Origin of the sequence: Flagellimonas marinaquae (assembly GCF_003992675.1) — a bacterium.
In the GTDB taxonomy this organism is placed as follows: domain Bacteria; phylum Bacteroidota; class Bacteroidia; order Flavobacteriales; family Flavobacteriaceae; genus Flagellimonas; species Flagellimonas marinaquae.
On the sequence record NZ_RZMZ01000016.1, the window covers coordinates 1 to 115,343 of the forward strand.

At 42.6% G+C, this 115,343-nt stretch carries 113 protein-coding genes and 2 tRNA genes (1 of these 115 running past the window's edge); 66 read left to right on the top strand and 49 right to left on the bottom strand.

Features of this window, described 5'->3' with window-relative positions; genetic code table 11:
- Positions 1–3: 3 nt before the first annotated feature.
- Both EO130_RS13680 and EO130_RS13685 read right to left on the bottom strand, forming a co-directional pair.
- A complete protein-coding gene (locus tag EO130_RS13680) occupies positions 4–1,311 on the bottom strand; it encodes a hypothetical protein (RefSeq protein ID WP_127142101.1) in 1,308 nt (435 codons plus the stop codon).
- 15 nt (positions 1,312–1,326) lie between these two features.
- Positions 1,327–2,184, bottom strand: coding sequence for an EamA family transporter (locus EO130_RS13685; protein ID WP_127142102.1), 858 nt, complete (start codon positions 2,182–2,184; stop codon positions 1,327–1,329).
- 112 nt (positions 2,185–2,296) lie between these two features.
- On the opposite strand from EO130_RS13685, the gene EO130_RS13690 reads away from it, so the two are divergent.
- From EO130_RS13690 to EO130_RS13770, 17 genes are all read left to right on the top strand, one after another.
- Positions 2,297–3,058 carry an LEM-3-like GIY-YIG domain-containing protein gene (locus tag EO130_RS13690; RefSeq protein WP_127142103.1) on the top strand — a complete coding sequence of 254 codons (762 nt, stop codon included), beginning with the start codon at positions 2,297–2,299 and terminating at the stop codon, positions 3,056–3,058.
- 170 nt (positions 3,059–3,228) lie between these two features.
- Entirely contained in the window at positions 3,229–3,591 is a 363-nt protein-coding gene (locus EO130_RS13695) for a hypothetical protein (protein WP_127142104.1), read from the top strand.
- Positions 3,592–3,613: 22 nt separating this feature from the next.
- Positions 3,614–3,886, top strand: a complete 273-nt coding sequence (locus EO130_RS13700) for a hypothetical protein (RefSeq protein ID WP_127142105.1) — start codon at positions 3,614–3,616, stop codon at positions 3,884–3,886.
- Positions 3,887–4,100: 214 nt separating this feature from the next.
- Positions 4,101–4,376, top strand: a complete 276-nt coding sequence (locus EO130_RS13705; RefSeq protein ID WP_241244366.1) for a hypothetical protein — start codon at positions 4,101–4,103, stop codon at positions 4,374–4,376.
- 53 nt (positions 4,377–4,429) lie between these two features.
- Positions 4,430–4,756, top strand: coding sequence for a hypothetical protein (locus tag EO130_RS13710; RefSeq protein ID WP_127142107.1), 327 nt, complete (start codon positions 4,430–4,432; stop codon positions 4,754–4,756).
- 29 nt (positions 4,757–4,785) lie between these two features.
- On the top strand, positions 4,786–5,142 hold the full coding sequence (locus tag EO130_RS13715; protein ID WP_127142108.1) for a hypothetical protein: 357 nt from the start codon (positions 4,786–4,788) through the stop codon (positions 5,140–5,142).
- A 10-nt stretch (positions 5,143–5,152) separates the two neighbouring features.
- The gene (locus tag EO130_RS13720) at positions 5,153–5,773 is read left to right on the top strand and encodes a hypothetical protein (RefSeq protein ID WP_127142109.1); all 621 of its coding nucleotides are present in this window, start codon (positions 5,153–5,155) and stop codon (positions 5,771–5,773) included.
- Between the two features lie 26 nt (positions 5,774–5,799).
- Positions 5,800–6,180: a hypothetical protein gene (locus EO130_RS13725; RefSeq protein WP_127142110.1), complete on the top strand. Its 381-nt coding sequence runs from the start codon at positions 5,800–5,802 to the stop codon at positions 6,178–6,180.
- A 2-nt stretch (positions 6,181–6,182) separates the two neighbouring features.
- The gene (locus tag EO130_RS13730) at positions 6,183–6,422 is read left to right on the top strand and encodes a hypothetical protein (protein WP_127142111.1); all 240 of its coding nucleotides are present in this window, start codon (positions 6,183–6,185) and stop codon (positions 6,420–6,422) included.
- Between the two features lie 183 nt (positions 6,423–6,605).
- The gene (locus tag EO130_RS13735) at positions 6,606–7,373 is read left to right on the top strand and encodes a DUF481 domain-containing protein (RefSeq protein ID WP_127142112.1); all 768 of its coding nucleotides are present in this window, start codon (positions 6,606–6,608) and stop codon (positions 7,371–7,373) included.
- Between the two features lie 50 nt (positions 7,374–7,423).
- Complete coding sequence (locus EO130_RS13740) at positions 7,424–9,229, top strand: KAP family P-loop NTPase fold protein (protein WP_127142113.1); 1,806 nt, start codon at positions 7,424–7,426, stop codon at positions 9,227–9,229.
- A gap of 419 nt (positions 9,230–9,648) precedes the next feature.
- Positions 9,649–10,107 carry a hypothetical protein gene (locus EO130_RS13745; RefSeq protein ID WP_127142114.1) on the top strand — a complete coding sequence of 153 codons (459 nt, stop codon included), beginning with the start codon at positions 9,649–9,651 and terminating at the stop codon, positions 10,105–10,107.
- Positions 10,108–10,370: 263 nt separating this feature from the next.
- A complete protein-coding gene (locus EO130_RS15725; protein WP_127142115.1) occupies positions 10,371–10,832 on the top strand; it encodes an ion transporter in 462 nt (153 codons plus the stop codon).
- Positions 10,829–11,107: a potassium channel family protein gene (locus tag EO130_RS15655; protein ID WP_262707329.1), complete on the top strand. Its 279-nt coding sequence runs from the start codon at positions 10,829–10,831 to the stop codon at positions 11,105–11,107. The genes EO130_RS15725 and EO130_RS15655 overlap by 4 nt, the downstream gene beginning before the upstream one ends.
- Before the next feature lie 382 nt (positions 11,108–11,489).
- The gene (locus tag EO130_RS13760; protein ID WP_127142117.1) at positions 11,490–13,475 is read left to right on the top strand and encodes a DUF2779 domain-containing protein; all 1,986 of its coding nucleotides are present in this window, start codon (positions 11,490–11,492) and stop codon (positions 13,473–13,475) included.
- A gap of 5 nt (positions 13,476–13,480) precedes the next feature.
- Positions 13,481–13,660, top strand: a complete 180-nt coding sequence (locus EO130_RS13765; RefSeq protein WP_127142118.1) for a hypothetical protein — start codon at positions 13,481–13,483, stop codon at positions 13,658–13,660.
- 52 nt (positions 13,661–13,712) lie between these two features.
- Positions 13,713–14,195 (top strand): HAD family hydrolase, encoded by a 483-nt coding sequence (locus EO130_RS13770; protein ID WP_127142119.1) that lies wholly within the window; start codon positions 13,713–13,715, stop codon positions 14,193–14,195.
- 30 nt (positions 14,196–14,225) lie between these two features.
- Here the strand turns inward: EO130_RS13770 and EO130_RS13775 are convergent, their stop codons facing one another.
- The gene (locus EO130_RS13775) at positions 14,226–15,509 is read right to left on the bottom strand and encodes an LPXTG cell wall anchor domain-containing protein (RefSeq protein WP_127142120.1); all 1,284 of its coding nucleotides are present in this window, start codon (positions 15,507–15,509) and stop codon (positions 14,226–14,228) included.
- 342 nt (positions 15,510–15,851) lie between these two features.
- Here EO130_RS13775 and EO130_RS13780 point away from each other — a divergent pair, with 342 nt between their 5' ends.
- The 9 genes from EO130_RS13780 (at position 15,852) to EO130_RS13820 (ending at position 25,078) form a co-directional block, all read left to right on the top strand.
- Positions 15,852–17,219, top strand: a complete 1,368-nt coding sequence (locus tag EO130_RS13780) for a hypothetical protein (protein WP_127142121.1) — start codon at positions 15,852–15,854, stop codon at positions 17,217–17,219.
- A 197-nt stretch (positions 17,220–17,416) separates the two neighbouring features.
- Complete coding sequence (locus EO130_RS13785) at positions 17,417–17,920, top strand: hypothetical protein (RefSeq protein ID WP_127142122.1); 504 nt, start codon at positions 17,417–17,419, stop codon at positions 17,918–17,920.
- 8 nt (positions 17,921–17,928) lie between these two features.
- Complete coding sequence (locus EO130_RS13790; RefSeq protein ID WP_164732943.1) at positions 17,929–18,873, top strand: DUF6175 family protein; 945 nt, start codon at positions 17,929–17,931, stop codon at positions 18,871–18,873.
- Positions 18,874–18,879: 6 nt separating this feature from the next.
- Complete coding sequence (locus EO130_RS13795) at positions 18,880–19,932, top strand: hypothetical protein (protein WP_127142123.1); 1,053 nt, start codon at positions 18,880–18,882, stop codon at positions 19,930–19,932.
- A gap of 11 nt (positions 19,933–19,943) precedes the next feature.
- A complete protein-coding gene (locus tag EO130_RS13800) occupies positions 19,944–20,480 on the top strand; it encodes a hypothetical protein (RefSeq protein WP_127142124.1) in 537 nt (178 codons plus the stop codon).
- Positions 20,477–21,970 (top strand): hypothetical protein, encoded by a 1,494-nt coding sequence (locus EO130_RS13805; protein WP_127142125.1) that lies wholly within the window; start codon positions 20,477–20,479, stop codon positions 21,968–21,970. The genes EO130_RS13800 and EO130_RS13805 overlap by 4 nt, the downstream gene beginning before the upstream one ends.
- On the top strand, positions 21,967–22,440 hold the full coding sequence (locus tag EO130_RS13810; protein WP_127142126.1) for a hypothetical protein: 474 nt from the start codon (positions 21,967–21,969) through the stop codon (positions 22,438–22,440). The genes EO130_RS13805 and EO130_RS13810 overlap by 4 nt, the downstream gene beginning before the upstream one ends.
- Positions 22,422–22,919 (top strand): FHA domain-containing protein, encoded by a 498-nt coding sequence (locus tag EO130_RS13815; RefSeq protein ID WP_127142127.1) that lies wholly within the window; start codon positions 22,422–22,424, stop codon positions 22,917–22,919. Before EO130_RS13810 ends, EO130_RS13815 begins: the two co-directional genes overlap by 19 nt.
- 239 nt (positions 22,920–23,158) lie before the next feature.
- Entirely contained in the window at positions 23,159–25,078 is a 1,920-nt protein-coding gene (locus EO130_RS13820) for a hypothetical protein (RefSeq protein WP_127142128.1), read from the top strand.
- Positions 25,079–25,669: 591 nt separating this feature from the next.
- Here EO130_RS13820 and EO130_RS13825 read toward each other — a convergent pair.
- The 3 genes from EO130_RS13825 to EO130_RS13835 are packed head-to-tail and all read right to left on the bottom strand — an operon-like array spanning position 25,670 to position 26,921.
- A complete protein-coding gene (locus tag EO130_RS13825) occupies positions 25,670–25,936 on the bottom strand; it encodes a transposase (RefSeq protein WP_036379302.1) in 267 nt (88 codons plus the stop codon).
- A 52-nt stretch (positions 25,937–25,988) separates the two neighbouring features.
- Complete coding sequence (locus tag EO130_RS13830; protein WP_127142129.1) at positions 25,989–26,291, bottom strand: hypothetical protein; 303 nt, start codon at positions 26,289–26,291, stop codon at positions 25,989–25,991.
- A gap of 18 nt (positions 26,292–26,309) precedes the next feature.
- Positions 26,310–26,921, bottom strand: coding sequence for a plasmid pRiA4b ORF-3 family protein (locus EO130_RS13835; RefSeq protein ID WP_164732944.1), 612 nt, complete (start codon positions 26,919–26,921; stop codon positions 26,310–26,312).
- Positions 26,922–27,633: 712 nt separating this feature from the next.
- Here EO130_RS13835 and EO130_RS13840 point away from each other — a divergent pair.
- The 6 genes from EO130_RS13840 to EO130_RS13865 all read left to right on the top strand — a co-directional run bounded on the left by EO130_RS13840 (position 27,634) and on the right by EO130_RS13865 (position 32,304).
- The gene (locus EO130_RS13840) at positions 27,634–27,981 is read left to right on the top strand and encodes a single-stranded DNA-binding protein (protein ID WP_127142131.1); all 348 of its coding nucleotides are present in this window, start codon (positions 27,634–27,636) and stop codon (positions 27,979–27,981) included.
- A gap of 66 nt (positions 27,982–28,047) precedes the next feature.
- Positions 28,048–28,497 carry a JAB domain-containing protein gene (locus EO130_RS13845; protein ID WP_127142132.1) on the top strand — a complete coding sequence of 150 codons (450 nt, stop codon included), beginning with the start codon at positions 28,048–28,050 and terminating at the stop codon, positions 28,495–28,497.
- Between the two features lie 371 nt (positions 28,498–28,868).
- Entirely contained in the window at positions 28,869–29,072 is a 204-nt protein-coding gene (locus EO130_RS13850) for a hypothetical protein (RefSeq protein WP_127142133.1), read from the top strand.
- A gap of 24 nt (positions 29,073–29,096) precedes the next feature.
- Complete coding sequence (locus tag EO130_RS13855) at positions 29,097–29,684, top strand: BfmA/BtgA family mobilization protein (RefSeq protein ID WP_127142134.1); 588 nt, start codon at positions 29,097–29,099, stop codon at positions 29,682–29,684.
- Between the two features lie 2 nt (positions 29,685–29,686).
- A complete protein-coding gene (mobB, locus tag EO130_RS13860; RefSeq protein ID WP_127142135.1) occupies positions 29,687–30,706 on the top strand; it encodes a MobB family relaxase in 1,020 nt (339 codons plus the stop codon).
- A gap of 11 nt (positions 30,707–30,717) precedes the next feature.
- Entirely contained in the window at positions 30,718–32,304 is a 1,587-nt protein-coding gene (locus EO130_RS13865; RefSeq protein ID WP_127142136.1) for a type IV secretory system conjugative DNA transfer family protein, read from the top strand.
- A 150-nt stretch (positions 32,305–32,454) separates the two neighbouring features.
- Here the strand turns inward: EO130_RS13865 and EO130_RS13870 are convergent, their stop codons facing one another.
- The 16 genes from EO130_RS13870 to EO130_RS13945 all read right to left on the bottom strand — a co-directional run bounded on the left by EO130_RS13870 (position 32,455) and on the right by EO130_RS13945 (position 47,271).
- Entirely contained in the window at positions 32,455–33,156 is a 702-nt protein-coding gene (locus tag EO130_RS13870) for a HEPN domain-containing protein (RefSeq protein WP_127142137.1), read from the bottom strand.
- Between the two features lie 193 nt (positions 33,157–33,349).
- A complete protein-coding gene (locus EO130_RS13875; RefSeq protein ID WP_127142138.1) occupies positions 33,350–34,162 on the bottom strand; it encodes a DUF4138 domain-containing protein in 813 nt (270 codons plus the stop codon).
- A 17-nt stretch (positions 34,163–34,179) separates the two neighbouring features.
- Positions 34,180–35,097, bottom strand: coding sequence for a conjugative transposon protein TraM (gene traM / locus EO130_RS13880; protein ID WP_127142139.1), 918 nt, complete (start codon positions 35,095–35,097; stop codon positions 34,180–34,182).
- Complete coding sequence (locus EO130_RS13885; RefSeq protein ID WP_127142140.1) at positions 35,078–35,704, bottom strand: conjugal transfer protein TraK; 627 nt, start codon at positions 35,702–35,704, stop codon at positions 35,078–35,080. Before EO130_RS13885 ends, traM begins: the two co-directional genes overlap by 20 nt.
- Before the next feature lie 16 nt (positions 35,705–35,720).
- Positions 35,721–36,563, bottom strand: coding sequence for a hypothetical protein (locus EO130_RS13890; RefSeq protein WP_127142141.1), 843 nt, complete (start codon positions 36,561–36,563; stop codon positions 35,721–35,723).
- Positions 36,563–37,168, bottom strand: coding sequence for a conjugal transfer protein (locus tag EO130_RS13895; RefSeq protein WP_206513157.1), 606 nt, complete (start codon positions 37,166–37,168; stop codon positions 36,563–36,565). The genes EO130_RS13890 and EO130_RS13895 overlap by 1 nt, the downstream gene beginning before the upstream one ends.
- Positions 37,165–39,576, bottom strand: a complete 2,412-nt coding sequence (locus tag EO130_RS13900; RefSeq protein WP_127142142.1) for a TraG family conjugative transposon ATPase — start codon at positions 39,574–39,576, stop codon at positions 37,165–37,167. Before EO130_RS13900 ends, EO130_RS13895 begins: the two co-directional genes overlap by 4 nt.
- A complete protein-coding gene (locus EO130_RS13905; RefSeq protein ID WP_127142143.1) occupies positions 39,569–39,847 on the bottom strand; it encodes a hypothetical protein in 279 nt (92 codons plus the stop codon). The genes EO130_RS13900 and EO130_RS13905 overlap by 8 nt, the downstream gene beginning before the upstream one ends.
- Before the next feature lies 1 nt (position 39,848).
- Complete coding sequence (locus tag EO130_RS13910) at positions 39,849–40,136, bottom strand: hypothetical protein (protein ID WP_127142144.1); 288 nt, start codon at positions 40,134–40,136, stop codon at positions 39,849–39,851.
- 240 nt (positions 40,137–40,376) lie between these two features.
- The gene (locus tag EO130_RS13915) at positions 40,377–41,426 is read right to left on the bottom strand and encodes a nucleotidyl transferase AbiEii/AbiGii toxin family protein (RefSeq protein ID WP_127142145.1); all 1,050 of its coding nucleotides are present in this window, start codon (positions 41,424–41,426) and stop codon (positions 40,377–40,379) included.
- A gap of 22 nt (positions 41,427–41,448) precedes the next feature.
- Positions 41,449–42,177: a DUF6577 family protein gene (locus EO130_RS13920; RefSeq protein ID WP_127142146.1), complete on the bottom strand. Its 729-nt coding sequence runs from the start codon at positions 42,175–42,177 to the stop codon at positions 41,449–41,451.
- 71 nt (positions 42,178–42,248) lie between these two features.
- Positions 42,249–42,911 carry a P-loop NTPase family protein gene (locus tag EO130_RS13925; protein WP_127142147.1) on the bottom strand — a complete coding sequence of 221 codons (663 nt, stop codon included), beginning with the start codon at positions 42,909–42,911 and terminating at the stop codon, positions 42,249–42,251.
- Complete coding sequence (locus tag EO130_RS13930; protein WP_127142148.1) at positions 42,908–43,447, bottom strand: hypothetical protein; 540 nt, start codon at positions 43,445–43,447, stop codon at positions 42,908–42,910. Before EO130_RS13930 ends, EO130_RS13925 begins: the two co-directional genes overlap by 4 nt.
- 2 nt (positions 43,448–43,449) lie before the next feature.
- Complete coding sequence (locus tag EO130_RS13935) at positions 43,450–43,728, bottom strand: helix-turn-helix domain-containing protein (RefSeq protein ID WP_127142149.1); 279 nt, start codon at positions 43,726–43,728, stop codon at positions 43,450–43,452.
- A 285-nt stretch (positions 43,729–44,013) separates the two neighbouring features.
- On the bottom strand, positions 44,014–44,853 hold the full coding sequence (locus EO130_RS13940; RefSeq protein ID WP_127142150.1) for an RteC domain-containing protein: 840 nt from the start codon (positions 44,851–44,853) through the stop codon (positions 44,014–44,016).
- Positions 44,854–44,865: 12 nt separating this feature from the next.
- Positions 44,866–47,271: an aminotransferase class I/II-fold pyridoxal phosphate-dependent enzyme gene (locus EO130_RS13945; RefSeq protein WP_127142151.1), complete on the bottom strand. Its 2,406-nt coding sequence runs from the start codon at positions 47,269–47,271 to the stop codon at positions 44,866–44,868.
- Between the two features lie 198 nt (positions 47,272–47,469).
- Here EO130_RS13945 and EO130_RS13950 point away from each other — a divergent pair, with 198 nt between their 5' ends.
- From EO130_RS13950 to EO130_RS13965, 4 genes are all read left to right on the top strand, one after another.
- A complete protein-coding gene (locus EO130_RS13950; RefSeq protein ID WP_127142152.1) occupies positions 47,470–47,853 on the top strand; it encodes a DUF7793 family protein in 384 nt (127 codons plus the stop codon).
- A 12-nt stretch (positions 47,854–47,865) separates the two neighbouring features.
- On the top strand, positions 47,866–48,792 hold the full coding sequence (locus EO130_RS13955; RefSeq protein ID WP_127142153.1) for a helix-turn-helix domain-containing protein: 927 nt from the start codon (positions 47,866–47,868) through the stop codon (positions 48,790–48,792).
- 96 nt (positions 48,793–48,888) lie between these two features.
- Positions 48,889–49,338 (top strand): MauE/DoxX family redox-associated membrane protein, encoded by a 450-nt coding sequence (locus EO130_RS13960; protein WP_127142154.1) that lies wholly within the window; start codon positions 48,889–48,891, stop codon positions 49,336–49,338.
- Positions 49,339–49,397: 59 nt separating this feature from the next.
- Complete coding sequence (locus tag EO130_RS13965; protein ID WP_127142155.1) at positions 49,398–49,643, top strand: DUF6520 family protein; 246 nt, start codon at positions 49,398–49,400, stop codon at positions 49,641–49,643.
- Between the two features lie 117 nt (positions 49,644–49,760).
- Here EO130_RS13965 and EO130_RS13970 read toward each other — a convergent pair whose 3' ends face one another.
- The 3 genes from EO130_RS13970 to EO130_RS13980 all read right to left on the bottom strand — a co-directional run bounded on the left by EO130_RS13970 (position 49,761) and on the right by EO130_RS13980 (position 56,645).
- On the bottom strand, positions 49,761–52,079 hold the full coding sequence (locus EO130_RS13970) for a zinc-dependent metalloprotease (RefSeq protein WP_127142156.1): 2,319 nt from the start codon (positions 52,077–52,079) through the stop codon (positions 49,761–49,763).
- Between the two features lie 81 nt (positions 52,080–52,160).
- Entirely contained in the window at positions 52,161–53,600 is a 1,440-nt protein-coding gene (locus tag EO130_RS13975) for a RagB/SusD family nutrient uptake outer membrane protein (protein WP_127142157.1), read from the bottom strand.
- 15 nt (positions 53,601–53,615) lie between these two features.
- Positions 53,616–56,645, bottom strand: a complete 3,030-nt coding sequence (locus tag EO130_RS13980; RefSeq protein WP_241244367.1) for a SusC/RagA family TonB-linked outer membrane protein — start codon at positions 56,643–56,645, stop codon at positions 53,616–53,618.
- A 1,220-nt stretch (positions 56,646–57,865) separates the two neighbouring features.
- Between EO130_RS13980 and EO130_RS13985 the strand changes: the two genes are divergently transcribed.
- Positions 57,866–58,750 (top strand): DUF5677 domain-containing protein, encoded by an 885-nt coding sequence (locus EO130_RS13985; protein WP_127142158.1) that lies wholly within the window; start codon positions 57,866–57,868, stop codon positions 58,748–58,750.
- Between the two features lie 42 nt (positions 58,751–58,792).
- Here EO130_RS13985 and EO130_RS13990 read toward each other — a convergent pair whose 3' ends face one another.
- The 6 genes from EO130_RS13990 to EO130_RS14015 all read right to left on the bottom strand — a co-directional run bounded on the left by EO130_RS13990 (position 58,793) and on the right by EO130_RS14015 (position 67,061).
- Positions 58,793–60,028, bottom strand: a complete 1,236-nt coding sequence (locus tag EO130_RS13990; RefSeq protein ID WP_127142159.1) for a site-specific integrase — start codon at positions 60,026–60,028, stop codon at positions 58,793–58,795.
- A gap of 253 nt (positions 60,029–60,281) precedes the next feature.
- A tRNA-Asp gene (locus EO130_RS13995) sits at positions 60,282–60,355 on the bottom strand.
- Positions 60,356–60,480: 125 nt separating this feature from the next.
- On the bottom strand, positions 60,481–61,410 hold the full coding sequence (locus EO130_RS14000; protein ID WP_127142160.1) for a DUF58 domain-containing protein: 930 nt from the start codon (positions 61,408–61,410) through the stop codon (positions 60,481–60,483).
- A gap of 242 nt (positions 61,411–61,652) precedes the next feature.
- Positions 61,653–61,970, bottom strand: a complete 318-nt coding sequence (gene trxA / locus EO130_RS14005) for a thioredoxin (protein ID WP_127142161.1) — start codon at positions 61,968–61,970, stop codon at positions 61,653–61,655.
- Positions 61,971–62,072: 102 nt separating this feature from the next.
- A complete protein-coding gene (gene dnaE / locus EO130_RS14010) occupies positions 62,073–66,458 on the bottom strand; it encodes a DNA polymerase III subunit alpha (protein WP_127142162.1) in 4,386 nt (1,461 codons plus the stop codon).
- Between the two features lie 147 nt (positions 66,459–66,605).
- Complete coding sequence (locus EO130_RS14015) at positions 66,606–67,061, bottom strand: ferritin-like domain-containing protein (protein WP_127142163.1); 456 nt, start codon at positions 67,059–67,061, stop codon at positions 66,606–66,608.
- Between the two features lie 264 nt (positions 67,062–67,325).
- On the opposite strand from EO130_RS14015, the gene EO130_RS14020 reads away from it, so the two are divergent.
- Positions 67,326–67,895 (top strand): 30S ribosomal protein S16, encoded by a 570-nt coding sequence (locus tag EO130_RS14020; protein ID WP_127142164.1) that lies wholly within the window; start codon positions 67,326–67,328, stop codon positions 67,893–67,895.
- A gap of 12 nt (positions 67,896–67,907) precedes the next feature.
- A complete protein-coding gene (gene rimM / locus EO130_RS14025; RefSeq protein WP_127142165.1) occupies positions 67,908–68,435 on the top strand; it encodes a ribosome maturation factor RimM in 528 nt (175 codons plus the stop codon).
- Positions 68,436–68,571: 136 nt separating this feature from the next.
- On the opposite strand, the gene EO130_RS14030 is transcribed toward rimM, so the two are convergent.
- Positions 68,572–69,081 carry a hypothetical protein gene (locus EO130_RS14030; RefSeq protein ID WP_127142166.1) on the bottom strand — a complete coding sequence of 170 codons (510 nt, stop codon included), beginning with the start codon at positions 69,079–69,081 and terminating at the stop codon, positions 68,572–68,574.
- 78 nt (positions 69,082–69,159) lie between these two features.
- On the opposite strand from EO130_RS14030, the gene EO130_RS15730 reads away from it, so the two are divergent.
- Positions 69,160–69,339: a hypothetical protein gene (locus EO130_RS15730; protein ID WP_417935518.1), complete on the top strand. Its 180-nt coding sequence runs from the start codon at positions 69,160–69,162 to the stop codon at positions 69,337–69,339.
- A gap of 56 nt (positions 69,340–69,395) precedes the next feature.
- Here EO130_RS15730 and EO130_RS14040 read toward each other — a convergent pair whose 3' ends face one another.
- Positions 69,396–70,142 carry a porin family protein gene (locus tag EO130_RS14040; RefSeq protein WP_241244368.1) on the bottom strand — a complete coding sequence of 249 codons (747 nt, stop codon included), beginning with the start codon at positions 70,140–70,142 and terminating at the stop codon, positions 69,396–69,398.
- Positions 70,143–70,212: 70 nt separating this feature from the next.
- Here EO130_RS14040 and EO130_RS14045 point away from each other — a divergent pair, with 70 nt between their 5' ends.
- Positions 70,213–70,872: a tRNA1(Val) (adenine(37)-N6)-methyltransferase gene (locus EO130_RS14045; protein WP_241244369.1), complete on the top strand. Its 660-nt coding sequence runs from the start codon at positions 70,213–70,215 to the stop codon at positions 70,870–70,872.
- A 44-nt stretch (positions 70,873–70,916) separates the two neighbouring features.
- Positions 70,917–72,095, top strand: coding sequence for an acyl-CoA dehydrogenase family protein (locus EO130_RS14050; protein WP_127142168.1), 1,179 nt, complete (start codon positions 70,917–70,919; stop codon positions 72,093–72,095).
- Positions 72,096–72,103: 8 nt separating this feature from the next.
- Here the strand turns inward: EO130_RS14050 and EO130_RS14055 are convergent, their stop codons facing one another.
- The 8 genes from EO130_RS14055 to hutH form a co-directional block, all read right to left on the bottom strand.
- Positions 72,104–74,404 carry an FdhF/YdeP family oxidoreductase gene (locus EO130_RS14055; protein WP_127142169.1) on the bottom strand — a complete coding sequence of 767 codons (2,301 nt, stop codon included), beginning with the start codon at positions 74,402–74,404 and terminating at the stop codon, positions 72,104–72,106.
- A 5-nt stretch (positions 74,405–74,409) separates the two neighbouring features.
- On the bottom strand, positions 74,410–74,835 hold the full coding sequence (locus tag EO130_RS14060; RefSeq protein ID WP_241244370.1) for a DUF7009 family protein: 426 nt from the start codon (positions 74,833–74,835) through the stop codon (positions 74,410–74,412).
- Complete coding sequence (locus EO130_RS14065; RefSeq protein WP_127142170.1) at positions 74,819–77,818, bottom strand: DNA polymerase III subunit alpha; 3,000 nt, start codon at positions 77,816–77,818, stop codon at positions 74,819–74,821. Before EO130_RS14065 ends, EO130_RS14060 begins: the two co-directional genes overlap by 17 nt.
- 151 nt (positions 77,819–77,969) lie before the next feature.
- Positions 77,970–79,184, bottom strand: a complete 1,215-nt coding sequence (gene dinB, locus EO130_RS14070; RefSeq protein ID WP_127142171.1) for a DNA polymerase IV — start codon at positions 79,182–79,184, stop codon at positions 77,970–77,972.
- Between the two features lie 437 nt (positions 79,185–79,621).
- Positions 79,622–80,593 carry a formimidoylglutamase gene (hutG, locus tag EO130_RS14075; RefSeq protein ID WP_127142172.1) on the bottom strand — a complete coding sequence of 324 codons (972 nt, stop codon included), beginning with the start codon at positions 80,591–80,593 and terminating at the stop codon, positions 79,622–79,624.
- A 4-nt stretch (positions 80,594–80,597) separates the two neighbouring features.
- A complete protein-coding gene (locus EO130_RS14080; RefSeq protein ID WP_127142173.1) occupies positions 80,598–82,607 on the bottom strand; it encodes a urocanate hydratase in 2,010 nt (669 codons plus the stop codon).
- A gap of 130 nt (positions 82,608–82,737) precedes the next feature.
- Entirely contained in the window at positions 82,738–83,967 is a 1,230-nt protein-coding gene (hutI, locus tag EO130_RS14085) for an imidazolonepropionase (RefSeq protein ID WP_127142174.1), read from the bottom strand.
- A 1-nt stretch (position 83,968) separates the two neighbouring features.
- Complete coding sequence (hutH, locus tag EO130_RS14090; RefSeq protein WP_127142175.1) at positions 83,969–85,546, bottom strand: histidine ammonia-lyase; 1,578 nt, start codon at positions 85,544–85,546, stop codon at positions 83,969–83,971.
- Between the two features lie 216 nt (positions 85,547–85,762).
- Here hutH and EO130_RS14095 point away from each other — a divergent pair, with 216 nt between their 5' ends.
- Both EO130_RS14095 and EO130_RS14100 read left to right on the top strand, forming a co-directional pair.
- Complete coding sequence (locus EO130_RS14095) at positions 85,763–86,650, top strand: LysR substrate-binding domain-containing protein (RefSeq protein WP_127142176.1); 888 nt, start codon at positions 85,763–85,765, stop codon at positions 86,648–86,650.
- A 48-nt stretch (positions 86,651–86,698) separates the two neighbouring features.
- Positions 86,699–87,253 (top strand): nitroreductase family protein, encoded by a 555-nt coding sequence (locus EO130_RS14100; protein ID WP_127142177.1) that lies wholly within the window; start codon positions 86,699–86,701, stop codon positions 87,251–87,253.
- On the opposite strand, the gene EO130_RS14105 is transcribed toward EO130_RS14100, so the two are convergent.
- Complete coding sequence (locus EO130_RS14105; RefSeq protein ID WP_127142178.1) at positions 87,250–87,762, bottom strand: DUF456 domain-containing protein; 513 nt, start codon at positions 87,760–87,762, stop codon at positions 87,250–87,252. The genes EO130_RS14100 and EO130_RS14105 overlap by 4 nt on opposite strands.
- 244 nt (positions 87,763–88,006) lie before the next feature.
- Between EO130_RS14105 and EO130_RS14110 the strand changes: the two genes are divergently transcribed.
- The 12 genes from EO130_RS14110 (at position 88,007) to EO130_RS14165 (ending at position 97,564) form a co-directional block, all read left to right on the top strand.
- Entirely contained in the window at positions 88,007–88,369 is a 363-nt protein-coding gene (locus EO130_RS14110; protein WP_127142179.1) for a BlaI/MecI/CopY family transcriptional regulator, read from the top strand.
- Entirely contained in the window at positions 88,366–89,802 is a 1,437-nt protein-coding gene (locus EO130_RS14115) for a M56 family metallopeptidase (RefSeq protein WP_127142180.1), read from the top strand. The genes EO130_RS14110 and EO130_RS14115 overlap by 4 nt, the downstream gene beginning before the upstream one ends.
- A gap of 9 nt (positions 89,803–89,811) precedes the next feature.
- Positions 89,812–90,948 (top strand): tetratricopeptide repeat protein, encoded by a 1,137-nt coding sequence (locus EO130_RS14120; protein WP_127142181.1) that lies wholly within the window; start codon positions 89,812–89,814, stop codon positions 90,946–90,948.
- A gap of 44 nt (positions 90,949–90,992) precedes the next feature.
- The gene (locus EO130_RS14125) at positions 90,993–91,472 is read left to right on the top strand and encodes a hypothetical protein (RefSeq protein ID WP_127142182.1); all 480 of its coding nucleotides are present in this window, start codon (positions 90,993–90,995) and stop codon (positions 91,470–91,472) included.
- 1 nt (position 91,473) lies between these two features.
- Positions 91,474–92,028, top strand: coding sequence for a crossover junction endodeoxyribonuclease RuvC (ruvC, locus tag EO130_RS14130; RefSeq protein WP_127142183.1), 555 nt, complete (start codon positions 91,474–91,476; stop codon positions 92,026–92,028).
- 38 nt (positions 92,029–92,066) lie between these two features.
- A complete protein-coding gene (gene hemW, locus EO130_RS14135; protein WP_127142184.1) occupies positions 92,067–93,215 on the top strand; it encodes a radical SAM family heme chaperone HemW in 1,149 nt (382 codons plus the stop codon).
- Positions 93,216–93,299: 84 nt separating this feature from the next.
- Positions 93,300–94,052, top strand: coding sequence for a cyclase family protein (locus tag EO130_RS14140; protein WP_127142185.1), 753 nt, complete (start codon positions 93,300–93,302; stop codon positions 94,050–94,052).
- Positions 94,053–94,412 carry a DUF4260 domain-containing protein gene (locus EO130_RS14145; RefSeq protein WP_127142186.1) on the top strand — a complete coding sequence of 120 codons (360 nt, stop codon included), beginning with the start codon at positions 94,053–94,055 and terminating at the stop codon, positions 94,410–94,412.
- A complete protein-coding gene (locus EO130_RS14150) occupies positions 94,405–95,028 on the top strand; it encodes a DUF4230 domain-containing protein (protein ID WP_127142187.1) in 624 nt (207 codons plus the stop codon). Before EO130_RS14145 ends, EO130_RS14150 begins: the two co-directional genes overlap by 8 nt.
- Positions 95,029–95,030: 2 nt before the next feature.
- The gene (locus EO130_RS14155) at positions 95,031–95,432 is read left to right on the top strand and encodes a Dabb family protein (protein WP_127142188.1); all 402 of its coding nucleotides are present in this window, start codon (positions 95,031–95,033) and stop codon (positions 95,430–95,432) included.
- Positions 95,429–95,788 carry an MmcQ/YjbR family DNA-binding protein gene (locus EO130_RS14160; RefSeq protein WP_127142189.1) on the top strand — a complete coding sequence of 120 codons (360 nt, stop codon included), beginning with the start codon at positions 95,429–95,431 and terminating at the stop codon, positions 95,786–95,788. The genes EO130_RS14155 and EO130_RS14160 overlap by 4 nt, the downstream gene beginning before the upstream one ends.
- 6 nt (positions 95,789–95,794) lie before the next feature.
- The gene (locus EO130_RS14165) at positions 95,795–97,564 is read left to right on the top strand and encodes a MutS-related protein (protein WP_127142190.1); all 1,770 of its coding nucleotides are present in this window, start codon (positions 95,795–95,797) and stop codon (positions 97,562–97,564) included.
- Positions 97,565–97,942: 378 nt separating this feature from the next.
- Here EO130_RS14165 and EO130_RS14170 read toward each other — a convergent pair whose 3' ends face one another.
- From EO130_RS14170 to EO130_RS14180, 3 genes are all read right to left on the bottom strand, one after another.
- Positions 97,943–99,043, bottom strand: coding sequence for a DUF4407 domain-containing protein (locus EO130_RS14170; protein ID WP_127142191.1), 1,101 nt, complete (start codon positions 99,041–99,043; stop codon positions 97,943–97,945).
- A 104-nt stretch (positions 99,044–99,147) separates the two neighbouring features.
- A complete protein-coding gene (locus tag EO130_RS14175; protein WP_127142192.1) occupies positions 99,148–100,869 on the bottom strand; it encodes a M56 family metallopeptidase in 1,722 nt (573 codons plus the stop codon).
- Positions 100,869–101,234 carry a BlaI/MecI/CopY family transcriptional regulator gene (locus tag EO130_RS14180; RefSeq protein ID WP_127142193.1) on the bottom strand — a complete coding sequence of 122 codons (366 nt, stop codon included), beginning with the start codon at positions 101,232–101,234 and terminating at the stop codon, positions 100,869–100,871. Before EO130_RS14180 ends, EO130_RS14175 begins: the two co-directional genes overlap by 1 nt.
- 159 nt (positions 101,235–101,393) lie before the next feature.
- Between EO130_RS14180 and EO130_RS14185 the strand changes: the two genes are divergently transcribed.
- Together EO130_RS14185 and EO130_RS14190 are read left to right on the top strand one after the other, a co-directional pair.
- Positions 101,394–102,596: an NAD(P)/FAD-dependent oxidoreductase gene (locus EO130_RS14185; protein WP_127142194.1), complete on the top strand. Its 1,203-nt coding sequence runs from the start codon at positions 101,394–101,396 to the stop codon at positions 102,594–102,596.
- Positions 102,597–102,719: 123 nt separating this feature from the next.
- A complete protein-coding gene (locus tag EO130_RS14190) occupies positions 102,720–103,298 on the top strand; it encodes a PhnA domain-containing protein (RefSeq protein ID WP_127142195.1) in 579 nt (192 codons plus the stop codon).
- Here EO130_RS14190 and EO130_RS14195 read toward each other — a convergent pair.
- Positions 103,295–104,683 carry a dipeptidase gene (locus EO130_RS14195; protein WP_127142196.1) on the bottom strand — a complete coding sequence of 463 codons (1,389 nt, stop codon included), beginning with the start codon at positions 104,681–104,683 and terminating at the stop codon, positions 103,295–103,297. The two genes, EO130_RS14190 and EO130_RS14195, sit on opposite strands and share 4 nt — an antisense overlap.
- Positions 104,684–104,780: 97 nt before the next feature.
- On the opposite strand from EO130_RS14195, the gene EO130_RS14200 reads away from it, so the two are divergent.
- The 3 genes from EO130_RS14200 to EO130_RS14210 all read left to right on the top strand — a co-directional run bounded on the left by EO130_RS14200 (position 104,781) and on the right by EO130_RS14210 (position 107,337).
- A tRNA-Leu gene (locus tag EO130_RS14200) sits at positions 104,781–104,862 on the top strand.
- Between the two features lie 574 nt (positions 104,863–105,436).
- Positions 105,437–105,826 (top strand): response regulator, encoded by a 390-nt coding sequence (locus EO130_RS14205; protein WP_127142197.1) that lies wholly within the window; start codon positions 105,437–105,439, stop codon positions 105,824–105,826.
- A 53-nt stretch (positions 105,827–105,879) separates the two neighbouring features.
- Positions 105,880–107,337 carry a sensor histidine kinase gene (locus EO130_RS14210; protein WP_127142198.1) on the top strand — a complete coding sequence of 486 codons (1,458 nt, stop codon included), beginning with the start codon at positions 105,880–105,882 and terminating at the stop codon, positions 107,335–107,337.
- Between the two features lie 5 nt (positions 107,338–107,342).
- Here the strand turns inward: EO130_RS14210 and EO130_RS14215 are convergent, their stop codons facing one another.
- The 3 genes from EO130_RS14215 to EO130_RS14225 all read right to left on the bottom strand — a co-directional run bounded on the left by EO130_RS14215 (position 107,343) and on the right by EO130_RS14225 (position 109,967).
- Positions 107,343–108,278 carry a threonine ammonia-lyase gene (locus EO130_RS14215; protein ID WP_127142199.1) on the bottom strand — a complete coding sequence of 312 codons (936 nt, stop codon included), beginning with the start codon at positions 108,276–108,278 and terminating at the stop codon, positions 107,343–107,345.
- Positions 108,279–108,341: 63 nt separating this feature from the next.
- A complete protein-coding gene (locus EO130_RS14220) occupies positions 108,342–109,250 on the bottom strand; it encodes a universal stress protein (protein WP_127142200.1) in 909 nt (302 codons plus the stop codon).
- Positions 109,251–109,331: 81 nt separating this feature from the next.
- The gene (locus tag EO130_RS14225) at positions 109,332–109,967 is read right to left on the bottom strand and encodes a Crp/Fnr family transcriptional regulator (protein WP_241244371.1); all 636 of its coding nucleotides are present in this window, start codon (positions 109,965–109,967) and stop codon (positions 109,332–109,334) included.
- A 173-nt stretch (positions 109,968–110,140) separates the two neighbouring features.
- Between EO130_RS14225 and EO130_RS14230 the strand changes: the two genes are divergently transcribed.
- The 5 genes in view from EO130_RS14230 to EO130_RS14250 are tightly spaced (at most 59 nt apart) and all read left to right on the top strand, a layout consistent with a single transcriptional unit that may run on beyond the window.
- Positions 110,141–112,525 carry a heavy metal translocating P-type ATPase gene (locus EO130_RS14230; protein ID WP_127142202.1) on the top strand — a complete coding sequence of 795 codons (2,385 nt, stop codon included), beginning with the start codon at positions 110,141–110,143 and terminating at the stop codon, positions 112,523–112,525.
- Positions 112,526–112,584: 59 nt separating this feature from the next.
- On the top strand, positions 112,585–112,794 hold the full coding sequence (ccoS, locus tag EO130_RS14235) for a cbb3-type cytochrome oxidase assembly protein CcoS (RefSeq protein WP_127142203.1): 210 nt from the start codon (positions 112,585–112,587) through the stop codon (positions 112,792–112,794).
- Positions 112,795–112,796: 2 nt separating this feature from the next.
- The gene (gene ccoN, locus EO130_RS14240; protein ID WP_127142204.1) at positions 112,797–114,998 is read left to right on the top strand and encodes a cytochrome-c oxidase, cbb3-type subunit I; all 2,202 of its coding nucleotides are present in this window, start codon (positions 112,797–112,799) and stop codon (positions 114,996–114,998) included.
- Positions 114,999–115,000: 2 nt separating this feature from the next.
- Entirely contained in the window at positions 115,001–115,189 is a 189-nt protein-coding gene (locus tag EO130_RS14245) for a CcoQ/FixQ family Cbb3-type cytochrome c oxidase assembly chaperone (protein WP_127142205.1), read from the top strand.
- 4 nt (positions 115,190–115,193) lie between these two features.
- Positions 115,194–115,343: the beginning of a cbb3-type cytochrome c oxidase N-terminal domain-containing protein gene (locus EO130_RS14250; RefSeq protein ID WP_127142206.1), read on the top strand. The gene runs 825 nt beyond the window's last position; only the first 150 of its 975 coding nucleotides appear in the window; the start codon lies at positions 115,194–115,196; its stop codon lies beyond the right edge, outside the window.

The following is a 115,343-nucleotide window of genomic DNA, read 5'->3' on the forward strand; positions in this document are numbered from 1 at the left end:
GGGTTATTCCGTTATCAAAAAACGTTTTAAGTATGCATCGTCCAACAGGCTAAATTTTGAAAGCTCAGTGAGATTTCGGTAGTTGTTCAAGTGTCTGGTCTTTTCTTTTTGCGTTTCCGCCAAATGGTATCCTATGATGGCATAAAAAATAAGATAGTAGTCACAGTAGGACCCGTATTTGATCCTTTCCAGATTCAAATCCTTGAAAATGATTTGTGCCCTTTTGATTTCCCCGGAACAATAACTGACCATAATATCCATGAGGTTGAACAGAAAAATATCCAGATAACTGTGCAAATGGTGCTTGTCAAAAATGGGTTCGTAAAAGGTTTGCAGTATAAATGCCAAGCGTTCCAAGTCCCTGGCCAACATCAAGTGGTGTATGAATTCGTGTAGATATTGTCGAAGATCGGTCTTGTTATCCATTCGGTCCAGAAAACATTGCCAATGGAAGTTTTCATCGTTAGGGTTTCCTTCGATTTTAGCGTAAAGCAATCGATAACCGTAATACCTGCCGACCAGAACATCCGGCAGATGGTCCAGTTCCTTTTCCTCTCGGTGTACGGGAGGTGCCGTCCCTGTGTTCAGATATTGTTTCAGTCCATGGATCAGATCAAGGAAAAGCTGTTCCTCAAAATCGATATCTAATGATTGGGCGGTCTTTATTATTTTTCCATACCGGTGGTTGAGGTTGATGATATCGACATAGATATAAATGCAATAGTACCTAAACTCTTTACAGGAAACCAAGTTTTTGCGAATCCCTTCAAAAAAGGTCTCGGGGACTTGGTTAATGAACTGGAAGACCAAATAGGCCATTTTGGCCGTATATTCGGTCACGTCCACATTCGCTTTTAAGAAGGGGATATTAAGAGGCTCAAAAAGGTCCTTTGCATTGTCCCAGTTTTCGAGGTACACCGCATGTTCAAAAAGACTTGAAACATAATAGACCGAATTATATTGTTTGTATTGTTGGACCAAAAACGCAAAATCTCCCGGTTCCAACCGGGACTTATGTTTGAGGCGCTGCATCTCGGCATCGTTGAACCATTGGTGGTTTTTGTTTTTTGATCTGACATAATCGGAAAACGAGAGATATCCCAAAAAACGGGCTAGTTCGTCCAATGTATGGGCATTGGGCCGACGGGAAGAAATCAAGCCCCAAAATCTACGTAAAGTGCTTAGACTAAGGGATAGGTTCCCTTGGGCCAACAACAGGTCCGACAATGCCCTTGCATCGGTGGTGGTCAGGATTTTGAAGCCTACTTTTTTTTCAATATCGTTGCGAAGTCTGGAATGGTATCTTTCCATGTCAAAAAATTGTTCTTAGGTGGGCCATACATAAAAAAATAACAATCCTATGCTCATGATGACCAGTCCATGAAGGGCTTTGGCATTTGCCCTTTCCAATCCCCAGATATGGCCGAGGAGCACGGTGGTAATCGGTGTCAACAGGCCTATCATTGCGGAGTGGAAGGGATGTGTGGAGCGCAGTCCTTCCAATCCCAACAGAACGGCAATACTGATGGGCAATGCCAATATCCCATAATAATACCATGAAAGGGGCGGGGACTTGGGAGCGTTTTTAGGATGGAACGATACCAGTGCAAAAGCCATGGCCATAACCACGATTTCTTGGGAAAGCCCCAATACAATACCTGAAACATACGTCAAATAATGCCATTGTAGGAACAGGGTAATCCCTAAAAAAAGATGTGCGGCCAAAAAATAGAGATGCGGTCGTATCACCATAGATATCTTTGAGGTGTTCCTAAACTGAAACAAGGTGAAGTGCAGATAGCCAAGGACAACTAAAATGAAGGGGACCGCCCGCCCCAAGATATCCACTCGGCCCGATTGCTCGCCAATTGCCCCTACAACACAGGTGAAGAGCAAACTGTATATAGAGAATTGGAGGATGTTTCCATTTTTGAACCCTTGTACCAAAAAATAGAGCCCCATAAAGCCAGGGAGGCCGATCAAGAACAAAAGTGGGATATCGGATAAGCTCAAGGTGAATTTTATACTGATGGTTGCTGCTAGAAATAGAATCAACCCCATAAAAAGGGAAGTAAAGATGGCCCTTTTTCCAATGAGCGAGAGTGGGGACTGACCGGGCGCAAACTTGGCCCATAATACATTGTTGATGGCAAAGGACAGTACACTTAAGAAGAGATATGCCATAATTGTAAGAAAAGTGAACAGCAAATGAACACAATTTGAAATTAAAATGCAATAGTTTTAAAATCCCCAAACGAATTTAACCTATGATGAAGTACAACCTGGTTAATATGCTATGTTCGACGAAAAAACCAAATCGCAGCTCAAGTATTACGTTTACTTGCTGATACATCCCGAAACGGATGAACCCTTCTATGTCGGCAAAGGCAAGGATGACCGTATATTCGCGCATATCCATCAGGAAATCGACGAGGAGAACGAAAGCCTCAAATATGATGAGATACAACGTATCGGCCCCAAGAATGTAAAGCATGTCATCGTTAGGCATGGATTGAATGAAACCACTGCCTTTGCGATAGAGGCAAGCTTAATAGACACCTTTAGATTTATTCCCTCCTTTAACAAGTTTACCCGAGGCAATATACAGGGCGGCATTAATTCCATAGAAAAGGGGCTGATGACCTCGGACGAGATTATTGCTCTGTACAATGCAGCTCCTGTGACCCGGATCGGAGAGGACTGCATCATTATCAATATCAATAAAAACTACAATCGGGGTGATGGAGTGGATTCCATTTATTTGGCGACCAAGGAAATTTGGAAAATGGCAGACTGGCGGCCCAAAAATTACCGGTATGTTCTGAGCGAGCACCGTGGATTGATACGAGAGGTTTTCGAAGTCGAGGAATGGTATGAGAAAGAAAGAACGGACCGAAACGGAAAACCTTATATCGGTTTTGGTTTCAATGGGAGGGTTGCTTTTAAAGATATACGGGATAGGTACATCCATAAAAGCATTAAGCAGGCCAAACCGAGAGGCTACAGCTCACCGATAATCTATCCTGAAACCTATATGCGATGGGTAAGGAAAAATTAAAAAATACTGGAATACACTGTATTCCACTAAAAATTCAATGGTTGATATATTTTTTGTTTTAGATTGGACAACCTTAAAACTGCATAGATTCAGTAATCTCGAAGCTCCAATTTATTTATTCGGTCGGGATGCTTACTTGTAACAGAAAATTAATTATTTAAATCTAAAAAATGGGAATACTTAACACTTTTAAAGATCATTTCAACAAGGCGGAATTTACGATTGCCCCCAATAAAAAGCTGAAAACTATTTCAAATGACTTCAAAAAGGCTTTTGGACTGTCATTGGTGTTTTATAAAGGCAACCTGATAGCCGAAGACAATTTGACACTCGCAGGATTGAACAAAAAGACCTCTTCGGCAATCCAAGTTAAAAGTGATGCAGAGATTAAAATACGGGCCAGCATGAAAGTCAAGGATGTGGAGAAGGCGTTTCAAACCACATATGGTGTAAAGGTCCAGATTAAGGATAAAGAGGCGAAGAAGCTGGTTGACGATAATATTTCACTTGGAGATGCATCTAGGGGGGATTAGCACAAAAAACGACTGTGATATTATGGTTAAAAGAGCTGCTTTATATATCATCAATGAGCTTTTCAATTCATTGTTAGGTTTCATTGTGGGTGCAATTACCTCCAATCTGATGCTATCTTTTTTTGAGGTCAGGGGTTGGAGCAATTTATGGGGTCTATATGCATCAAAAGTGGTGCTGGATGATACTGTGTTCACCATACTGGAGTGGACTATATCCCTTTCCATAGGATATATGTTTATGAAATTGGTGAACATTATAACCATACGGACAAAAAAGCATTTTAGGTATCCCTGAACTAATCTACCAAAGTTGATTTCGTAAAGAGGCGGTATTAATCCATTATCCTCAACCTCATTTCGAATTTCTTTCTTGTGGCATTAGGTCAAGGTACTATCGAAAATAATAAGACGTAAGATTTGCAACATATCATGCAATCATTACAGTTGATATAGCAACTAAATTTTTAATTAAAAGTAAAATTATGGCAGATTTTAAAATTTCTGGGAGAATGAAAGTAAAGTCTTTAAAGGAAGACTTTAAAAATGCTTACGGATCTACACTTCGGGTCTATAACGGAAAAGCCTTTGCGGATGATGACGCCACTTTGGCATCTATTAGAAAAGGAGATTCCAAAGGAGGGGATTTCGAGGTAAGTGGTAATATGCACGTGAGTACCTTCGAAGAAAGGGTTTTTGAAAAATTTGGAATCAAAGTTCAAGTGGCTACCCCAGATGACTCCTCATTGGCAAAGAACGACATTAGTTTGTCCGCATCCGGTAAATAAATGCAGGTATATTGGGGATTTATGACCATAAGTCTCCAATATACTTTCTAAATATGGGCAAAGAAACTTACAAACGTGCCATTGAGCTAAAAAAGCGCGGAATTGAAAAGGAAAAAATAAAGATATCCCTGATAAGGGAACGTATTTCCAAATTGAGATTGAGCAAGAGTAGGGACGCTGACCGTTACCGCCTCCTCATAAAAAATGCGGCTTCGGCTTCGAATAGGCAAGCTATCCGTGCTCGAAAATCGAAGGAATGGGAGTCCTATGCTCGGAAAATCGAATCGTTGAAAACAAAAATGGAACACCATAGAGGACGTATTTCGAAATATCGAGAGGAAATGAAAAGAGCAAGGGAGTCCATGAGAAGGCTAAGGTAGTTTTCGAAAAATCTTAACAACACAAAAAAATGACACAAATTTCAAATTTATCAGCTAGGTCATTCTGGTTAAGCAGCTTGTTTTTTGGAGAATCATTTATGGATATTATCACCCCTTGGCGCATAAGAATTGATACAGAATCCCAAATCATCGAAGTATCTAAACGCAATAAATATTTAATCGGAGTGGATAGAGAAATCATTCCGTTTAAAAATATTAGAAACATCCATCTAGATGCCCATTTGATAGGTGCGGACCTTTACTTTAAGGTATATGGTGGCAATGTAATTGCCAAATGTTTGTTCAAAAGCCAGGCCAAGCGATTGTACAACTTTGGTATTGCTGAAATAGCTAATAAAGATGCTAGAAAAATAAAATTTATGTAAAACTTTTAAAATGACAGAAAAAATTAAGTCCATGATAGATATGGCGGCTTCCGACGGGGTTATTACCACTGAGGAGCTTCGATTGATCAAAAGAATGTGTACCAAGGAAGACAATGTGGATGAAATTGATTTTTACCTTTTGCAATTGGGATGCCTTGTGGAGGACAAATGTGATTTTGAAATTTCGAACGATGAGTTGGTACTCAGGATTCGTAATTGGATCTCAAGATTGGAGATAGGAACCTATGAGGGCATAGTCGAAGAATTTCCATTAAAGAAAAGCGATGCAAATCATAAAAAAATGTTGAGAAAGTCAACAGATTTATTCGGTAAGGCAGCGGAAATTGTAAAGGAAGAGGAGAAGAAACTGGGATGGGTTACCAGGATGGGAGCTAAGGCGGGTAAAAAGGCCTTGAAAACGTCAACTAAATTTATACCTGGAGGCGATGTGATCAATTCGGTCGGGAATCACTTGGTTGATGGAATTTCCCAAAAACCAAAATCCCTTGACAGATTACAAATCAAATTTGAACTGGACAGGTATATGGCCATAGCAAAGGTCAGGGTTGATTTGGGCACCCTAGAAAGCGAATTATATAGTGATCTTTTACGCTTATCTGAGAAAGTTTGATTATGCAAAAGGAAAACTATAGAATCATGAATTACATCATGAAACCAGTACGACTCTTTACAATGTTATATGTAGGACTGGTTATGTTGGTCGGGTGTGGAACCAAGGACGGTTCGAAGAACGAGGATGCTGAACTGGATGTAAGGTTACGGAGCATTATTTCTGAAATAGAGGTCCATATCCACATGGGCCAGATGGATTCGGCGGCCATCAAGATTCCCAAAATAGTACATCCCTCATCAGCACCGAGCCCTTTTCAAGTGAATAATGATTACACAACCGCCAAAGGATGGTCCGATGGTCTTAACCGAAGTTCAAATTATTATTCCTATGCTGAGTACTATCAAATAGAGAAGCGTAGGTTGATGGAATTGTTCAAGGATAAAATGGATAGTAGCAAAAAATAAATATGGAAGAAATCCTCACTCGTTTTTTGGATAATTACCAATATGCAGCCGTTGGTATTAGTGTTGTATGGGTAAGTAGTGTGATGGTTGTCAAGGATAAAAGATTCAAGGAGGGAACAAGACCTTCCAACGTAGGGATTATTAAGATTGTTTCTGTCATATTTAAATCATTGTTGATTTCAATTCCCATTGCTATTATCCTAACCATTTTTGGTGGACCGGGTTCCCTTGGACTTTCATAAAGTATGATGAACCGGGAGAATCATATTCCGATAACATGTAACCTGAAACATATGCCTTTTTTAAATAGAAGACTTTCAATAAAAACAGTATCAAAATGAGAAACCAAGAATTGAGCTATCAATGGTTTGTCCCGATGCCTGTCCATTATTTTCAAATTTCAAGATTTGCAAAATCGTAATTAAATGATAAGCATCACTTTCAGGAGACTTTGCGTTATTATTTTAATGGAATTTGGGTATATGGGATATACCCAGACCATTATCAATACTGAAAATATGATGTCAGCCCTGGATGACAAATTTTCATATCACATGAATATAAGGGGAGATATGAATTTTGGCAACATTGATCTGATTCAATTCAGTACGGCACAACAAATTTCCAAGTCACTTGACAAAAATCTATTAAGACTTATTTTCAATTACGATTATATTGAGCAGAATGGAATACAAATTTCTTCGGATTTCACAGGACAGTTAAGATACAATTATAGATTGGGTCAACATTCCATCTTTGCATTTGTTCAAGGACAAAATATCAAATCCCTTAGAATGAATCACCGTTATATAACAGGCGGAGGATATCGGCATAGGGTATTCCAAAAAGAAGATAATTATTGGGATTTGTCATTGGGTCTGTTTTTTGAGGACGAATTGTACGATGCGAATTTGAACACAGTGCAACAAGTGAACAACTGGAGGTATAGTGTAAGTACTTTTATAAAATATGGTTTTTCGGAAAAATTCTCAGGCAACCTTTCACTTTATTGGCAAATCAATACATCATATACCAGGGATTATCGGGTATTTCTGGAGCCAAGACTATATTATTCGATACAGAAATTCGACGTTTTTATTGACTGGACATTTAGGTTTCATTCCACTCCTTACATCGATGTGTTGAGACAGGACAGTACAGTCAACCTCGGAATTGAATTTGAGTTATTCTGAGTTATGAAAAAATCATGTCAGCAAATCTTGAAATTTAAAATAAATACTATATGAGTTCCATTACAGATAAACCTATCATTGGTCTTTCAGAAGATTTATTAAAGGTCCAAAAATACAGTGAAGCATTATCGAGTTTCATAGCGCAAAGTGACACACCCATCACTATTGGCTTGCAAGGTGAATGGGGTACGGGTAAAACGTCGCTCATGTCATTATTACTTGAAGATTTCAACAAAAAGGACATAGCAAGTTCCTGGGTCAATACTTGGGAGTACAGTATGTTCAAAGGTTCCCATGAGACAACGCCTGGTGTACTTCGGGGCATGCTTGAAAAACTCAAGGATTCCTGTACGGAAAGAGGTGTTTCGACTTTAAAGGATGATACCAAGGAAAAATTTGGTAAAGCTGCTAAATTCCTCGGGAACCTTGCCAATCAGGTGGTGGTAAATAAAACAGGTTTGGATTTTAAGGATGCTGCTGCCTCTGTTTCAGCAAAAGAGGAGAACATGGTGGAAATTGCAAAAATCAAGGCCTTGATAACGGAATTGATAGGTGAGCTCATCGAGGGAGACAACCCGATAAAGAAGGTTGTGTTTTTTGTGGATGATTTGGATAGAATTCCCCCAAGTGATGCCGTTGAAATTTTGGAAGCACTTAAAAATATTTTTGATATTCCCAATTGCGTTTTTGTTCTCGCTATTGACTATGATGTTGTTGTTAAGGGGCTGGAGAGCAAGTTTGGCAAGAAGACAGAAGAGAATGAAAGAGAGTTCCGTTCCTTTTTTGATAAGATCATTCAGGTGCCCTTTTCTATGCCAACGGGTACTTATGACATCGAAAATTTCTTGGTCGAAAAATTGAAATCCTTGGGCATCAATGTAAAGGATGAGGATAAGGAACTATATACAAAGGCTGTACGCTATAGCATAGGTTTCAACCCTAGAAGTTTAAAGAGGTATCTCAACTCCTTTAGTTTGATCAATCATCTCCGTGATTTGGATTCGGAAGAGTTGGATGGTCAATATGATGAATTCATGCTGTTTGCAATATTGGGCATACAGATTTCGTATCCTAAGATTTTCAGGCTTGTGACTCAGAAACCTAATTTCCTTGCCTGGGATAAGGGTTTTGCAAATAAATACGGCATTGAATGGGATGAACTTCAGAAAAATTTAGAAAAGTTTGGAGAATCCGAACTTATTGACGAGGAGTGGGAGCAAGTGGTTTGGGGTGCCTGTCAAAAAGACCCATATTTAAAAGCAAAAGCCTTTTCGTTATTGGAATTTCTAAACTTGTTAAGGGATAAATATCAAGGGTCTTTGGAGGATGAATTGGAACAAGCATTGACTTTTGCAGCTATCACAAATGTAGATGATGACCTCAATACAAAACAAACAGTGTTAAAAATAGGCAATAAGACTATCTTTAATGGAATAGAGAATAAGATACAACAACTCAGTGAAGAAGGATTTGATGATATAGCAATTGATAATTGGAATTCATTATGGAATGTACTTACCAATAAAGCACAAAACAATCCTAATCAAAGAGTGTCATTGGCAAAAAGCGGATGTGGCTTTTATGATGACTCAAAAGGGGGCAAAGGAAAAAATCAAATGTTTTACACATGGAACCCCTCTAAAAAGTATTCAGGAGTTAAGGTCTTCTTAAAGAAAAATTCTGGACTGGTAAAAAGCGTATACGAGGAGTTAAAGCGTAATTATCAAATCAATAATGAGGAATCCTTTTACATAAATAAGAACAAGGATTTGATTTTGGAACCAATCTTATATCAGGAGCTGGGTCAGGAGAAGTATAGGAAACTATTGTCAGACTTAGCAAACTATATTCATTGAACTTTTGATAATCAATTAAATCCATCTATAAAAATGCCCTAATTATTTCTAAAGTCTTCTCTTATAAAAAGATGCGATTTGTTTAACCTCTGAATGAGTGAAGCAATATATTTAATAGATAAACTTGTGATTTGAATCATGTTATTATAGGATATTCGGCAGTGTCGAAGCGGAAAAATTCCAAAGGTAAACTTGACATACGGCATGCGGTTAAATCAAAAAATGATAAAATCCGGCTATCCGATTGCGATATCGCTGTTTCAACCCAATGGGGTAAAGATAACATTGGAAACATCATTTCAATCGCAAAAAAAGAAGGGATGAAAATAGCCCAATAGAAAAAATCGTTTAACCGGATCTTTTGTTGCTAAACAAAAGTAATTTCTGTGACATGCGATAGGACCAAATTTACAATAAGAATGGAGACCAATGGAATAGCAACTTTATGGAAAAAATATAATTTTTTGCACGAACAACTTAAAGTTGAGCTCGGCAGGACCTCCAATTTAACGGGAGAGTATGCCGAGTATCTTATCAATGCTCACTTAAGAGGGGATTTGTTGAAACCCTCAACTCATAGTGCTGATATTATAGTGAATGATTTGTTTTACCAGGTTAAAAGCCGCAGAACTTCAAAAACATTGAATACTCAGTTGGGAATTATCAGATCCTGGGACTTTGATTTTTTGGCAGTGGTTTTATTTGATAATGTAGGTAAGGTATTAAAGGCGATGCTATATCCAAAAGAAACGGTGCTGGAGTATGCCAAAAAAAATAGACTACAAAATGGTTGGGTGTTGTCGATGACTAGACAAGTGTTGGACCATAAAAGCGGTACTGATATTACACAAAGTTTAAGAAAAATAAACCAAGATTAAATTCTCCTTTTTAAGAATAAAAACTCAATAGCACTTCGAAATTATTTTATCTAAACCACAATTATAAAATTTTAGTTTTCAATGTTTAAAGTGAAAAAACATAGTTTTTGTTTGTCCCTGCTCAGTTTAAAGAAATAAATTGAAATGAAATATGATATATTGGGATTGATGCAATCAACATAATTAAGTGATGGAGGCAATCGTTTCCGGAGAAGTTTTATAGATGAAAATCAATTATAAATTAAATATCACCATCCTACGATATGATAAAACAAATTAGAGAAATTGTGAAGGTTGATGGAAATCATAAGATTTCCCTCTTTTTGGATCGATTAATCACTGTTAGCATAGTTATTGCCATAGTTCATTTGACATTGGAAACCGAAAAGGATTTCTATAAGGCTCACCGGAGTTTTTTCCGTGTTGTTGAAATTCTTTTGACAATAATTTTTACCGTTGAGTATATAATGCGTTTAATTGCTTACAATCGTCAGACCGATAGGAGTTTTTTATCTCATATTCTCTCATCTTCAATGTTGATTGATTTAATGGCTCTAATCCCATTCTATCTTACTTTATTGCCGGTTGATTTACGTTATTTAAGGATATTTAGGCTATTTCGAATAGCCCGTATTTTTAAGCTCGCGCGATATAACAGGGCCATCAACATTGTACGAATAGTTATGAAAGATAGAAAAGAATTGCTTACTGTAAGTTTTTTTTGATTTTCTTTATACTTTATATAGTCAGTGCGTTAATGTATTATGTTGAAAACCAGGCGCAACCGGAATCATTTTCGAGCATTATTAAAACAATGTGGTGGGGTGTGGCAACACTTACGACAGTAGGATATGGAGATATTTATCCCATTACAGGATTAGGAAAAATATTGGGTGGAATTATTGCTGTTTTAGGTATTGGTCTCTTTGCAATCCCTACGGGTATCATTGCTTCCGGATTCTTGGAATACTTCGAAAAAAATAACGTTGGCAAGAGGTAATCCTTCGGAGATATGGGAGCGACGGACGAGAGTGAACCACTTTTAATTTAATACGACTGTACGGTGCCACAGACCTTTTTTGTAAAAAAAGAACTATTACGAACAAGTAGATAAACAAGCGAAAAATAAAATAGATATTCATGCCCTATACCTAGGGTGTGATGAAACAACGGATTGGAATCTTTAGTTTAGACTGGTCATAAAGGTGATAGACATCGACTTTTAACTTTGATTATTATTAAATATATCAGATAGATTTTGTTTCAAATGGATATAGGAGTAAATAAATAAAACTCAATAACTACTGATTCTGATTTTTGTTAAGATCATTTCGATTAATAAATGAACTGCTCATTATTGTTTTCCCGATACATTAATTTTTATGCGCTACCTCACCAAATCCCGTTACAAATTAGGGCTGGAATGCCCCAACAAACTCTATTACACCAAAAAGGAGGCATATGCCAACCAAAAGGACGACAATCCCTTTTTGGAGGCCCTTGCATCTGGTGGGTTTCAAGTGGAGGAGCTGGCCCGATTGCACTACCCTGATGGGGTTTTAATTAACGATACGCCTGGTGATAGGTATGATTATGATGCCAAGGTAGCGGAAACCAATACATATCTGGAACAGGACAACGTGGTCATTTTTGAAGCGGCCTTCAAGTACAACAACTTATTTATCCGTGTTGATATCCTGGAGAAAAAAGGCGACCAAATCAATTTGATAGAGGTCAAGGCCAAATCTTTCAAAAAAGGACATGACAAGAAGGATGTAAAATTCAATTCCAACTGGAATTTTTACCTCTTTGACGTTGCCTTCCAGAAATACGTGATCGAAAAAGCAAGGCCATCTTATAAAGTGAGCCCGTATTTAATGTTGGCAGACCAAGATAAAACGGCACAGGTGGATCGGCTCAACCAAATGTTCCGTATCAAAAAAAACAAAGAAAACCGTACGGGCATTGAAACCATAACCGAACAGGTTGCAACCCTGAAATTGCCAGAGCAATCCGTGCTGTCACTGGTGCCCGTTTCTGATCTTGTAGCTGGAATAGAGTCTGGAAAGCATAGGATTTTAAAGGACTTTGCCTTTGAGGATTCAATAGCGGTGTTAGCCAAAGCTTACAGTGAGGACCGCTACATTGGTCATGACCTCAACTTTGGTGAATGTAAAAAATGTGAGTTCAGAACGGATGAGAGCACAAAGGACAAAAAATCGGGTTTTAAGGAATGTTTCGGTAAACAAATGAACTGGAATGAAGCCGATTTTGAAGATGCCACGGTTTTTGAGATTACCAAATTGCACCATACCAAACTCAAGATGTTCAATGAACTGGGTATTTTAAAATTGCAGGATATCGATGACTCGCGATTGATGCCCAAAAGTGACTCCAAGCAAGTACTTAACGGATGGACCCTTTACGAACGTCAAGTCCTTCAAAAGGAAATGGCCTTACAGGACACGGCTTTGCCCTATAAACTATTGAGAAATGAACTAAAAGCGGAAATGGAATCTTGGAAGTTCCCGCTCAATTTCATTGATTTTGAGGCGTCAACTGTTGCCCTGCCATTCCATAAGGGACAGTCGCCCTATGAAAAAGTGGTGTTTCAGTTTTCGCACCATATCTATCATGAGAATGGCTTTGTTGAACACGCAAACCAATATATCAATGTGGAACCCGGTGTCTTTCCCAATTTTGAATTTGTAAGGGCCCTGAAAAGCGCATTGAGCCATAATGATGGTACTGTGTTCCAATACTCCCCTTACGAGAATTCCACATTGAACCAGGTCAAGGCACAATTGGAAGGATCCAGTGAACCGGATAGGGAACAGCTCATCAACTTCATCAAATCTTTGACAAGTCCTCCCAAGGATAGGAATTATATGGGTGAGCTTTGGAAACCAACCCGCGGTATGGTGGATTTATGTGAAGTCATCAAGGCCTATTATTATAATGCATACACCAAGGGCAGTAACTCCATAAAAGATGTGCTGCCCGCTATTTTTAGGACATCGCCACGCATCAGGGAGAAATACGCCCGTAAAATTGCAGATATCAATATGACGACCAGTAACTTTCCCATAGATCATATCTGGTTAGATATTGAAGAGGGAGCGGTAGTGGATCCTTATAAGAAACTGGACAAGCCTTTTGAGGATTGGGATGAGAATTTTGAGCGTAAGAGCGATATAGAGGAGGTCAACAACGGTGGAGCGGCCCTCACTGCTTATGGCTTGACCCAATACACCGATATGGGTGAGATGGAACGCGGAAAACTAAAGTCAGCTTTGTTGAAATATTGCGAATTGGATACGTTGGCCATGGTGATGATCTTTGAACACCTAAAAGAACTGACAGAATAGCGAATATGATATCATTCATTGCAATATATCTTTCGATAGGATTTTTTATAACCTTTTTGGCCAACGTTCTTTTTTATGTATCCAACAGGGAGCTTTCCAAACCTTTTGAGGTTTTGGTTATTTTATTGATATGGCCTACGGTGATCGTCGGTTTTCTCAATGCCTATTTTGATGTAGGGGAGTAGTGCCACAACTTGTATCCAAATTATCCAATTTATTAATGATTTGATGTAGCGTATGAACAATTTATGTTTGCTGGATCTGGACCATACTTTGATCTATGGTTCTTATGCACCTTCAGAACAAGTGGAACTGCTGTTTGCGTATAGTGAGTACCTAAAAGTCTATAAACGTCCCTACGTCGACAAGTTTATCGACTTCTTGAATGAAACTTACGAGGCCATTATTGTTTATACCACTGCCAAGGAGGATTATGCGGACCGAATCTGTTCTGAACTGCATATTGATGTTAAGGCACTACTGTCACGAAACGATTGCTTGAGTGAAAATGATAGGTTTTATAAGCGTTTTAGACCAAACTGGGCCAAAGAATATAGAACAATCCATATCATCGATGACAGCCCAAATGTTTGGTTGGATACGGAAAACTATGATGACCAAATAGCGTTCATCGTCCCAAAGGAGTTTAGGGGGGAGCTAGGGGATGAAGAGTTGTTGGCCATAGAGGATGTAATCAGAAATAAAAGGGTCCAGATATAATGATAATTTCTGGAGCCTTCGGTTACAATATCAGAGGTCTATCCCTATTTGTTTGATGCGTTTGTCATTTTGGCTTTTGCCTTCCCTGAGCAGTTTGTTCCCGCCATTGAATTCCATGGCCTTTTGATTAATGTTTTTCAGGGACTCCCTGAGCTTTTTGACCCTGGACTCATAGGAAAGGGAGCCATCGTAATCCTCCAATAGTTCTGGATAGGTGATGGGCTGGGGGTGTTTTTCCACAATGCTTTGGAGCACTTTAAGATCTTCACTGGGCAATGTGTCCTCCAAGTGGCCGAGTATGTCTTTAAAGACAATCGTTCTGTTCCTCTTTCTTCTGGCGTAAAAATAGATGCCCAGGCCTATGGACAACAACCCGATAAGTGAATAGGCCCATGGGAAGGTGTCGTTCATCTGCAAGGGGATTTCCGTATATGCGCCGCCAACAAGGTCGGTTTCCGCGATGACCTTTGGCCTTACGTTGAAACCATATGAGGCAAGCACCAGAAAGCTGCCCTTCGCTTGGTTGTATAGGATGCTTTGTGCATTCTCAAGGATGGGCAATATCGGTCCATGATCGTACTGTAGGATCCGTTGCTCATCGAAACGGAATTCCAGTAGTGTGTTATTAGTGTGCACCAAGGGCTTATCATATTCCATGACCTTTCGGTAAAGTGGGATGAAGACTTCCTCGGGGAGCTTCCCGATGTTTTTCCAGGTGCGGTCTTTAAAGTCAAAGACATAGATGTTGCTGTTCTGCTGATAAAAGACCTCACCTTTGTAGCGTTGTGCCCGTCCCAAAGTGAAGGTATAGTTGTCATCGTCATCATCGTATGTGCCAACAGGGTCAGCAACATGCGGAATCTCTTCTGGGTTCATGGCATAGTATTCGAACCATTCCCTCTTTCGTTCGTCATAATAGATAAAGTTGTTCTTTTCGGCGAACAGCCCCGTACCTGCAAAGGACATGATCTGGTCCTTTCGCACAAACAAATGGGAATAGTATCTGCTCCGCCATGGAAAGGAGCGGTCGATGCGCTCCACGGTATCGTTGACGAACCTATGGACGGTACCACCGCCACGGCCTACGAGATAGGTGGTGTCACCCTTGTTCAGTGCAACCAGTTCATGGGGATTGATTCGAAAACGATGTTTCCTGGAATTCCAGTAGGTGCCATCTGAGCTGGTGTACAGGGAATCTTTCCCGAGAATATGATAGTCGCCATTGGAGACAAAGGCCACATAGGAATCTTTCGGCAGTTCGGGCTCTGCGATAAGTAGGTTGATGGCGGACAGCAATCCAAGAATAAGGCTCATGGAAATTCAAAAAATAATCGTTCAAATGTAAGAATACTCGATAAAAAAATACTGGATTACACTGTATTCCACTAATTTTTCTAGAGGAAAGGGAACATTCCTTTAATTTTAAATGTGAATCTATATCCTAAATTCATCCGAGTGCATAAAACTTTTCGATTGGCCCTGTTTTCCTTATTTCCCTTTTCACTCTTTATATTTTTTATAATGGAAAGTGAGTTGAGATCTGAAGTTTGTCCAGAAGGAGATTGTGGGGACGGCTACATTCGGGTTATGGATTCGATAGCAGTGAACTTTAAATGTTAAAAAAACAAACTTTAATCAACTTAGAAATGAATTTTCATGAAAAACTTGGATTGTAAACCTACTTATGACGGCCAGTGCAAAAGGAGAATCAATCTTAAATTTAGGCTTATCAAATTTTTGCTGCCCACTTTGCTTGCAGCGTCTTTTTTAGGAGCTTGTTCTTCCAAAAATGATGATGCCCCGGTCACTTTACTGAAAGAAGCTTTTTTTGATACGGTCGAGAATGAAATAGAATTAATGAATTGTGGTGAATGTTCGGGACAATACATTTTCAAAAAGGGTCAGATTATGAAGTCGAACGACTCTATTTACTATTTTATCATAGATAAAGTGACTCACCTTCCATATACTAGGGATTTATTTTCTTTTAACATAAAATCGTCTTTGGTAGCCCCTTCGGATGACAGTATTCCTAAAACCATAAAGAGCAATGAATTAGTAGCGGAAATTTCCAATGTTGATTTTTACGAGAACTTAATACAAAAGAATTTTTCCAATGAAAAGGACCGAAGTTTTATTGATGAAATCAATACTAGTTCAATAAAAGAAGAACGCAAAGAAAGTAATGATTGGACCAATGATGTGTTGAAACCCCATGATTTTAGAAAGGAAATTTTCGAGTTTCGTTCTATTGAACTTTATTTTGGAGATTGGGAGTTGAAGGTCACCGATTTGCGCACAGGTAAAGAAAAACTTCTTAGTTTAAAAATAAATGACCCATTACTGGCTAGTGAAATTGAGATGGGTGTATCCTCCAGTACCACGAATTTCGAGATGTTAAATATTTTCGAAAAAGTGACATTTGATGAGTTTTCGAATGGTGAATACAGTGATCTGATCAAAAATGAATCCCCACCTGATAAGGCACTGGAATTTGATTTTGTCCCTATTCGAGTCAAAGTACTTTACAAAGACAATCAGGTCTATTTTATCCAAAGAGTAAAGCACAATCCAATAATAAAACCCAAGAGTTTATCATTTCAGGAGTTGAAAGAAATGGTAAAATCAGAATATAATGTTTTAAGTGAATCCCAAACTACTTTAAATGGGAAGGTGTTATATAGTTTTTTCATTCGGGATAATTCTCGATATGCGGATAACGGTTCTATACTGTGGTATTCCGATCAAAACAACGTAAACCCCTTTTTTAGTTTCCATCATAATTTTATCGAAGTAGAGAACTTATGGACTGATCTCTATGGGCAAACTACCTCTCAAGAAATTGATTGCACCGTAAGAGATGAAAATTTTATAATAAATAAAATGAAACAACTCAATAACGACGTAACCTCTATCCAAAAAGTGGGCAATAGAAAGTATTTTGTGCAATATGTTAATTGGGATACGGGTGAAGGCGTAAGTGGAAGCAAGGTATTGGACTATTCAAACTCTCCTTGTGATTAAATGAAATATCATTTTTTTAAAACAGAGTTTGATTTGAAGACCGATTTAACTTTTCAATGCCCTTAAAATTCCATTCTGAGTTAAAGAATTGCTAGAAAAACAGTTTAAATATTTTACAAAGAACTATTCAAATCATATGGATTTAAATCATTTTACCCTTTCCTATTCAAAATTATCAATCTTAAAAAACATTTGATATGCACTCGCTTTTTCATGATTATATAAACCCGAAAATAACCATTTTACTATTTTTTGGGGTAACAATATTAGCAGTTCCAGTTTTTGCTCAAAAGAAATTCGCCTATCAAGTTGAATGTGTTTCGGTTGAAACTAACGGTTCCGTAACCATTAAAATATGGAACTCAAAACTTGGAAAAAGATATGATCAAGAAAAAGCACGAAAAGATGCAGTAGATGCCATTCTAAAATCAGGTGTGCCAGGCAATAATGGTTGTGTATTACAAAAACCATTGCTGGTAACTACTGAATCGATTCAGAAATTTAAGAAGATAGAAAAAGCATTCTTTGCTAAACATGGATTATGGAGTAATTATACCCGTCAGGCAACTTCTTTGAACACACTTCCTGAAAAAATCGGCAAAAAAAAATGGAAGGTTTACCAAGTTACAATTGCAATGGATTTACTTCGAAAATATCTCAAAGAAAAGAGAATTATTAAATCATTAAATAGCGGATTTTAGATTCCATTATGAAAAAAATATTTCTTTTATCCCTCAGTCTATCATTTTCAGTAGGGATTTTGGGACAGGCAAAAAAGCCAACATTGATGGTATTGCCAAGTGACAACTGGTGCATGCAAAGGTACTTTATGACTGAATTTGATAATCAAGGCACCCAACAACTTGTACCTAATTACAAACAGGCTTTTCAAGAAGATATTGAACTTGGTCAAGTGATTAGCAAGATAGGCTCCTTGATGATTGAAAAAGGATTTCCATTAAAGGATGTTGAGCAAGAATTAAAGGCACTAGAAACAAGGCGGGCAGAGGATAACATGACGTCCAGTAAAACCAGTGGCTCATCCATTTCTGAAAGCCCTTTGGATATCTTGAAGAAAAGAGCTAAAGCCGATATCATTATTCAAATTTGGTGGAAAGTCAACAAATTAGGCGATAAAAAATCAGTTTCTTTTATTTTGGAAGCTTTTGATGCCTACACGAGTAAAAGAATTGCATCATCAACAGGGAATGGAACACCTTCCATTGAAATAATTCCGGTACAACTTGAAAAAGCTATTGTTGCTAACATAAATCCATTTGTCGAGCAATTGCAAGCACATTTTGAAGATATGTTTACGAATGGTAGAGAGATATTATTGACGATTAAAAAATGGGATAGCTGGGCAGAGGATATGGAAACTGAATATAACGGGGAGGAATTAACGGATATTATCAAATCCTGGATGGACAAGAATACTGTTCAAGGAAGGTACAATATGACTGATGCTACTGAAAATTTTATTCGGTTGGAGCAAGTAAGGATTCCAATTTATGATGAAGATAACAGAGCGTTGGATTCACGTGAGTTTGCCAAAGGATTAAGGAAATTTTTAAGAGGTGAACCTTATCATATAGAATCCAAGCTAATGACAAGAGGGCTGGGAGAGGCAATAATTGTTTTAGGTGAAAAATAAATGGTTATGAAAAGATATTTAATAATTGCGGCTACAGTATTTCTCATTGGGATATCTGCAAAATCTCAAAATAACCTAAAACTGGATGATTTTGGAAGAATAGTATTGAATACATATCTGCCCGAAAAAATGGATTTACCTGTAGAAGCCAGAAAACTACTTGTTACAAAATTGGATCAGGTATCCTCAAATTATGGTATCGGAGCCAGTTCAGCTAACCCAAGATTTATTATAACAGCATCTATTAATGTAGGAACCAAAGATATAATTGCCGGACCTCCTCAAATGATTGCGCAAAATTTAGATGTTACCGTGTTTATTGGCGATGCCCTTGATAACAAAATCTTTTCTTACACCACCTTATCATTGAAAGGAGTCGGAACCAATGAAAATAAAGCTTTTATCAATGCATTAAAGAAAATAAATCCCAAAAATGAAAATCTCGAAGCCTTTATTGAAGAGGGTAAATCAAGTATTGTAAAATATTTTAACACGCAATGTGATTTTACAATAAATGAAGCAATTACGCTTAAAGAACAAGGGAGATATGAAGAAGCAATTTACAAACTTTCCCTAGTGCCCGAAGTATGTCAGGATTGTTATTTCAAATGCCTTGATACGTCGCTCAATGTTTATCAGGAAAAAATTGACAAAGATGGTCAAGTTAAGTTTCAGAAGGCAAAAATGATATGGGCAACACGAGCATCAATTCAAGCTGCGGAAGAGGCAGTTGAGGTTATTTCCCAAATAGACCCCTTGGCTTCGTGTCAACCAGAAGTGGAGCAATTCATAAAATCCGTCGATGCTAAACTTAGGGCTGACGAGAAAGCAAGATGGGAATTTAAAATCAAGCAATATGATGATCAGATTGCAAAAGAAAAAGAACTAATCCGAATTGCAGAAGAGAAATCTATAAGAGACGATACGTTTAGGGAAAAACAAGCAGTGCGCAATCTTGAGCTAGATAAAATCCGCGTTAATGCATACCGTGAAGTTGCGGCAGAATATGCAAGAAATCAACCGAAAACAGTATCGTATAATAATATTTATTGGAGATGATAAACAAAAGCATGAAAAATCAATTTACCATTTCATCCGCCTATCAATGGAGTAAAGATGAAAATGGAAAAAATAATTCTGAGCTGGCAATAAAATCCATTACGGAACACATTAAAAATAGATTTTCCAATAACAAAAATGGCAAATTTAATTACAACATAAGTTATAGAAGATTACGTGCATCGGCAGGACGTACAATGCTAAAAAGTATAATTAAAAGGATAGAAGATTCCCAAGTTGTAATCATAGACCTAACCACGGAAAATAAAAATGTTTTTATCGAGCTGGGCATCGCACTGGCACTGGAAAAAAGCAACGATTTTCTTTCAATCTATTTAATTCGAGAAAAGAATACCAATAAGAAACTGCCAGAAGGTATACCAAGTGATTTACAAGGCTATTTTATTTCAGAGTATATACTGGACAAAAATAAAAAAGTAATATTTAAAGACAATAATTCACTTCGGATGAGCATAGAAAGTGATGTCAAAGAGTATTTTAATTCAATAATTCAATCTTTTAATTCTATAGATGAAACCACAATATGATAACAGGATCACATTATTCAGTAGATAGCTTAATTGAGCAAGTAAAGAGCAAAGCAGAAAAAACTTCAATCGAAATCCTTGCGAAACAACTAATTCTGATAGCGGCACTTTTTTTGAGTATGAGTGCCTATTCTCAAGACGACAAAACCGTAACCCTTGTTGTAACCGGTCAAGGAAAAACTAAAGATGTTGCAAAACAAAATGCTTTAAGAAATGCCATAGAACTAGCTTTTGGAACATTTATTTCTTCAAATACAGAAATACTGGACGATGAATTGGTAAAGGATGAGATTGTATCTGTTTCCAATGGTAACATTCAAGATTATGAGCTACTATCTGAAGTGCAATTATCCAATGGGGATTATGCAACTTCCTTAAGAGCAACTGTTTCTGTTGTAAAGCTGACAACATTTGTTGAGAGCAAAGGGATAGTGGTGGAATTTAAAGGAGGTTTATTTGCCTCCAATATTTTAATCCAAGAGCTGTATAAAAAAAACGAGGTGGAGGCAATAAACAATATTGTTACCATTCTAAAAGAGATTTCCAAGGAGTCATTTGATTATTCAATTAATGCTGAAAACCCGTTTTTACAAAATGAATCTTGGAGTATTCCTATAACTGTAGATGTGAGTGTTAACTCAAACTTCATGAATATACCCACTTTATTGGAACAGACAGTCAGAAGCCTCAGTTTGTCATCATCGGAAGTTGAAAATTATTCAAAATTAAATATCCCTGTATTTCCCCTAACTCTTTTAACTTTAAATTCAAAAGGGATATACTACTTGCGAAATGCTAAAAGTATATTTTACATCATTGACTTTATTTATAGTTTGAACAGTGCAATTGTTGACTTTAATGTTTTTAATGGTATTAAAAGGAAGCGTCTTTCCGACTATGGAATTCCTGGTGGTTATACCGACACTGGAAAAAGGATTTTTAAATCTACTGTACAAGTTATTGATGATGACTTCCGTATTATTCTAGCAACAGGATGCGATGGTGGTTTTGGCACAAATGCAGCGCCAGCCAGTTTATTTCATAATGGAGGACGTGGTAGCAGTGGTTGTTCCGAGCTGATGAATTTTGATTACACAAGTGTTTATAGAGGAGCAAGATTCCCGCATTCTTTTTTGCGTCATATGAAGCCTGATGATTTAGTCAAATATGTCGTTAGCAATTATTCCATGGAAAAATCTTATGGAATTGCTATTAGGAGAGAAAAACAAAGACCGGGTTTAAGTAGTAGTACCCATTTGTTTGCAGTGAGTAAGAAGTCCAATTGGTATATGGGAGATTTATTAAAACAAATTAAGGGTAGCTATTATCCACTTGGAGAAAATACTCGTTCCCGTTTGCTGGGTACGGTTATTTCATTTATTTCCGTTAAACCCAATTCTCTGGTTGTTCAATTCAAATTTCATGACAGTGCTACCACTGACGAAATTAAAAATATTTCCAAATACGAAATAAAAAAGGACAGGATATGAGAGTTGAAGATTTCGAATTCCTTGAAGAGTTGTCAACTAACGGTCATGTGCTGTTAACCAATGAAAATGAATATGCTCAATCCATTTATGACTCAAATATCCCCTTTAGACCGGGAGTTTATTTAGTTTATTCTTTGAATGATAGAAAAGAAGACCAAGAGTTGCTTTATTATGGAAAAGCAGGTGTTACAGAAAATAAGGGTAATCCAATGCTTAACTTTCACCAATTACCTAAAAGATTGGTTGCAACAACTAATATACCGCAAGGACACCCTGATTATAAACCCAAAAAAAGAAAGGATATTACTAGAGCTAGGCTTTGGCCATGGTATGTCCGTAATATTTATAAATATGGGATAAAAATTTATTGGTTCATTACCGAGTGGCCCGAACAAAACCCTAATGATTATGAGGAAAAAATAAAGACACAACTGAAAAAGAACTACCCAGAATGGAAAAAAGCAATTTAAAAATACTTCTCCTGTCCGCCTTTTTCGGTATTTTTTTTATCCAAAATACTTTGGCTCAATCTTACAATGATGAAAAAACGAGCCTTGGTAATTTTATAAAGCGCATGTACAAAGCATCACCTTTTGAGGGTGTTAAAATAGTTGAGGATTATGATAATAAATATATCATATCCGTTCTTTCTTTGGAAAAGTCAGGAAAAAGTACGAGCATTTTAACCAGGATCGCACAAACAAAGGCACAACGACAGGTAAGCACATTCTTTAATGGAGCAGTAATAACCTCGGAATTCATTATCAAAACAACTGAAGAGAAAGTAGATAGTGCACACGTAAAGACCACAGTTGAAACCATTGAAAAAATAAAGGAAAACTCTGTTGGATTTGTTAATGGGTTGGAACTTTTGACAAATTTTGATCTAGAAAATGGGAATAGACAATTGTTAATTTATATAAAAAAAATTGAACAGGAGGTCAACTGATAGTTTTTCCAATGTTAAAAAGCACAATACTATGTTTAATCTTATAACCCGTTGCAACGAGTGCATCGAAATAGCTGGCATAAAGCGAACCAAAGCATCCATCTGATTCTTTAGTTATGATAGGTGCGGAAGTTCATTCTCAGGGAATCCTATAGGAGGTAGTTGTATGCAATAATCAATCGATTAATATCATACTTACAATATTTAACAGCATATTAATTTTTAAATTTTATTCTAATATGAAAGCATTTTCAACAATAGTACTATTTTTTTTATTCTTTTTTCATTTTTCACATTCTCAGGAATTTTTAAAAGAGATAACTAAAACTTTTGATAATGGACAACCAATGTTTGTCAACTACCTGGATGTGGAAGATTTGAAAAAAGTAAAGACCGAAATTTATGATGAAACAGGAAATCGAATTTTTTCGCTGTCTTTTAACAAAGAGAGTGGATTGCCTGACGGAGAATTTTTCGACCTAATCAATAAAGGCCATTATGAAGATGGCGTTCTTTTTTGTGAAAACTGCTTGTTAGTTGGAGCAAATACACCCGCTGTTTTTTCCTTTAATTACAATAAACAAAACACCTTTGTAACAAAGGGGAGTGTTATTAATGGAAGGTTTTTTGGAGAAGTTGAACGATTCGGATACTTTGATTCTCAAAGTGGTTACTGGTCATCCAAGCAATACTCAACGCCAGTGCCCGCTACCGCTGGCATTGAATTTAGAGATGTTAAAACTTATGCTACAGATGCATTTGAAAGAATTCCTTCTACATTTATTAATTACAACAAGAATGGTCAAATTGAAGGGAGTTACACCAAAAATCTTGGAGAGCTAAAAATAGAACTAGATGTTATTAATGGTATAATCCAAACATATGTTGTTAAGGACAATAAGGGAATCGTTGTAGATAGCTTAAGTAATCAAAATAAAATATGGAAGATAAATTATAAGTTTAAAAAAAACGATGGTCTTATTGTGTTTAATGGTTTTGATAACATTAGGGGTCCTCGGGAGTATGGGCAAGATTATCTTGAAAGTTCTCGAGATATTTACAATAATGATTATATGATTGCTTACAATATTGAGGATGAGAAAGTACTAAGTGATTCAAAGACTTATATTAATCGTACTGAGGCTTTAACCAGTGCAAGACTTAAAACAATTAAACAAACAACAATCAACCCGATCATTCCAATGGGCGGTAATATTTCTGTGGATTACGAAAAAGGTAGTTCTCCTGGAAGTATTTTCCAAAGAGAAGTAAATACTGGAGGTAGACCTTGTATTTTGGATAATAATGGAATCTATTCAATAAACAATGAAAATCAAACAAAATCCTATCTAAGTAACCTATATATTGAATTAAATGATCGTGACGGTGGCAATAAAGGTTATTTAAAAGGGTCAGATAGGGAAAATAACTTATTCGCATTAATTTATAATTATTTAATTAACGATTCTAAAAAGTATTTAAATAAATCATTTGACGATTCAACCAGTGAAGGAGTCGACGGGAGCCTTTTGATTTTTTTGTCCAATCTAGATTTAAAAAGCGAACTAAATACTTTCAAAAAATATCTGAAAATACCAATTAATATTTCGCAAGCTGAAGCTTATGAATCAGCATTGGAATATAAGAAATACGTTCGTTTACCAGTGTTTTTCTCAAAAGTAATTTCTCTACCCGATTATCTAAGGGCAATATCTGAAATAATTTCTTCTGAAAAGACTGAAGTTCAACAACTATACGTTTGGAATTACAGTTTGAAAAAATATGATTTAGTTGATTTTGAATCATTGATTGATATCGCAGAAAATAAGGAGATTAAAAATGTTGACATTGAGGGTAAAGAACTTTTTGATGATAGTGATTACCGTGTCGTATATACCTCTGATAAGGATGGGGAAGGGGATTATATCGAGGTATTGGAAAATAATATTTTACAATTTAGAAATCAAAATATGTTTTTGTGGAAAATTGAACAGTTAATCTTTAAAAATGATTATCAACATGTAAACCTTTATTATAAAATATATTTCTCTGATATAGAATCATTTATGTCTTATAAACCTAATGGTAACTTTAAGATAATTGGAAAGGATGAGGTAGGGCTTTTCGTAATAGTTTCTACCCCTAATTCTAACAAATAGGCGTAAATCTTTCAATCCATGAAAGTTTAAAATCACAATTTATGAAAAACCTTATTTTATTTTTTTCAATATTTTCACTTATTTCTTGCGGTAATTCTGCAAAAGAAAATGCAAAATATAAACATTGTAGATGCCCCGATCTTTAGGACAGTTTTTTTAAAACGCTTTGTGCACTGCTGACATCACAGAAAGAACCGACTAATGTGGGTCTATCATTAAATTGTTTCTACAATTATTTGTATCTTATTGGAATTAAAAGAGAGCAAATTATCTCTCCGAAGTTCTTTTCATGGTTTTGTTGTGCAATCAGGTGTGTAAAATTCTAGAATAACATATAAAATATTGAATAACAGTGGTTTGTATGTGGTCAGCTAAGTCTGCCACGACGCAGACGCTTGTAATATACCTCGAATCCCCTTGTCGGCAGCTCTTCGGCCAGCCTGGAAAGGGCGTCGATCACCTCGGTGTCGTCCCTTTTGCTATGGTAGTACCACATCGACCGTGCAAGGTCCAGTACCCCGCAGGAACGCGATACACATACCGAATAGGCCTCCTGGAGGTATTTGGCGCGCTGCTTCTTGTCGGAAGGCCCTAGAACTTTTTTGACAGTACGTCCTTGAGCATACGGATGTCGAGGCTGGCATCAGCGTACATCTGCTTTAGCTTGCGGTTCTCCTCCTCGAGTTCCTTCAAGCGCTTCATATGGGCAACTTCCATGCCCCCGTACTTCTTCCTCCAATAATAAAAAGTGCTGGTGTCAATGCCCATCTCACGGGATATGTCACCCACCTTGCGGCCCTGTTCGTTCTCTTTCAGTGCCTTGATGATCTGGCTCTCGGTAAACTTGCTTTTTTTCATGTGACAGTTAAAATTTAAAGTTAGAAAATCTGAATTTTAAACTGTCCTATTTTTAGGGAAGGCTACAAGGGGAGGAGGCCAATCTAAAACAATCCAAGGTCAATGAAATTGTAGAGCAAACTAAGTACGCCCTTGGTAATTGGGAGGTTTTGGCACGGGAATACGGTGTTACAAAGACAAATATCCGGCTCATTAAATCCAGGATTACCGCTATTTGAACAGCACTGATGGGCATGTAAACATCAAGGACAAGTAAATGATATCCAATATTCCTTTTTTGGATGGTTACATGTATCGGTTTGTAGTTGCCATTGAGCGCCTCATGGTATCGGTTGTCCAATACAATTCCATTCATGGCAACAAAAAACATATATTATTGGTCGGCCTCATTCTCCCACTCCTTGATGTAGGTGTCCAGGTTGAGCAAGACATAATTTACCCTTTCCAGTGGGAATATGTTTGGGTCATATCTTCCATCGATGGCCACAAGTTTGCTGTTTACCCATGCATTTGTTTCCTTGTGTTCCGGATGCCCGGGCTTTTCCATGATCCTTAGGAAATCATAAAAACCCGGTATGCTGCCCACATCCTCGGGAGGGCAGTTCAATGCTCCATCACAACAAAGGGGAAAAGGGATTGCCAAATCATCTATGATCATTTCCAAGGTCAGGGTATGTTGCCAATAATCCCCGAAATCATAGAGATATTCCAATTTTTGGCCCTTGGCCTTTAGCACATCACCAATGGTTATCGTTTTCGAGTCGATGATCTCATTGGGGCCATTAAAGCCATCGTCCTCAAATTGTTTGCCAATCCGATAGCTACCCATGGTGAATCCGTACAGGTGGTAGTTCTCCCATCCCATTACAATCTGTACGATATGGTGGAGCCCGTAAAATGTGGTGTCGGATAGGACCAAAAATTCACGCCATATTTTGGGGGAGGTCTTTTCCAATTCGATTCGAAACTTGAATGTTTTTTTCAATGTATAGGACTTGTGTATTGGTCAGACTTATCCTTGCAATCTTAATAAATTAGTTTGACTTCTTAAAGCAAATCCCGCAGAATGATAAGAATTAAAATATCATTATCGTTTTGAACTCTGTTTCTCTGCGAACCTGCTTTGGGTTTGGGAATTGGATGATTTTTTCTAGCCAGAACGGAAGCCGTCCATCTGGATTTTTATGGCGTCCTTTTGTGGTAAAGCCTTCTTTTAGCTTTGCCGGGAAAGGCCGCGAAATCCATCTGTCCGCCCATCAAATTTTAAGGGTCCCTTAATAAAAGAAGCCCTGGTTATTTTTCGGGTCATCGAAAAACAGGGCAGTGCCCGGTGCCTTCCAATCAGGACACCAAGGCCTGCACTCGCTCAACTTCCCGTATGCTCCCTTGCCCTTGGGTCGGAAGGAATGCCCAAGGGCCCTTATCGAACCTGTCAAGGCCCGGCCCTGTTCTGTCCGCAAATAGGGTATCCGCTTCCTTGAAAACCTCAAGGTTTTGCTAGGTCGCGGAGCCTCCCGATTTCCGTTCCAAAAGCCTTGACAGAACCCCCTTCTTTTATAATGCTGCGCATGTAAGAAGCAAACAAACGCCCCTTAAAATTTGGGAGACAATGACCAAAGAACAAAGGGGAAATCTTTAACCCTGTTTGCTGATCCATCCAAAGTAGGAGGACGGCAGACCTTTAAAACCTTTTTATCATGAGTACATTGAGAAACAAAGTACAGCTTATCGGAAACGTGGGACAAGACCCAGTGATCACCAACTTAGAGAGTGGCAAGCGTGTGGCACGCCTGACCCTGGCCACCAACGAGCACTACAAGAACAACGAAGGGGAGCGCATCACCAATACCGAATGGCATACCGTCATCGGATGGGGGAAGCTGGCCGACATCATCGAGGGCTTCGTGACCAAGGGCAAGGAAATCGCCATCGAAGGGAAACTTACCTCCCGTTCCTACGAAGACAAGGAAGGGAACAAGCGCTATGTCACCGAAGTGGTGGCCAGCGAGATCCTATTGTTGGGCGGAAACACCCACGAGGAGTAAGGGCAAGGGGTGCCCAAGTCAAAAGCTTGGGTGCCCCTTCCTTTTTTGACCCATAACACGATACGTATGGAACCTAAAGTCAACGAAATACAGATCAGCTATCGGGAGAAGCTCAGTACCCTGAAAGCCCTGTCCCTGACCAACTCCAAGGAGGTGGCGGAACTGCTCTTCAAGAACTGGGACGCCAATACCATTGGCCTTCATGAGACCTTCAAGATTTTATTGCTCAATCGCTCCAACAAGGTCAAGGGCATCTATCCGCTCTCCCATGGGGGCATCACGGGCACCTTGGTGGATGTCCGTATCCTTTTTGCCATTGTGCTCAAGACCTTATCGGTCGGGATCATCCTTGCCCATAACCACCCCTCCGGACAGCTCAAGGCCAGCGAACCCGATAAACAATTGACCCAAAAAATCAAGGCGGCGGCCCAATTGTTCGATGTCCATGTGATCGACCATATCATCTTGGCACCCGATGGACGCTACTACAGTTTTGCGGACAACGGCATCCTATAAATTTTGGAACGATGACTGAAAAAAATAGGATGTACGAAGCCGAAAATGGCGAAACGAACGAACACGACCCAAGGGATTATCCCGATGGGTTTGACCCTGAGCTGTATGAACTGTAGCAAAACAGGACAAATCGTATGGCTGGGTAGCTTATTTCATAAGGTGCCAACAACAAATCGACCCAATCATTATGATTGGGTTTTGCTATATTCAAGGGCTTTATTTTGCTATTTTTAAAATGCTGAAATTCAGCTACTAATATGTACGGAAATCCGATTTGACTTTCCCAAAGTCCGTACCATTTGATTTGACTTTTTAGGAACCACGGCAATGGGTCCATAGACCTTGTACCGCAACTTTTTTTGCCACTGCAAATGAAAGTTTCAAAAGGGCACGGAACCCTGTTGTGCGGAAACTTTTGGTCCCTGCGGGACGAAAAGGAGAAGCAAGAGGATAGCGTGCTGGCGCAGCGCTACCGATCACAGTTGCCCCGCAGGCCCCATATACAGGGGTTTTGGGAAAATGATAACAATCAGGTCCGTTCCGTTTTTGTTGAAAAAATCGGCTGGGCCCAGTAAAACCAAGGAATTTTTGTTGAAAAAATGGACAAAGGATACGAAAAGGAAGCATTTGCAGGCCTACGGATTAAGGTCTCGGTGACCCAAAAGTTCAGGGCGTTCGCCAAACGACAAGGGAAGTCCCAATCCATGACCCTGTTGGCCATGGTGGAGTTCTTTGACCATAACGGTATCTCCCCTGATGAACGGATGCACGAAACCGTGGCCAGCCTCAAATACCTGATCAAAAGACGCTTTAATGCCATGGTCGCCATCATGCGCAGTATCGAGAAAGAACAGACCCTGCCCACGGTCAGTATGATCCAGGCCCTCTTTGAACAGGAACTTAACCCCGAAACCGAGGACGAATGGGAAGGGGACTTTACGTTTTTTGAACAGCAGCTCGCCGAGAAATTACAGCCTACCGAACCGGAACTGCACGATACCGAAATCACCGTGCCCAAGATTGTGCACGAACGGCTGCAGGAACAGCTGGACGAACTGAAAGCGGATTTTGGCCATGTGCTGGACCAGGTGACCGTGGCCAAAAATCCTTTCGGCAAGGAGTACCTCAAACTGGACCTCAAGCCAGGGGCCATAGAAAAATATAGAACAAAACTTCAAAATCTATAAGCATGTACATCGCCATCACACGCCAACATTTGGGAAACCAATATCAGGGCAGTGCCCGGGATTTTGTCAACTACCTCGAAAAGGAAAACGAAGGGAAGTCCCTGGAGGAGCAAGAGCACTTTTTTAACCAGACGGAACACGATATCGATGCGGAGCGGGTCATTGCAGAGATTGATGCCAATACCGCCAAACTGTCCAAACGGGACCCCAAGTTCTATTCCATGATGGTCAGTCCTTCCCAAGCGGAACTCCGACATATCGGCAACGACCCCGAAAAGCTCAGACAGTATACGCGTGAACTCATGAAAACCTATGCCGCCGCCTTTTATCGGGACCGGGAAGTGACCGTTAGGGATATCCTTTATTTTGCCAAACTGGAACGGGAACGCACTTATTCCGAAAAGGACAGACAAGTCAAGGAGAACCAGCCCTATGCCAGTAAAATCTTGGAACTGCAACATCAGGTCAGGGCCATACAACAAGGACGGGTGCAAGGGGATATAGCTAAACTTCAGCAGCGCATACAGGTCCTGGAACAGGAAGCCCCCCACCAACAGAACGGCAAGCGTATCGTTCCGGGCATGGCCAAGGAGGGGCACCAGAGCCATATCCATATCATCGTCAGCCGTACCGATATCACCAATACCCATAGCTTGTCGCCAGGTTCCAAATTCCGTACCTCGGAAACCATCCTCAATGGTGAAAAGGTCAAACAGGGCTTTGATAGGGACCAATTCTACCGTGGGGCAGAGAAGACCTTTGACAGGCAGTTTGGGTACAAACGGAACTTTGTGGAGACCTACCACGCCCGCAACCTCTTGGACAAGGACCCCAAACGGTTTTTTTCGGCCCTGTTGGGCCTACCGGCAAACGAAAGGCAGGCCGCCCGCCAATTGTTGTTCAAGGCAGGTATCAAAGTGCCCAACATTCCCACCAACAAGGCCCAATTGGCCTATAAGGCCATGATGCAGCTCAAAAAGGGCATCGGCAAGGCTTTGGAATCGGGTTCCATCGGTATTTAAAATAGCGCAGTATGGAAATCAGTTGGATCATAGTTATGGTGGTTTGGGTAATGGGCGTGGGACTTTCCGTGGTGGTCCACCGGTATCTTAAGCAAGGTTATATATGGGGTTTGGGAGTGTTGCTACTGGTTATGGTAGTGGCGGGATGGGGCAGGGCCTGGACGCTCTTTTTGGAGCAGGCCTTGGTGTTTTGGCTTCCCTTGTTTTTTGCGCATACCGTACTCTATGCTTGGGTGGATTACCATAAAGACAAACTCAAAACATCCAAGGTGTTTGAAATCACACTGAAGGTGAAGGGAAGGGCCTTGGTCCTGGGGAATATCCGTCGCGGGATATCGGTGATGGCCTCTGCAGGGAGCGGAAAGACCGAGAGTGTAATCTATGGTCTATTGCAGCATTTTCAAAAGGAGAATTTCTCGGGGATCATCCATGATTACAAGGATTTTGAAATCACGGAAATGGCCTATCCGCTCTGGCAGGATGAACAGATTCCCATTCGGATCGTGTCCTTTGGGCCCATCTATCACCGGGTCAATCCCATAGCGCCGCACTACCTGCCCGATGAGGAAAGTGTGCATGAAGTATCCCGGGTACTTCTGGAAAACCTGATGGAACACAGGGACTCCGACGAGAACAGTACCTCCCGTTTTTTTAAGGATGCTGCAGAAGGTTTGATCAGTGGGCTGATCTGGCGGTTGAAAACGGACTATCCGGCCTATTGTACCCTGCCCCATCTCATGGCCCTCTATCAACAGCTGGGGACCAAAAGCCTGATCAAGTTCCTGCGGGGGAACATCATATCCCGGGCGATGGCGGATGCCTTTATCAGCGGGGTGGGGTCGGAGCGACAGACGGCAGGGGTGCTCAGTACCTTGGCCAATGCCATCAAAAAGATCAGTACCCGAAAGATATTTATGGTACTTTCCGCCGATGAGGTCCCCTTGGATATTAATCATGAAAAGCACTCTTGTGTTATCGCATTAGTCAATAATCCCCAAAAGGATGCTTCTCTTTCGCCCGTGATCGCTACCATTATCCATACCATCTCCAAACAGATGAGCCAACGTAACCGAAAGCCCTCCTTTATGCTCTTGGAGGAGGCTTCCACCTTACGCCTATTGAACATGCACCGCATTCCAGCTACCCTGAGGAGCTATGATATTGTGAGTGTCTATGTGCTGCAGGACAAGGTCCAGAACGATATGATGTATGGGGAAAAGGCAAGCAAGGCCATCCTTTCCAATTTATCGTACCAGTTTTTTGGGAAGGTAAACGACCCCGATACCGCTCGCTATTACGAGCGTTTCTTTGAGTTGGTCAAGATACCTACCCGAAGTGTAAGCAAGAGCTCGGGCCTGAATCTGGAGCGACGGATTACGGAAGGGGAGAAGGAAGTGTCCAAACGCAGGGCGGAGGTGTTCTTTCGGTTAAAACAGGGGGAGTTCGTAGTATTTGCGGACGGAAAGGATAGAAAAGTACGGTTTCCAAGGCCCGATATCCCAAAAGGGTTACCAAAGGCTAGGGAATACTCCGAGAAGGATTTAGAGCAGCATTACTTAAAGGTGCATCGGGAGGTGGCTTCCATCTTCCAGAAATAAAGCTTAAACCGTACCCAAAGGCCATCATTTTCTTTATTTTGAGATATTTAAAGCTGTATTGCTGTAAGTGGGGAAGAATCCGTTCAATGTGATTACCTCTAGGGGCTACTTCTAGATTTTACTCATTTAAAAACATAATTTAACTATGGGTTATTGACCACTTTTATAGAATCCAAACAAATGTTCGCTAAAATCTGTGAACCTTGCTATTTGGCCTTCATATTTATTTTTAGTGCGCCCTCCCTTTACGATGTTCTCTTCTTGAGAGACGGATCCCATTCGGAGGTGAATTGAAAATCCCACATCAGTTTTTTCCATGTGCTCCTTTTTGTCTCCCTTGTTGAGAATGTAGTTGTTTTCATAAAGGTGTGGCTCATTGTTTTTGATTGCTCTGCTATATGCGGATATAGATTCGCCCCCATTTTGTGTGTTGACAATGAACCGTTCAATAAAGTCAATGGTATAATCCAATTCACCAATAAACTGATTGATGTAAAGGCCAATAAAGATGTGGCTCTTAATCCTGTCATAATAGCGGATTTTGAATGCATTTTCCAATATCTCCAAGAATACTGGGTCTAATTCTTGGGTGATGTCCTTATTGATATTTTCAAGGAGGTTTTTGAGCTTATCAAATTTATCGAAATGATAATGATATTTTTCTCGAACCTCGAGATTAAATACGATTAGGGCTTTTAGGTATTTTTCTACGGAAGTACTTGCCAGCGTTAACCCTTGCACTATGAGATGGTTGTTAAGCAGGAAACGGGCAGCGATGTAATCGCGATACCCAAGGTCCATTAACCAATAACCTTTATCCAACTTTTCTGTCCATGTAATTGAATTGTTCATACTAGACATTAACTCTTTCCTATTGGTTTGGGCGTTTTTTTGCTTGCTTTTTCTGTTCATTGTAATAGTACTGGATTTATAAAAAAATGCCTGACAGCCATGTTTCCGATTTAAGCCATATTACTTGTGCTTGATGTACAAGTTAGGAAAAAGCTAGGTATGATTGTTGTTGGCCGAAGGATTGATTTCACGCCTACTTAACTATCTTAAAGATAAGATTACGGCTTCCATGGGCTTCCAACACCTTTAATTGTAAATGTTCCTCTGAGTTTAAGGTGAATTTGGGATAGACTACTGCAAAGCGCACCGTTTCGCCAGCGCCGATCTGTTTGGGTATTTGAAATTCAAATAGGGGAGTGATGGGCAATTCCTGATAAGAGGCCTTACGTTTAGGGGTACCCAATACCTTCGACAATTGAAACAGGCCTAAATCATAAGGAATTGTAGATCGGTTTCTCAGTTCATAGACCATATAGACCTGATCATTGTGGTAGGCCTGATCTATCAGTTTAGCCCTGATGCCTTTTTGTCGCTTACTCCATTTATGTGCGGATGATTCCCGGTCAAGCAATTGGGTACATAGTAGGGTAAAGTCTTTTTCTTGAGGAGCAGGTTTTTTTAGAATGGAACCAGTAACTTCCTTGGTCTGGGAATCAGGTTGAAAAGGGTTTATTAAGCGTTGTTCCGGGCCTATGAAATAATGCAAACAGAGCAGGTCTTCCTGATAGGCAAGAATAAAGCTGTAGAGGTTACCAGCGGTGGTGCGGACCAACAAATTGCTTGTCTGGTCTTTATCTGCCTGTAACAATCCCAAGTGATCTGCTTTCTCTCGATCAAAACTGAAGGCAAAGTTTTGGGCACCGGTCATACCCGTCTGGATAGGGTTGGGAAATGTAAGGGAAACAACTTGATGCGCATTGGCATAAATGGTATCCAAGGATTGGGATGTGCCACATAGGGTAAAAAAGAAGAGTATGATGAGTGGGAAAATGGTTTGATATTTCATGGAGTTACTGTTTATGATTACGGTTTTGGTTGTAGTAGTAAGCGATGACCATCCAAGACAGTCACCTTATGTTGGCGTTGCCTTCGTTGGAATAAACTTTTAAGGCCTCTTACTTGAGGCAGTCCCGCAATATTGATATCCTGTACCATATCATCTGTGATCTCACGGGTAGCTTCTTCACGTAGAGAGTTTTCCAAGTAGAGGCCCATTAAGCCATCTTGTAGGTCATAGGCCTCCCCCTCGAAGGGAATATGATTTATGTGGGTAATGTGCAATAGGGTACGGTTCGGTTGGAAACGTACCGTGCCAAACAGTGTGGTGTACTTTGGAAAGTGATGGCCATTAAAGGTCATGGGCTCCACCAATCGTAACCGGATACGGCTGTTGGTTCGCAATACCTGTTTGCCATGCACTTCAACTAGTATCGTCGGATTTGTGTTACCATTAATGGTCTTGGGATGTGAAGCAAAGAACAGTTGCTGTTCCAGGGCCATTTCGGCAGCTGTGATAGCGCTCTCAGATGTCGGTATTTCATTTTGGTCGTGCACGGTTTTAGGTTCTGTTATTGTGGTTGTGTCCAAATTCGAAATAGGTTCCTGATGATAGTTCAACTTAACTGAGCTGTAGATACTATCGATGATGCGTTGTTTTTCGTATTCCATATAATCGGGATTGAAATAGCCCTTATCATCGACCATATGGTCTGGGTAGATTTGTGGTGCGGTAACTTCGCGTTCCGCTTCAATGGCATCCAAGGCCTCCATCTTGGATTCGTACACCTTTTGGTTCTCCTCCAGGTCGGGCATTGGAATGCGATCGGGTTTCAATTCGGTTTTTTTATCCTTGCCAAAGGTGAGGATGGAGTAGACCGCGATAAAAAGGACCGCGCCTACCAAGACCATGGCAAAAACGATTTTATTCTTCTGTGGTTTCATAGGATTCTATTTTGCGGAGGGAGTTTTCAAAAAAATCAGTGATGAGCAGCCCGTGGGGGTTGTGGGGGAAATGGCGGGCCACTGTGATGAGCTTGCCCGTGGTGATCAATTCATAGGTATCGGTCACCGTACCCCGATTAATATGGATCAGGGTCCGGGTCTGAAAGGCATAAGGCTGTTGGTCCATATCGATTTGGGAATCGATGCGTTCCACTTGTTGTACGAGGGAATATTGCAGCAAACGGTTGTAGAAGCCGTCTGCCTTTTTTTGACGGTAGATGGCATCCACGGAGGCATTGCCCAACCATAAGGCTTTTTCCATTTTCTTTTCATAGCTGTTGGCCTCCACACCATAGAACCAATTGTGGAACTGTTCCAGATGGGCCAAAGCCTCGACTTCCAAGTTCTCACGTTCATTCGCCAATTGGAGGGGGATGACCGCTCCGTCGGAACTGACCACAAAGGCCTGATTCAGGCTGTCTTTGTGTGTCTTGATTACCAAAAACGTCGAGGTAATACAAACCAAGCCCGCCATAAAGATCAAGGCCAAGACCACAATCCGGTTCAATCTCAAAACCTGTTGTATGTTTTTAAAGGGTGTTTTCATTTTTAGTAAAATTTAGTTATCCGGTGAACAAGCGCAACGTAAAACTGGTAGCTTTTCGGTACAGTTTGAATTTGAGCAGCACGATAAATCCGATGGAACCCAGTTGGATGAGTGGAGCAAAGAATTCACTGCCCCAATCCGTACCGAACAGGCTGCCCCAAAAGTTCGTGTTGATCTCCGTATAGAGATTATTGACAAAGACATTGACCAAAAAGAAGGCGGGTACCAACATATAGACCCCTGCATAGAGCTTGAAATACATATAGGCCAGGCCTCGGAACTTCTCGAATACGGCCAAGCTGATGACCAAGGGGAAAAAGGCCTGCATGATTCCCAATAGGAAATACCGTTCGGCCAAAAAGAGCGGATAGATGAATATATCCAACAACCACAGCATAACCCCGATGACAAAGGCCACCATTTTCAATCCGTACAAGGGAGTGACCAAGGCCTCATAGAGCATGGCCATCGCTTTTTTGGCGGCTTCCAGGGCACCCACATCCCGTTCCAGGTCCACATCCTGTAGCTGCAAGGGGAGGAGTGCCGGAGCCGTGTCCCGGTATTGGGATTCAATGGCGACCAAAATACCGTCAAAGACCTCCAATACCTGTGTGGAAAAAATGACCAGTAGCACAATCAAAAAGTTTTTGGCCAGTTCCGTTGGTGTGAGACCCCAAGTATGACCATCAGTTGTAGCAATGCCCTCGTTGTATTTTTTTAGGATGTTGATCAGAAAGAACAGCACCGCCAAGGCCTTCATCCCCACAATGGTGTATTGGGAAAAATCACTGTCCTTGATGGTCTGAAAGACCGCATCCACATATTCCAATCCTATGCCCAAGAAATATCCCATCCCCATCAATACTTTTCTTCTCTATTGTTGATAATATCCTGCATCCGCCGAAAGGAAATGATTTCCCGGTAGCGTCTGGTCTTGACCTCCAGTTCGGCCACCATTTCTTGGGACTGCACCTTCTTCTCCATCAAAATGGCGGTGCGCTCGGCATCGGTCATTTTTAAAAAGTCATTGGACAGGATCTGGTTGACAAAATCCAGGTCGTCAATGGCGGTATCCATAATCTGCTCAAAAGAGTGGGATACCTGCTCGACTTCCCCTTCTTTGATATAAGGAGAGTTTAGGATATCCCGTAAATCTTGCTGAACGGTACGGAATAAACGCTCATTGTTCTTGGTCAGCTCTTGTAATGCTTTTAGTTGTTTGATGGCGTTGTTGACCTTGACGATATTCTCCTTTTGCTCTTTTAGAAACTGTACCGTCTTCAATAGCTCTGAGGTCTGTTTGGCTGACTCCACCAGCGACTTGGCCAAGCTGATAAAGTTGGTGTTGTCATACACCGGCATCCCTTGGCAGGCAGCGCCTGCTGGCAGTAATAGGGTGGTGGTTAGGGCTATTAACAAGGTCAGGGCTTTTTTCCTAAGGGCTTGTAGCTTTGTTGTCTTCATAGGGTTTCTTTTTTAAAGTGAATGAATGCCTTGATGGCTTTTTCCATATCAAGGGTCTCCTCATAGCGGTCCATAATCTCGGTGCTTTCCGTGCCGTCGGTGAGATAGGCAGCGTACACTTCGGGTGGGACTTCCAAACGGAAAACGTTGCTTTCCTTCCCGATTTTGATAAAGATCTCGGTGTACTTCCGTTCCCCGCTCAGATTGTTCCGGATGGATTTGAGTTGGTTCAGGTCATGGCTGGAGAGATTGAGCCGCTTTTGAAGCGCATCATAGCCCTTTTCATTCCGTAGGCTATAGATGACCTGGGAGTTCTCCAGTATACTGGCCGAAGTAGAGTTCTCTGGCAATTGGTTGATGGATTGCAGGATGATCCCGATCGCACCGTTCTGTTTGCGGATGGCCTGATAATAGAATTCCACACTTTCCAGGACATTGGGGAACTTTAACTGCTTGGCAAACTCATCGAACAGGATGATGCCCCTTTCCGAACGGTTTCGCCAAATCGTACGTTGGATGGCCGACTTGATGAGCTTGAGCATTACGGAGAGGATTTCCTTGTTGTCCCTGACCTCGTCCAGTTCAAAAATGATCAAGCTTTTGTCCTCGATGGTGTAGGTTTGGTCGGCACCTGTATTGAACAGAAAGCTGTAGGGGCCGTCTTGTACATATTCCGAGAGGATGTGCAGGAAATCGTAGGTGCTAAAGTGGGCTTCCTTGATCTGTAAATCTTGGATAAGCGTATCTTTTCGGTCATCCACGAACTGGTACAGGGAAGCCAGGGAGTGGTCTTGCCGAATGGTTTTATAATACCATAGCAGCACTTTTTTGATGGCCACTTCTTGGGATTTGGTAGCATGGTGTTGAGCGAGCAGTTCCAAGAGAAAAACAGCGAGGTCTTCCAAACGTTCTGGGGTCAAATCGGAATCCGCTGCCATATAAAAGGGGTTAATGCCCAGATTTTTGCCTTGCTCGTAGCGCAGGATGACGTGTTGGCCTGGGTAAAGCTTGGCAAACTTGGCATAGGAACCACCCAGATCAATTAGGACCAGCCGAACCCCTTGTTCAAAATACTGTCGTAGAATGTTGTTGGCCAAAAAGGATTTGCCTTCCCCTGTTGGGGCGAATATGGCAAAGTTTCTCGCCTTGATACGATGCTTATCTTCGTCCCAGACGTCCTTTAATACCGGGATGTTGTATTGACGGTCATTAAAGATGATTCCCGTAGCATCTGATGCATAATTGGTGTTGTTGATATAGAGACAAAGGGCATGTTTGAGATCGGTCACATATAGATCTTCATTGGAGAAGTTGGTGGCATGACAGGGATGGGAGTTCAGGAAATAATGCTTGCGCTCCTCCCCATTGGGGTGATAGGGCATAATGTCCAATTCCTTGAATCCTGCCTTGATCTGGGATCCGATCCGTTTCAAATGTTCAGCCTCCGAATGCCAAAAGATGATATTGAGATGACCCCGAATGATGCGCGACGAATCATCAGTGTTGATTTGGTCCAGAATATGTTGGACCTTTTTGAGGACGACTTTGTTCTGCGAACCGAAATTGGAACTCTTGCTCAGCTCCTCCACTTTCTTATCCAGAAGTTTGCGCCATTTATGTTTGTTGTCCAAGTAGAGGACTTGGTTCACGATATGGTTCTCGTTCAGCTCCAATCCCAATCCATCGATAAAGCCTTGATGGAAGGTGAAATCATCCGAGGTAAATTTTTCATTGGTCTTGCTGCTCTGGACCCATCCGCCAAAACAATTTTCATTGGTCACCGCGATGACATCGAAGAAATGATTGCCGATTTCAATGTATTTGTTCTCCAGCAACATATCCGTATCGAAATCTTGGTTGAAGCCATTGTAGTAGTTGTTTGTATGGGTGAGGATGTCATCAGACGGCATTGGGCTCAAGGAAACGCGTTGGCCATTGTTGATAAAGGAAACGGCATCATCGACCGCTGTGATGAACTCCGCAACTTGCACATCCAGTTTTCGATGGAACCCCTTTTCTGCTTTCCGGAAGGGGTTGACATATTTGGCCGCGTTCAAAGTCTTGTCCAATGGCAGCACAAAGAACAGATAGCTCTGATGGCTTAGGTATTCCCTTCCCTTAAAGTACTCATAGGTGGCCTTTTCCAAGAAGGTATTGTTGGGTAATTGGTGGGCATCGTATCCCACTTTTTGGTAGCTATCCTGTTTTTGAATGACAGTACCTGTAGGTAGGGTTTTGAAGGCCTGAAACCACATACTGTGGAGTTCCTCAAAATCTTGCTCGGAGAGGGAGTGGATTTCAGGAAGTGCTACCTTATAGCATAGGACCACATTGCCATTGTTGGCAAAGACCACATGGTTTTGGATGTCCAAAATGGGATGATGGGAATTGAGGTTGATTCTATTCATAGGAAAGCGGGCTTAGTTTTTTGTTGCTGATAATGTTGGGGAAGACCTTTTGAATGGAAAGTAACTGAGGGTTTTTGACCCACTGTGCCAATGCCCCATAGAGCAGGGCATTGAACAGCAGCAGGGCAACGATGACACCTAAACTGAATGAAAAGATGATAACTAGAAGAGAGCCAATAACGGACACCATTAGGAGAGCAAATAAAGAAATGGGCAGCCCCATGATCATGGCCCGCTGGCGGATGTTTCGGTAGATTTCGTACTTTTTCATCTTAGACCACGATTCCAATGAGGTAGGTAAAGATGCCCACAACGGCCCCTGCAATCAGGACAAAGACCAAAACCCGGGTAATGCCTTTTTTAAGATCGGCGTTCTCTCCAAAGAAATGTCCGGCATTAAAAAGAAAGCCGACCAAAAAGATGACCCCAAGGATGATGGGGAAGATGGCACGTATGGTATTCGAGATATCATTGACGGAATCCTCGATGCCCCCGATTTGGGCTAAAATGGAACTGGAAACAAATAAGAAAAGAATGGTGATGAAATGTGATTTTCGCATATCTTGAACGCTTTGGGATTGGACGATTTTTGATATGTAAAAAGTACAATAGAAACACCTTTAAATAAATGATTATCAGTTATTTGTGAATAAAATATGAATAGATTTAAGATGAGGCTTTTTGCTAGGATTTAAGCACGGATTTTATGGAAATTCAGCAGGTGGGTGTTAATTAAAGAAAAATCCAGATATGCACAGGTTAGCGAAAAATGTATTTTATGACTAGAACCCAAGGGTAGATTATGATTTATTTTTTAGTTCCAAGGTTTTCCACCAATAAAAAAAAGCTTCTGGATTGCTCTTTTTTAACTTGTTCAATTTGTTATAGAGTGTACCTTCAATGAGCCAATCCTTTATCTGCAAAGGCTCACTATATCGCTCTATGGATTGTTCTTCCGTTTTGATCATTTCAGATAGATAGGCAACTTTTGCTGCAGCAGTGATAGCTTCTTCAATATTAAATCTGACTAGCGTAAAATTGGAAAAGTTGCTGATGCCAGTTTGTAAATGTTGGAATGCCTCTGATTTATCTCGTGAAGAAAGCACAAAACAGGCCTGTTGGGTGTCTTCCAAGACTTGCATAGGTTCAATCTCCAGTTTTCTAAATCCAATTTCCTCAGCCGCGACTTGCATATAGCTCTTTCTTACCAATGGCAGGTCTTTTAGGTTGTCCACCAAAAAGGCTACATCGAAAAGTTGTTTGATTATCTCTACCGGTCTATTCTTTGTATATAGGATGCCTGTTGTTTCCGGTGCAAAGGCTGTTAGCTTATCACCCAAAATGGAATCGAATGTTGGCATATCTACAAGTATTGGCTCTCCTTCAGTCTCAATCCAGTTATGGCTGATAGGTACCTGCATCAATTCTGGATATGGATTCTGTGCATATAATATGTCAAGAAGTATAGGCTCATTTTTTCCGTCAACAGCACTTTCATAGTACATTTTATAATGACCTATGGGTGCATCTGGAGTATGCTTTCGGTCATTATCATCTTCCCAATGGGTAAATATTTCTTCTTCGGCTATTTTTTCCAAAATAGCTTCAATACTATCCTGGTTTTCTTCTGTGATGATATCAATGTCAATGGAAAAACGTTTGGGCTCTTTTGTGGCAAGTAACAAAGCGGTACCGCCTTTAAAGATAAAATCCAGCTTATGGAGTTTAAGCTGTTCCAAAAACGCCAGCGCATAGACGACCTTTTCTATGAGTTTTGGGTCGTACTTTTTTCCAAGTCTCTTTCTGACTTCAAAAATCCAACCGGGATGATATGTTGATGGTTTAATCATATAATTAAAGATTGGCAAAAATTCATTTTTTTGCCAAAGTTAAATTCAATAATCTATTAACTTCATTTTCTCGATTACGCCTTAAAGCATATCGATTCATTTTATTTATGTTAAGTTGATATTTTTGGAATGCATTCTGATAAATCAATTCTATTTCAGCCCGCTGTGGGCCAAATAATTCAATATCGATGGTCATGTCCACCAATAATTTCTCTAAAGTCGGCACGGTTACATTTTCCAGGATAGAAAGCGGTGCCTCTGAAATCAATGGGCGAACTATAACTATATCATAATTGTTGGTTATATACAGATTATATATTTCAGCATTCGGCTCCAAGAACACTTGTCTTCCCTCTTCCTTAAGAACATAGAAAATGGCTTCGGTCGCTTCCTTGTCTACCTCCAACACGGTGTAAAATCGAAAAATCTGATGGCGCATAAATTCATTTAGCCATTTGGTATTCCAAACACATACTTCTGTATAAGGGTATTCCTTCTTAATTTTATTGTAAAGGCGTTTTAAATTAGTGTCCACATCCGGCTTGTATAAATTCTTATTCGATAATGAATACAATCCACGTGATGGATTTTTTATGATTTTGGCCTTTTTTAGCTTTGATAAATAAACATTGATAGTACTCAATTTCAACTCTGGAAAATCGGACAAAATCTTGCTTACCAGCTCTTCCTTTGTAAGTGTATTGGTCTTTGTAAAATAGTCCTCTATTCTATGCTGTATTTCGCTATACAAAATTGTTTAAAATTATAGTTAAACTTTGGCAAAATACACAATTTTTGCCAAAGTTTAACTTTTGACGGCAACTATTTTCTCTTATCCCTACTTCTCTGGTCAAAGGCTACCAAATTAAACAACTCCCTCATCCGAGAACGTACCCGGTTCCCATAGCGCTCTTCCAACTCCTCTGCATTGAGGTTGGTGGTAGCATGGGTCTTTCGTTTATGATTGATGAAAAGCTCGTGTCGGGATAGCATAATTTCCCCAATTACATTGCAGTCCTTTCCAAAGTATCGCCCCATAGGCTCTACTCCCAGATCATCAAAACAGAAGAACTGGGAATTACCATAATCCTCAATGATTTTATAGCCGATATGGTTAAACCCGAACACGATGTTCCGGCAGGGTATGACCTCATAAGGCCGTTGGTGGGGGACTAGGTGTTTCAATAATTTCATAAGACTGGTCTTGCCACAACCTACGGGTCCCGAGAGTAAGAGTCCTTTATGGATGTCAATACCCATTTGTGCACAGCGGGCCTTGTCTTGGATAAAATAAAGGCAGAGTTTGTAAAGGATTTCCTTGTCTTCACGGTAAATCTTGAACTTTTTGCCAAATAGAAGTTTGCCCTTGGCGTCGAGATAGAGGAGGATTTTTTCAAAATCGTACTGGATTTCCCTGCCATTAAGAGTGCCCAATGGATATTGGATGGCTCCTTCAGTGATGATATGTGGAGCATGGTACTTCACAAAGGTTCGTTGTAATTTTTGTGTTTCTTGGTCTTTAGGTTGTCTCGATATGGGACACTGGTCTGCTGTTTGTTTCTGTTTTCCAAACCATCAACATCCAATTTTTTGAAATTTCGTGGTTTGTTATTGTTTTTTTGGTTTTCTAAGGTTTGTATATGTTTGTTTATAGGTAACACTGCTTGTCCACTGCTTGTCCCGATATCGGTACAGCTTGGGTCCACTACTTGTCCAGCACTTGTCCCAAAATCGAACATCTTGATTCTACTCCCCTTGAAAGGATTATGAGACGGGGCATAAACGATATAGCCCCAATGATCGAGTTCCTTGATGCATCGATGATAGGTGGATTTGGAACCGATCTTGGCATACTGCATGACTTCATCCCGGTTGATAAAGAATTCCGGTTTAAAGTAGTTGGTGTTCCAGAATTGGAACAAGGCCACATAGAGACTGATATGGGTGGGGTTTAGCCGGCTGTCCCTGGAGAATCGGTCAAATACCCCATTGAGATGCTTGATGTAATTGATATCTTCCAAAACTAGATACGGTTATGGATCTTGTTCTGCTCCAAGACTCCCATGATCTCATGGTACTCGTAATACAGTACACCACCGATCTTGGTGTAGGGGAGGGTGCCGTTAATCCGAAGGTTTTGCAAAGTGCCGGGTGAAATGCCCAATAGTTCCCTCACCTCATTGGATTTGAGCCATTTTTTGTTCGTTTGCCTGTTTTGGTTTTCCAATAGGTCCTTGATGTCCTCCAGTAGTTCTACTTTGAACTCCATAAGGTCTTCTGTGGTAATAATGGTCGCTCCCATAGTTTTTGAGTTTTAAAAAGAAGGACCACCGCATTACTTTCATTTCATTTGATGGCCCTTCCGCTGATTTGACTTTCGTCACAAAACTCAAAAATGATTTTGGAAAAACTTCCCAAGGTGGGACCCACCTTGGGAAAGATTTTTACAACATAAAATTTGGTCAGGTATAGCGGGATTTGATAGGTGGCAACCAATTCTATTGTCTGATATGGTACAAAAAAGGGATTGAAATTGGCTCAAAACCAAAAATCCCAAGTTGGGTACCAACTTGGGAAAAATACATGGTCATTCATCCAGTGATTCCATACGCTGATGGAGCAGTTCTATGAGCTTGTCCAAGAATCGAGTTCTACTGGTCTTTCTTGACCTGATTTCGATAAAGGTATGGTAGTAATTGCCCAAGTCGATATTGTAAAAGTGTTCAAAATGGGAAGCCATTTCCTTGATGTCGACCGTACCACCATTAATGGATTCACTGGCATGAAGGGCATAGAGCAGTTCGATCAGGTCGGTCTTGCTGCCGGTCCAGAATAATTTTGAGGGTTTTTCCATGGGTGTGTTCTTTTGGGGTTCAAGAGTGTTGTTCAAATCATCCACTTCCTTTCTTAGGTATACGATCAACATGTCATAGGCCATGATGGTGGCCACCGTCCCGTCCTGACAGGTGGAAAATTGGTTGTCAATCAAGAAATGGAAGGATTCCAAGGGAAGTCGTAGGTCTCGGTTTCCACGGACAAAGTATTGTTCATCCAAGGACATGGCACCGCGACGGTAATAATTATAGAATTCCAAATTGTCATTGAAGAAGGCCTGTAACTTGTCAATTTGGTGCTGGAGGTATTTGATTTGGGCGGCATTGTTGCCACGGGGACGTTTGCTCTCGATACTGAACAGTCTGGCGTAGTAGATGAGCTTGCTAAAGATTTGTGGCTTGACATGTTTGAAAAAGTAAATCTCATCGGCTTGCGTGGCAAAGGTTTTTCCAGTAATCTGTTTTTGCAGTTTTCGGATACACTTCTCCACAATCGCAATCCCCTTTTCGGCCTTGAACAGCACATCCCCATTCCCGCTTTCCAAGGTATCCAATTGGCCTTCAAATTCCGATAGCAGCTTTTGGTATTTCATGATAACCAACCATTAGTGCTGCCCTTCCATGATCCCAATCGTTTCAAGGATGAAATTGTCGTTGGTCTGGAGGTAGGCATATTTTTCATGGACTGTCGACCCCAGTTTTCTTTTTTCAAAGGAAGCCGTCATCCCAAAATCGATTTTGGGAAGTTTAAGTACAATGGCCCGTTCGATGGTCCGATACAGTAATTGCCGATACGTGGCATACGTTTCCAAATGGTCATAGTCCATGCCGACAAATGCAGGGGCATAGACGCCCGTTTTATTGGTATAACAGAACATTGCCCCGAGTATCTGATTGGGTTTTCCTTTAGGGGTAAGCACGATAAATTCCCAAAGGTGATTTTCGTTCATCTTGTCGAACAGCTTGTCGGGGAATGAAAAGGTGTTGAGCCCTAGGTTCCGTTTTTGGACTTCTTCAAACAAACGTTTGAATTCCTTTACTTCATGTGGATTGGCCTTGGATAGTATTTTTGATTCTGTCAGTTCAAGGAAGGGTTGGATGTCCTTACGGAAATGCCTTCGGTTTCGGGCGGATAGTTGTTCAACGTACTCGTGGATGGAAAAAACTGCTTTCAAATCGACGGTGCAGGAGTTGGGCATTTGTACCCGCAAAAAACCATGCCCGTACATGGTTTCGTTCCAAGATGTTTTTGGGCCAAAGTCCCGCAACACGGTCATTTTTGCTTTCAGCTGACGCTCCATTTTTTCTAGGAGTTCCAGTAGGGTTTCCCTTGCTGTATCCCGCTGTTTATGTGAGGTGTCCCAGTAGAGATGCTCACCTTCGGTAAACAAACAACCCAACGACAACACCATGGAGGTCAGATGATAAGGCTTTGCTGTTCGCTCTTGCTCAATGCTTGCTGAAACTTCGACTTGGGCAAGCATATCATCTTTCCAAAGGGAGAGGGTCACAAAGGTCATCAGTATGGGAACGCCCTTGGAATCTTTGATGGTAATATATCGGAACAACCAGTTGTGTTCCTTTTTGTTGTTGCCTTGAAACGTTTCTTCCAAAAACTGCAGTCCTTCCCAATCATAAACACCTTGCCCTCCCATATATCGGTTCCACTGGTTTCTATCGACTTGGCGGATGGTATCCCAAATTTCGATGTTTAGATTATTGGACTGCATCGGTTCATTTTTGACCTTGGGCTCCAGCCTAAAGGCATGGAAGACCCTTTCGGGATTCGTTTGCGTGTCCTGTAGGGCCAAGGGAAAATGATATTCCATGGCTTCTACCAATCCTTTGATTTCTGCCTTTTCATTATGTCTGGATATGGTGATGCGAACCCCAGTATTCTTGACCGGCACCGCAGGAAATATACCCAGATTGACAAAAAAACCTTCTCTCATCAATCGGTTGACAAAATTGTAACCGGTTTTGGGCATCCCTGTCCCTATGTAGAAAACTGGGGACTCGTTCTTGTCGATCAAAGGCAGTTCGGTCGCAGACAGGCGTGCATTGAAATAAGCAATGCGTTCCCGCAACTCACGTTGCAATTCATAGATTTCAGGAGAAAGATGGATTTGAGCGGAAGTGATGGCAGCAGCAACGGAGGCGGGTTCCAGCTGGGCCGAAAAGGTCAAAGGACCGCCAAAGGTCTTGATCTTGTCGTATAGTTTGGGGTTGGAACAAGCCAAGACCGCGCCACTGGCCCCGAAGGTTTTGCTTAAGGTGCCGAAGAGTAGTGCGTTTTCTGGTAGGTCCTTGAGCTGATCGAGTACATAGCCCGTTCCATTCTTGCCGGTCCAGCTCATACCATGCACATCGTCAAAATAAAAGTGCAGCTGTGGATACTTCTTGGACAACTCCATCAACTCCTTTACTGGAGCGTAGTCTCCATACATGGAATAGATGCCATCGGCCATATACCAGATGTGCCGTTTGGAATGCTGGTACTTTTTGATTTTGTCCTCCAGCATTTGCAAATTATTGTGACGTATCATTTCGATGGGAACGCTTCGGGTCTTGAGCATCTTGGCGGCATTCTGCACACTCCAATGTACTTGATGGTCCAAAATGATCACATCATCATCCTCCACGGCGCTGGGAATGACTCCTAAGTGGCCCAAGGTACTGTTCTTGGTAATGACAATGGGATGCCGATACATTTCATGGATGTGCGCTTCCAAATCTTTATAAAGGGGATTGGAGATATAGGACTTGGACAGGGGAAATTGGGTGCCGTATTTTTCTATGGCATCCATTGCAGCGGTTTTTAACCTTGTATCTTGTTCCAGTCCCAAATACCCTGTGGTCCCAAAATGGAACAGCTCCCTGCCTTCAACTTCAATGGTTCTACCGGAGAAGGATTGTCCTCCGGCATATAGATGTAGGACCCCGGCCTGTTTGGCATCGGTGAATACTTCGTGTACGGTATTCAAAAAATTGTGGTGTTTGATCTTGGCCATATCGTTTGGTTTAAAATGTCCTAAAAAGTAATGGCAATTGTCAGATTAACGATAATTGAACAATGATATAATCCTTTTGAGATAACAGATACTCCTTTTTAGATAACTCTATAGCCTGCTTGGAATGAGGTATGACCGTTTCAATTCATCCAATTCCAATATTTTTGTAAATTCCAGTTACTAACCAGTTTTCTAGAAATGAAAAGGACACATGAAAACAACTATGCGATTTATCTCCTGACCGATGAGCTAATGCACGTCATTTATAAAAAGGTGCCCCTCATTGACCTGAAGGCGGCACAGTTGATTGTTCAGGATCGGATGTACTTACAGGAAGGTAGGGAAATGCCGGTGCTCTGTGATATTAGGGATGTGAGGACCATCAATAAGGCGGCGCGGGATTATTTGGCACTGGAGGGTTCGCTTTGGATCAAGGCCCTGGCCTTTTTGATCGACCCGCCCGTAACGGATGATCTCAGTATCTTTTATATGAACACCCATCCTACTAAGATTCCGACGGCATCTTTTGTCAGCAAATCGGGAGCCTTGGCTTTTTTGGCAAAACACACCTCCAAAAACTAGAAACGAGAGCATATGGAAAATAACGATGACTTTAGGGTGAAACGAATCAAGAAAATGCTTTTGGAAATGGCGAAGGGCAATTTCTTTTACACCCTTGAACCTTCCGATAAGAATGACAATATTGCCTCTTTGGTGGTGATGCTCAATATGGTCAGTGAAGAAATTAGGGCGGCATTTATCCACCAAGGTTTTGCCAATGCCCATACTACTCCTCAGTGTATCATTCAACTGTCCCTTATCTTGGATGACCGAGGTCAAATTGAATTGGTCACCAACGGCACCTGTTCCCTATTGTCCTATCTGCCCAAGGACCTTATCGGAAAGCCTATCACTGAATTTATGACCGAAAAGTCGCGGAAAAGATGGACCAGAAAGTTGTCCAAACACTTGAAAAGAGAACGGTCTGAAACGGTCTTGTTTTTGGAATTCATGACCAATGATGGTCTTATATTGGCCAAGGATTGTCAACTGTCGGTCTACCAAGCATTGGATGGGAGCGGTCAAAAAATCCTGTTGAATACGGTTTTCTTTTCCAAAGGGGAACCTTTTGAAACGGGACTTCCCAAAAAGACACTTAAAGTGACCAAGGGAACCAAGGAACACAAGGTCACCTTGACCCCAAAAGACATCCAGATCATCCGTGGTGTCCATGACGCCATCATCAACAATCTGGACAAGGATCTTCCCTCCTTAAAGGAGTTGGCACATCAAGAGGGGACCAATGAGTATAAGTTGAAATATGGCTTCAAGCAAGTGTACGGTACGACCATTTTTCGGTTTTTGATTCAGGAGCGTCTTAGAATGGCAAGGACCCTTATCCTGCACAGTACCCATACCATTAAGCAGATAGTTCAAATGACAGGATTTAAGAGCAAGACCCATTTTTCAAGGGCATTCAAGGATAAATATGGACGTTCCCCAAGCGAATTACGGTCGTAACAGCTTCAAAAAAATTGATTTAATCCGTTTCGGATAACGATTGCTCCCTTAGGGATAAACCAGTCTCCCGAACTTTGTCATATCAAATCAAACGATATGGCGAATCAAGGAATCCACTCCAAGCTTGTTACCCTCTTCAGCCTTTTGCTGACCCTTCTGTTCGTTTATACAGCGGTAAGCAAACTGATTGAGCTGGACACCTTTCAATGGCGTTTGGAACGGATGCCCTACATTGCCCCCTATGCCTCTTTGCTCTCATGGAAAATACCCTTTCTGGAATTGATCATTGCTGGCCTGTTGTGGTTGCCCAGATACAAAATCATGGCACTCTATGCCAGCTTTATGCTATTGGGGATTTTTACCCTATACATCGTTTTGGTCTTAAAATTTAGTGATTCCATCCCCTGTTCTTGCGGCGAGGTTATTTCAGCATTGGGATGGACGGACCATATCCTATTGAATGTCTCATTTATGGTCCTTGCTCTATTGGGCATCCTTTGGTCCAAGAAAAAATACAACACCCAAACACATCAAAATACTACGTAGGGAAAGGGGAAGCCGAAAACCTAGAATAGAGTAGGCATTCACTTATAATACTTAACATTATGAAAGCTAAATTTTTCAAATTGTTGTTGCCGGCCTTTGCCATCTTGATGGCGGTCGGTCTGGCCTTTGCCACGGAGAATGAACGTGTGACCCAAGAGGCTCATTATTTTCTTCTTGGACAGGGTTGGCAGACTGTCATGATTGAAGATGACTGTGATGCTACAGGGCAATCACCCTGTGAATTCAACGGTATTCAATTGTATTCAGAACCTGATTTCGCAAGTATTGCCTTGCGCAAACCTTGATGGGTTTTAAATGCCATTAACTTAAAGGTGCCCCTGTACAGGGCACCTTTTTTGACTAACTCAAACATCTCCCATGCATCAGTATTGGTATACTTTGCTAAGGGAAAACTCTTCTACTTAAGGGAGGATGGTATTGATTTTTTGAAGGCATAAAAGCCAATGCCCATTCACTTCTTTTCGCCGTCCCTTGTTCACTTTGTTTTCCAATTTGGTTTTCAATTCCAACAACCGCTCAGCCAATAGTCCTTTTGCATAATCGGTATAGTCGGTCAGCTTTGCATCGGAATTATAGACTGAAATTTCAATGTCCAGGATGGCACCCAATCTTTCAATATAGGCCATTTGGAGTTCCTGAATCCGTGTGGAGAGGTCCTTTTCGTTGTCCAGATTTGTGAATAGGCCTTCCTGTACTTTTACCAGAAACTGCTCTAGTAGATTGTTGCCCATCAGCCCCTCCATATATTCCAATCGTTTGAGCCTTGGGGCCAGCAATAATTCGGTCATTAGCTTGATCTGGTATTCCGAGACCTTATCTGGAAAGGTGGTATACTTCACCTTTACCATAAAATCGGGATCGGTCAGCCACTTTGGTGGGTGGAATGCATTTTGAACCAAAAAGTCAATGGCTTCTTCCTGCTTGCCCCATGCAATGGGGTCGAACATATTTCCAGGCTGGTCCAAGGCTTGATATTGCAAGTCATAGCCACCGATGACCGAGGCAACATGCTTCATGTGATCGTACCATAGATTGACGGATTTGTTGTACAGACGGAACAATCTTGCGTTGCCTTTTTCATTCAAGGTGGCACTGGGTATCATTGCGATGGCGCGCTCCACATTCCTTAGGGCCATGGAGGTACTACGCACGGGATCGTTGGTCTCGACCACTTCATCGGTCTTAGCTGGGCCGATTTCCTCAAATCTTGTTTCATTGAACCGATACCACGGAAAGGAATCCTGTAAACGGATCATGTTCTCCAAAAGTTGGGATTTTTCTTCCTTAGTGGTACCAGATGGGAACTCCTGATAACCCCATCTTATGGAATAGAGATCCGTGGGACCGACCTTGGGAATCAATAAGTTTGGAGGGATGTTATCCTTGGGTTGTGGGATATTGTTGTGCCTGGTATAGTTCATGACACTTGGGGTATGTCCCATAGTGGTCAACCAGTTTGGATCGCTTACTTGATCGACACTATAGCTGTACTCTCCAAAATTTCCATCTTTAAGACCTAGGGCGTGTCCGGTCTCATGGGCCGTCAATCCTTGGAATAATCGTCCGATCAACTCATTAGGGAAGGGAAAGCGTTGAGCCCTTTCATCCAGGGGAGCTGCCCGGATAAAATACCTTTCCTCCAGGGTCTCTCGGGAAGCGTTCAAAAAAATGTCTGCCTTTAAGATTTCACCTGTTCGGTCATCGATGACACATCCAATGGTTCCCCCATATTCATTTTGCTCATAATCCCTAAAATAGCGTTTCTGCCCCCAATAAACTATATTGGTGTTTATACTGAATTTATCCCATTCGCTTAAACTATCGGTTTCTATCACCCGTATGGCGTCTTTGAAGCCTGCAGCTTCTAGGGCAGGCAACCATTCCTCGATGCCCGCTTTTACATAGGGGTGCCATTTTTTAGGAATTTCAGGGGACAACAGAAAGATAATGGGTTTGATGGGAACACTGCTGCTGTTGTCTTTATATTTTTTTTCCAGCCGCCACCTTCTAATATTGGCCCTGCTGTTATGGGTCCCATCGGGATGGATGCCATGTCGGATTCCGAAATGGTCCTCACTATAATAACCCATTCGATAATCATGCGTTCTTGATTTCATGGGTTCAGGCAAAGTTGAAAAGCTAAAATACATGGGAAACGATACCCTTTCTTTTTTAGAGACCATTCCTCGTCGAACTTTGATGATGACCTCGTTGTCACGGTCTTTGCTATCCTCTACAAATGAGATATCAGGAATGGAGGGGCCAAAGGATACGCCAAGATATTGGGGCCATTCGATAATTTTGTTCAAGATCAAATCGGTGACATCGATGCGGTATCCCCTGGATTCACCTTGTTGCTGTTCCAAGGGAAAAATGGCCAGTACATTGTCCATCAATTCCCTGTCCTTTACCACGGGCAAAATAACCCCTGAAGTAGAGGGAACACTAAGGGCCTCTAATATGATGTTATCCTTATGACGTGCCCAAGCTATTTGCATATAGCTATTGGTCATTCCTTTAAAGCAGTTGAACAACATGGGTTGGTCCAATAGATTATCGGGAATATTGAGGAATAATTGGCCACCTACAATTTCCGTGGTCAAAAAAGCAGGGCTGTAATCACTATCTAGCTCGGTTTTGATTTCCCCATTCAACGGTGAGGCTTCCAGCTGCCCAAAGAACAGGAATAAAAGAATTAGGGGTAACTTGATATGTTTCATCTTACGTTATGTTTTACTATTGAATTGACCCTATTACAGGACCTTGTTAAATAACCAGGTCCTGTAATTGATCTTTTTGTTTTAATAGCCTACATTTTGAGGCAATAGATTCGGATTGAGTTCCAATTGGGATTCTGGTATGGGTAGCAATAGATTCGTTTCATTCCAATTGGGCTTGATGTCATCCAATATAGTCCCCGCATTTCCGGTGCGTTTAAGGTCAAACCAACGATGTCCCTGTTCCGTAAAAAGTTCCAGTTGCCGTTCTTTCAGGATAGCTTCCAATAGTTCAGTCTGGGTGTTTGCTTGTGTCGCAGTAAGGCCTGCCCGCTCCCTAATCTGATTGAGGTCGTTCGCGGCCCCAATGAGATTTCCCAGACGGGCCCTTGCTTCAGCCCGGATCAAATACTGTTCGGCCAAACGGAACAAAATGGAATATTCCAAGGATTCTGTTTCATTGTAATCGGCCTTGTATTTATGGGGGTAGTAGAACGTGATGGTGTTGTCCCTATCCGAAATAGGTTCGGTCCATTCCTCATACCTAAGGTCATTTTCTTCAAATGACGACAACAGCTCTTCGGTAAGGGCATAGGTCTGACCCGGGACCAATTCAATGGTCAATGTGCCTCCTTCACTTGTATTGATGGGAAATTGATCATCGGCCTGTAGCTGCCAAATGGTTTCTGGTGACGCTTTTAAGAAGACACGGTCCAGATCCATTTCCAACTGAAAGTTCGCTATCAAATCCGTTGCATAGGATACCGCCTGTTCCCAATCCCCGACGTACAAATGTATTCGGGCCAAAAGGGCCTTGGCCGTGTAGGCATCCGGAATGACCCTGTTAGATGTTACAGGTTCTTGCCCTTCCAAAAGCCCAACGGCTTCTTCCAAGTCCACAATGATATTGTCGTACACCGCAGATTCAGGCAATCGCGAAACCCTATTGTTCTCTTCATAATCCGTGGTCTTGATATAGGGCACATCCCCAAATAGCCCAACCAATTGACTGTGCATGTAAGAGCGAATGAAAAGGGCCTCTCCCTTGAACCTGTTTCTTTCGGAACTGCTCAAGGCCTTGGATGACTCCACGCCTTCAATGATGGCATTGGCCCCGTAGATTAGGCTGTAGGCCTGGTTCCACCATAGCTCTACTCGATTGTTGATAGCGATAATGTTATGATTGTAGAATTGGGCCAGATCCACATTGAATCCATAATAGTCCAGTTCATCGGCATAAATGCCAAGGGTAGGGGTCAGGCCAAAGTTTCCCGATACCATGCCCTGCTCCCTCATATTGTAGTAGAGATTGGCCATTGTGGATTCGACCGTGGCAGGGTCCTCAAATACGGTCTCAGCTATGAGAATGTTCTGTGGCGGATCGACTTCAACGAATTCCGTACATCCCAAAAGCAACATGCATTGCAGGATGATGATCTGATAGGGTCTCGATAAAATGGGGTTCCTTACAAAGGACTTTATCGCTGTCCTTTTATGATATGTTGTTTTATCTATTTTTTTCATCTTGAAAGGATTTGGTTAAAAACTGATTTGTAGGCCTAAAGTGAGCTGTCTTAGCGGGGGCAAGCGCGTGCTAGAGGGTTGTTCTGGGTCTGGCCCGTAGTAATTGGTCAAGGTCCACAGGTTTTGTCCCTGTAGGTAGACGTTGATATCCAACCTATTCTCCATAGTGGGCAGTTTGTAGTTCAGTGCAATGTTCCTGAGACGGAGGAAGGAGGCGTCGGAGACCGCGGCATTGCTACTCTGTTGGCGGCCCCCCAAATCCTCCACCGTTGTGAAACCACTGGAAGAGCGCTGATAGGTCGCGATATCCCCGGGCTGTTGCCATCTGTCCAATAGGGCTACAGGCACATTGCCCCTGAAGCCTGGCGTGGCATCAAAGCGGACCGCATTATAGGCTCGCTGTTTTTTGAACTGAAAGAACACATCCAAGCTCAGGTTTCCCAAAGTGAAGGTGTTGCCCATGCCCCCATACCACTTGGGGGCCAAATCTTCGATCCATTCCAAGTCCCCTGGATTGCTGACCTCTCCATCACCATCATAGTCCTCAAACTCATAGATGCCTGTCTCAGGATTGACACCGAGTGCATTGTAGAGTTTCACGATGGTTAAAGGTTCCCCGATGACATATCGATTGGCAAAAGTGGAGGATTCAAGGTCATCGAATTCGACCAGCTTATTTTTGGGAACGGTCAGGTTCAGGGTGGTGGACCATTCAAACTGTTTGGAACGGACATTGACCGTTCTCAGGTCCACTTCAAATCCCGTGTTCTCGACCACAGCATCAAAATTGCCCGTTAATTGGGAAAAACCCGTGGTGGCTGCCAAGGGAATCCCTACCAACTGATTGGAGGAACGGTTTCGGTACCAAGAGGTGTTGAGGAAAACCCGATCATTGAAAAACCCGAGTTCCAAGGCGGCTTCCAATTTTCGATTGGCTTCCCAGCCAAACTGTGGATTAAATATGCCTGAGGGTTCCAATAGGGTAGTGCCCGCATAGGATTCCCCGGAGACATTGTAAGTGTCCAAATAACGATAGTCCCCAATGTTGTCACTTCCCGTGATGCCATAACTGCCCCGAAGCTTTCCATGGCTTAAAAATGAGCTTTCCTTAAATAGGGTTTCCCTTGAAAAGATCCAGGCAAGGCCAACGGCACCAAAGTTTCCGAACTGCCTTCCCGGACCAAAGCGGGAAGACCCGTCACGACGGCCGGTAAGGTTCAAGATATATCGGTCATACAGCTTTAGGTTGATGCGACCGAAGAGGGCACTATAACGATAATCGGCATCGGAGGTGGAGAAGATTTCCAAGGATTGGGCCGCGGCCAAATTTTTGATCAATCCATTATTGGGAAAGCCCCTTCCCCGAAGTACGATTTGATTCGAACTTTCTTGTTGGAAGGTAGTGCCTACCAATACATCCAGCGAAAGCCTGTCCCAATGCTTCTTCCAGTTCAACTGCGGCTCCACGATCCAGGATTCCCGCTCTGAGGCGTTGGTGGTCAGGTTGGAAAAGTTTTGTGGTGTGAGTCCCAGACCTGGGTTTCTGGCCGTGTTGGGATTGGTGACATAGGAGTCCAATCGATAGCGGGTGAAGCCCAAACTGGACTTCAGTTCCAAATTGGGCGCTACGGCGTAGGATAAAGTTGCATTGGAGATAATGGTATTGGTAGCAGCTACAAATTCCTCCTCCAAGGCGGCCAAAGGGTTATCCCAGGTGTTGTTCTCCCAGTTCAGGTTGCCCTCCTCATCAAATAGGGCTGGGGCATTGGGTTCCAAGGAATAGGCTTGCTGGGTAAAGTCTGCTCCGGGCAATCGGTTATCCTCTCGGGTGTAACTACTGGAAAAGTTGATTTTGAACTTCCCATTGTTGGATCGGTGGGTCAGATTACTGTTCAAGCTTGCCTTTCTGTAATTGGCATCCCCGGGAAATACCGTGGTCTCCTTTAAATAACCGCCACTGACCAAGAATTGGGTCAGCTCATTGCCCCCGGAAATGGAAAGCTGTGCGTTCTGGCGATAGGCGGTACCCCCGATCAATTCCTTTTGCCAATCCGTATAGCGATTGTTGTCCCATACTGTAATATCCGGCCAAAAACCGTCAAGGGCCGGATTTTCCAATAGCGGGGTAAGCCCATCGTTGTCTATGCCTTCCCTACGGATTTCCAAATATTGTTGGCTGTTCATTAAGTCCAAGAAATTGGAAACACCGCTCAGGGTAGTACTCAAATGGGCATCGAAGCGGGTTTTGCCTGCCTTTCCTTTTTTAGTGGTGATCAATACCACCCCATTCGCCCCACGGGAGCCGTAGATGGCCGTGGCATCGGCATCCTTCAATACTTCGATGCTTTCGATGTCATTGGGATTGATGGCGTTCAGTGGACTGATGTCCCCGATGATTTCAGTGGAGACACGAGGGGCCGCTAATGACTGGGAACCGTAAGGCACGCCGTCCACGATGTAGAGGGGGTCGGTAACTCCGTTGAGGAAGTTGCGGCCACGGACCTCTACAGAGAAACTACCTCCGGGGACTCCTGTGTTCTGGACAATGTTGACGCCCGATAGATGTCCCTGCATGGCTGCCAATGGATTGGCGACAGGTTGTTTTTCCATGATTTCTGATTTGATAGTGGCGATACTTCCAGTCCGTTCCTTTTCGGAAACGGTATAATAGCCCGCATTGAGGATCACTTCCCCTAACTGGGTGACATCTTCTTCCATTTGGACATTGATGGTATTTCTTCCATCGTTGGGGACTTCCAAGGTCCTAAAGCCTACTATGGAAAAGACCAATAGGTCATTGGGACCAGCTTGAATGCTATAGGTGCCGTCCATATCGGAAATGGTTCCTCGATTGGTGGATTGTACCCTTATGGTAACACCACCTAATGGTAGACCATTTATATCAGTAATGGTACCAGAAATGGTACTCTGCGGTGGGTCAAAGGTTATCCCTGCTGCCAGTTTTTGGTGGAGTAAGGGAGCTAATAGGAGATATAAGAACAGGAACATTTTGGTCCTGCTTATTTGATTTAATGAGTTCTTCATTGTTTTGAGTTCTTTTGATTAAAGCGTGAGTTAGATATTGCTTTTCCCTATGGACAAATACTTATGACCATAGGTTTTTAGGCACACTGCCCAAAAAGTCAGGATAAAGCCGTAACTTCCTAGAGGGCATTGAGGTTCGGACATAGGCCACCCTGTCCAAGAAGCAAAGGCTCTTGGAAATAGGATTCCTACATGGAAAATGACTATGAAATTGTATTAGGGCCGGATACCCTTAAAATGGATGTGGTAAGCTATGGGACAAAAGGATATCGTGAACCGGAAAAGTGTTTCGTGTATCCCATAACTCTAGTCATGAATGAATCAAATGGGATTTTTGGGCTTTTTCTTAAAGAGAATATCAAATAGGGTCAGGCCCGCTCTAGAACTGGAACCGACCGATGATAAATACTCTATTAAAAAAATAAGCCTTTTGTTTCCCATAATCCATTGGTTGGGCGACACCCCGAAAGGACCAAAGAAACCAAACGCTAAGAAAAAGTTGGGCGTGAAAACTCAACTTACCGTATTAGAGGTACTGGTATACCCAGCAATCGATAAGAGAGCTCACGCCCGGGTCGTGAGCCATTCTGCTTATCATCTCGATTGCATAAAATTACCAGTTTTCTAATACGAGATTCAAAGCGATAGCTTCAAATATGTTCTAAACGAAGAATCGCAAATGTATGTATTCAATTTCAAATATAACAAAATATCCCAAATGCGGAATACATACCGCATTTTTTTCTCCTTCATTTTATTCTTTTGAATGGTTTGGATTATAACAAGGCCATATATGGATACATTTACACCCTTTGGAAAACCTCTGGTCTTTCCATAAGAGGTTTCGCTGCAATCCATACTTTTGAAGAGCGCAGTATGCGAGATATTATCAAAGCTGTTAAGGAAGACAAAGACTATCAAATTTCTTTACCAACCTTATATAAAATATGTGAGTCGCTGAATATTTCACTCTCCCAATTTTTTATAGAGGTTGAAAAGTGGCAAAATTCAAATTAATTGCTTTGAATTAATGTCTGATTCACCTTTATTGGAAATTTCTTACATTTATCTTCGTCTCCCCCCAAGTATTATTGAACGATAGAAAGCTATGCTTTTTAATTCAACAGAAAAGCTTGTGCATAGCCTACCGAATTGGCGGTATTTGCTGAATTAAGCAGGGTATATAGACTTGTTAGCACCAATTTGTACAAAATGAGAATATGAATAATGAAGAAAAAATAAAAACTCTTATAAAAGAAGCGAATAGTTTAAATCTTTCTTCATTAATTCCAAGTCTCGAAAAAGTTTTGCAAGAGAATGCTTTTGTAGTGCAGTCTTTTTATGATACCAAACCAAAATTGGACATCGGTGAAGCATATCAGGAAACTCTTTTAATTAAAATAATTTTTACCTCTCGAAGCATATTAGAGTTATCGAAAGGCATTGAATTTGGAATATTAAATAGAAAAGAGAGACCCTTAATTATTGACAGGTCATCACTTTACATATTGACAAGGTCAGTAATTGAATCCTTTTTGACTTTAGAATATTTATACTTCAATAACTTATCAAGAGAAGAACAAATATTCAGATATAATCTTTGGAGAATTTCAGGTTTTATGGCAAGACAAGATTTTGGAAAAACAAAAAATAAAAAGTTTTTGTCCAAAATGGAAAAAGAAAAAGCGGCAATAAATGAACTGAAAAAGACCATCAAAACAAGTCCTTATTATTCGAAATTAAAACAACAGCAATTGTGGAAATTGGACAAGTATGGTTTACCTAGAATTATGAGTTGGTCTGAACTTTTAAAACAGAGCATACTGAAAACGGATTTATTTGAAAAAGTTTACAAACTTTATTCAAATTATGCCCACTCTGAATTTATTGCGATGATTCAACTTAACGAAGGAAAGATGAGCAAAGCAGATTCATTTAATGCTGAAACCACTGTTACTACTTTAAATAATATACGTGTAATAAATTGTGTTTCTATAATTTCCTTCATAAACAAATATGAATTCGCAAAAGATAAATATATGGAGATTGACGAATCATCAAGATATGTGATTGAATTCTGGAATAAATTTGGAATTGAGGAATGAAAAAACTGGTGTAGCCTTTCTCCTTTTAGAACATCGCTAAATTCATATTGACTTTGCAAATTCTAATAGGGCGGGGTCATTTTTCAACTTTTCCATATCATCCGAAATTTTACTGTCCAAGACCTTGGCATAGATCTGTGTTGTCTTCAAAGAGGTATGCCCCAGCATTTTGCTTACTGACTCAATGGGTACCCCATTTGAAAGGGTAACGGTCGTTGCAAAGGTATGTCTGGCCAAATGTGTGGTCAATGTCTTTTTGATCTTGCAAGCTGTGGCAATTTCTTTCAAATAGGAATTGGTTCTCTGATTGGTGTACACTGGTAGCAGTGTCTTTTTTTGAATTACCCTTGGATGTTCTTTGTACTTGTCAATAATGGCCTCGGGAATGCTCAATAGGGGAATACTGCTCAAAACCTTGGTTTTTTTCCTTTTTGTCTTGATCCATTTGTTTCCATTGATGTCCTTGACCAAATCGTCCTTGGTCAACTTTTCGATATCGGCAAAGGCCAGTCCGGTATAACAGCAGAACAAAAACATGTCCCGTACCGTATCCAGTCTCTCAAATTCAAATTCTTGCTTGAGCATCACTTCCAGTTCCTTATGGGTCAGGAACTCTCGCTCTTTTTGTTTCCAACTGGCCGACCAATTGAAGAAGGGGTCCCGGTCAATCCATTGATTGGCATAGGCGATGCGAACAATTTTTTTGAAATTGACGATATATTTGGTCGACGTATTGTGAGAGCAATTTTTTTTGCTCTTTAAAAAGTAATCAAAGCCCGTTATAAACTCATAATCGATTTTTTTAAGCGGATAATCCTTTTTTTGGTACTTGTGCACTATATAATCGGAGATGTGAGATTTGGCGGCTTTATAACGTTGAAGTGTTCCGGCTGAATATTCCTTGCCCACTAAACTTTCCATTTCATCATTGTGATCTTGGAATATTTCCAAGATCAGATACTGTTTTTGGCCCTTGCCCAAAAAGGTGTTCTTTACCGTATCTGCATCCACGTATTCTTCATTGCGTACGAGCTCATCATAGATGGAAACACACTTAGCTTTCAATGTGTCGAAGAACCGGTTCAATACCAGTGTTTCTGGGGTTTTTCCCCGCAATCGACCAGTCTTGTTATCCCATTTCAAAGGGTCAACTTTTTTGCCCGTACTGAACTCTGCACGCTTGCCATCCAGTGTAATACGGGCATAGATGGGCACTAATTTATTGGTACTGGATTTTCTTTTTTTAGGATAAAAAATGACGTTGATGGTAGTGAACATGGCAAAAGGTTTTGATTTAACACTTTGAAGATACAAAAAGGGGTCTTAAATAAATGTTAACAAATCCTTGCAATAAGTTGCAAAACAGTCTATTACAGCGATGGCGGTGAGCACTTTTTTGAAAGTAAAATGCGCACCGAATTGCTCACCTTTTATATGGTGTTTTTTGCTATTTTTTGGTGCCAATGGAAATGAAAAAAGCCTGTAAACATCTCGTTTACAGGCTTTTGCATAAATTTGGAAATATTCCAAGCGGTCTGGACGGGACTCGAACCCGCGACCCCCTGCGTGACAGGCAGGTATTCTAACCAACTGAACTACCAGACCAATGATTTTATCTTTAGAAGACTCCCACAACAGTGGGATTCAAATCTTGTTCAATGCTTTTGAAAAGCGAGTGCAAATATACATTCTCATTTCGGATATGGCAAAACATTTTTTCAAAAAAAGCATTAGCCAAATTTTTGCCGCTCTATCATAAAGGAATTCAACACTTGCGAGAAGTCAGAACGAATATCAACTCCCACATATTTTATTCGGTATTGTGCACACCTCATTTGGAGGTCCTTTTGATATTGTGACACTTTTTCGGAGTAGGCTTTTTTAATGGAGTCGGCATAGATGTCGATGTGTGCGCCTGTTTCCACATCTACAAAACGTTTAGGGGCATTGTCAAAATTAAAATGTAGTTCGTGTTCTTGGTCCAAGAGATGAAATAAAACCACCGAATGCTTGTTGTATTTCAAATGGCGCAATGCCTCAAACAGTTTTTCCTCTTCCGTTTCTGTTTGGAACATATCCGTAAACAGAAAGATTAAACTTCTCCTATGGATTTTCTCTGCAATCTGTTGAAGAAAGGTATAGGTTTTAGTCTCTTGGGATTGATTTTTATGGGCAACAACTTCATTCAATTTGGAATAGAGCATTTGGAAATGCCTTTCACTATTTTTTTCCGAAGTATGGAACTCATAACTATCGGAATAGATGCTGAGTCCCACCGCATCGCGCTGCTTCTTCAATACTTGCATGAGGGCGGCTATGGACAGCACACCAAAACCAATTTTGTTAAGGTTGCCCAAAGCATAATCCTTCACTTCTGGGTAGTACATTGATGCAGAATTGTCCAAAATCATATGGCACCGTAGATTGGTCTCATCCTCAAAACGCTTGGTGTACAACCGGTCGGTTCGTGCAAAGAGTTTCCAATCGATGTGCTTGGTACTTTGTCCGGGGTTGTAGATTTTGTGCTCGGCAAACTCCGCAGAAAAGCCATGGGACGGACTTTTATGGATACCACTGATAAAGCCCTCCACAATCTGATGGGCCAATAGCTCCAAATTCTGGAAAAGATAAGCGTTGCTAAGTTCCGATCGTACGTCCATAATTATTTTGAGCTGATTTCAATTTAGTTTCAAAGATGTCAGGTCGAGCGCAGTCGAGACCTCATTAATGACCAAAAATACCCTAGGCCTCTCGACTGCACTCGAGATGATAATTGCTGAAATTCACAAAACAACAAACAATGGTTTAAAGAGTGCTTTTTTGTTATTTCTACGGACAAGATAAAATAAAAAAGGCTTGGCGCATGCCAAACCTTTTTTAAAATCCATTATCTTAACAAGTCTTACAAGGCTGCATCAATCGCATCCGTGTACACTTTCTTGGGAGATACGCCTACTTGACGGTTCACTACCTCACCATCTTTAAAAACCAAAACGGTAGGGATGTTACGTACGCCGTATTTGGCGGCAAACTGTTGATTTGCGTCAACATCTACCTTGCCTACTACAGCCTTACCTTCGTATTCCTGTCCAACTTCTTCAATAATCGGACCTACCATTCTACAAGGCCCGCACCATGCTGCCCAAAAGTCAACTAGGACAGGCTTGTCACTTTTTAAAACTACTTCGTCAAAAGTTGCATCTGTTATTTCTAGTGCCATCTTATTTGTTTTAATATTATGCAAAGTTAGTCAAATAATGCCCATCTAACTTACATTGGGCACATTCGTTTTAATTATTGCGCCATTGGCATTCATTATAGGTCAATTGAGTTTATAATGAATTTCATGGGCCTCCAGCTCCGAAAGTAATTCACTGTTTATCTTCACCTTTTGTTTTCGGCTCGACAGTTTTAGTTTGATTTCTTCCTGCATCTCATAAATTATAAAACTTATGGGATGATCTCCCTTGTGCATCCGTAAGGTTTCCTTTAGCGTATGGATTCGCTGTTCCTGCAAGCGATCTATGTTCAATTTGATGGTCAGTTTTTTGGCAAAGGCGTCCATCACATCCTGAAGCTGCTTAAAATCGTTGAATTGAAGCCGAGGCTCCCCCTTCTTGCCCGTTTCCCGATTGACCCAGCCCTCACGAACAAAAGCCCTCACATGCACAAAAGAGTTAATCATTAGAAAATGGCGGAACTTTAAGTATTCCTCCCCAAAAATGCGCAATTCGTAGGAATCGTTATAATCTTCCAAAGTGAAGAGTCCCCAACCTTTACCGTTTTTGGAAACCCGGTGCTGCACATCGGTGATGACCCCGGCAACCGTAAGCTCACGGTTCACATGCTCCTCCAAACGCGAAAAATCAGATACCGTATTGTTGCAAAAGGCCTTGATCTCTTTTTTGAAATCATCCAAGGGGTGGCCCGAAATATAAATACCGACCACTTCCTTTTCTCGGCGCAATTTCTCCATGGTGCCCCATTCCTCGCAAGGCGGCACAATGGGTTCTGGAATCTGCACCTCGCTGGCCTCTCCAAAAAGACTTACTTGGGATGAATTTTGGTTCTCCTGAAACTTGGAGCCGTATTTCACCGCCTTTTCCAAGAAAGAAATGCCGTCGCCATCATCATGAAAATACTGCGCCCGGTGTGTATCTCCGAAGGAATCGAACCCTCCGGCAAGGGCCAAGTTTTCAAAAGCTTTTTTATTGGCGGCACGCAGATCGACCCGTTTGGCCAAATCAAATATGGACCGATAGGGACCGTCCTTTTTTCGGTTTTCCACAATGGTCTCTACGGCCGAACGCCCCACACCCTTAATGGCGCCCATGCCAAATCGTACCGCATTGTCCTTGTTTGCGGCGAATTTATAGTAGGATTCATTAACGTCAGGCCCCAAAACCTCAAGTCCCATCCGTTTACATTCCTCCATAAAAAAGGTGACCTGCTTAATGTCGTTCATGTTGTTGCTCAGCACGGCTGCCATATACTCGGCAGGGTAGTGGGCCTTTAAATAGGCCGTTTGATAAGCGATATAGGCATAACAGGTGGAGTGGCTCTTGTTGAAGGCGTAGGAGGCAAAGGCTTCCCAATCCTTCCAGATTTTTTCCAGCACATCACGTGGGTGCCCATTTTTTTCGCCACCATCCAAAAACTGGGGCTTTAATTTTTCCAACAGGGCAAAAATCTTTTTACCCATGGCCTTTCGCAGAACATCGGCATCACCTTTGGAGAATCCGGCCAATTTTTGGGAAAGCAACATCACCTGCTCTTGGTAAACGGTAATCCCGTAGGTTTCCTGCAGGTATTCTTCCATTTCGGGCAGGTCGTAGGTAATCTCCTCCTCACCATGTTTACGGGCAATAAAGCTTGGGATATATTCCATAGGCCCAGGTCGGTACAGGGCATTCATGGCGATGAGGTCATCAAAAACCGTGGGTTTAAGGTTTTTCATGTGCTTCTGCATACCTGGGGATTCGTATTGGAATATCCCCACTGTATCACCGCGTTGGAAAAGTTCATAGGTCTTTTCATCATCCAGCGGAAAATCATCTGGCACCAAATCGATGCCCGTGCGTGCCTTCACGATTTTAACGGTATCCTTGATCAAGGTCAAGGTTTTCAGTCCCAAGAAATCCATTTTCAGCAGTCCGGCACTCTCCACTACGGAGTTGTCGAACTGGGTGACGTATAGATCGGAATCCTTGGCAACGGAGACGGGTACAAAATTGGTAATGTCGTCCGGGGTAATGATGACCCCGCAGGCATGGATACCCGTATTTCGCAATGAACCTTCAAGTACACGGGCCATTTTTAAGGTCTGACCTTCCAAATCGTCGGTTTCTGCAATATTGAGCAGCTCATTGACTTTTTCCAGTTCTTCGGAACGGAATTTTTTCTTCAGTTCTGCTTCGTCTACCCCAAATATCTTGTTGAGCTTGGACATGTTGGGAATCAACTTGGCAATGCGATCGGCATCACCTAAAGGCAAGTCCAAAACACGGGCAGTATCGCGAATGGATGATTTGGCCGCCATGGTTCCATACGTGATGATTTGGGCTACTTGGTTGGCCCCGTATTTGTTGATCACATAATCCATCACTCGACTACGGCCTTCATCATCAAAGTCAATATCGATATCGGGCATGGAAACCCTGTCCGGATTCAAGAACCGCTCAAAAAGTAGGTCATACTTCAAGGGGTCGATGTTGGTAATGGTCAAACAGTACGCCACTACCGAACCTGCTGCGGACCCCCTTCCCGGACCAACGGATACGTCCATATTCCTAGCTTCGCGGATAAAGTCCTCAACAATCAAAAAGTATCCCGGATATCCCGAATTTTTGATGATTTCCAATTCGAAGTCTATCCGTTCCCTGATTTCGTCCGTGATTTCACCGTACCGCTTTTCGGCCCCTTTATAGGTAATATGCCTTAGATATGCGTTTTCTCCACGGTTGCCGCCATCAATGTCATCTTGAGGGTCTTTGAATTCCTCTGGAATACTGAATTTGGGCAGCAAAATATCGCTAGCAAGGTCATAGGGTTCCACCTTGTCCACAATTTCCTTTATGTTGAGAATGGCTTCGGGAAGGTCCTTGAAGAGTTCCTTCATCTCATCCGAAGACTTGAAATAGTACTCTTGGTTGGGCAGCCCATAGCGATAACCCCGCCCTCGGCCAATGGGAGTGGATTGCTTTTCCCCGTCCTTTACACAGAGCAAGATATCGTGTGCCTCGGCATCTTTTTTGTCACAATAATAGGTGTTGTTGGTGGCCACTAGCTTTACGTTGTGGTCTTTGGCCATGTGCACCAACACTTGGTTCACCCGGTCCTCATCTTCTTGGCCATGGCGCATGATCTCAATGTAGAAATCATCCCCAAATTGCTCTTTCCACCATAACAGGGCCTCTTCCGCCTGTTTTTCGCCAACATTAAGAATTTTGTTGGGTACTTCACCATAGAGGTTTCCAGTGAGGGCAATTATATTTTCCTTGTATTGCTCTATGACCTTTTTATCGATTCGGGGCACATAATAGAAGCCGTTGGTATAGGCGATGGAGGACATTTTGGCCAAATTGTGATATCCTTTTTTGTTTTTGGCCAATAACACGATCTGATGCCCGTAATCCTTTACGTTTTTATTGGTGTGGTCTTCGCAGACATAAAATTCGCAACCCACGATGGGCGTAATCTCCTTTTCGGTGGGTCGCTCGCCATTGGCAATAAGTTCTTCGTTTTTGGCCTTTACCACCTTGTTGTGCGCCATCACTTCTTTCACAAAGTGAAAAGCCCCCATCATATTGGCATGGTCGGTAAGGGCAACTGCGGGCATACCGTGGTTGGCTGTGGCCCTGACCAAATCTTTAATGTTGATGGTAGATTGGAGTACCGAAAACTGGGAATGGTTGTGCAGATGAACAAAGGGTTCATCTTCCAAGGTTTCCACATTTTCTTGGATTTCCTCGTCTGAGACCCCACCGGTATCTTCGGCCCAAAGAGCATCGGCAATTTTTTTGGAGGCTGCCTTTAGATTGATGTGCTTTAAACCGATGAGTTCAATTTCTTTCGGATTGGCTTCCGAGAATCGCTCAAAATAATCGGGCTGGACATCAAGCTCTTGGTGGGAGTACTGTTTTTTTCGTACCAGTTCCAAAAAGCAACGGGTCGTCGCTTCCACGTCGGCCGTTGCATTATGCGCTTCGGCAAAAGGTTCCCCGAACAAAAATTCATGGAGTTCGGTAAGGGTCGGCAATTTGAATTTACCGCCGCGTCCTCCAGGAATCTTGCAAAGTTCTGCGGTATGTTCGGTACAGGTGTCCAGAACAGGTAGGGTGGTAAGCGGACTTTCCAATCCTTCGCGATGGAATTCACAGCCCATTATATTAATGTCGAACCCCACATTTTGACCCACCACAAACTTGGTCTGTTGGAGCGCTTGATTGAAAGCTTCCAAAACCTCGCTTAAAGGCGTTCCCTTTTCTTCGGCCAGAGCAGTGGAAATACCATGTATCTGTTCCGATTCGTAAGGAATGTTGAACCCTTCGGGCTTTACCAAAAAGTCTTGGTGTTCTATTAAATTACCGAGCTCATCGTGCAACTGCCATGCTATTTGTACGCATCTTGGCCAGTTGTCGGTATCGGTAATGGGGGCATCCCAGCGTTTGGGCAAACCTGTGGTCTCCGTATCAAAAATCAAATACATAGGCTATCGCTCTCGGTCAAAAAAAGAGTAGCTAAAATTACGGAAGAAGATAGATTTGATAAAAAAGAGTTGTGAGGAGTTATCAACTAAAAGAAGCCGGGAACGCTTCCCGACTTTTCTTCTAATGGTATCTATTGACTTTTGGAGTTACGATACTGCTGTTTCAAATATGTTTGCTGTCTCCAATGTTTCCCTGATAGCGTTTCTGTGACGCATCAGTAAACTCTCAGTGGATGGTGGCAACACAAAGTCTTTGTCATGGAGAATATCATTGTAAGTGGCAATAGCCTCTTTCTCCCCACGGTGCACTTCTTCCAGCATGGCTTCTTCATTGTTTTGCGTAAACAATGATTTAAAATCTATCCAAGATCGGTGCAAAGTTCCTTTTGCGCTTCCACCTTTTTCAGGTGCTTGTCCAAAGGAACGTATTTCCGCTTTTAGTTCTTGGCCAAAATTGTATCGCTGCTTGGCGCTGTCGATAAAGAATTGTTTAATGGTTGTATTATCTACCTTTTCGGCTGCTTGTTTAAATCCTTTTTCAGCATCATAGGTTCTTTCCAAAAGTTCGTTCAATTTGTTCGACATTTCTACTGTGTACTTCATAATCTAACTTCATTTTATCGGTTATCGGTCACCGACTTTCGATGACTTCTACATACAACTTACAGATAATCAGTGGAATCACAAATATTTAAAGGGGTTTATCAAAGGTTTAACGTGTTGATGCCCAGTTATTAAAACCATTTAACTTTTTTTGGTTGAGATGCTGGGCTATAAACAAATAAGTGTATATTTGCACCCGCTTAAGCGATAAGTAATAAAAAAGAATTAATAACCAGGGTCGGGCACCCTACAAATTAATGTGATATGCCAGTTAAAATTAGACTTCAGAGACACGGTAAAAAAGGTAAACCATTCTATTGGGTGGTTGCTGCAGATGTAAGAGCCAAAAGGGACGGTAAATACTTGGAGAAATTGGGAACTTATAATCCAAACACCAATCCAGCTACCATCAACCTAGATATCGACGGAACCGTAAAATGGTTGCAAAATGGTGCACAGCCAACTGATACTGCTAGGGCTATTCTTTCTTACAAAGGTGTTTTGTTGAAGCACCACTTATTGGGTGGTGTTCGTAAAGGAGCATTGACAGAGGAGCAGGCTGAAGAAAAATTCAACGCTTGGGTAACCGAGAAGGAAAATGCTATCCAAGCCAAGAAAGATGGTTTGAGCCAAGCCGAAGCCGAAGCCAAGGCCAAAGCTTTGGAAGCTGAAAAAGAAGCGAATGAAAAGCGAATCGCCGCTGCACAACCTGAGGAGGAAGTAGCAGAGGAAGCTGCGGAAGAAACTACAGAAGCTGCTGCTGAAGAAACCGCTGCTGAAGCACCTGCCGAAGAGGCTCCTGCTGCAGAAGAAGAAGCTGCCAAAGAAGAATAGAAATCAAAGACAATGCGCAAGGAAGACTGCTTCTACCTGGGCAAAGTCGTTTCAAAATATAGCTTTAAGGGCGAGGTATTGGTAAAATTGGATACCGATGAGCCCGAAATCTACGAAAATATGGAATCAGTGCTTGTTTCGTTGGGAAACAACCTGATTCCATTTTTTATTGATAGATGTCGATTGCACAAATCCAACCTATTGCGTATCGATTTTGAAGAGGTGAAGGACGAGCCTTCGGCAGATAAGTTGATCGGGTCTGAACTGTACCTTCCCTTGACGATGTTGCCCCAGCTTAGCGGAAATAAGTTTTACTACCACGAGGTCATTGGTTTTACGTTGATGGATGAGGTTCATGGGGATATCGGAGTTATTGTTTCGGTAAACGACAATGCATCACAAGATTTGTTTGAAGTCAAAAAAGGGGACAAGGAACTTTTTATCCCCATTACTGATGAAATCATCACGAAAGTGGACCGGGAAAATAAAACTATCCATGTAAGGACTCCCGAAGGTTTGGTGGAACTTTACTTAAGCTGAAAAACAAAAAGGAGGCAACATAGTCTCCTCCTTTTCTAATAAAACGAAACGAACTTAGTTAGAGCTGATAATATGCATCTAGGTGGTCTGTTTTTCCAAAATGTGAATGCGCTCTGAACCTTAAAGGTGCTGATTGTTAAAAATGGAATACAAATCCGATCAGTCCTTGAAAAGCGCTTTGTGCTTTCATTTCATCCAACGTGGCATTGTATCGCAATGTAGGTTCGATACTTACATTGTTTGCAACAAACCAAGCATACCCGCCTTGTATACCAAGCCAATTGGCACCATCACCATCAATACTGGCTCCGGTGAAGTCGATTCCAACAGGAATTTGACCAATGATGTAGTACTTGGCACCAATTTTATAGTTGAATTGTCCATCCATGTCATCTCCGCCTACATAACCCAAACCAGCTTTAAGGGCTAAATTATCAGATAGAAAATAACCACCTTCCATGCCCACAGAATAAACAGTAAACCCATCAGTTGATGCCAGGGAAAACGCAGTACTTCCCGTGGTCAACGTGCCTGTGTTGGCCTCAATGATCCAACTTCCTTTTGACAAAGCACTCGAGCTGTTGGCATCTTGGGCAAAGGCAGACAACCCTATAACTGCAAATAACACAAAAACGACTTTCTTCATAATCATAAGTTTTAAAAATTGGTAATGATTTTATTTGGGGTAACCCCTTGTTAATAGCTCGGCAAATAACTGTAAACGTTGGGAAAAATTTTTACAGAATTGACGGATGCCCCTTCTGATCTGATGGATGGGCCTTCTGATCTGACAGATACGATTTTTATCCCCATCACCGATGAGATCATCACCAAAGTGGACCGGGAAAATAAAACTATCCATGTAAGCACTCCCGAAGGTTTGGTGGAACTTTACTTAAGCTGAAAAGCAAAAAGGAGGCAACATAGCCTCCTCTTCACTTAATAAAACTAGACGAAATTTTATTTTTTCCACTTGCCACCACCTAGGTAGAAGCCTAGTGATATGCCCAAATAAGAGTTTTTCACTTCTGCGCCTTCTCCCAAGTCAGACTTGCCAATAAGATTATAGCTTGCAGCCAAACGCAATTTGCCAAGTTCAAAACCAGCACGAATTAATCCACCAAACTTTCCATCAAGCTCAAATTCTTCGCTATCCGGTCCTAGTTCATCAAAGCCAATATTAGCCAAAGAGCTGTAACCTACACCTGCTCCCATAAAAGGGGCAAAGGATGAGCTTCCTGAGTTGAAATAGTAATCAAATGTTCCAGAGACGGTTCCACTTGCTACCAAACTACCTTCAATGGAGAAACCATCTGAGGTTACATTCTTAGCCATTGCTGCAGATTCATACCTTAGGCCAATGCTCATATTGTCAGCGATATTGTACTTTGGTTCAATGGCAATTAGGACGCCACCACCACCATCTGGAATAGTGTATCCAGCATCAAGGCCTACTCGGAATTTGTTTTTTTCTTGCGCTTGGGATACTTGAACCACAGCTAGCATAAGTAGGAATACAAAAACGATTTTTTTCATAATCAAAAGTTTAATAAAATTGGTAATGATTTTAAATGGGGCTTCTCCCCGGTTAATAATTCGGCAAGTAACTATAATCGCAAGAATAAATTTGCCCTCAATTGACGGATGCCCCTTCTGATCTGACGGATGGCCCTTCTGATCTGACGGATGTAATTTTGGTACAATCAATCGGCGTATATTTGGGCACATGAAATCGTTCCAATTCAAACAATTTTCCATTCAACAAGATCAATGTGCCATGAAAGTAGGAACCGATGGCGTTTTGTTGGGAGCCTGGGCCTCTTTGGATCATCAACCAGACAGTATTTTGGATATAGGTGCGGGAACAGGACTCATTGCTTTGCAACTGGCACAGCGTTCCTCCGCCGAGGCCATAGATGCCATTGAGCTGGATGATGCCGCGTATGAGCAGTGCGTGGCCAATTTTGAGGCTTCACCCTGGGCAGACAGACTGTTCTGTTACCATGCCGGTTTTGATGAGTTTGTGGATGAAATGGAAGACAAGTATGATTTGATTGTGTCCAATCCGCCTTTTTATGCTGAAGATGTTGCTAGTGGCAACACGGCCAGGGACCAAGCGCGGCAAAGCAATTCGCTACCGTTCGGGGAATTGATTCAAGGCGTAGTGCAATTTTTGACAGATAAGGGGATTTTTTCCGTTATCGTTCCCTTCAAAGAAGAACAAGGTTTTGTCCAGTTGGCACAAAATGTTGGTCTATATCCCAATCGAATCACAAGAGTCAAAGGAAATCCAGAGACTGATTTTAAACGAAGTTTGATGGAGTTCAGTTTCCAACAGAACGAACCTCAAATGGATACCTTAATTATTGAAAAAGAAAGACACCAATACACCGAAGCATACATCAAATTGACCCAAGCATTTTATTTGAAAATGTAACAATGAGCCAATGAAATGTTATATTTACTAAAAATTGAATTTAGATGAAGCCCGACTTATTTGAAGCTCCAGATTACTACAACTTAGATGATTTACTTTCCGAGGAACATAAATTGGTCCGCGATTCTGCCCGCCAATGGGTAAAGCGCGATATATCCCCTATTATTGAGGACTATGCCCAGAGGGCGGAATTCCCCAAACAAATTATTGGTGGACTGGCAGAAATAGGTGCTTTTGGCCCCTACATTCCCGAAGAATACGGGGGAGCAGGTTTAGATCAAATCAGTTATGGATTGATCATGCAGGAGATTGAACGTGGTGATAGTGGGGTTCGTTCCACGGCATCTGTGCAATCCTCTTTGGTCATGTATCCCATATTCGCCTATGGTACCGAAGAGCAACGCAAAAAATATTTGCCCAAATTAGCAACAGGGGAGTGGATGGGCTGTTTTGGCCTTACCGAACCCAACCATGGATCAAACCCAGGGGGGATGGAAACCAAGTTCAGGGACGCTGGCGACCATTATGTGCTGAACGGTGCCAAACTTTGGATTTCCAATTCACCATTTGCCGATGTGGCCGTAGTGTGGGCCAAAAATGAGGAAGGTCGAATTCATGGATTGATTGTGGAACGTGGCATGGAAGGTTTTTCCACTCCAGAGACCCATAACAAATGGTCGTTGCGTGCCTCCGCCACAGGGGAACTTATTTTTGATAACGTAAAAGTGCCCAAGGAAAATTTATTACCCGGAAAAAATGGCTTGGGAGCGCCACTGGGTTGTTTGGACTCTGCCCGCTACGGCATTGCATGGGGTGCCATAGGTGCCGCCATGGACTGCTACGATACCGCATTGCGCTATGCCAAGGAGCGTGAGCAGTTTGGTAAGCCTATTGCCGCATACCAACTCCAGCAGAAGAAATTGGCCGAAATGATTACCGAAATCACCAAAGCCCAGCTATTGGCTTTCCGTTTGGGACAGCTAAAGAACGAAGGCAGGGCAACCACGGCACAAATTTCCATGGCCAAACGGAACAATGTGGAAATGGCCATCAAAATTGCCCGTGAAGCAAGACAGGTGTTGGGCGGAATGGGCATCACAGGGGAGTACAGCATCATGCGCCACATGATGAACTTGGAAAGTGTGATTACCTACGAAGGTACGCACGATATTCATTTGTTGATCACCGGTGCAGATATTACGGGAATCCAAGCGTTCAAATAGGGGAAGGCTCAGGAAATTTTTTCTATCGTAACCCTAATCGATTTGCTAATTGGCGTCTGGCTCTTGTCCGCAAAATGGTTGTGGGGTACCAACATATTCGTCTCTGGAAAATAGGCGGCCATATTTCCCTTGGGGATATCGTAGGTCACCACCAAGAATTTTTCAGCAGTTCGTTGGATGCCGTCATAATGGCTATGCAGGTTGACAACATCCAATTGTTCCAATCCCTTTTCGACCATATCCTCTTTGTTCATAAAAACCACACGACGTTCGTTGTGGATGCCGCGGTATCGGTCGTTCAACCCATAAATGGTTGTGTTGAATTGGTCATGGGAGCGAATGGTCATCAACAATAATTCATCAGCCTGTAATTGGTGGTCGGGTAGAGGAGTGATGGACAATTGTGCCCTACCATTGGGAAGCATCCTAAAATCCCGATTGCGGACATTGTTGGGCAAATAGTACCCGAATCCTTTGGAACGTTCGCTGGTATTTTCAAACCCTTTCACCGTTTTGTCTATCAATTTTCGGATAAGGTTGTAATCCTGACCTAATTCATACCAATTCATGGAGTGGTTACCGCGAAAATACGTGTGTGCTAGGAGTGCAATGATTTCAGGTTCACTTTTGATGTGCTCTGAAGCTGGCCTCAATAATCCCTTGCTCTGACGCACTTTGCCCGTGCTGCTTTCCATGGTCAAAAATTGCAGCTCCCCATTTTTTTCATCTTTTTCAGAACGACCAAATGTGGGTAATACTAATGCAGTTTTGCCCGTAATCAAATGACTTCGATTCAGTTTGGTGCTGATTTGTACCGTTAACTCACAATTTTGGACAGCCTCGGCAGTGTATTTGGTGTCCGAGGCGGCCATCACAAAATTACCGCCCAAACAGATAAATACCTTTGCTTTTTTCTCATGCATCGCTTCGATGGCCTCCACCGTATCGTATCCTTTTTCGGTTGGTGGATCAAAATTGAGGTGCTCCTGGATTTTCTGGTTCAATCCTTTGCTTACGTAGTGCATGATGCCTACGGAGCGATCTCCCTGCACATTGCTGTGTCCTCTTACCGGGCAAGTCCCTGCAAAGGGTTTGCCAACAGCTCCCTTGAGCAGCAAAATATTTACATACTCTTTGATGCAATCCACCGCATTTTTATGCTGGGTGATTCCCATGGCCCAACAGATAACGATTTTGGAGTTTTCCGCCAGCAGTTCCACCACCTTATCAATTTTGTGCATATAGACCCCACTTTTTTGTTGAAGGCTCTCCACATCGTAACGATTTAAATCTCTCAACAGTTCATCGTACCCATCCACATATTCCACGATAAACTCGTGGTCGAGTACGTTGTTGGTTGTAGCATCCAGCGCCACCAATTTTTTTAAGATCAGTTTGGCAAGGGCCACATCCTCATTGATTTTTACGGGCAAGTGAATATCGGCAATGGGCTGTCCGTTACCCAACATATCAGAAACGCTTTGCGGATTTTTAAAGTTGACCAATCCTGTTTCGGCCAAGGGGTTGATGCTGATGACTTTTCCCCCGTTCTTTTTGCATTTTTCGAGTGCCGATAGCATTCTTGGATGATTAGTACCAGGGTTTTGTCCTACGATCAAAATCACCTCTGCCCCGTACAGGTCGTCCAGCTTTACGGAACCCTTTCCAATCCCCAAAGTTTCGGAAAGTGCCACGCCAGATGATTCATGGCACATGTTGGAACAATCCGGCATGTTGTTGGTTCCAAAGGCACGGGCAAACATGCCATAAAGGTAAGCGGCTTCATTACTAGATCTTCCCGAGGTGTAAAAAATGGCCTCGTTCGGATTTTTGAGCTGATGGAGTTCGTCGGAAATCAATTCAAAGGCATCTTGCCAAGAAATGGCCTCGTAATGGACACTATTTGGTCTTAAGACCATCGGTTCAACGATACGTCCTAATTTATTGAGCTCAAAATCACTGAGTCTGGAAAGTTCTTCTACGGAATGTTCCGCAAAAAAATCGGCGCCTATGTGTTCTCTTGTGGCTTCATCGGCCAATGCCTTTGCACCGTTCTCACAATACTCGGCGATTTTGGAAGGATGTTCGGGGACGGGCCAGGCACAACTGGGGCAGCGAAAACCGTCCTCTTGGTTCATTTCCAGTAAGCTACGCATGGAACGGACAATTCCCATTTCCTTAAAACCATGCCGCAAGGCTTCCTTTACCCCCAAAAGGCCGGCTGAGGTCTCCATGGGTTCCTTGAGGCGGAGCCCAGTAAATTTAATGTCTCCGGTTAGGGAAATGTTCCGTTTTGTTTCGTTCTCCATGATGGTCAGTGTTGCAATTTTGGATTGGGATAGTTGTCCGATTGGTCTTCCGCCCGGTTCTCAAGACAAGTGAAGTCTTTTTCCAATAACAGATGCAGCTTTTTCCCTTTGGGAAGAGTCATTTCATGTTCAAAACCGACCGTATTTTCGTGGAACCAATTTTTTCCATCTGCTTCTGGTACCGTCATTACGATTTCATCATGGGAGTAAGAAGCCTCTAAATTTTTGATGGACGGTGTAAGCTTGACTTGGTAGTGAAAAGTGTTGGAGCCAAATTCGGTGGTTTCCCTTATCGAACCTGTTTCGGATAACTGTTTTACCTCACTTTGGGTCAATCTAAACCTTATGGAATTCCCTTTGATTCTGATTTTCATGTATTGGAATAATTCGTCCTCGTAAGTTACGGTATTCCGTTCACTTCTTCGAATCAAATAGCTTTTTGCTCATCCTCATATCGGCATATCTAGGGTCTTGGACGTAATTTTCTTTCTTCATTTTGATGACTTCGATACTTAGAAACCCAAATTCTTCCACCACTCTGCCATAAAAACGATAAATGCCCTTGCCCCTAAAATAGTATTTGGCAGCAACGGGCGGAAAGAGTACCGTATCGAATACTTCGCCGTGCTGGTCTACCAAAGTGGCAAAGTGCATACGCTTGCCGTGATGGGTGGAGGTGTTTTTTACCGTGACCAAGTATCCGTAAATATCGATGTACTTGTTGAGGTGCCGTTCCAGGTCTTTTTGTCCGTTGCTGTTTTTGGGAGTTTCCTCCAGCAATTCAAAAGGACTGCAAAGACAGAATCCCAAAAGTTCCCATTGCTCAAAAGCGGTCTCCAATGCCGTAGTGTTCAGTTGGGGCATTTGAAATTTTTGATGTCTGGGCGGAAAAAGCTTTGGGTGTTCCAGCCGGTCGTTCTTGGACAGCATCAAATGGGCTTTCCATAGCAGTTCGTGCTTGTTGATTCCCGTAAAACGAAAGGCATCGATGCGAATCAGGATGGAAAGTTGTTCCATTCGGATAAATACGCGGTCCAAGAAATCTTCCAAAGAGGAAAAACTTCCGTGGAGCATGCGCTCTTTCAGAATGCGTTCCATGACCCTGCTCTCTAGATCACGGAGATACATCATGCCCAAGTAGATGTGCTTGCCGTAAATGCGGTTTACGGCCATACTTTTGTTCACGCAGGGCGGATGGATGGTGGCGCCCATCATACGGGCATCGTGCACATAGAATTCCGAACGGTAGAACCCACCCCCATTGTTGAGCACGGCCACCATATATTCCAATGGAAAATAGGCCCTCAAAAACAAACTTTGATAGCTTTCCACGGCGTACGAAGCGGAGTGCCCTTTGGCAAAAGCATAACCTGCGAAGCTGGCCACCTGGTTCCAAATTTCGGAGATCAGGGATTCTGGGTAGCCCTTTTTTCTGCAATTGGAAATAAACTTGTCCTGCACTTTTTGGAACTCTTCCCGCGAACGGAATTTCCCGCTCATGCCCCTGCGGAGCACATCGGCCTCGCCGAGGTCCAGACCGGCAAAATGATGGGCCACTTTGATCACATCTTCTTGGTAGACCATCACCCCATAAGTGTCCGGCATTATTTCCAACATCACGGGATGAGCCTTTTCTTCGGTTCTGCCCTTGTTGCGATGGCGCAGAATATATTCCCGCATCATACCGCTTTTGGCCACACCGGGACGGATGATGGAACTGGCGGCGACCAATCCCAAGTAATTATCGACCTGTAGTTTTTTGAGCAACATGCGCATGGCGGGCGACTCCACGTAAAAACAGCCCATGCACTGTGCAGTTTTGATAAGGTTGTTGATTATGGGGTCTTTTTTAAAACCTTTGATGTCGTGGATATCGATATCGGCATATTTTTCGGGTTGGTTGTAAGCAACAATCTCCAACGCCTCCTTGATCTTGCCCAAACCCCGCTGTCCCAAAATATCGAATTTATACAGGCCTACATCCTCGGCAATGACCATATCGTACTGCGTGGTGGGAAAGCCTTTTGGTGGCAAATGAGTGGCAGAAAACCAATGCAAGGGTTTGTCACTGATCAAAATCCCCCCTGCGTGAATGCTCAAATAATTAGGTTTGCCTTTGAGCAAGCTGCCATATTTCAGTACGAGTTTGGATACATGGTCCAGTTGGTCAAGGTTATATCTTCCTGCCAGCAAAAAATCAATGTCCTGTGGTGGGAGCCCAAAAACTTTGCCCAATTCCCGAATAACGCCCCGTTCTTTAAAAGTGACGTAGGTGCCGAGCAGGGCCACATGTTCAAAGCGCTTGAAGATGTATTCAGTCATGGCAGGGCGATCCTTCCACGAAAAATCGATGTCAAAGTCGGGCGGATTGGCCCGGTAGAGGTTGATGAATCGCTCAAAATAGAGGTCAAGTTCCATAGGATCCACATCGGTAATGCGGAGCAAGTAGGCTACAATGCTGTTGGCGCCACTTCCTCGACCCACGTAAAAGAAACCCCTTCGCCTTGCTTCGGAAACAATCTCCCAATTGATCAAAAAGTAGGAAACAAACCCCATTTTTTTGATAAGGTCCAATTCCTTGTCCAAGCGACTTTTGATGGAATCGTTGACTTCTTCATACCGATAGGGGAGTCCTTCGGCACAGAGTTGGTCCAAGAGTTGTTCATCTTCTTCCACGCTGCCCAAAAACGTTTTTAGGTTTTGGGGTTTTCTGTCTTTTGAAAAATCAAAATGGATGCTGCACTTGTTGAGTAGTTTTTCTGTGTTTTCCAGAATAAAAGGGAACTCGGAAAACGCAGCAGCCAGATTTTGGACGGGATACATTTTTTCTTCCTCGTGGGCCTCCTCTTCCTTTGGAAGTTTGCTCAGCAGTACGTTGTTATCGATGGCCCTGAGCAATCGGTGGGCGTTAAAGTCCTGTTTGTTTCGGAAGGTTACGGGCTGCTGCACCACCAATTTATGGGTGAGCGATGCCAATTTGGAAAAGGGAAGTCTTCGCAAGTCCTTGATGGAGATGCCCACAAACTCATGTTCCTGAAAAAGGTCGAGCTCATTGAGCAGCACCTGTTCAAACGGATATACCACAAACGCATTCTTAAAAGCTGGTGCCCGATTAGGAATCTTCAATCCACGGTGAAGGTGCTGGGACAAAAAATCGTTCAGTTCCAGATAGCCCTCATTATTTTGTGCAATCCCGATAAAGCAGGGGAGCACTCCATTCCTAAAATCGATACCCAGAATGGGTTTGATGCCAAATTCCGGTGCCTTCCGAACAAAGTTCAAACCCGCTGAGGTATTGTTGATGTCCGTAAGCACCAGTTGGGTCACATGGTTCTGCTTTGCCAATTGCAATAGCTCCACCTCCGAGAAAGTCCCGAATCGTAAACTGTAATATGTGTGGCAGTTGAGGTACAATTTTCAATGTTCAGTTATCAATTATCAGTTGTGAGGTCGAGCTGTCATATCGAGCGGAGTCGAGATGTGAGACCGACTTGTAAAATCTGGATTAAAAGCACCTCTCGACTTAAGTTCATCTTGAGCGTAGTCGAAAGACTTGAGGTGACAATTACTGTTTTCTGTGAGCCAAAACCACGGGTGGTTCCCCGTTAAAGGGGTTGTGCATGCTCCCGATGGTCTTTGCGCCCATGGCAGAGGCGCGAACCACGCTCCGGCATCCAAATCGGTTCCGCACATGATCCATGGCCTTGTATAGGTTCAGGGTTTCTTCGGTGTCCTCAAAAAGGTTGATTTGATAATTGCCCGAGACCAAATGACTGAATCGAATCCCGATGAGGCGGACCAGCATCCGTTTGTTGTACAGCGAGTCGAACAGCTCCAATATTTTTGGGATGAGCACATGATCCGCACTCGTGTACGGAATACGGGATTGCTTGGAATAGGTGTTGAAATCGGAATATCGAATCTTTACTGCGATACAGGCCGTTAATTTATCGCCCCTTCGCAGTTGGTAGGCCAGATTTTCGGTCATGGCAATCAAAATGCCCCTTAGTTTGATGACGTCGATGGTATCTCTATCAAAAGTCCGTTCATTGGAAATGGATTTTCTATCGTGGAACGGAATCACGGGCGTATTGTCTATGCCATTGGCCCTTTTCCAAATCACCCTGCCATTGGCACCCAATACCCGTTGCATAATGTCCATGGGCATATCTTGAATGGTCTTGACCTGCCGTATACCCAGATTTCGAAGGGTTTGATAGGTTTTATCGCCCACCATTGGTATTTTTTTGATGGAAAGTGGAGCCAAAAACGGCTTTTCCAGACCAAAATCGATTTTGAGCTGATTGTTGGGCTTGGCCTCATTGGTGGCCACTTTGGAGACCACTTTGTTCACCGATAAACCAAACGAAATGGGCAGTCCCGTTTCCCGAATGATTTTCTGACGCATTTCCGTGGCGTATTTATAGCAACCAAAAAAGCGGTCCATGCCCGAGAGGTCGGCGTAGAACTCATCAATGCTCGATTTTTCGAAAACAGGCACATGTTCTTTGATGATTTCCGTCACCACATCCGAATATTTGCTGTAGGTGCCTGCGTTTCCACGAATGACCACGGCTTCGGGACAAAGTTCCTTGGCCATTTTCATGGGCATGCCGGAATGCACCCCAAATCCACGGGTCTCGTAACTGCAAGCCGCCACTACGCCACGGTCACTGGTGCCGCCCACCAATAAGGGCTTGTTCTTAAGCTCTGTATTGATGATGCGTTCCACGGATACATAAAAAGTATCCAAGTCAAGATGCAAAATCGTCTTTTCCATTGTTCAGTTGAAGGAAAGCTAAATTATGGAAATATTCCTATAAAATGGAAATAATCCAAAAAATAAATATCAACAACCCTTGCTGTTATTTTTTCCGAAAAATCATCCTATCTTTGTACCGTTGTGTTGGATTCCAGTCGCGACGATTGGAATCAGGTTGAAGCATCAAACCGATGCTCGCCAATGAAAGGCTTTCCTTTTGGAAGGCTTTTTTTGTTTGTGAAACCCAATTTTGAATCAAGTTCAAAATTGATGGTTGAACTAATTCCGACGCAGGTCGGAATCCTTTCCTTCTGAATTGTTGCAATAAGACCTCTCGACTGTGCTCGACCTGACAAATAACAAAGCATTTTTGGTAATTCGTGCAATTCGTGTCAAACCACACTTTGTCGCCCTATAAGATTTTTTGCTTGGCTCGGAATGACCAATAAGTATCGTCAACTTCCCGAAACAGCATGCGCCACATGATGTACCAGCGAAGCGGCCAATTTTGCCGTTTGCCCATCGATATCATATTTCGGGTTCATCTCGGCAATATCCAGACTAATCAATTTTCCAGAGCCGATAATCGTTTTTAAACATTCCAAAACCATATATGGGCTAAAGCCCATTGGAGAAGGGGCACTGACCCCAGGAGCATAAGCAGAAGAGAACCCATCTAAATCGATGGTCACGTAAATATGGTCCACATTTTTGGCAAACGCATTGATCCAAGTGGTGATTTCTTCTAGCAAAGGAATTTGAAAGGTGTCGTTCATCACATAAATGACATCCAAATCTCTGGCCGTTTGAAAAAGGCTTCTATCGTTGGCATCTTTTCGGATACCGAGGCAGAGGTAATTAAAATCGATGCCCTTCTTTTCGCAGTCTTTGGCTATCTGATAAAACGGGGTACCCGAGTTACTTTGCTCCGTGTTTTTCCGCAAATCAAAATGCGCATCAAAATTGATGATGCCGATGGTCTGTCCTTCTTTTTTGGCGTCCAGATACTTTTTGATGCCGTTATAATGGCCATAGGCCATATCGTGTCCGCCCCCTAAAACAATAGGGAACTGTTTTTTCTCCAATAAGGTTGTGACAGCTTCGGTAAGCTGATTTTGGGCAGACTCCATGTCGCCATCGCTGCAAACCACCGAACCAACATCGTGCAAAAGCACATTGCTCCCCAAATGGTTGGGCATTTTCCCAAAACTGTTTTTGATGCTATCGGGACCTTCAGCAGCGCCAATGCGTCCTTGATTGCGGCGCACACCCTCATCGCAGGCATAGCCCAAAAGCGCAATGGATTTTTTCTGGGCTTCGGGAAGTTCCTCCAAAGGTGTGCAATGCGCTTTTTCGTGCAGGTACAGCCATTTGTTGGAGACTCTACCTGTCCAAAGTTCTTTTTTCGGGGGGGCGTAGTGTTTCATAGCATTAAAATAGGTCGTCCAAAATATCGGACTCTACAAGATAAGGCAAAGTTACCTTTAAATCTGTGGTACGCTCCATTTCACGTTCAATGGCAAAACGGGCTTCCTTGTTCCGTGCCCAGCTTCTTCGGGAAATCCCATTGTTCACATCAAAAAACAACATTTTCTTCAATCGGTTGGATGCCTCTTCGGAACCATCGAGCACCATTCCAAATCCGCCATTGATTACTTCTCCCCAGCCAACACCGCCACCGTTATGAATGGAAACCCAAGTGGCTCCCCTAAAACTATCACCAATTACATTTTGAATGGCCATATCTGCGGTGAACTTGCTGCCATCGTAAATATTGCTGGTTTCCCTAAAGGGAGAATCGGTTCCGCTCACATCATGATGGTCCCTGCCTAAAACTACGGGAGCAGTGATTTCACCCTTTGCAATGGCAGTATTGAAGGCATCTGCAATCTTGCTTCGTCCTTCAGCATCAGCATAAAGGATTCGAGCTTGTGAACCTACCACCAATTTGTTCTGTTCCGCTTCCGAAATCCATTTGATGTTATCCTGCATCTGCTGTTGAATTTCTTCAGGCGCTTCGGATTTGATGCTTTTCATCACTTCCAAGGCAATAGCATCGGTCTTTTGAAGGTCTTTTGGATTACCTGAGGTACAGACCCATCGGAACGGGCCAAAACCATAGTCAAAGCACATGGGCCCCAAAATATCTTGGACATAGGATGGATACCTGAAGTCGATGTTGTTTTCGGCCATCACATCGCCGCCCGCTCGGGAAACTTCCAACAAAAAGGCGTTTCCGTAATCAAAAAAGTAGGTGCCTTTTGCTGTGTGTTTGTTGATGGCATCGATTTGTCTCCGCAACGATTCTTGTACTTTTTTCTTAAAGGCTTCTGGGTTTTCCACCATCATGATGTTTGACTCTTCAAAAGAAAGCCCAACGGGATAATAGCCACCCGCCCAAGGATTGTGCAAAGAGGTTTGGTCGGAACCTAAATGAATGAAAATGTCTTCTTCGTAAAAGCGTTCCCAAACATCCACCACGTTGCCGATATAGGCCAAGGAAACCACTTCCTTGTTTTCCACAGCCTCTTTGGTACGAACCACCAACAGATCTAAATCGACCAACAATTCATCAACCCAACCTTGGTCGTGGCGTTTTTTGGCGGCCTCGGGGTTGACTTCGGCACAAATGGTAATGCCCCCAGCAATGTTTCCTGCTTTGGGTTGGGCACCGCTCATACCGCCCAGTCCAGCGGTCAAAAAGATTTTGCCTTTGGGCGATTCGTTTGGCTTCAATACTTTTCGAAATGCGTTCATGACCGTAATGGCCGTTCCGTGGACAATCCCCTGTGGGCCAATATACATATAGGAACCAGCCGTCATCTGTCCGTATTGGGTCACACCCAGTGCGTTGAAGCGTTCCCAATCGTCAGGTTTAGAGTAGTTGGGAATCATCATCCCGTTGGTAACGACCACTCGTGGTGCTTCTTTGGAGGATGGGAAAAGGCCTATTGGATGACCGGAATACATGTGCAGGGTCTGCTCTTCGCTCATTTCCGCCAAATATTTCATCGTGAGCAGGTATTGCGCCCAGTTTTGGAAAACCGCTCCATTTCCGCCGTAGGTAATGAGCTCTTCGGGATGTTGTGCCACGGCAGGGTCCAAATTGTTCTGGATCATGAGCATAATGGCCGCCGCCTGATGTGTTTTGGCAGGGTATTCCGAAATGGGCCGTGCATACATCTCGTAATCGGGCTTGAACCGATGCATGTAGATACGACCATAGGTTTTTAGCTCCTCCGAAAATTCTGGGGCCAGTTCCTTGTGCCAAGGCTCGGGAAAATAGCGTAGCGCATTCTGTACAGCCAGTTTTTTCTCCTCTTTGGTAAGGATATCCTTCCGTTTTGGGGCAGGGTTGCCATTTTTGGGATATGTTTTGGTGGCGGGTAATTCCGAAGGAATTCCTTGAAGAATTTGCGATTTGAAAAGATCTTTTTTCATTGGTAATTAAGAATGATTTGTCATTCCTGCGAAAGCAGGAATCCAAAAAATAGGGTAGTGGATTCCGCATCTTGCTTCGACTACCTGCCTGCGGCAGGCAGGCGCTCAGCAGCCGTGCGGAATGACAAAGTTATTTGTAAACGTTAATTCCTTTCTTCCAAACTTCACTTGGCTTCAATTGCCCTTGATGGTAGGTGATTTCTTGGTAGTTGTCCGTTGGGAAAACCACAAAGTCTGCCTGTGCTCCAGCCTCCAGTTTTCCTCGGTCAAACAAACGCAAAGCTGCTGCGGCCCTATAAGTGATGCCAGCCAAAACCTCGGTGTTGGACAATTTTTCAAAAGTGCCCAAAATACTGGCTTGGGTCAATAGGTCACCCATGGGGGCAGAACCTGGATTATGGTCGCTGGCAATGGACAATGCGCCACCCGCATCCAAAATTTTACGTGCTGGCGTGTAGGCGCACCCCAAACCGATGGATGCTCCTGGCAATGCTGTGGCAATCGTGTTGCTCTTGGCCAAGAGTTGAATTTCTTTTTTGGTACTAACTTCTAAATGGTCGGCACTTACCGCATCAAAATTCACGGCAACCTGACTACCCCCCGTGGTAAATTGGTCGGCGTGCACGGTAATGTCGAATCCCATTTCCTTTGCTTTTTGAAAATAAGGTTTGATTTCCTCTGGGGAAAAAGCACTTTCCTCCACAAAGGCATCCACACGGCGGGCCAAGTTTTCAGCCTTGATGATAGGGAACAATTCATTGATAATTACGTCCAAATAATCCTTATCCTGATGCCAATCTTTGGGTTTCATGTGGGCAGCTAAACAGGTCGGTATCAAAGAGGCGTTAGTGGTTGCATTGGCGTGTTGGATAGCGCGTAGCATTTTCAATTCTTCATCCACAGAAAGACCGTAACCACTTTTTACCTCGATGGTGGTGACCCCATTTTCCAGATGTTTTTTACTTCTGGAAACAATCCCTTCAACCAATTCATCTTGTGATGCTTTTCGGGTCTGGGTAACGGTGTCCCAGATACCGCCACCGGCTTTGGCAATCTCCAAATAGGTTTTTCCAGCATTACGGTAGGCGTAATCCCGAGCGCGCGTGCCCCCAAAACAGATATGGGTGTGGGAATCCACAAAACCGGGCAGGCAAACCTGTGCTCCTTCGATTGGGTGGATGTGGACATCATCGGATTTCAACTCGTCAAAAACACCGAGTTTGAGAATTTTTCCTTCGGAAACCAAAATGCCGCCACGTTCAATGATGGGCAGTTGCTCATCTTTGAGCGCTCCTTTTAGGGGGAGTCCTGTCATGGGAAGCAATTGGGCAAAGGGTCCTATCAATAGTGGTCTGTTCATGTTAGTATGTTTCAAATTCATCAAGGTGTGGTGTATTCCAATTCAGCTGTTTTTCATCCATCACACGGTCTACTAAATCAATGATTTCACCGTTTTGGATGATTTCGATTCCTTTTTCGATGTCGTCGGCAAAGACACGGTCGTTTTGGGCAAAAGCAACCTTGGTTCTCAGGAAGGTATGGATTTCATCCAACAGAATCCCGGATTTTAGGGGTTTTCTGTACTCGAAGGCTTGTGCAGAGGTCAACAATTCGATGGCGAGGATTTTTTCCACATTCTCAATAATGTTGAGTGCTTTTCTACCGCTGATAGATCCCATGCTCACATGGTCTTCCTGTCCCAAAGAGGTTGGAATACTGTCCGCACTGGCAGGGAAACACAAACTTTTATTTTCACTGGCCAATGCAGCCGAGGTGTACTGCAAAATCATATAGCCCGAATTGATGCCTGTATCCTTCATCAACAACTTAGGAACTCCGGGGCTGTTGCCTTCCAAGGCCAGATAGATGCGTCGGTCGGAGATATTCCCAATTTCCGAAGCGGCCAATGCGGCATAATCCAAAGCCATGGCCAAGGGTTGTCCGTGGAAGTTTCCGCCGCTGATGGTCAGTTCATCATTGACAATGACGGGATTGTCGGTGACCGAGTTGAGTTCTATTTCCAGCAATTCCTTGAGGTGGAGCCAAGCATTTCGGGATGCACCGTGCACTTGCGGCATACAGCGAAGGGAGTAGGGATCTTGCACCCGTTCGCAATCGATATGATCTTCCAAAATTTCGGAACCTTGCAGTAGGGTACGGATTCTTCCCGCTACATGCTGGTTGCCCTTAAAAGGGCGAAGCTGGTGGAGTTCTTCAAAAAAGGGTTTCATGGAACCTTGCAGTCCTTCGAGCATCATGGCACCAATAATGTCTGCTTGACGCAGGCAGCGTTGCAATTTGTGTACGACCTTCACGCCGTGTGCGGCGATAAATTGGGTGCCATTGATCAAAGCGAGACCTTCCTTGGGTCCCAATTCCAATGGCTTCAGGTCATTACTGTTGAACAGTTCTTGGGTTGCAATCGTTTTACCTTGATATTCCACTTTTCCCAAACCAATCAAAGGGAGGAACAAATGGGACAATGGAGCCAAATCCCCTGATGCACCCACCGAACCTTGCGAGGGCACCACGGGAATTGCATCGTTTTCCAAATGCCAAAGCATACGCTGTAAAGTGGTTTCGGCAATACCCGAATAGCCCTTCGCCAAGGCGTGGATTTTCAGGATGAGCATGATTTTTGCCAATTCTGTGGAAATGGGTTCGCCCACGCCTACGCTATGGCTTTTTAATATGTTGGATTGCAAAATTTTGGTATCGGCTTTGGAAATCTTGGTGTTGCACAAGGGTCCAAATCCTGTATTGATGCCGTACACCGTATCGCCTTTTTCAACAATGCGTTGAACTCGTTGGTAACTCGCATTTACATTTTGTAGGCATTCCTTGGAGAAAACACCTTTTATGGTGCCATGGGCCAAGCCCAAAGCTACGCTCGCGGTTAAATGGTCTTCGCCAAAGTGAAATGTTCGGTCTGCCGCCATGTTTTTAGATTAGTTTCTTAATTGATTGTTCGCAATCAATCACAGTAAATTGTCACTTCGAGCGGAGTCGAGAAGTTAATGGACTCAAAGTTTAAAAATGGGTCTCGACTGCGCTCGACCTGACAGCTTTTCGCTTAGATGATTAATCACGGTTATTCAAAAGTATCAATTAGATTTAATAATTGCCAATACTTATTTTTGTAATAATTAATAAGTATGAATTATCAAATAGAGCTTCGACATTTCATCTATTTTTTGGCCGTGGCCGAAGAGCTTCACTATAGAAAGGCGGCTGAAAAACTTTTTATTTCCCAACCGGGTTTGAGCACGCAAATCAAACAGATGGAGGAAATATTGGATACCCAACTATTCGTGAGGGACAAGAAAAAGGTGAGTCTGACCCCTGCGGGCGAGTTTTTGAAAAAGGAAGTGGAGTTCATCCTAAACCATCTGGAACAGACCAAAAAACAGGTAAAACTTATAGGAGAAGGACAATTGGGGGAGGTACGGATCGGATTTTTGGGTTCGGCCATGCAAAATGTAGTGCCCAATTTGCTGTTGGGGTTGAAGGAAAAACATCCAACGGTTCATACCACCTTGGAAGAACTTTCCAATCGGGCACAGATCAACGCCATTTTGGCCGACCGATTGGACCTGGGCTTCGTCCGATTGTCACGCGTGCCGAGAGGATTGGAGGTAAGACCTGTTTTTGAGGACACCTTTTCCTTGGTGTTGCCCGAGAATCATCCTTTGGATGCAATAAATTTCAAGAACATCAATCAAGTGGCGGATGAAGATTTTATCCTGTTTTCCCAAGATTATAGTCCCATGTACTATGACACGGTGCTCAGTATTTGCGAGGATAGCGGTTTTGTGCCCCGTGTTTCCCATAAATCGGTACATGCGCAGACCATTTTTAAATTGGTGGAAAACAAACTGGGTATCGCCATTGTGCCCACTACCCTTCAACATGGATTTCAAATGAAAGTGAAGTTTATCGAAATGAAAAATATAAAACAACGGGCCGTGTTGAGCATGGTTTGGAAAAGGGATAATCGAAATCCTGCACTCCAAAAATGTATGGACTTGGTCAATAAATTATGACGGCATTGTTTTGGAGCGTAACTTTGGAATTCAACTTAATTTTGAGTTATGATTTTTGACTTAATCCAGGAGCGAAGAAGCATTTTTCCTCCACAATATGTAGATAAGCCCATCGCAAAGGAAACTTTGGAAAAAATATTGGAAGCCGCCAATTGGGCGCCTACCCATAAAAAAACCGAACCTTGGCGTTTTAAGGTGTTAACAGGTGCAAAAAAGGATGAAATGGGTGTATTCCTTTCCGAAAAGTATCAGGAGGTGGACCCTAAACCAAAGCAGATTACCATTAATAAATTGAAGGAGAACCCTGCACGTTCTGCTGCAGTGATTGCCATTTGCATGCAACGCGATCCCAAAGAAAGCCTTCCGGAGTGGGAGGAAATCGCGTCAACGGCCATGGCGGTGCAGAATATGTGGTTGTGTTGCACCGAATTGGGCATTGGCAGTTACTGGTCTTCCCCCGGACTTATCAAGTATACGGACGAGTTCTTTGATTTGAAGGAGGGCGAACGATGTCTGGGCTTTTTCTATATGGGTTATTTTGATGGAGAGGTGATTCCATCTGCCCGTACCCCCATTTCCGAAAAGGTGGAATGGTTGGATTAACTAAACGTGAACAGGTCCCCTGCGTATTTGATGGTGATGTATACGTAAAAAACGGCGTACAAGGCAGTAACCACAAACTTCATAAAAGTACCCGTCAAAAACCCTAAAAATGAACCGAAAGCCGCCTTCATGGCGGTTTCTTTGTTGGCTTTGTTCAATAACTCGCCCACCAATGCGCCAATAAAGGGCCAGATAATAATGCCCAACGGACCGAAGATGGGCACAACCAAGGCCACCAGCAGCCCTACAATCGTACCCCACATGCCCGCTTTGCTACCACCAAACCTTTTGGTGCCCATGGCGGGAATTACATAATCCAAAATGGTAATAGCAATGGCAATAACAAAGGTAACGCCCAAAACCCACCAATTATCAGGTACCGCCTTGGTCAAATAAAGTAATAGTAGCCCTGCCCAACTAATGGGCGGTCCTGGCAATACAGGCAAAAAACTACCCAATATCCCTATCAGCATCAGGAGAAACCCTAAAATAAGCAGTGCAATGTCCATGGTCGTGTTTTCATGTTAGACAAATGTAGCTGACAATTGTTACAAACAAAATCATTTTTTCAACTAAAAAATTAGTTTAAACTAAATATTTAGTTATATTAGCAATGTCATTTCGAATTGTCAGACTGAGCGTAGTCGAAGTCAAAATGAGAAATCCGAACTAATTTTCACGGATTCAGCTCAAGTTTTAAACAATATGAATTGGATTCCCGATTTCTTGGGAATGACAACTAAAACGTATCAAATGAAACAGCTCACCAAAGCAGAAGAAGAGGTAATGCAGCTTCTTTGGAAAATTAAAAAAGGGAATGTGGCCGCGATTTTGGAGGAACTGCCAGAACCGAAGCCAGCCTATAATACGGTATCGACCATTGTCCGGATTTTGGAAGACAAAGGTTTCGTGTCGCACGAAAAAGTGGGCAAGGGCCATGTGTACTTTCCATTGGTCCAGAAATCGGAATACAGCAACCAACGATTGAACACCTTAATGGAAGGCTACTTTCAGGGGTCATTTTCCAGTATGGTGTCCTTTTTTATGAAGAAAAACGACATCAGCCTGAAGGAACTCGAAGAAATTATGGAAAACATTAAAGATAAAGAGCAATGATTACCTATTTATTAGAATCCTTAGCATTTCAGTTGGTCTTTTTGTTGGCTTACGACCTTTTTCTAAAGAAGGAGACCTTTTTTCAATGGAACAGGGTATATCTGTTGGGTACATTTGCCTTATCGGTCATCTTGCCATGGGTAAAGATTGAAGCCCTCACGACTCCCATGCCACAAGGTTTGGAAACCACGACTGTATTTCTTAACCAGTTGGATGGTGTGGTACTCGGCCCTGGTGTAGCCGAAGCAAGTTTGTTGGAACGCATCTCTTGGCCCTATTTGGTTTTGGGTCTTGGCAGTCTATTGGCCACCGTTTGGTTTGCCTTCAAATTGGTTCAGATAAAAAGACTTCGCAACAAAAGTGCGGTAGAGCATTATCGGGAATTCACCAAAGTAACCGTGCCCCAAAGTACTTCTGCCTTCTCCTTTTTCCGTGACATTTTTATGGGGGAAGAAATTCAAAAGGATAAAGAGGACAATATTTTGGCGCACGAACTGGTGCATGTAAAACAGTGGCACTCTTTGGACCTGCTCTTTTTTGAATTGGCCCGAATTGTCTTCTGGTTCAATCCTTTGGTATACATCTACCAGAACAGGGTGGCCGAGCTCCATGAATTCATTGCCGATGAGAGAGCAGTAAAACACAACAAAGCGGCCCATTTTGAGATGCTGTTGTCCCAAGCATTTCATACGCAGAATATCAGTTTTGTCAATCAATTTTTCAATAGATCGTTAATCAAAAAACGAATAGTCATGTTACAAAAAAAGAAGTCCAAAGCCGTTTGGCAGTTAAAGTATGTGTTGTTTTTCCCCCTAGTCTTGGGGATGTTGGTGTACACTTCTTGTGAAAGTGAAAAATCAAATACGGTACCAGACTCAGAGAGTCAGCTCTCCTTGGAAGAGCGTCTGCAGATGTTGAACAATGAAATTGAGGGCAAGGACTCGCTAACGGAAAGTGAACGAAATCAAATTGCCAAAATGGCTCAAACAATGATTGACCAAATGAATGAGTCGGCTACCAAGGTGAACGGTTGGACTGTAAAAGCAGGAATTAACCCTCCAGCCGGTGTGGAGAGGGATAGTACAGATGCTGTAGCCTTTGCTGTAATAGATGAAGTGCCAATCTTTCCCGGATGTGAAAATGCAGTAGATAAGAAGCAATGTTTTAATGAAAAAATTGTGGAACATATCAAAAAACATTTCAATTATCCTGAAGAAGCCCAACAAATGGGAATTCAGGGTCGGGTTTCAGTGTTGTTTACCATAGGCACCAATGGTGAAATTACTTCGATTAAAAAGCGTGGTCCCAACGAAATTCTAGAGAATGAAGCAGTAAGAATCATAGAGCGATTGCCTAAAATGCAGCCAGGCAAACATAAAGGAGAAACAGTAAATGTACCTTTTGCCATTCCAATTACCTTCAAATTAAAATAGGAATCAAACTTGAAGAAATTATTTGTTCTCTTAATGTTGATATGTTTCCAAGCCGGTGCACAAACATCGGCTTTGGCCGTTGCCGACAGTTTGTATGCCTTGGGTAACTATGCTTCGGCCATCAACGCTTATGCCAAGGTGGGGGACAAAAAAGCCAACCTGCAGATTGCACGGGCCTACAATGCCATCGGAAATTATGACAAGGCCATTGCCCAATACACGGCTGTTTTGGACAACAATCCTGAGTTTGAGCTGGCCCGTTTCGAACTGGGCAAGCTGTTGTTAAAAACCAAAGATTTTGGCCCAGCCCTGGAAATGTTCCAGATTTTGGTGTCGTCGGAAGGGCAAAACCCTGAGTATTTCTACTATTTGGGTCGGGTCTACGAGTCTGTCGACAACACCGAAAAGGCCAACTCAGCCTACAAAAGTGCTGTGGAAATGGACAGTACCCACCTTAGGAGCCTTTACGCTTTGGGCAAATATTATGTAGGTCAAGAAATACGGGATTCCGCATTGGTTTACATCGACCAAGGACTTCGGTTTTATGAAAATGATGTGTCGATGATCAATTTGAAGGCCTTGGCTTTTTATAACAACGGACAGTTCCAACTTGCCATTCCTTATTTTGAGCGTTTATTGGAGTTGGGCGAAGAAAAAGCCTTTGTGTACGAGAAACTGGCCTATTGCTATTTCCGAAACTGGGAGCCGGAAAAGGCGTTGGAAACGTATCATAAATTGAAAGATTTCCCTGAGAAACTGGCCGTTGCCTATTCAGGGTTGGGAGAGGTATATTTTGAGGAAAAGAAGCTGGACAGCTCACAGTACTATATTGAAAAATCCATAGAGGAAGGAAGAGTGTTTTTTCCTCAAGAATATGCCAGTTTGGGTCGTATAGCTCGGCTCAAGGGCCAAACCAAAAAATCCATGGATTACTATGTAAAGGCATGGGAAGAAAACAAAGAGGACTATTACAATTACTATCAAGTCTGCGTTTTGGCGGATGAATACTACAAGGATCCCAAAACTCGACTGAACTATTATGAAAAGTTACTGGAAATGTACCCTGATTTGGTTCCTTGGCTCGAGGAACGCGTCAAAAACCGAATCAGTGAGCTCAGGGAGGAAATCCATTTTGGCAGCAACTGATTTCTTCAAAATGTCGTAATTTCAGCCAAATTCTAGGGGCTGTCATGCAGAAGTTTGTTTTGTTAATCGTTTTTATGGGTCTGCTCGTATCCTGCGAGTTGTTCGAGTCCAAGGAGGACAAGACCCAAAAACTGGTCAATGAGGAACTTTTGGCCATCGATTGGAACGATGTGGACCAGTATCCCCTTTTTGATGGATGTGACGAAACCGCTTCCAAAGAGGCACAGCAAGAGTGTTTCCAAAACGTAATCACCGAATATTTCTCTGAAGCTTTGGCCGGATTGCAGTTTCAGGTACGGAACGATATGAACGATACGGTCTATATCGATTTTTTGATAGATGAACACGGGTTTATTTCGGTGTTGGGCGTTGAAGAAAAGACCTCCGTGCTCAACGAAATATCCGATTTCAATACCAAAATATCGGAACGATTGAACGATTTGACCACTGTGGCGCCCGCATTGAAGAGAGGCAACCCGGTAAGCCTTCGTTTTAGGCTTCCGCTGGTACTAAACACCTATTGATTTGGCAACAGAAAAAATTATATTGGGCATAGACCCGGGCACTACGGTCATGGGTTTTGGCATTATTAAGGTCATCAATAAACAGATGCACTTTGTGCAAATGAACGAATTGATGCTCCGAAAATATGACGACCCCTACACCAAGCTCAAGCTCATTTTTGAGCGGACCATAGAGCTCATCGATACCTATCACCCGGACGAAATTGCCATCGAAGCCCCTTTTTATGGCAAAAATGTACAGTCCATGCTCAAGTTGGGCAGGGCGCAAGGGGTGGCCATGGCAGCCGGACTTTCCCGCGAAATACCCATCACCGAGTACATGCCCAAAAAGATAAAAATGGCCATCACAGGCAATGGAAATGCCAGTAAGGAACAAGTGGCCCGAATGCTCCAAAGCGTGTTACAACTAAAATCCTTGCCAAAGAATTTGGATAGCACCGATGGATTGGCCGCCGCCGTCTGTCATTTTTATAATGAGGGAAGGGTTGAGGTCGGAAAAAGCTATACCGGCTGGGAAGCTTTTGTCAAGCAGAATGAATCAAGAATCAAAAAATAAAATTGTTCATTGCTAACTGTTAATTGACCATTGATTGAATGAGCGGAATTTATATCCACATTCCTTTTTGCAAACAAGCTTGTCACTACTGTGATTTTCATTTTTCCACCCAAATGGGAAAAAAGGAAGCGATGGTCCATGCTATCGCCCAAGAACTGGAATTGCGGAAATCGGAGGTACACGATGCCGTTGAAACCATTTATTTTGGTGGAGGAACGCCCTCGGTACTTTCCCATGAAGAAATTGAACACTTGATTCAAACGGTATATGACAATTACAAGGTAGTTGATGATCCTGAAATTACCTTGGAAGCCAACCCAGATGATTTGGTGTCATCTCGAGCCAAGTCAAAAGATCTTTTCTCGACGTATAAAAATGTTGGGATCAACCGTCTCAGCATCGGCATCCAATCCTTTTTTGAAGAAGACCTCAAACTGATGAATCGTGCCCACAACGCCCAGGAAGCCGAACAATGTATTACGGAAGCTACGAAGCATTTTGATAACATCACCATCGATTTGATTTACGGAATCCCGGGAATGGATAACCGACGCTGGAGGGCGAACATCCAGAAGGCGTTGGATTTTGGTCTGCCGCATATTTCGAGTTATGCTTTGACTGTGGAGCCCAGAACGGCCCTTAAAAAATTTATAGAGAAAGAACTGATACCCGATGTGGACGATGAACAAGCCCAAGAGCAATTCCACATTTTGGTAGATATGCTGGAAGCTCAGGGTTTTGTGAATTATGAAATCTCCAACTTTGGAAAGCCTGGGTTTTTCTCCCAAAACAACACCGCCTATTGGTTAGGGAAAACCTATTTGGGCGTTGGCCCTTCGGCACACTCTTTTGATGGCAAACAGCGAAGCTGGAACATTCGGAACAACCCAACCTACCTCAAAAAAATTACCGAAGGTGAACTGCCTTTGGAAATTGAAACACTTTCCACTACCGACAGGTACAACGAATATGTGATGACCGGCCTTCGTACCATTTGGGGGGTGGATTTGGATAGGGTAGCATCCGAATTTGGAGCGATGTACTTAAAATACCTGAACCAACAAGCAGCAAAATTTTTGGAACAGGGACTTTTAATGGTAGAAGAGGGAAGATTGCTTACCACCAAAAAAGGCAAGTTTTTGGCAGATGGAATGGCTTCCGATCTTTTTATGCTTAACTTAAAATAGTAAATTGTCATTCCTGTTTTGGCAGGAATCGATGAAGTAGAATTCATTCCCAATGGGTTTGGGAAATTTTAAAAACAACCAAATTTGATAGCCTCTATAAAACACAACTCCCGTAATTACAAAATAGACCTGACCAAGCCGCTCGATATTTCCATACCGCTCAAGGGCGGCGACAACAACGTGAACGCTTGGTATTTGGGCCCACCCAAAATCGCGCCACACGAACAAGATGGATTTATAGGCAAGGTATCTGAAGGAGCATCCACCAATTTCAACGATATTTGGTTCAATCCACATTCGCATGTAACCCATACCGAATGTTTGGGACATATTTCCGAAGAATTCAATTCCATCAACAAAAAGCTAAAGCGGTTTTTCTTTTTGGCCGAGTTGATTACGGTTGCCCCCGAACAAGTGGACGGGGATTTCATCATTTCCGAAAAGCAAATCAAATATGCCTTGGGCAACAAAAAGCGGCAGGCTGTGGTCATCAGAACCTTGCCCAACTTGGGAGACAAGCGTTCCAAACAGTATTCCGATACCAATCCGCCCTATCTGACGGAGGCCGCGGCCCAGTATTTGGTAAAAAAGGGAGTGGAGCATTTGCTGATAGACCTGCCTTCGGTGGACAAGGAAAGGGATGGAGGAGACCTCTTGGCACACAAGGCCTTTTGGAACATGGCAGGAAAACCAAGAACAAAAGCGACCATAACCGAATTTATCTATGTGCCCAACCCCGTGGAAGATGGGACCTACTTTTTAAATTTGCAAGTGGCCCCGTTTGAGAACGATGCCAGCCCCAGCAGACCGGTACTGTACAAAATTGAAGACCAATAAATGAAAACAACCCTAAAACTGGAAGAGCTCATGATGTTCGTTTTGGGCATCTATTTGTTTAGTGTACTGGATTACGCATGGTGGTGGTTTCTGGTGTTGATCTTAACGCCGGATGTTGGCATGGTTGGATATGCTTTTGGCAACAAAATAGGAGCGTTTTCTTATAATCTGTTCCATCACAAAGGGGTCGCACTGGTTATCTACCTGACAGGCGTCTACTTTTCGCTACCTTTATGCCAGTTGATTGGGGTGATTTTATTCTCCCATTCCTCTTTGGACAGGATGTTGGGCTATGGATTAAAATATGACAAAGGGTTTAAGTTTACCCATTTGGGTGAAATAGGAAAAGGCAATGGGTGAGATTTTCGACACTATTCTGGGTCTGGTACTAGGGGCAATAATCATGTATTGGTTCTATTCCTTGTTTCGAAAAAAGAAGAGCAAGGAAATTACAGAACAACAATCCACAGTAATTCTGAACAAGATTCGAAGCGTTTGCAAATTGGTGTCTGTTGAAGGGGATTTTGCGGAAATCTATCACTACGAAAACACCAAGGATAGTTTTATGAGTCTGTTCCGAAGCAAAAAAAAGGCGTTGATCGTCATCAAGGCCAAGGCCCATATCGGATACGATCTGAACAAACTGAACATGCGGGCGGACAATGACCGCAAACGAATTATTCTAAGTCATTTTCCAGAACCCGAAGTGCTGTCCATTGAACCGGATTTACAGTTTTACGATATCAAAAATGGGATATTCAATAGTTTCTCTCCCACCGATCTAACCCAACTCAATCAAGAGGCCAAAGAACATATCAAACAAAAAATACCGGAAAGCGGACTAATGGAAAGCGCCAAAAACGAGGCTATGCAGGCGGTTTTGGTCGTGGAAAAAATCGTGGAGACCATCGGTTGGACCTTGGACTACTCGGCTTTGGAACTGCCCGTCACCGAACAACAATCTTTAGAACCCTAACTATGAAAAACAAAATGTTTACCCTACTGTTGGTAGGAATAATATCCGTTATGAGCAACGCACAAGAATCCGAAAAAACCACGTTTGACCACACTTTTGCCCATGTGGTCTATTTCTGGTTCAAGAATCCCGATAGTCAAGCCGCTCGGGATACCTTTGAGGCATCACTGACCAAATTTCTGAACAACTCCCAGTACGCAAAAACGAAATTTATTGGCAGACCACCAAAAGCGATTCGGGATGTGGTCGACGATTCGTTCACCTATTCCCTGATCCTTTCTTTTGAGTCTGCTGAAGACCAAGCAGCATATCAAGAAGAACCACCGCACAAGGTGTTTATCGAGGAGTGTCAAGATCTTTGGGAAAAAGTGATTGTGTACGACTCTCAGGGCATACAACAATGAATGTAGAAGAACTTCGGGAACTGTGTATCTCCAAAAAAGGGGTGACGGAGGAATTTCCTTTTGATGAAAGTACCTTAGTGTTTAAAGTAATGGGCAAAATGTTTGCCCTTGTGGCTTTGGAACGGCTTCCATTGCAATGCAACCTCAAATGTGATCCTGAACGCGCTGTGGAACTGCGTGAGCAATACGACGGGGTCATCATTCCCGGGTACCACATGAGCAAAACGCATTGGAATACGCTTTTTGTAGAGCAATTGCCCCCAAAGTTGATCATAGAGCTCATCGACCATTCTTATGATCTGGTCGTGGCCAGTCTCACAAAAAAACTTCAACAAGAGCTACAAAATTTAGGCTGACATTAGATGCAGGATTTACACGGTTTTTATACATCTCAGCGAGAGAAACACCAACAGGAGCTTCAAAAGGTGAAAGCAAAATTGGGCCTATTGGCTACCTTGCGATTAGCCGTTTTTGTGGCTTTGGCACTTGGAACGTATGTGTTGTGGGGCAAAACACCCATTTTTGTTTTGTTACCCTTGGGTGTAGTGTTTTTTTTATATCTAGTCGCCCGTTTTAGCAATGTAAAAAGGCATAAGGAATACTTGGAACGCCTGGTTGCTATCAATAGCACCGAATTGGATATGTTGAATCGCAAGTTTCATCACTTGCCCGACGGAAAGGAATTTTTGCGGCTAGACCATCCCTTTGCGCAGGATCTTGACCTATTTGGCAGGGGATCCTTCTTCCAGTACGCTAACCGGACCGTTCTGGTGCAGGGCACGGAAGTATTTTCCCATCTTTTACTGGATGAATATCCAAAGGATATAATGCAAAAACAAGCAGCCATTCAAGAGTTGGCTCAATTGCCCGAATGGAGACAACACTTTTCCGCGCTGGCAGGGGAGACCCGACCCAAAATTTCTCCTGATGTGGTTTCCGATTGGATGAAAAGTCATCAATCCTTTATGCCAAAATGGGCGGGAATAGTACCGCCAATTTTCGTATTGCTTTCTATTGGCTTGATTACCTTGGCTACGACAGGTATGGTTCCCGAGAGCTTGGTGCTGTTCTGGTATGTTTTAGGTGTGGGGATTGTGGGCCTGTATGCAAAGAAGATCATTGCCTTCACTACAAGGGTGTCAGAAGCGCAGGACACCATCCAGCAGCATCAACGGTTGATTTCCGAACTGGAGAAACACTCGTTCAAGTCAGAATTGCTACAAGAGCTTCAGAAAAGATTGGAAGTCAAGGGAGAAAGGACGTCCAACATCTTGAAACGCTTTTCACAAAAGGTGACCATGCTGGAACAACAATTTAACCTGATTATCTCCATGTTTGCCCAAGGTCTTGGTCTGTACAGTATTTATTATGCTTTTCAAGTGGAATCTTGGATATTAAAGTACGGCCACGAAGTAGAAGGTTGGTTTGCTTCCATTGCCCAGTTCGATGCCTACATCACCTTGGGCACCTACGCCTTTAACCATCCCGATCACACTTATCCGACTTTGGTAGAGGGAGACACCGTGCTGAGCGGAAAGCAGGTCGGTCATCCATTGGTAGACCCCAAGAAGAACATTCTCAATGATTTTGACATCGGAAAAGGACGCTTTTGCATTGTTACAGGCGCCAATATGGCCGGAAAGAGCACCTTTTTGCGCGCTGTGGGTCTGCAAATTGTGATGGCCAACATGGGCCTGCCCGTAAAAGGAAAAGAAGTGCGGTATAATCCCATGCGTTTGCTCACCAGTATGCGTTCTGCCGATTCACTGGCGGATGAGACCTCTTATTTTTATGCTGAGCTCAAACGCCTAAAATATATTGTGGAAGAACTGGAAAAGGACAACTGCTTTGTGATTTTGGACGAAATCCTAAAGGGTACCAATAGTGTGGATAAGGCCGAAGGTTCCAAAAAGTTTGTGGAACGGTTGGTTCGGAATGGCTCCACAGGGATGGTAGCCACCCACGATTTGAGTCTGTGCACCCTTGCCGATGATATGCCAGAGGTGGAAAACCGCTATTTTGACGCACAGATCGTAAACGGGGAACTTTTCTTCGATTATAAGTTCAAGGAAGGGGTTTGCCAAAACATGAACGCTTCCTTCCTGCTCAAGAATATGGGTATTGTGGATTGATTTTTACCATTAGTTTCCAGTAAAACTTTTTCTGATTATCGGTTTAATTTCATAACGGGTGTTTTGGCGTCATGTTGAACTTGTTTCAACATCTCATTCTGCTGAATATAAACATCTTCATGTGACCCTGAATCAAGTTCAGGGTGACGTTAGTGATATTATGATACAATACGGATATCCAATAACTTTTTACAACTCTTTGTAAACCTAGTAAAAGAAGCTTTAAAAGGATAGTTGGTTTATTGGCTTTACTTTTGAAAATGCAGTACATGTCCTTCTTTTTTGAAACAGAAACAAAGGCCAAGCTGTTTGTTAGTTGGCTATGATCAAGTCTTGTTTCTTTTAGCGAAGCGGTCTATGGTCTTAATCGTTTTTATTTTAAAGCCCCTTTACTTGCACATTATGAAAACTGTCTGCTTGTAAGCGCAGCAATTCCTCTGCTTTTTGCTTTTTGTAGCGATAAAGCTCTTCCTCATTTTTGATATCGGCATAGATTTGCTGGTTGATTTCCCCATCGGTGGACAATAACAGTTTACGCTGTTCTACTTTTTGCATCACCCACGTGGCGACCACACTTTCCTGCTCTTCAAACTTGTAATCGTACTCGCCTTTGGGCGCCAATAACTTGGCAATGATAGGTGCGGTTTCGATGGCCAAAAACAATAAAAAAATGAAAAATGATGGAAACCAGGGCAATTTGCCCAAGGCATTGATGCGCGCCATCAACCCATCAAAACCATCAATAATAGGTTGTGAATTGCTGACCGCGGTAGTATAATCGGTTTGCAGGGCCGCAATCTGGGCTTCGATGTTTTCAATTTTCGTGGCATTGGTTTGCTTCAAGGTGTTTAATTCCGCAAGTGCGGCATCGTGCTTTTCGCGTTTTTCTTTGTAAACCGGACCTTTTCCCAACAGACCCGTTCCAGCGGTACCTTCGGCCTCGGAAATATAGGTGTCGTAGAGTGCGTTGGTTTCCGCCTCTTTGGTCGCAATTTCATTTTTGAGGTTGGCAATGCCCTGATTAAGACTTTCTATTTTTGGAGTGTACTGGAGTGCCAATTGTTCCTTGTTTTCAAGGGTCATGGCATTCTTTTCTTCCAATAAGACCTGATTGATTTCCTTTTCAAAAATCTTCATCTCCAGCGGTTTGGAAATCACCACGGCAATAATCAAGGCCAACACAATCCGAGGAGCTGCCTGAAGCAATTCCCCCTTGAAATTGTCCCTCTTCTTGATGGTGGAAACAATATATCGGTCCAAATTGAAAATGAGCAAGCCCCAAATCAGTCCAAAGAAAATGGAAGTATATACATTATCAAAAACGGTGTAAAGGGCATAACCCGAAGCGATAAAGGCCATAACGGCCGTAAAGAATACGGTAGCGCCGATGCCAGCGTATTTGTTGCGTTCCCCGTTGGAACAAGTTTCTAAAATGTGGGTGTCCGCTCCCGAGCAGAAGATGAAAAAGCGTTGTAACATGATGTGTTCTCTTTGATTGATAGGGTATTAGAACGCAATTTTTGTGGATTTGTTACATAAAAAGCCCCATTTAAGGGGCTTTTAACATTGTATGGATTATGGGGCTAGTTATCTATTTCAATGGGGTCCACCGAAAGTCTTACTATCGGGTTTTCCCCTTTGGAACCTCTTGAATCTATATTTATTTTGTTATTGTTTTCCACAATCTCAATGGCCTTTTTAGCGGTTATTTCTTTTCCATTGAACATAAATGTTGCTCCCTTGGCTGCCATTTTCTTAATGTGCTCCACTGGTTTTGGTGGTACAGGAGGTGCCGGTGGATTGGATGGACCCACAGGTTTTGCCTCTTTTATGTTTTTAACGGCTGAAGGTGGCATTGGAGGTTTTGTGGCTCCGGGCGCTGGTGGTGCTGGCGGAGGAGATGGGAAATCTGGAAAGGGTTCTGCGTCTGCCCGTTGCTTTTTGGACATCTTCCCATAGATTTCCTTTAATCGCATCACCTCTTTCTTTTGGATGACCATGTGGTCACGGTCCATGTCGTTGTACTTTTTGGCCAAGGCATTGTACTCCTTCATTTCCTCTCGGGTGGCACTTTGTTGTGATCGTACTTCATTCCCAACTACCGTCATTTGGTTGGCATTTAATAGAGTCGTTTTTGAGGTAATCGGAATGTTTTCTTCGAACTGAGCTTCATCTATCACCACCTCCTCTGCAACTATTTCAATGGCATCAATCCCCGTTGTTCTTATGGAATGGGATACATTTGTGATGGTGTTGTAATGCACGGGTCGAAGCGAATTAATTTTAACCTTTATCTCTCGGGCATCATAGTTTTGGAGATAGTTTTGGAGCAGCATTTTCGGGACTTCATTTAAATGGACAGTTGTATTTCCCAAGGCTACCATACCGTTTTCAAGAAGGTCCATTTCGATGATTTGGTCAAAGGAACTTTCCCTTTCAATTTGACGATGTTCACTAAACCCGAACAACAATAGGGCCGTAAGTGGCAGAAGCAAAAAGCTTCTCAATACAAATGATTTTTTTGATGTGTTTGTTTTCATGACTGTAAAACGTTTTTTGATTGATGAATAATTAATGGCATTTGCGATGCCTACCGACTGATATGTTTCGTTTGATAAGTACGACAGAATGGTATTTTGATACTGTGAATGATCTTGCTCCTTTTTGATGACGGCATTATCCGCCAAAAATTCATGGTTCAACTTTATGGACGATTTAAAAAAGTAGATCAATGGATTGAACCACATGACCACTTGAACTAGCTCGATGAAAATGATATCCAAACTGTGCCGTTGCTTGGCATGGGTTTCCTCATGGAGCAAAACTTGTTGTGGGATACTGTTTTCTTCGTATTGCTTTTGGTTTAAAAAGATGTAATTCAGAAAGGTATGCGGTGGGAGGGATTGACTCAAAAGCACCTTGGTCACAAAGTTGTCCTTGAACTTGGGGTGTTTTTTGATGCGCAAACGGATTCGTGAAAGATTTGCAAGAAAACGCAGTCCGAATCCAACAACACCCAAAACATAGATCATCCAAAACAACAATTGCCAATCAAAAACGGAGTATTGTGGAACTGGCTGTTCGATGAGTCCGTCCATATTCGGAGAAAATGAACTCATCGTTGGCCCAACGGCATCAATGTACTCGACAAATACTAAGTTGGGAATAACAAAAGAGGCAACAATAGCTCCTAAAAGAAAGTATCGCTTAAAATGGTGAACGCTTTCCCTTTCCAGCAGTAATTTATAAAATGCTAGAAAAATGGTAAGGCATGCCGTAGATTTTAAAAGAAAGATGAGCATCATTACTTCTTTTTGATTTCGTTGTCTATCAATTTCTTCAATTCTTCCAACTCGGTTTTGCTCAAGTTGGTCTCTTTGGCAAAGAAGGACGCAAACTGACTTGCACTATCATTGAAGAAGTTTTTGATGAGCCCGTTCACCTGCTTGGAAAAATAGTCCTTCTTCATGACCAAGGGGTAGTACTCCCGGCTACGACCTATGCTGTTGTAGGCTATAAAGCCTTTGTCCGCTATACGTTTTAAAAGCGTGGCCACGGTCGTGGTCGCTGGTTTGGGTTCGGGGTATGCATCCAATATGTCTTTCATAAAGCCCTTCTTAAGTTTCCAGACAATATTCATTAGCTCTTCTTCGGATTTTGACAGTTGCATTGGGTGCTCTTTTATCAGTTGTTCTACAAACATAGAATAAAAATTGATATTCTACAAATGTAGAGTAATTTTTGTGCGGTATTTATAGGTGTTGTGTGCCCTAAGTTACTGACCAAGAGAGATTAGGGTGGTACATTTATGGTATTAAATCCAACAATCATGAAAACCACAGTAGTCATTGGCGGAAATTTTGCAGGAATGACCGCCGCTTTGGAAATCAAAAGAAAAGGGAAAAAGGACCATAAGGTATTGGTCATCGACAAATCGCCGTTATTCCTGTTTGTTCCCTCGTTAATCTGGGTGCCCTTTGGAAGACGGGAAATTAAAGATATTTCCTTTAGAAAGGATACTATACTTGAAAAGAAGGGGGTAGATTTTGTGCAGGCCGAAGCGCTACACGTAGACCCGGAGGCCCAAGTGGTGCACACCAGCAAAGGCGATTTTGCCTACGACCATCTGGTGATTGCCACTGGCCCCAAAGTAAAGTACGATGTTGCTCCTGGAGTTCAAGAACACGCACACTATATTGGCACGCCCAACGGCGCCATGAAAACAAGACAAGCGTTGGAGGAATTCAAGAAAAACCCCGGCCCCATTGTTATTGGTGCCACTCAAAATGCAGGATGTATGGGGGCTGCTTATGAATTTTTGTTCAATGTGGAAAAATGGTTAAGAGAACAGAAAATCAGAAAAAAGGTCGATCTATACTGGATTACCCCAGAAACTTTTTTGGGCCACTTCGGTATCGATGGCATTACTGGTGGAGAGACTATGCTCAAATCCTTCATGAAAATGTTCCACATTCATTACAGGACGGAAGTAGGGGTGAAGGAGGTTACCGAAGATAGTGTTGTACTCACTTCGGATGAGGTTTTGCCCAGCAAATTCACTATGTTGATGCCCCCATTCGTAGGGGTCGACTTTGTGGTCAATTCCCCAAAATTGGAAGCAACGCCTGCAGGATATCTGCCCGTAGGAGAGGATTACCGACACCTGAAATATCCAAATGTTTGGTCCGCAGGAATCGCTGTGGATGTAAAATTGCCCTTTAAACCCGGAAAAGTGCCCTTTTCTGGTCCCAAAACCGGATACCCATCGGATGAAACCGGTAAAATCGTGGCCGAGAACATCATCAGGGTCACTAAAGGCAAGGATAAGTTAAAGAAGAAAGCATGGGGCAAAATACCTGGGATATGTGTTATGGATGCCGGTAAAAAGGAAGTAATCATTATTAGTGATCACCTGTTCAAGCCACGTAACTTTGCCATCATGATTCCCAACATATTTTATGACTTCAATAAGGTGTTGTTCGAGAAATATTTCCTTTGGAAAACCAAGCATGGATATTCGCAATTACCTTAAAATAGTAGATGTTTATTTAACCGAATCCACTCATAGATTTATGGGTGGATTCTTGCGTTTTGGGGTTCAAAACCACTTCAACAGAAAAGTTTTAAGTTTGCAGCCATTATAAATTTAATAGCAATGTCGGTATTGGAACAATTACGGGAGCGAAGCGGAAATGCCTGCGAATTATGTGGGTCAACAGAAAATTTAATGGTGTATGAGGTCCCTCCAGTGTCCACTGGTGGCGTTGATGGGAGTCTTTTGGCCTGTGCAACCTGCGTAAATCAAATTGAAAACCCTGATACTGTGGAGCCGAACCATTGGCGCTGTTTGAACGACAGCATGTGGAGCGAACACGATGCAGTCAAGGTAGTGGCTTGGCGCATGCTGAACCGTTTAAAGCCCGAAGGGTGGCCCCAAGACCTCTTGGGAATGATGTATTTGGATGATGCAACCTTGGAATGGGCCAAAGCTACCGGTGAAGGACAGGAGGAAAGCGAAAAAGTGGTGCATAGGGACGTGAATGGCAACATCCTTGAAAATGGGGACAGTGTCGTGTTGGTAAAGGACCTAAAAGTAAAAGGCTCCAGCATGGTCGCAAAACAGGGAACCGCCGTGAGACGGATTTCCCTGGATCACGAAAATGCCGAATATATTGAAGGCAAGGTAGATGGTCAGCAAATCGTTCTTGTGACCAAATACGTAAAAAAAATCTAGGCCTTCATTTCCGTATAATATTTGTAGAAGTAAGGGATGGTCTCGATGCCCTTCAAAAAGTTCCAAACACCAAAATGCTCGTTGGGGGAGTGGATGGCATCACTGTCCAATCCAAAGCCCAACAAAATGGTCTTGCTGTCAAAAACGTTCTCAAATAATGCCACAATGGGAATGCTTCCACCGGTTCGTTGAGGAACAGGGGTTTTGCCAAAGGTAGTTTCCATGGCTTTGGAAGCCGCTTGGTAGCCATCGCTGTCGATTGGGGTCACGTAAGCCTGACCGCCATGGTGCGGGGTAACTTTTACCTTCACACTTTTTGGGGCCAGGGACGTAAAATGCTTGGTGAACAAATCGGTAATCTCATGCCAATCTTGGTCAGGCACCAAACGCATGGATATTTTGGCGTAGGCCTTGCTGGCAATCACCGTTTTTGCGCCTTCCCCAGTATAGCCTCCCCAAATGCCGTTGACATCCAACGTAGGTCGGATACCGAATCTTTCGGGTGTGGTAAACCCTTTTTCACCGTGAACATCGCCAATGTCCAACGATTTTTTGTAGGCTTCCAAGTTAAAAGGAGCCTTGGCCATTTCGGCCCGTTCCTCTTCGGAAATCACTTGAACCTTATCGTAAAAGCCGGGAATGGTGATATGGTTGTTTTCATCATGTAGCTGCGCAATCATTTTGGCCAGCACATTGATGGGGTTTGGAGCTGCGCCGCCATAAATTCCGGAATGAAGATCGCGGTTTGCCCCAGTAACCTCTACTTCCACATAACTCAAACCACGCAGTCCGGTAGTGATGGAAGGAGTGTCGTTGGCAATCATGCCTGTATCGGAGATAAGGATAATGTCGTTTTTGAGCTTTTCGCTGTTCTCCCTTAGGAAATCTCCTAAACTATCACTCCCTACTTCTTCCTCGCCTTCGATCATAAACTTGACATTGCAAGGCAACGTATTGTTTTGGATCATATACTCCACAGCTTTTACGTGCATGAAAAACTGTCCTTTGTCATCACAGGCTCCACGGGCAAAAATTGCACCATCGGGGTGCAATTCAGTTTTTTTGATAACGGGTTCAAAAGGAGGGGAGTCCCACAGATGAATAGGGTCTGGTGGCTGCACGTCGTAATGGCCGTATACCAAAACGGTGGGTAAATTAGGGTCGATGATTTTATCGCCATACACCACAGGGTATCCTTTGGTCTCACAAATTTCGGTGTTCTCGCAACCTGCATCGTCCAAGGATTTTTTTACGGCTTTAGCCGCTTCCAAAACATCATTTTTGTAGGCTTTGTCGGCACTTATGGAGGGGATTTTTAAAAGGTCGATCAACTCATTAATAAATCTGTCCTTGTTGGTACTGATGTAATTTGTTATGTCTTTCATATTGGGTTTTAAAAGAACCCTAAAAGTACAAAAAACAAGTTTTTAAAGGGTGCTCGTTTGCAAATCGGAAAATTGATTTATATTTGCACTCCAATTCGCGGGTGTGGTGGAATTGGTAGACACGCTAGACTTAGGATCTAGTGCCGCAAGGCGTGGGGGTTCGACTCCCTTCACCCGCACAAAAAGCTCTTCAACTATTGAGGAGCTTTTTTTGTTTGAATAATTGTAGTTGTCCACCCTAAATTAGGGTTCGATTAAATCGCACTGTCATTGCGGACAAAACTTTCCAAAAGAAGCATTTTCTTTTACTTAGATGAATCACTGTTCAATCAAGAAAACGACCAAATTCCATAGGTGGATTTGTATCTTCCTATACTCCTTTAGCAGCAATGTTGTTTGATTAGTGTTTGACATTGAATTCCTTACATCGAATTGAGAAGGAAGAAGCTTACAAGGTGGCGTGGTCATGGAGCCGACTCGATTGCATTGATAATTATCAAAAAAAGAAAGAACAACTCTAAAATTATGAGCAGTATTTTGTTAAAATCCGATAATATTACTAAATTCAAATCAAGAAGGTACAGAATACATCTAGGTTTTATGCTGAAATTTAGTGGCAATTATTGTAAAGAATTTCTACAATAAAGTGTTGCGATTTCAGTTTTAATAAATAGGGTAAATTGATATTTATCAATTTTTTTGACAATCATTTATAACCACAACTTAACTAAAAACTTAATTGACCAACGGACTATGTACAAGGAAATATATCTGGTCGACGACGAAGACCTAGTGAATACTGTGAATGCGATTCATTTCAGACGAATGGGATTGGAGGAACGGGTAAAGAGTTTTACCAATCCCGAGCTGGCTTTGGATGATCTTCGCTATCGGGACAACCCCAACGTAAAAACACTTATTTTATTGGATATCAACATGCCTGAAATGAGTGGCTTCGAATTTTTGGAATTTATGATGCTCGAAGATTTCCCGGAAACCAATGAGGTGCTCTTGGTGACTTCTTCCGAAGCGGAAGCGGACAAGAAGGAAGCCGATAAATATGGAAAGTATGTGAAGGAGTTTATTACCAAGCCCCTTCGAATTGAGCATTTGGAGGATTACCTCCAAAGTGCGAATAAATAATACTCCATTTTTTTACGAAAGTAGGCAGGTTTTTATTCTCAAAACAATTATCGTTGAAACAGAAGAACACTTTTATTCAAAATAAAGTTGAAATTGTTGAGGATAGGGAGGACGTGGTATGGGCCATGGACAAGGAGTACAAACTGACCGCCTTTAACACCTGTTTCAAAAATCAATTACAGCAAAATGGTCTGGGCGATGCCCAACGGGGTATAGACCTAAGAGCAGTGTACCGGGCCGATTGTTTTTTCAATCCCTGCGAGCAAGGTTGCCAAAGAGCATTAGATCGTTACGCAACCACTTGTCGGCACACCTTCGAGTCTGATGGTAAGATCGTGGTGCATGAATTTGCCTTCCAGCCCTTTATGAACAGTGCTGGCGAAGTGGTAGGGTGTTCTATTTGGCAAAAGGATATCACCGAAGAAGTCGAAAACAATTATAAGTTGCGCGAAAGTGAACGCAAGTATCGTGAGGCGCAAGAAGTAGCCAACATAGGGCATTGGAATTGGGATATGAGGGAAGACCAAATTATATGGTCCAACCAATTGTTCCGCATTTTTGAACAGGAACCGGGAAAATTTGAAGCTACTTTCGACTCGCTTTTGGAAATTATACACCCAGATGATCGGCAAGCTTTTATTGATGATGTAGATAATTGCATCAAAAACAATGTGATGCATGATATTACCCACAGAATTGTTTTGGGCAAGGGTGAAATACGATACGTGCACCAAAAGGGAAGAGCTTATTATGATGAAAATGGCAAACCCAAATACATGTCAGGAACTACCCAAGATGTGACCAATGAGCTGTTGGCCAACCAGCAAATAGTGGAACAGAACCACGAACTCCAGAATTTTGTACGTATTATTTCCCATAATCTGCGCGGACCTATTTCAAACCTCCTCATGTTATCCAAAATATATGAATGGGGCAAGGACGAAATGAACGATGACATTGTTAGAAAAATTGAGACGACCACCGAGGCGCTCGACCAAACCATCAAGGACCTCAACCTTTCGTTGTCCCTAAAATCTGCCGATAAGGAAAAGTTTAGGGAGGTCTTCCTTAAGGATGTGATGAAGGATGTAGATGGTCTGCTTTCTGAAGAAATTAGCAGGAACAAAGCTTCCGTAGAAACTGATTTTTCAAATGTGGACTCCGTCTTTGGTGCCAAGAGCTATGTGGTGAATATTTTTTACAACCTTATGCTCAACGCCATCCATTACGCCAAGGAAAATGTACCTCCGGTAATACAGGTCACCGGTCAAAAAAGCCCTGAAACGATTACCTTACAATTCTCAGATAATGGTATTGGTATGGAGCTTACCCCAGAACGGGAACGCAAAATATTCGATATGTACGGAAGGCTCAGCGGAATCACTGAAGGCAAAGGATTTGGGCTTTATTTGGTAAAGACGCAGGTAGAAGCCATGGATGGGAAAATCAGTGTGGTAAGCCAAAAAGATATAGGGACTACCTTTACCATAAGCTTCCCGGTAAAATCTTGACCCTTTTAAAACGGCAAGCGGCTTAAATCCACATTGCCGCCAGAGATTACAATACCTATTTCTTGCCCTTTAAACCTCTCCTTTTCACGGAGAACGGCGGCCAAAGCCACGGCACACGAAGGTTCACATACAATTTTGAGCCGCTCCCAAAGCAAACGCATCGACTGGATAATCTCGTCCTCGGTCACACGAATGATTTCTTGAACATGTTTTTGGATGATGGGAAAGTTCCTATCGCCTAATTGTGTTTTAAGTCCGTCAGCAATGGTATTTGTTGATGTGTTGGTCTCTATTTTGCCACTTTTCAGGGAACGATAGGCATCGTCCACTTCAAATGGCTCTCCACCAATTGTTTTACAGTCATTTCCAAAGTAATGGGCCGCAAGGGCTGTTCCCGCGATCAATCCTCCTCCTCCGACTGGGGTAACCACATAATCCAAATTGGGGTAGAGTTCCAGTAATTCCTTGCCAGCAGTACCTTGGCCCAAAATAACATGGTCATCATTGGAAGGATGGATAAAAGTGGCTCCATGCTTTTCAACGATATCTTGCGATGCACGTTCCCTTGCTTCCAAGGTGGATTCACATTCCACCAAAACCCCTCCATATCCCTTGACTGCGTCCTTCTTCACTTGGGGAGCGGAATCCGGCATCACAATATAGGCCGTTACCCCCAAACTTTGGGCAGAGAGGGACAAGGCTTGGGCAAAGTTGCCCGAGGAATGGGTTACCACCCCGTTTCGCTTTTGTTCGTTTGAAAGTTGTAAAATTGCATTGGCGGCCCCACGCATTTTAAATGCGCCCATGCGCTGGAAATTTTCACACTTAAAAAAAAGGCTGGCTCCGGCCATCCCGTTGATGAGACGTGAAGTTAGTACTGGCGTATTATGGATAAAGGGTTTTATCCGCTCGTGGCAGTCTATCAAATGTTGTTTGTCCATAGGAAACCTTTAGTCCTTTAAGGCAGTAAAGCTTTAAGGAACAATAAAGATACTACAGGAAGGTTAATTGTGCGACTCGACTTCTTCCTCTTCTTCCTTCGCCTTGGCCGAAATACCTTCCATGCCCAGTTCTGGAATGACCAATAAAGGTATTTGGGTGTGGAACGCGGTACGTTTAACGATAGGCTCTCTGGTCATTTTTTCCATATAGCTGTGCTGATAATTGAGCATGGCCAATAGATGAATGCCCAATTCCTTGGAAAAGGTTTCCAAAGTATGGGAAACAGAATTGAGCTCGGAAACGGTGTGCACATAATGTGGTACATCTTTCAGATAGCGGCGCAGCATGTTCAGGTTGAACTGTTGTAATTCTGTTAAGGCCTTAATGCCGTACTGTACATGGACAATCCTAACGGTTGCCTTGAACATCTTTGCCATTTCCAGAATGGGTTCCAGTTCCGAAGAGGTATAGAACCGATTGAAATCGGTGGCAAATGCAATTTCTGATGGTGTTACATATTCAAAGTGATAGGGAATGGCCAATAGGGGACACTTTTTAGTGGATTTTATAATTCGCACCGTGTTGCTGCCCATAAAAACCTCATCCACACCCGAAGCTCCCTTGGTTCCTGTGATCACCAAGTGGATGCCAAAGGTCTCTACAATGTCCTTCACCTCCTCTACCAAAAGATTGAACGAAGAAATCGTCTCAAAACTGTGGTTGGTATTCCCGTATTTAGATCTGATCTTTGCTACTGTCCTGTCCAAACCTCTTTCAGAATTCTCCCGCACAGCATCCACAATACAGACTCCATCAATCATTTTGGCCATAAATCTACTGCTCGGAATAACCGGGGTATAGGTGTTGAGCAGATAAAATGTACAACGCCTGTTACGGAACAATTGCATGGCATAATCAATGGCATTCCATGCATTTTCCGAAAAATCCGTAGGTATTAATATCTTTTGCATCTGACTAAGATTTACGATGCAATAAAATTAGACCTATGGGAGGGGGGATACTATGACAAATGTCAGGTTTGGAAAAATGGTTTAAAAACCTTCGACCATTTCAAGAAGTTTCTGTTGATTTTTTATGCCGATCTTTTTGCCCGATGTGTGGATTAAGCCTTTCTTTTTGAATTCGGAAATAATCCTGATGGCCGACTCGGTAGCGGTTCCCACTACATTGGAAATGTCCTCTCTGGAAAGGGTCAGTGCCAAAAATCCGTCCGCATCTTCCCCAAAATTGTTCTGAAGGTACAGAAAGGCTTCGGCCATGCGTTGCTTTACGGTTTTTTGGGAGATATTTACGATAACATCGTCGGCCTCCTTCAAATCGTGGGCCATGTGCCGTAACACCTCTAGCGTAAAGTTTGGATTTTTTTGCAGTGTGTTGTTAATGCTTTCTTTAGGGATAAAGCAAACCTCCATGTCTTCCACTGCAATGGCGGAAAGGTTGGCGCTCTCTTCCGAGACTACCGACCGCTGGCCCAGGACTTCGCCCTTGCTGGCCAATTTTACGATTTGGTCCTTGCCGTTGGCGCTGAGCTTGGAAAGTTTGGAAACCCCATTGCGAACGCAATAGACACCATTGAGTTTTTCGCCCTCTTCAAAAATGGGCTGTCCTTTTTTAATGGTCTTGGTCGTTTTGGAATCGGAGACCTGTTTCAACTCCTCTTTGCTCATGGCCCTGAGGGAGTTAAATTGCCTGACGATACAATTTTCACACCTGCTTTCCATACTGTTGGGTTTACCTGATGGAGCAAATTTAATGGACAAAGATTTACCAGTAACTGATAAATATCATATTTTTAAGAGGAAGAGTATTACAATTTTGCGTCAGGTAAAGCAAATGTGAAATGGCAGATTCGACCTGTTATCATTGTGGAGATCAATGCGGTAGCCGCAGCGTGCAGTTTGATGATAAGGATTTTTGTTGCAATGGTTGCAAGACCGTTTATGAAATCTTTACATCCAACGGCCTGTCCACCTTTTATGAAATCGAAAGCAAGGCGGGGACTACACCAAACGAGATCAGACAGAAATATGATTTTTTGGACAATCAAGAAATCGTAGAGCGATTGGTGGAGTTCAATGAAGAAGGGGTGCAGGTGGTAAGCCTAAGTATTCCCACCATTCATTGCAGTTCCTGTATTTGGGTCTTGGAGAACCTGAACAAACTCCACGGGGCCATATCCGTTTCACAGGTTGATTTTCCCAAAAAAACCATTCGGGTCACCTATAAAACAGCAGATTTTTCATTGAAGGCCCTTGCGCTTCTATTGGGAAGCATAGGGTACGAGCCATACATTTCTTTAGAGGAATACAATAAAAAAGGGAAAAAGGTAGATCGTTCCTTAATATATAAATTAGGGGTAGCCGGATTTGCCTTTGGCAATGTGATGCTCTTTTCCTTTCCCGAGTATTTTGAGGTGGAGGAGTTTTGGTTGGACCAATATAAGCATGTGTTCCGCTGGTTGATGTTTGCCTTTTCCCTGCCCGTTGTGTTTTATGCGTCACAGGATTATTTTGTTTCCGCCTATAAGGGCATTCGTTCCAAATTGTTGAATATCGACGTACCCATTGCCTTGGGAATATTGGTGCTTTTTTTAAGGAGTACCGCAGATATCGTATTCGATTTGGGTTCTGGTTTTTTTGATAGCCTTACGGGGCTGGTCTTCTTTTTGTTGCTGGGCAAATTTTTTCAACAGAAGACCTACGCCTATCTGTCCTTTGAACGGGACTACAAATCCTATTTTCCCATTGCCGTGACCCGTTTGAAGAAAAACGGGGAAGAAGAGAATATCCAGATATATAACATTGAAGTTGGGGATAGGGTGCTGATCCGTAGCCATGAGATCATTCCTGTGGATTGTATCCTAATCAAAGGAACCGCCGAAATCGATTACAGCTTCGTTACCGGCGAGTCGGAACCTGTATTTAAAGAATCGGGGGAGAAACTGTTCGCTGGCGGCAAGCAACTTTCGGGAGTTCTGGAAGTTGAGGTGTTAAAATCCGTTTCCCAAAGTTATTTGACGCAGTTGTGGGGTAATTCAGTGTTCTCCAAGGATAAGGCCAGCCATTTCCAGACCCTTACCGATAGTATTGGCAAACGCTTTACCATTGCGGTGCTGAGCATCGCCACATTGGCGACTGTTTTTTGGTTGATTTTTGACCCTAGCTTGGCCCTTAACGTATTTACCTCGGTATTGATCATCGCCTGTCCATGCGCCATTGCCTTGGCGGCCCCATTTACCTTGGGCAATATGCTTCGCATTTTTGGCAGATATAAGTTTTACCTGAAGAATACCAATGTAATCGAACGCTTGGCCAAAATCGATACGGCGATTTTTGATAAAACGGGAACGCTTACCACCAACCAAAAGGATACCATACATTATGAAGGTATGGAACTTACGGAGGAGGAAACCGCACTTTTAAAAACCACACTTCGGGCATCCAACCATCCCTTGAGCCGGTCACTTTATGATATTTTAAAATCGAACGCCATCATGACCTTGGAAGAGTTCCAAGAGCATACCGGAAAGGGAATCGAGGGCAAATACAACCAACACTCCATCAAAGTAGGGTCTGCATCCTATGTCGGTGAAAAGACATCAAATGCCATAGCGAACACCTCGGTCTATATTAGTGCCGACGAAGATGTAAAGGGCCGTTTTGTGTTCAAGAACACCTATCGGGAGGGGATGAGCCACATATTTGAAGAACTGTCCAGCGATTTGGAACTGGGCATTCTATCGGGAGATAATGACGGTGAAAAGGGGCAATTGCAAAAAGTGTTGCCCACAAAAACGAAGATGCTATTCGATCAAAAGCCCGAGGATAAGTTGGAATACATCAAAACCCTACAAGAAAAACACAAAGTGTTGATGGTGGGAGACGGTTTGAACGATGCTGGTGCGCTTGCCCAAAGCGATGTGGGCCTGGCGGTTTCGGAAAACATCAATGTGTTTTCGCCCGCTTGTGATGGAATTTTGGATGCCAGCCAATTGAGACTGCTACCAAAGTTCATGCAACTGTCCCGAAAGTCCATTCGGGTAATCAAATTGAGCTTTTTGCTCTCGCTCTGTTACAACGTGGTCGGCTTGTATTTTGCCGTTACCGGACAATTACAGCCTGTGATTGCAGCTATTTTAATGCCTTTGAGTTCCATTAGTATTGTAGTGTTCACCACATTGGCCACCAATTATCTCGGTAAAGAATTAAAAAATCAAGAAAGCTGATATATGTCATTTTCTGAAGAATACCATCACAGTAGTTTTACACCTAAATTCAGGCAGGTATGAGTGTTATTTATGTGTTGTTGGCCATAAGCATAACGGTGGCCATAGTCTTTTTTATAGCCTTTGTTTTTTCGGTAAAAAGTGGACAATACGATGATACCTATACCCCATCGGTAAGAATGTTGTTTGAAGATGAGATAATCATGAGCAAGGATAAATCAAACTCAAATAAAAAGGAAATCAAACAAACTAAAAGTACAAACCAATAAATATGGAAATACAACAGTTCCGTTACGATAACAAAATCGTACAAAAGTTCTTATACGCCACCATACTTTGGGGCGTGGTAGGTATGGCAGTGGGCCTTTTGTTGGCCTTTATGTTTTTGTTCCCCAATGTTACAGAGGGCATCTCTTGGTTAAGTTTTGGACGCTTGCGCCCATTGCATACCAATGCGGTGATCTTTGCATTTGTGGGGAATGCCATTTTTGCAGGGGTATATTACTCACTGCAACGTTTGCTTAAAGCTAGAATGTTCAGCGATGTCCTGAGCAACATCAACTTTTGGGGTTGGCAATTGATCATTGTCGCCGCAGCGTTGACCTTGCCCTTGGGTTACACGACTTCCAAGGAATACGCCGAATTGGAATGGCCCATAGATTTGGCTATTGCAGTGGTTTGGGTAATTTTTGGTTGGAACATGATCGGTACGATTTTAAAAAGACGACAAAGGCACCTGTATGTGGCAATTTGGTTCTACTTGGCCACATTCGTTACGGTAGCGGTGTTGCACATCTTCAATAGCCTAGAGTTGCCGGTGACCGCTTTAAAGAGTTATTCGGTGTACGCTGGTGTTCAGGATGCGTTGGTACAATGGTGGTACGGCCACAATGCGGTAGCATTCTTTTTGACCACGCCTTTTTTGGGGTTGATGTACTACTTTGTGCCTAAAGCGGCAAACAGGCCTATTTATTCTTACAGGCTGTCCATCGTCCACTTCTGGTCGTTGATATTTATTTATATCTGGGCAGGGCCTCACCACTTGTTATATTCTGCTTTGCCTGATTGGGCACAGAACCTTGGGGTGGTGTTTTCCGTAATGTTGATCGCTCCCTCTTGGGGTGGTATGATCAACGGATTATTGACACTCCGTGGGGTGTGGGACAAAGTGCGTACAGACGCGACACTAAAATTCATGGTGGTTGCCATTACCGGTTATGGTATGGCAACCTTTGAGGGTCCCATGCTTTCGTTGAAAAACGTAAATGCCATTGCTCACTTTAGTGATTGGATCATTGCACACGTTCACGTGGGTGCCTTGGCCTGGAATGGGTTCTTGACCTTTGGTATGATCTATTGGTTGGTGCCCCGAATGTTCAAAACAGAATTACACTCCAAAGGCTTGGCCAACTTCCATTTCTGGATCGGAACCTTGGGTATTGTGTTGTATGCGCTGCCCATGTATGTGGCCGGATTTACCCAGGCTTTAATGTGGAAAGAATTCAACCCTGATGGTACTTTGGTGTATGGTAACTTCTTGGAGACCGTAACCCAGATTATCCCTATGTATTGGATGAGGGCCATAGGAGGTTCCCTGTACATCTTGGGTATGTTCGTACTGTTGTATAACGTTGTTATGACCATCAGGGCAGGTAGCAAAGTCGAGGATGAAGCTGCAGAAGCCCCTGCATTGGAGCGTGTTGCCAAAAGAAGAGTTGCTGGCGAAACCTTCCACAACTGGTTGGAAAGAAAACCGGTACAGCTGACTATTTTGGCTACAGTGGCCATTTTGATCGGAGGTATTGTTCAGATCATCCCAACTATCTTGGTAAAATCCAATATCCCGACCATTACCAGTGTGAAACCCTATACCCCTTTGGAGCTGGAAGGCCGAGACCTTTATATAAGGGAAGGATGTGTGGGTTGTCACTCACAAATGATACGTCCGTTCCGAAGTGAGGTGGAACGTTACGGAGAGTATGCCAAAGCAGGAGAATTTGTTTATGATCACCCATTCCTATGGGGTAGTAAGCGTACAGGTCCCGACTTATTGAGGGTTGGAGGAAAATACTCCGATAGCTGGCACTTGAACCACATGTACGATCCGCAAAGTACTTCGGCAGGTTCCATTATGCCATCCTACCAATGGTTGGTTACCGATGAGCACGATCGCACCGATATCGAGGCGAAAATGGAAGCCATGGTACAACTAGGGGTTCCCTATACCGAAGAAGACATCGCCAACGCGCAGCAATCCATGGCAGAGCAGGCGGAGGAAATCGAGAAGAGCCTTTATACAGACCCAGAATTCGAAAGGACCTATGAGGCGGACAAGAAATACGCCCAAGAAAACGGATTGGATTTTGTGGAAATGCGAGATCGTGAAATCGTGGCCTTGATTGCTTACTTACAGCGATTGGGAACCGATATCAAAATTGAAGGAACAGAAGAAACTATATCTCAAAACAAATAACCATGTTGAAATTTGTAAAAGAACATATGGAAACCATCGAGGGGATAGCCAACTATCCCATGGTTTCCCTGCTCATCTTCTTTGTATTTTTCGTTCTATTGTTCTGGTGGGTCTTCACGGCTACCAAGGAGCACATAAGGGAGATGTCCGAATTGCCTCTGGAAAACGAAGATCAACAAAACAAACTATAACATTATGAGCACAAAAACACCTTGGTGGATACGAGTCCCATTCTTATTCTTTTTAATCTTCGGATTGATGGAATTCTTTATAGACTCTGGGGACAAACCAGCCATCATAGAATATCCCATCACACAGTTTTTTATGCTGTTGGTGTTGATGATC

Coding starts and splice junctions, on each gene's coding strand:
- EO130_RS13680 (WP_127142101.1), bottom strand. CDS start 1,311: ATGGAAAGATACCATTCCAGACTTCGCAACGATATTGAAAAAAAAGTA.
- EO130_RS13685 (WP_127142102.1), bottom strand. CDS start 2,184: ATGGCATATCTCTTCTTAAGTGTACTGTCCTTTGCCATCAACAATGTA.
- EO130_RS13690 (WP_127142103.1), top strand. CDS start 2,297: ATGTTCGACGAAAAAACCAAATCGCAGCTCAAGTATTACGTTTACTTG.
- EO130_RS13695 (WP_127142104.1), top strand. CDS start 3,229: ATGGGAATACTTAACACTTTTAAAGATCATTTCAACAAGGCGGAATTT.
- EO130_RS13700 (WP_127142105.1), top strand. CDS start 3,614: ATGGTTAAAAGAGCTGCTTTATATATCATCAATGAGCTTTTCAATTCA.
- EO130_RS13705 (WP_241244366.1), top strand. CDS start 4,101: ATGAAAGTAAAGTCTTTAAAGGAAGACTTTAAAAATGCTTACGGATCT.
- EO130_RS13710 (WP_127142107.1), top strand. CDS start 4,430: ATGGGCAAAGAAACTTACAAACGTGCCATTGAGCTAAAAAAGCGCGGA.
- EO130_RS13715 (WP_127142108.1), top strand. CDS start 4,786: ATGACACAAATTTCAAATTTATCAGCTAGGTCATTCTGGTTAAGCAGC.
- EO130_RS13720 (WP_127142109.1), top strand. CDS start 5,153: ATGACAGAAAAAATTAAGTCCATGATAGATATGGCGGCTTCCGACGGG.
- EO130_RS13725 (WP_127142110.1), top strand. CDS start 5,800: ATGAATTACATCATGAAACCAGTACGACTCTTTACAATGTTATATGTA.
- EO130_RS13730 (WP_127142111.1), top strand. CDS start 6,183: ATGGAAGAAATCCTCACTCGTTTTTTGGATAATTACCAATATGCAGCC.
- EO130_RS13735 (WP_127142112.1), top strand. CDS start 6,606: ATGATAAGCATCACTTTCAGGAGACTTTGCGTTATTATTTTAATGGAA.
- EO130_RS13740 (WP_127142113.1), top strand. CDS start 7,424: ATGAGTTCCATTACAGATAAACCTATCATTGGTCTTTCAGAAGATTTA.
- EO130_RS13745 (WP_127142114.1), top strand. CDS start 9,649: ATGGAGACCAATGGAATAGCAACTTTATGGAAAAAATATAATTTTTTG.
- EO130_RS15725 (WP_127142115.1), top strand. CDS start 10,371: ATGATAAAACAAATTAGAGAAATTGTGAAGGTTGATGGAAATCATAAG.
- EO130_RS13760 (WP_127142117.1), top strand. CDS start 11,490: ATGCGCTACCTCACCAAATCCCGTTACAAATTAGGGCTGGAATGCCCC.
- EO130_RS13765 (WP_127142118.1), top strand. CDS start 13,481: ATGATATCATTCATTGCAATATATCTTTCGATAGGATTTTTTATAACC.
- EO130_RS13770 (WP_127142119.1), top strand. CDS start 13,713: ATGAACAATTTATGTTTGCTGGATCTGGACCATACTTTGATCTATGGT.
- EO130_RS13775 (WP_127142120.1), bottom strand. CDS start 15,509: ATGAGCCTTATTCTTGGATTGCTGTCCGCCATCAACCTACTTATCGCA.
- EO130_RS13780 (WP_127142121.1), top strand. CDS start 15,852: ATGAAAAACTTGGATTGTAAACCTACTTATGACGGCCAGTGCAAAAGG.
- EO130_RS13785 (WP_127142122.1), top strand. CDS start 17,417: ATGCACTCGCTTTTTCATGATTATATAAACCCGAAAATAACCATTTTA.
- EO130_RS13790 (WP_164732943.1), top strand. CDS start 17,929: ATGAAAAAAATATTTCTTTTATCCCTCAGTCTATCATTTTCAGTAGGG.
- EO130_RS13795 (WP_127142123.1), top strand. CDS start 18,880: ATGAAAAGATATTTAATAATTGCGGCTACAGTATTTCTCATTGGGATA.
- EO130_RS13800 (WP_127142124.1), top strand. CDS start 19,944: ATGAAAAATCAATTTACCATTTCATCCGCCTATCAATGGAGTAAAGAT.
- EO130_RS13805 (WP_127142125.1), top strand. CDS start 20,477: ATGATAACAGGATCACATTATTCAGTAGATAGCTTAATTGAGCAAGTA.
- EO130_RS13810 (WP_127142126.1), top strand. CDS start 21,967: ATGAGAGTTGAAGATTTCGAATTCCTTGAAGAGTTGTCAACTAACGGT.
- EO130_RS13815 (WP_127142127.1), top strand. CDS start 22,422: ATGGAAAAAAGCAATTTAAAAATACTTCTCCTGTCCGCCTTTTTCGGT.
- EO130_RS13820 (WP_127142128.1), top strand. CDS start 23,159: ATGAAAGCATTTTCAACAATAGTACTATTTTTTTTATTCTTTTTTCAT.
- EO130_RS13825 (WP_036379302.1), bottom strand. CDS start 25,936: ATGAAAAAAAGCAAGTTTACCGAGAGCCAGATCATCAAGGCACTGAAA.
- EO130_RS13830 (WP_127142129.1), bottom strand. CDS start 26,291: ATGAATGGAATTGTATTGGACAACCGATACCATGAGGCGCTCAATGGC.
- EO130_RS13840 (WP_127142131.1), top strand. CDS start 27,634: ATGAGTACATTGAGAAACAAAGTACAGCTTATCGGAAACGTGGGACAA.
- EO130_RS13845 (WP_127142132.1), top strand. CDS start 28,048: ATGGAACCTAAAGTCAACGAAATACAGATCAGCTATCGGGAGAAGCTC.
- EO130_RS13850 (WP_127142133.1), top strand. CDS start 28,869: ATGAAAGTTTCAAAAGGGCACGGAACCCTGTTGTGCGGAAACTTTTGG.
- EO130_RS13855 (WP_127142134.1), top strand. CDS start 29,097: ATGGACAAAGGATACGAAAAGGAAGCATTTGCAGGCCTACGGATTAAG.
- mobB (WP_127142135.1), top strand. CDS start 29,687: ATGTACATCGCCATCACACGCCAACATTTGGGAAACCAATATCAGGGC.
- EO130_RS13865 (WP_127142136.1), top strand. CDS start 30,718: ATGGAAATCAGTTGGATCATAGTTATGGTGGTTTGGGTAATGGGCGTG.
- EO130_RS13870 (WP_127142137.1), bottom strand. CDS start 33,156: ATGAACAATTCAATTACATGGACAGAAAAGTTGGATAAAGGTTATTGG.
- EO130_RS13875 (WP_127142138.1), bottom strand. CDS start 34,162: ATGAAATATCAAACCATTTTCCCACTCATCATACTCTTCTTTTTTACC.
- traM (WP_127142139.1), bottom strand. CDS start 35,097: ATGAAACCACAGAAGAATAAAATCGTTTTTGCCATGGTCTTGGTAGGC.
- EO130_RS13885 (WP_127142140.1), bottom strand. CDS start 35,704: ATGAAAACACCCTTTAAAAACATACAACAGGTTTTGAGATTGAACCGG.
- EO130_RS13890 (WP_127142141.1), bottom strand. CDS start 36,563: ATGGGGATGGGATATTTCTTGGGCATAGGATTGGAATATGTGGATGCG.
- EO130_RS13895 (WP_206513157.1), bottom strand. CDS start 37,168: ATGAAGACAACAAAGCTACAAGCCCTTAGGAAAAAAGCCCTGACCTTG.
- EO130_RS13900 (WP_127142142.1), bottom strand. CDS start 39,576: ATGAATAGAATCAACCTCAATTCCCATCATCCCATTTTGGACATCCAA.
- EO130_RS13905 (WP_127142143.1), bottom strand. CDS start 39,847: ATGAAAAAGTACGAAATCTACCGAAACATCCGCCAGCGGGCCATGATC.
- EO130_RS13910 (WP_127142144.1), bottom strand. CDS start 40,136: ATGCGAAAATCACATTTCATCACCATTCTTTTCTTATTTGTTTCCAGT.
- EO130_RS13915 (WP_127142145.1), bottom strand. CDS start 41,426: ATGATTAAACCATCAACATATCATCCCGGTTGGATTTTTGAAGTCAGA.
- EO130_RS13935 (WP_127142149.1), bottom strand. CDS start 43,728: ATGGGAGCGACCATTATTACCACAGAAGACCTTATGGAGTTCAAAGTA.
- EO130_RS13940 (WP_127142150.1), bottom strand. CDS start 44,853: ATGAAATACCAAAAGCTGCTATCGGAATTTGAAGGCCAATTGGATACC.
- EO130_RS13945 (WP_127142151.1), bottom strand. CDS start 47,271: ATGGCCAAGATCAAACACCACAATTTTTTGAATACCGTACACGAAGTA.
- EO130_RS13950 (WP_127142152.1), top strand. CDS start 47,470: ATGAAAAGGACACATGAAAACAACTATGCGATTTATCTCCTGACCGAT.
- EO130_RS13955 (WP_127142153.1), top strand. CDS start 47,866: ATGGAAAATAACGATGACTTTAGGGTGAAACGAATCAAGAAAATGCTT.
- EO130_RS13960 (WP_127142154.1), top strand. CDS start 48,889: ATGGCGAATCAAGGAATCCACTCCAAGCTTGTTACCCTCTTCAGCCTT.
- EO130_RS13965 (WP_127142155.1), top strand. CDS start 49,398: ATGAAAGCTAAATTTTTCAAATTGTTGTTGCCGGCCTTTGCCATCTTG.
- EO130_RS13970 (WP_127142156.1), bottom strand. CDS start 52,079: ATGAAACATATCAAGTTACCCCTAATTCTTTTATTCCTGTTCTTTGGG.
- EO130_RS13975 (WP_127142157.1), bottom strand. CDS start 53,600: ATGAAAAAAATAGATAAAACAACATATCATAAAAGGACAGCGATAAAG.
- EO130_RS13980 (WP_241244367.1), bottom strand. CDS start 56,645: ATGAAGAACTCATTAAATCAAATAAGCAGGACCAAAATGTTCCTGTTC.
- EO130_RS13985 (WP_127142158.1), top strand. CDS start 57,866: ATGAATAATGAAGAAAAAATAAAAACTCTTATAAAAGAAGCGAATAGT.
- EO130_RS13990 (WP_127142159.1), bottom strand. CDS start 60,028: ATGTTCACTACCATCAACGTCATTTTTTATCCTAAAAAAAGAAAATCC.
- EO130_RS14000 (WP_127142160.1), bottom strand. CDS start 61,410: ATGGACGTACGATCGGAACTTAGCAACGCTTATCTTTTCCAGAATTTG.
- trxA (WP_127142161.1), bottom strand. CDS start 61,970: ATGGCACTAGAAATAACAGATGCAACTTTTGACGAAGTAGTTTTAAAA.
- dnaE (WP_127142162.1), bottom strand. CDS start 66,458: ATGTATTTGATTTTTGATACGGAGACCACAGGTTTGCCCAAACGCTGG.
- EO130_RS14015 (WP_127142163.1), bottom strand. CDS start 67,061: ATGAAGTACACAGTAGAAATGTCGAACAAATTGAACGAACTTTTGGAA.
- EO130_RS14020 (WP_127142164.1), top strand. CDS start 67,326: ATGCCAGTTAAAATTAGACTTCAGAGACACGGTAAAAAAGGTAAACCA.
- rimM (WP_127142165.1), top strand. CDS start 67,908: ATGCGCAAGGAAGACTGCTTCTACCTGGGCAAAGTCGTTTCAAAATAT.
- EO130_RS14030 (WP_127142166.1), bottom strand. CDS start 69,081: ATGAAGAAAGTCGTTTTTGTGTTATTTGCAGTTATAGGGTTGTCTGCC.
- EO130_RS14045 (WP_241244369.1), top strand. CDS start 70,213: ATGAAAGTAGGAACCGATGGCGTTTTGTTGGGAGCCTGGGCCTCTTTG.
- EO130_RS14050 (WP_127142168.1), top strand. CDS start 70,917: ATGAAGCCCGACTTATTTGAAGCTCCAGATTACTACAACTTAGATGAT.
- EO130_RS14055 (WP_127142169.1), bottom strand. CDS start 74,404: ATGGAGAACGAAACAAAACGGAACATTTCCCTAACCGGAGACATTAAA.
- dinB (WP_127142171.1), bottom strand. CDS start 79,184: ATGGAAAAGACGATTTTGCATCTTGACTTGGATACTTTTTATGTATCC.
- hutG (WP_127142172.1), bottom strand. CDS start 80,593: ATGAAACACTACGCCCCCCCGAAAAAAGAACTTTGGACAGGTAGAGTC.
- EO130_RS14080 (WP_127142173.1), bottom strand. CDS start 82,607: ATGAAAAAAGATCTTTTCAAATCGCAAATTCTTCAAGGAATTCCTTCG.
- hutI (WP_127142174.1), bottom strand. CDS start 83,967: ATGAACAGACCACTATTGATAGGACCCTTTGCCCAATTGCTTCCCATG.
- hutH (WP_127142175.1), bottom strand. CDS start 85,546: ATGGCGGCAGACCGAACATTTCACTTTGGCGAAGACCATTTAACCGCG.
- EO130_RS14095 (WP_127142176.1), top strand. CDS start 85,763: ATGAATTATCAAATAGAGCTTCGACATTTCATCTATTTTTTGGCCGTG.
- EO130_RS14100 (WP_127142177.1), top strand. CDS start 86,699: ATGATTTTTGACTTAATCCAGGAGCGAAGAAGCATTTTTCCTCCACAA.
- EO130_RS14105 (WP_127142178.1), bottom strand. CDS start 87,762: ATGGACATTGCACTGCTTATTTTAGGGTTTCTCCTGATGCTGATAGGG.
- EO130_RS14110 (WP_127142179.1), top strand. CDS start 88,007: ATGAAACAGCTCACCAAAGCAGAAGAAGAGGTAATGCAGCTTCTTTGG.
- EO130_RS14115 (WP_127142180.1), top strand. CDS start 88,366: ATGATTACCTATTTATTAGAATCCTTAGCATTTCAGTTGGTCTTTTTG.
- EO130_RS14125 (WP_127142182.1), top strand. CDS start 90,993: ATGCAGAAGTTTGTTTTGTTAATCGTTTTTATGGGTCTGCTCGTATCC.
- hemW (WP_127142184.1), top strand. CDS start 92,067: ATGAGCGGAATTTATATCCACATTCCTTTTTGCAAACAAGCTTGTCAC.
- EO130_RS14145 (WP_127142186.1), top strand. CDS start 94,053: ATGAAAACAACCCTAAAACTGGAAGAGCTCATGATGTTCGTTTTGGGC.
- EO130_RS14150 (WP_127142187.1), top strand. CDS start 94,405: ATGGGTGAGATTTTCGACACTATTCTGGGTCTGGTACTAGGGGCAATA.
- EO130_RS14155 (WP_127142188.1), top strand. CDS start 95,031: ATGAAAAACAAAATGTTTACCCTACTGTTGGTAGGAATAATATCCGTT.
- EO130_RS14160 (WP_127142189.1), top strand. CDS start 95,429: ATGAATGTAGAAGAACTTCGGGAACTGTGTATCTCCAAAAAAGGGGTG.
- EO130_RS14165 (WP_127142190.1), top strand. CDS start 95,795: ATGCAGGATTTACACGGTTTTTATACATCTCAGCGAGAGAAACACCAA.
- EO130_RS14170 (WP_127142191.1), bottom strand. CDS start 99,043: ATGTTACAACGCTTTTTCATCTTCTGCTCGGGAGCGGACACCCACATT.
- EO130_RS14175 (WP_127142192.1), bottom strand. CDS start 100,869: ATGATGCTCATCTTTCTTTTAAAATCTACGGCATGCCTTACCATTTTT.
- EO130_RS14180 (WP_127142193.1), bottom strand. CDS start 101,234: ATGCAACTGTCAAAATCCGAAGAAGAGCTAATGAATATTGTCTGGAAA.
- EO130_RS14185 (WP_127142194.1), top strand. CDS start 101,394: ATGAAAACCACAGTAGTCATTGGCGGAAATTTTGCAGGAATGACCGCC.
- EO130_RS14190 (WP_127142195.1), top strand. CDS start 102,720: ATGTCGGTATTGGAACAATTACGGGAGCGAAGCGGAAATGCCTGCGAA.
- EO130_RS14195 (WP_127142196.1), bottom strand. CDS start 104,683: ATGAAAGACATAACAAATTACATCAGTACCAACAAGGACAGATTTATT.
- EO130_RS14205 (WP_127142197.1), top strand. CDS start 105,437: ATGTACAAGGAAATATATCTGGTCGACGACGAAGACCTAGTGAATACT.
- EO130_RS14215 (WP_127142199.1), bottom strand. CDS start 108,278: ATGGACAAACAACATTTGATAGACTGCCACGAGCGGATAAAACCCTTT.
- EO130_RS14220 (WP_127142200.1), bottom strand. CDS start 109,250: ATGCAAAAGATATTAATACCTACGGATTTTTCGGAAAATGCATGGAAT.
- EO130_RS14225 (WP_241244371.1), bottom strand. CDS start 109,967: ATGAGCAAAGAGGAGTTGAAACAGGTCTCCGATTCCAAAACGACCAAG.
- EO130_RS14230 (WP_127142202.1), top strand. CDS start 110,141: ATGGCAGATTCGACCTGTTATCATTGTGGAGATCAATGCGGTAGCCGC.
- ccoS (WP_127142203.1), top strand. CDS start 112,585: ATGAGTGTTATTTATGTGTTGTTGGCCATAAGCATAACGGTGGCCATA.
- ccoN (WP_127142204.1), top strand. CDS start 112,797: ATGGAAATACAACAGTTCCGTTACGATAACAAAATCGTACAAAAGTTC.
- EO130_RS14245 (WP_127142205.1), top strand. CDS start 115,001: ATGTTGAAATTTGTAAAAGAACATATGGAAACCATCGAGGGGATAGCC.